Annotated in this window: 90 protein-coding genes and 5 pseudogenes (1 of these 95 only partly in view); 41 read left to right on the plus strand and 54 right to left on the minus strand. The window is 71.8% G+C overall.

Features of this window, described 5'->3' with window-relative positions:
* Positions 1–162: 162 nt before the first annotated feature.
* From ahcY to ACIBCM_RS29565, 8 genes are all read right to left on the minus strand, one after another.
* The gene (gene ahcY, locus ACIBCM_RS29530; protein ID WP_399248471.1) at positions 163–1,620 is read right to left on the minus strand and encodes an adenosylhomocysteinase; all 1,458 of its coding nucleotides are present in this window, start codon (positions 1,618–1,620) and stop codon (positions 163–165) included.
* Positions 1,621–2,394: 774 nt separating this feature from the next.
* Positions 2,395–3,372, minus strand: a complete 978-nt coding sequence (locus ACIBCM_RS29535; RefSeq protein ID WP_399248473.1) for a cation diffusion facilitator family transporter — start codon at positions 3,370–3,372, stop codon at positions 2,395–2,397.
* A 260-nt stretch (positions 3,373–3,632) separates the two neighbouring features.
* Positions 3,633–4,880, minus strand: a complete 1,248-nt coding sequence (gene manA / locus ACIBCM_RS29540) for a mannose-6-phosphate isomerase, class I (RefSeq protein WP_399248475.1) — start codon at positions 4,878–4,880, stop codon at positions 3,633–3,635.
* Between the two features lie 72 nt (positions 4,881–4,952).
* A complete protein-coding gene (locus ACIBCM_RS29545) occupies positions 4,953–6,089 on the minus strand; it encodes an SIS domain-containing protein (RefSeq protein WP_399248477.1) in 1,137 nt (378 codons plus the stop codon).
* Positions 6,090–6,212: 123 nt separating this feature from the next.
* Positions 6,213–6,395: a Trm112 family protein gene (locus ACIBCM_RS29550; protein ID WP_399248479.1), complete on the minus strand. Its 183-nt coding sequence runs from the start codon at positions 6,393–6,395 to the stop codon at positions 6,213–6,215.
* Between the two features lie 771 nt (positions 6,396–7,166).
* Positions 7,167–7,442, minus strand: coding sequence for a hypothetical protein (locus ACIBCM_RS29555; RefSeq protein WP_399248480.1), 276 nt, complete (start codon positions 7,440–7,442; stop codon positions 7,167–7,169).
* Between the two features lie 224 nt (positions 7,443–7,666).
* Complete coding sequence (locus tag ACIBCM_RS29560) at positions 7,667–9,031, minus strand: phosphomannomutase/phosphoglucomutase (RefSeq protein ID WP_399248482.1); 1,365 nt, start codon at positions 9,029–9,031, stop codon at positions 7,667–7,669.
* 64 nt (positions 9,032–9,095) lie between these two features.
* Entirely contained in the window at positions 9,096–9,548 is a 453-nt protein-coding gene (locus ACIBCM_RS29565; protein ID WP_399248635.1) for a metallopeptidase family protein, read from the minus strand.
* Between the two features lie 589 nt (positions 9,549–10,137).
* Here ACIBCM_RS29565 and ACIBCM_RS29570 point away from each other — a divergent pair.
* Positions 10,138–10,563, plus strand: coding sequence for a DUF3499 domain-containing protein (locus ACIBCM_RS29570; RefSeq protein WP_389264807.1), 426 nt, complete (start codon positions 10,138–10,140; stop codon positions 10,561–10,563).
* A gap of 114 nt (positions 10,564–10,677) precedes the next feature.
* Here the strand turns inward: ACIBCM_RS29570 and ACIBCM_RS29575 are convergent, their stop codons facing one another.
* From ACIBCM_RS29575 to ACIBCM_RS29585, 3 genes are all read right to left on the minus strand, one after another.
* On the minus strand, positions 10,678–12,315 hold the full coding sequence (locus ACIBCM_RS29575; RefSeq protein ID WP_399248484.1) for a DUF5719 family protein: 1,638 nt from the start codon (positions 12,313–12,315) through the stop codon (positions 10,678–10,680).
* A complete protein-coding gene (locus ACIBCM_RS29580) occupies positions 12,312–16,310 on the minus strand; it encodes a glycosyltransferase (RefSeq protein ID WP_399248486.1) in 3,999 nt (1,332 codons plus the stop codon). Before ACIBCM_RS29580 ends, ACIBCM_RS29575 begins: the two co-directional genes overlap by 4 nt.
* Positions 16,311–17,183: 873 nt before the next feature.
* Complete coding sequence (locus ACIBCM_RS29585) at positions 17,184–17,447, minus strand: WhiB family transcriptional regulator (RefSeq protein ID WP_006348971.1); 264 nt, start codon at positions 17,445–17,447, stop codon at positions 17,184–17,186.
* 793 nt (positions 17,448–18,240) lie between these two features.
* Between ACIBCM_RS29585 and ACIBCM_RS29590 the strand changes: the two genes are divergently transcribed.
* The 3 genes from ACIBCM_RS29590 to ACIBCM_RS29600 all read left to right on the plus strand — a co-directional run bounded on the left by ACIBCM_RS29590 (position 18,241) and on the right by ACIBCM_RS29600 (position 21,255).
* On the plus strand, positions 18,241–18,741 hold the full coding sequence (locus tag ACIBCM_RS29590; protein WP_399248488.1) for a cysteine dioxygenase: 501 nt from the start codon (positions 18,241–18,243) through the stop codon (positions 18,739–18,741).
* A gap of 13 nt (positions 18,742–18,754) precedes the next feature.
* Positions 18,755–19,711 (plus strand): 2-phospho-L-lactate transferase, encoded by a 957-nt coding sequence (gene cofD, locus ACIBCM_RS29595; protein WP_399248490.1) that lies wholly within the window; start codon positions 18,755–18,757, stop codon positions 19,709–19,711.
* A 110-nt stretch (positions 19,712–19,821) separates the two neighbouring features.
* Positions 19,822–21,255: a coenzyme F420-0:L-glutamate ligase gene (locus tag ACIBCM_RS29600; protein WP_399248637.1), complete on the plus strand. Its 1,434-nt coding sequence runs from the start codon at positions 19,822–19,824 to the stop codon at positions 21,253–21,255.
* Positions 21,256–21,682: 427 nt separating this feature from the next.
* Here the strand turns inward: ACIBCM_RS29600 and ACIBCM_RS29605 are convergent, their stop codons facing one another.
* The 3 genes from ACIBCM_RS29605 to ACIBCM_RS29615 all read right to left on the minus strand — a co-directional run bounded on the left by ACIBCM_RS29605 (position 21,683) and on the right by ACIBCM_RS29615 (position 25,943).
* Positions 21,683–22,690, minus strand: a complete 1,008-nt coding sequence (locus tag ACIBCM_RS29605; protein WP_399248492.1) for a DNA-3-methyladenine glycosylase family protein — start codon at positions 22,688–22,690, stop codon at positions 21,683–21,685.
* A gap of 633 nt (positions 22,691–23,323) precedes the next feature.
* Positions 23,324–24,406: a sugar phosphate nucleotidyltransferase gene (locus tag ACIBCM_RS29610; RefSeq protein ID WP_399248494.1), complete on the minus strand. Its 1,083-nt coding sequence runs from the start codon at positions 24,404–24,406 to the stop codon at positions 23,324–23,326.
* 88 nt (positions 24,407–24,494) lie between these two features.
* Positions 24,495–25,943, minus strand: coding sequence for a peptidoglycan recognition protein (locus ACIBCM_RS29615; protein ID WP_399248496.1), 1,449 nt, complete (start codon positions 25,941–25,943; stop codon positions 24,495–24,497).
* Between the two features lie 136 nt (positions 25,944–26,079).
* On the opposite strand from ACIBCM_RS29615, the gene ACIBCM_RS29620 reads away from it, so the two are divergent.
* From ACIBCM_RS29620 to ACIBCM_RS29635, 4 genes are all read left to right on the plus strand, one after another.
* Complete coding sequence (locus tag ACIBCM_RS29620; RefSeq protein WP_399248498.1) at positions 26,080–26,832, plus strand: TIGR03089 family protein; 753 nt, start codon at positions 26,080–26,082, stop codon at positions 26,830–26,832.
* Positions 26,833–27,021: 189 nt separating this feature from the next.
* Positions 27,022–28,749: an LCP family protein gene (locus ACIBCM_RS29625; RefSeq protein WP_399248501.1), complete on the plus strand. Its 1,728-nt coding sequence runs from the start codon at positions 27,022–27,024 to the stop codon at positions 28,747–28,749.
* A gap of 218 nt (positions 28,750–28,967) precedes the next feature.
* A complete protein-coding gene (locus tag ACIBCM_RS29630; RefSeq protein WP_399248503.1) occupies positions 28,968–30,800 on the plus strand; it encodes an LCP family protein in 1,833 nt (610 codons plus the stop codon).
* A 31-nt stretch (positions 30,801–30,831) separates the two neighbouring features.
* Positions 30,832–32,580 carry an LCP family protein gene (locus ACIBCM_RS29635; protein ID WP_399248505.1) on the plus strand — a complete coding sequence of 583 codons (1,749 nt, stop codon included), beginning with the start codon at positions 30,832–30,834 and terminating at the stop codon, positions 32,578–32,580.
* Positions 32,581–32,946: 366 nt separating this feature from the next.
* Here ACIBCM_RS29635 and ACIBCM_RS29640 read toward each other — a convergent pair whose 3' ends face one another.
* Positions 32,947–33,966: a glycosyltransferase family 2 protein gene (locus ACIBCM_RS29640; protein ID WP_399248507.1), complete on the minus strand. Its 1,020-nt coding sequence runs from the start codon at positions 33,964–33,966 to the stop codon at positions 32,947–32,949.
* A 253-nt stretch (positions 33,967–34,219) separates the two neighbouring features.
* Between ACIBCM_RS29640 and ACIBCM_RS29645 the strand changes: the two genes are divergently transcribed.
* Positions 34,220–35,587 carry an LCP family protein gene (locus tag ACIBCM_RS29645; RefSeq protein WP_399248639.1) on the plus strand — a complete coding sequence of 456 codons (1,368 nt, stop codon included), beginning with the start codon at positions 34,220–34,222 and terminating at the stop codon, positions 35,585–35,587.
* 202 nt (positions 35,588–35,789) lie between these two features.
* Here ACIBCM_RS29645 and ACIBCM_RS29650 read toward each other — a convergent pair whose 3' ends face one another.
* Positions 35,790–36,338 (minus strand): acyl-CoA thioesterase, encoded by a 549-nt coding sequence (locus tag ACIBCM_RS29650; RefSeq protein WP_399248509.1) that lies wholly within the window; start codon positions 36,336–36,338, stop codon positions 35,790–35,792.
* Between the two features lie 140 nt (positions 36,339–36,478).
* Here ACIBCM_RS29650 and ACIBCM_RS29655 point away from each other — a divergent pair, with 140 nt between their 5' ends.
* Positions 36,479–37,750, plus strand: coding sequence for an LCP family protein (locus tag ACIBCM_RS29655; RefSeq protein ID WP_399248511.1), 1,272 nt, complete (start codon positions 36,479–36,481; stop codon positions 37,748–37,750).
* 158 nt (positions 37,751–37,908) lie between these two features.
* Here ACIBCM_RS29655 and ACIBCM_RS29660 read toward each other — a convergent pair whose 3' ends face one another.
* Positions 37,909–38,952: a DUF6301 family protein gene (locus ACIBCM_RS29660; RefSeq protein ID WP_399248513.1), complete on the minus strand. Its 1,044-nt coding sequence runs from the start codon at positions 38,950–38,952 to the stop codon at positions 37,909–37,911.
* 280 nt (positions 38,953–39,232) lie between these two features.
* On the opposite strand from ACIBCM_RS29660, the gene ACIBCM_RS29665 reads away from it, so the two are divergent.
* Positions 39,233–40,195, plus strand: coding sequence for a hypothetical protein (locus ACIBCM_RS29665; protein WP_399248515.1), 963 nt, complete (start codon positions 39,233–39,235; stop codon positions 40,193–40,195).
* Between the two features lie 499 nt (positions 40,196–40,694).
* Positions 40,695–41,789, plus strand: a complete 1,095-nt coding sequence (locus ACIBCM_RS29670; RefSeq protein WP_399248517.1) for an esterase-like activity of phytase family protein — start codon at positions 40,695–40,697, stop codon at positions 41,787–41,789.
* A 188-nt stretch (positions 41,790–41,977) separates the two neighbouring features.
* Here the strand turns inward: ACIBCM_RS29670 and ACIBCM_RS29675 are convergent, their stop codons facing one another.
* On the minus strand, positions 41,978–43,141 hold the full coding sequence (locus ACIBCM_RS29675; protein ID WP_399248519.1) for a glycosyltransferase family 39 protein: 1,164 nt from the start codon (positions 43,139–43,141) through the stop codon (positions 41,978–41,980).
* Between the two features lie 768 nt (positions 43,142–43,909).
* On the opposite strand from ACIBCM_RS29675, the pseudogene ACIBCM_RS29680 reads away from it, so the two are divergent.
* Positions 43,910–44,089: pseudogene (locus ACIBCM_RS29680) on the plus strand (hypothetical protein); the annotation flags it as partial.
* Positions 44,090–44,256: 167 nt separating this feature from the next.
* Here ACIBCM_RS29680 and ACIBCM_RS29685 read toward each other — a convergent pair.
* Complete coding sequence (locus tag ACIBCM_RS29685; RefSeq protein WP_399248521.1) at positions 44,257–45,429, minus strand: acyl-CoA dehydrogenase family protein; 1,173 nt, start codon at positions 45,427–45,429, stop codon at positions 44,257–44,259.
* Between the two features lie 169 nt (positions 45,430–45,598).
* Here ACIBCM_RS29685 and ACIBCM_RS29690 point away from each other — a divergent pair, with 169 nt between their 5' ends.
* Positions 45,599–46,936: a UDP-glucose dehydrogenase family protein gene (locus ACIBCM_RS29690; protein ID WP_399248523.1), complete on the plus strand. Its 1,338-nt coding sequence runs from the start codon at positions 45,599–45,601 to the stop codon at positions 46,934–46,936.
* A 489-nt stretch (positions 46,937–47,425) separates the two neighbouring features.
* Positions 47,426–47,788: a VOC family protein gene (locus ACIBCM_RS29695; protein WP_399248525.1), complete on the plus strand. Its 363-nt coding sequence runs from the start codon at positions 47,426–47,428 to the stop codon at positions 47,786–47,788.
* 170 nt (positions 47,789–47,958) lie between these two features.
* Here ACIBCM_RS29695 and ACIBCM_RS29700 read toward each other — a convergent pair whose 3' ends face one another.
* The 3 genes from ACIBCM_RS29700 to ACIBCM_RS29710 form a co-directional block, all read right to left on the minus strand.
* Complete coding sequence (locus ACIBCM_RS29700) at positions 47,959–49,137, minus strand: dipeptidase (protein ID WP_399248641.1); 1,179 nt, start codon at positions 49,135–49,137, stop codon at positions 47,959–47,961.
* 201 nt (positions 49,138–49,338) lie between these two features.
* Complete coding sequence (gene purE, locus ACIBCM_RS29705; protein WP_399248528.1) at positions 49,339–49,869, minus strand: 5-(carboxyamino)imidazole ribonucleotide mutase; 531 nt, start codon at positions 49,867–49,869, stop codon at positions 49,339–49,341.
* Positions 49,866–51,005 carry a 5-(carboxyamino)imidazole ribonucleotide synthase gene (locus ACIBCM_RS29710; RefSeq protein WP_399248530.1) on the minus strand — a complete coding sequence of 380 codons (1,140 nt, stop codon included), beginning with the start codon at positions 51,003–51,005 and terminating at the stop codon, positions 49,866–49,868. The genes purE and ACIBCM_RS29710 overlap by 4 nt, the downstream gene beginning before the upstream one ends.
* 180 nt (positions 51,006–51,185) lie before the next feature.
* Between ACIBCM_RS29710 and ACIBCM_RS29715 the strand changes: the two genes are divergently transcribed.
* Positions 51,186–51,797, plus strand: a complete 612-nt coding sequence (locus ACIBCM_RS29715) for a GtrA family protein (protein WP_399248532.1) — start codon at positions 51,186–51,188, stop codon at positions 51,795–51,797.
* Between the two features lie 197 nt (positions 51,798–51,994).
* Here the strand turns inward: ACIBCM_RS29715 and ACIBCM_RS29720 are convergent, their stop codons facing one another.
* Together ACIBCM_RS29720 and ACIBCM_RS29725 are read right to left on the minus strand one after the other, a co-directional pair.
* Positions 51,995–53,260: an ATP-binding protein gene (locus tag ACIBCM_RS29720; protein WP_399248534.1), complete on the minus strand. Its 1,266-nt coding sequence runs from the start codon at positions 53,258–53,260 to the stop codon at positions 51,995–51,997.
* 343 nt (positions 53,261–53,603) lie between these two features.
* On the minus strand, positions 53,604–54,281 hold the full coding sequence (locus ACIBCM_RS29725) for a response regulator transcription factor (RefSeq protein ID WP_399248536.1): 678 nt from the start codon (positions 54,279–54,281) through the stop codon (positions 53,604–53,606).
* A 470-nt stretch (positions 54,282–54,751) separates the two neighbouring features.
* Here ACIBCM_RS29725 and ACIBCM_RS29730 point away from each other — a divergent pair, with 470 nt between their 5' ends.
* The gene (locus ACIBCM_RS29730) at positions 54,752–56,248 is read left to right on the plus strand and encodes a peptide MFS transporter (protein WP_399248538.1); all 1,497 of its coding nucleotides are present in this window, start codon (positions 54,752–54,754) and stop codon (positions 56,246–56,248) included.
* 607 nt (positions 56,249–56,855) lie between these two features.
* Here the strand turns inward: ACIBCM_RS29730 and ACIBCM_RS29735 are convergent.
* From ACIBCM_RS29735 to ACIBCM_RS29760, 6 genes and pseudogenes are all read right to left on the minus strand, one after another.
* On the minus strand, positions 56,856–58,235 hold the full coding sequence (locus ACIBCM_RS29735; RefSeq protein ID WP_399248642.1) for a hypothetical protein: 1,380 nt from the start codon (positions 58,233–58,235) through the stop codon (positions 56,856–56,858).
* A gap of 14 nt (positions 58,236–58,249) precedes the next feature.
* On the minus strand, positions 58,250–59,470 hold the full coding sequence (locus ACIBCM_RS29740; protein ID WP_399248540.1) for a neocarzinostatin apoprotein domain-containing protein: 1,221 nt from the start codon (positions 59,468–59,470) through the stop codon (positions 58,250–58,252).
* Positions 59,467–60,735: a hypothetical protein gene (locus ACIBCM_RS29745; protein ID WP_399248542.1), complete on the minus strand. Its 1,269-nt coding sequence runs from the start codon at positions 60,733–60,735 to the stop codon at positions 59,467–59,469. Before ACIBCM_RS29745 ends, ACIBCM_RS29740 begins: the two co-directional genes overlap by 4 nt.
* 2 nt (positions 60,736–60,737) lie before the next feature.
* Complete coding sequence (locus ACIBCM_RS29750) at positions 60,738–61,466, minus strand: peptidase (protein ID WP_399248544.1); 729 nt, start codon at positions 61,464–61,466, stop codon at positions 60,738–60,740.
* Positions 61,467–61,665: 199 nt separating this feature from the next.
* Positions 61,666–62,157 (minus strand): annotated as a pseudogene (locus tag ACIBCM_RS29755) (ATP-binding protein); the annotation flags it as partial.
* Between the two features lie 780 nt (positions 62,158–62,937).
* Positions 62,938–63,306 carry an STAS domain-containing protein gene (locus ACIBCM_RS29760; protein ID WP_399248546.1) on the minus strand — a complete coding sequence of 123 codons (369 nt, stop codon included), beginning with the start codon at positions 63,304–63,306 and terminating at the stop codon, positions 62,938–62,940.
* A gap of 341 nt (positions 63,307–63,647) precedes the next feature.
* Here ACIBCM_RS29760 and ACIBCM_RS29765 point away from each other — a divergent pair, with 341 nt between their 5' ends.
* The 3 genes and pseudogenes from ACIBCM_RS29765 (at position 63,648) to ACIBCM_RS29775 (ending at position 68,670) form a co-directional block, all read left to right on the plus strand.
* The gene (locus ACIBCM_RS29765) at positions 63,648–64,598 is read left to right on the plus strand and encodes an RNA polymerase sigma factor SigF (RefSeq protein WP_399248644.1); all 951 of its coding nucleotides are present in this window, start codon (positions 63,648–63,650) and stop codon (positions 64,596–64,598) included.
* Between the two features lie 174 nt (positions 64,599–64,772).
* Positions 64,773–65,930 (plus strand): annotated as a pseudogene (locus tag ACIBCM_RS29770) (DegT/DnrJ/EryC1/StrS family aminotransferase); the annotation flags it as partial.
* A 496-nt stretch (positions 65,931–66,426) separates the two neighbouring features.
* The gene (locus ACIBCM_RS29775) at positions 66,427–68,670 is read left to right on the plus strand and encodes a lipopolysaccharide biosynthesis protein (RefSeq protein WP_399248548.1); all 2,244 of its coding nucleotides are present in this window, start codon (positions 66,427–66,429) and stop codon (positions 68,668–68,670) included.
* A 391-nt stretch (positions 68,671–69,061) separates the two neighbouring features.
* On the opposite strand, the gene ACIBCM_RS29780 is transcribed toward ACIBCM_RS29775, so the two are convergent.
* The 6 genes from ACIBCM_RS29780 to ACIBCM_RS29805 all read right to left on the minus strand — a co-directional run bounded on the left by ACIBCM_RS29780 (position 69,062) and on the right by ACIBCM_RS29805 (position 76,444).
* Positions 69,062–70,168, minus strand: a complete 1,107-nt coding sequence (locus tag ACIBCM_RS29780) for a glycoside hydrolase family 26 protein (protein WP_399248550.1) — start codon at positions 70,166–70,168, stop codon at positions 69,062–69,064.
* The gene (locus ACIBCM_RS29785) at positions 70,168–70,569 is read right to left on the minus strand and encodes a hypothetical protein (RefSeq protein WP_399248552.1); all 402 of its coding nucleotides are present in this window, start codon (positions 70,567–70,569) and stop codon (positions 70,168–70,170) included. Before ACIBCM_RS29785 ends, ACIBCM_RS29780 begins: the two co-directional genes overlap by 1 nt.
* Positions 70,569–73,037 (minus strand): hypothetical protein, encoded by a 2,469-nt coding sequence (locus ACIBCM_RS29790; protein WP_399248554.1) that lies wholly within the window; start codon positions 73,035–73,037, stop codon positions 70,569–70,571. The genes ACIBCM_RS29785 and ACIBCM_RS29790 overlap by 1 nt, the downstream gene beginning before the upstream one ends.
* Positions 73,038–73,051: 14 nt before the next feature.
* Positions 73,052–73,807 (minus strand): polysaccharide deacetylase family protein, encoded by a 756-nt coding sequence (locus tag ACIBCM_RS29795; RefSeq protein WP_399248556.1) that lies wholly within the window; start codon positions 73,805–73,807, stop codon positions 73,052–73,054.
* Positions 73,808–74,016: 209 nt separating this feature from the next.
* Positions 74,017–75,306 carry a glycosyltransferase gene (locus tag ACIBCM_RS29800; protein ID WP_399248558.1) on the minus strand — a complete coding sequence of 430 codons (1,290 nt, stop codon included), beginning with the start codon at positions 75,304–75,306 and terminating at the stop codon, positions 74,017–74,019.
* 61 nt (positions 75,307–75,367) lie between these two features.
* Positions 75,368–76,444 carry a GNAT family N-acetyltransferase gene (locus ACIBCM_RS29805; RefSeq protein ID WP_399248646.1) on the minus strand — a complete coding sequence of 359 codons (1,077 nt, stop codon included), beginning with the start codon at positions 76,442–76,444 and terminating at the stop codon, positions 75,368–75,370.
* 693 nt (positions 76,445–77,137) lie between these two features.
* Between ACIBCM_RS29805 and ACIBCM_RS29810 the strand changes: the two genes are divergently transcribed.
* Genes ACIBCM_RS29810 through ACIBCM_RS29830 form a run of 5 tightly spaced genes read left to right on the plus strand, consistent with a single transcriptional unit; the run spans position 77,138 to position 82,406 of the window.
* A complete protein-coding gene (locus tag ACIBCM_RS29810) occupies positions 77,138–79,549 on the plus strand; it encodes an ATP-binding protein (protein ID WP_399248561.1) in 2,412 nt (803 codons plus the stop codon).
* On the plus strand, positions 79,546–79,992 hold the full coding sequence (locus tag ACIBCM_RS29815; protein ID WP_399248563.1) for a roadblock/LC7 domain-containing protein: 447 nt from the start codon (positions 79,546–79,548) through the stop codon (positions 79,990–79,992). The genes ACIBCM_RS29810 and ACIBCM_RS29815 overlap by 4 nt, the downstream gene beginning before the upstream one ends.
* A complete protein-coding gene (locus ACIBCM_RS29820; protein ID WP_399248565.1) occupies positions 79,989–80,348 on the plus strand; it encodes a DUF742 domain-containing protein in 360 nt (119 codons plus the stop codon). Before ACIBCM_RS29815 ends, ACIBCM_RS29820 begins: the two co-directional genes overlap by 4 nt.
* On the plus strand, positions 80,326–81,027 hold the full coding sequence (locus ACIBCM_RS29825) for a GTP-binding protein (protein WP_399248567.1): 702 nt from the start codon (positions 80,326–80,328) through the stop codon (positions 81,025–81,027). The genes ACIBCM_RS29820 and ACIBCM_RS29825 overlap by 23 nt, the downstream gene beginning before the upstream one ends.
* The gene (locus ACIBCM_RS29830; protein WP_399248569.1) at positions 81,024–82,406 is read left to right on the plus strand and encodes a cytochrome P450; all 1,383 of its coding nucleotides are present in this window, start codon (positions 81,024–81,026) and stop codon (positions 82,404–82,406) included. The genes ACIBCM_RS29825 and ACIBCM_RS29830 overlap by 4 nt, the downstream gene beginning before the upstream one ends.
* Positions 82,407–82,477: 71 nt before the next feature.
* On the opposite strand, the gene ACIBCM_RS29835 is transcribed toward ACIBCM_RS29830, so the two are convergent.
* Entirely contained in the window at positions 82,478–82,819 is a 342-nt protein-coding gene (locus ACIBCM_RS29835) for a DUF5713 family protein (protein ID WP_399248571.1), read from the minus strand.
* A 280-nt stretch (positions 82,820–83,099) separates the two neighbouring features.
* On the minus strand, positions 83,100–83,567 hold the full coding sequence (locus ACIBCM_RS29840; RefSeq protein ID WP_399248573.1) for an ATP-binding protein: 468 nt from the start codon (positions 83,565–83,567) through the stop codon (positions 83,100–83,102).
* 244 nt (positions 83,568–83,811) lie between these two features.
* Here ACIBCM_RS29840 and ACIBCM_RS29845 point away from each other — a divergent pair, with 244 nt between their 5' ends.
* The 5 genes from ACIBCM_RS29845 to ACIBCM_RS29865 all read left to right on the plus strand — a co-directional run bounded on the left by ACIBCM_RS29845 (position 83,812) and on the right by ACIBCM_RS29865 (position 87,720).
* On the plus strand, positions 83,812–84,759 hold the full coding sequence (locus ACIBCM_RS29845) for a Scr1 family TA system antitoxin-like transcriptional regulator (RefSeq protein ID WP_399248574.1): 948 nt from the start codon (positions 83,812–83,814) through the stop codon (positions 84,757–84,759).
* Positions 84,722–84,847, plus strand: a complete 126-nt coding sequence (locus ACIBCM_RS29850) for a DUF397 domain-containing protein (RefSeq protein ID WP_399248648.1) — start codon at positions 84,722–84,724, stop codon at positions 84,845–84,847. The genes ACIBCM_RS29845 and ACIBCM_RS29850 overlap by 38 nt, the downstream gene beginning before the upstream one ends.
* A gap of 27 nt (positions 84,848–84,874) precedes the next feature.
* Complete coding sequence (locus ACIBCM_RS29855; RefSeq protein ID WP_399248576.1) at positions 84,875–85,222, plus strand: DUF397 domain-containing protein; 348 nt, start codon at positions 84,875–84,877, stop codon at positions 85,220–85,222.
* Positions 85,223–85,418: 196 nt separating this feature from the next.
* On the plus strand, positions 85,419–86,381 hold the full coding sequence (locus ACIBCM_RS29860) for an MBL fold metallo-hydrolase (protein WP_399248578.1): 963 nt from the start codon (positions 85,419–85,421) through the stop codon (positions 86,379–86,381).
* A 130-nt stretch (positions 86,382–86,511) separates the two neighbouring features.
* Entirely contained in the window at positions 86,512–87,720 is a 1,209-nt protein-coding gene (locus ACIBCM_RS29865; RefSeq protein WP_399248650.1) for a cytochrome P450, read from the plus strand.
* Positions 87,721–87,836: 116 nt separating this feature from the next.
* Here the strand turns inward: ACIBCM_RS29865 and hutI are convergent, their stop codons facing one another.
* The 4 genes from hutI to hutU all read right to left on the minus strand — a co-directional run bounded on the left by hutI (position 87,837) and on the right by hutU (position 94,389).
* Positions 87,837–89,018 carry an imidazolonepropionase gene (gene hutI / locus ACIBCM_RS29870; RefSeq protein WP_399248580.1) on the minus strand — a complete coding sequence of 394 codons (1,182 nt, stop codon included), beginning with the start codon at positions 89,016–89,018 and terminating at the stop codon, positions 87,837–87,839.
* Positions 89,019–89,678: 660 nt separating this feature from the next.
* Complete coding sequence (locus tag ACIBCM_RS29875; protein ID WP_399248582.1) at positions 89,679–91,148, minus strand: formimidoylglutamate deiminase; 1,470 nt, start codon at positions 91,146–91,148, stop codon at positions 89,679–89,681.
* Positions 91,139–92,329: an allantoate amidohydrolase gene (locus ACIBCM_RS29880; protein WP_399248584.1), complete on the minus strand. Its 1,191-nt coding sequence runs from the start codon at positions 92,327–92,329 to the stop codon at positions 91,139–91,141. Before ACIBCM_RS29880 ends, ACIBCM_RS29875 begins: the two co-directional genes overlap by 10 nt.
* A 401-nt stretch (positions 92,330–92,730) precedes the next feature.
* Positions 92,731–94,389: a urocanate hydratase gene (hutU, locus tag ACIBCM_RS29885; RefSeq protein ID WP_399248586.1), complete on the minus strand. Its 1,659-nt coding sequence runs from the start codon at positions 94,387–94,389 to the stop codon at positions 92,731–92,733.
* A 102-nt stretch (positions 94,390–94,491) separates the two neighbouring features.
* On the opposite strand from hutU, the gene ACIBCM_RS29890 reads away from it, so the two are divergent.
* From ACIBCM_RS29890 to ACIBCM_RS29915, 6 genes and pseudogenes are all read left to right on the plus strand, one after another.
* Positions 94,492–95,886: a diaminopimelate decarboxylase gene (locus ACIBCM_RS29890; RefSeq protein WP_399248588.1), complete on the plus strand. Its 1,395-nt coding sequence runs from the start codon at positions 94,492–94,494 to the stop codon at positions 95,884–95,886.
* Positions 95,887–96,255: 369 nt separating this feature from the next.
* Positions 96,256–96,486 (plus strand): annotated as a pseudogene (locus ACIBCM_RS29895) (hypothetical protein); the annotation flags it as partial.
* A 270-nt stretch (positions 96,487–96,756) separates the two neighbouring features.
* Positions 96,757–96,951, plus strand: a pseudogene (locus ACIBCM_RS29900) (hypothetical protein); the annotation flags it as partial.
* Entirely contained in the window at positions 96,948–98,408 is a 1,461-nt protein-coding gene (locus ACIBCM_RS29905) for a hypothetical protein (protein ID WP_399248590.1), read from the plus strand. The pseudogene ACIBCM_RS29900 and the gene ACIBCM_RS29905, both read left to right, overlap by 4 nt.
* A 91-nt stretch (positions 98,409–98,499) precedes the next feature.
* The gene (locus tag ACIBCM_RS29910) at positions 98,500–98,886 is read left to right on the plus strand and encodes a roadblock/LC7 domain-containing protein (protein ID WP_399248592.1); all 387 of its coding nucleotides are present in this window, start codon (positions 98,500–98,502) and stop codon (positions 98,884–98,886) included.
* Between the two features lie 78 nt (positions 98,887–98,964).
* The gene (locus ACIBCM_RS29915; protein ID WP_399248594.1) at positions 98,965–99,339 is read left to right on the plus strand and encodes a hypothetical protein; all 375 of its coding nucleotides are present in this window, start codon (positions 98,965–98,967) and stop codon (positions 99,337–99,339) included.
* An 18-nt stretch (positions 99,340–99,357) separates the two neighbouring features.
* On the opposite strand, the gene ACIBCM_RS29920 is transcribed toward ACIBCM_RS29915, so the two are convergent.
* Together ACIBCM_RS29920 and ACIBCM_RS29925 are read right to left on the minus strand one after the other, a co-directional pair.
* Positions 99,358–99,918: a hypothetical protein gene (locus ACIBCM_RS29920; protein WP_399248652.1), complete on the minus strand. Its 561-nt coding sequence runs from the start codon at positions 99,916–99,918 to the stop codon at positions 99,358–99,360.
* 231 nt (positions 99,919–100,149) lie between these two features.
* Positions 100,150–100,986 carry a MurR/RpiR family transcriptional regulator gene (locus ACIBCM_RS29925; protein ID WP_399248596.1) on the minus strand — a complete coding sequence of 279 codons (837 nt, stop codon included), beginning with the start codon at positions 100,984–100,986 and terminating at the stop codon, positions 100,150–100,152.
* A 367-nt stretch (positions 100,987–101,353) separates the two neighbouring features.
* On the opposite strand from ACIBCM_RS29925, the gene ACIBCM_RS29930 reads away from it, so the two are divergent.
* Positions 101,354–101,776 (plus strand): hypothetical protein, encoded by a 423-nt coding sequence (locus tag ACIBCM_RS29930; RefSeq protein ID WP_399248598.1) that lies wholly within the window; start codon positions 101,354–101,356, stop codon positions 101,774–101,776.
* A gap of 601 nt (positions 101,777–102,377) precedes the next feature.
* On the opposite strand, the gene ACIBCM_RS29935 is transcribed toward ACIBCM_RS29930, so the two are convergent.
* Positions 102,378–103,778 carry a cystathionine beta-synthase gene (locus ACIBCM_RS29935; RefSeq protein ID WP_399248600.1) on the minus strand — a complete coding sequence of 467 codons (1,401 nt, stop codon included), beginning with the start codon at positions 103,776–103,778 and terminating at the stop codon, positions 102,378–102,380.
* Between the two features lie 93 nt (positions 103,779–103,871).
* On the opposite strand from ACIBCM_RS29935, the gene ACIBCM_RS29940 reads away from it, so the two are divergent.
* The 3 genes from ACIBCM_RS29940 (at position 103,872) to ACIBCM_RS29950 (ending at position 107,949) form a co-directional block, all read left to right on the plus strand.
* On the plus strand, positions 103,872–104,918 hold the full coding sequence (locus tag ACIBCM_RS29940) for an SGNH/GDSL hydrolase family protein (protein WP_399248602.1): 1,047 nt from the start codon (positions 103,872–103,874) through the stop codon (positions 104,916–104,918).
* 533 nt (positions 104,919–105,451) lie between these two features.
* Positions 105,452–106,672: an acetyl-CoA C-acetyltransferase gene (locus ACIBCM_RS29945; protein ID WP_399248604.1), complete on the plus strand. Its 1,221-nt coding sequence runs from the start codon at positions 105,452–105,454 to the stop codon at positions 106,670–106,672.
* 416 nt (positions 106,673–107,088) lie between these two features.
* On the plus strand, positions 107,089–107,949 hold the full coding sequence (locus tag ACIBCM_RS29950) for a hypothetical protein (RefSeq protein ID WP_399248606.1): 861 nt from the start codon (positions 107,089–107,091) through the stop codon (positions 107,947–107,949).
* A gap of 440 nt (positions 107,950–108,389) precedes the next feature.
* Here ACIBCM_RS29950 and ACIBCM_RS29955 read toward each other — a convergent pair whose 3' ends face one another.
* Together ACIBCM_RS29955 and ACIBCM_RS29960 are read right to left on the minus strand one after the other, a co-directional pair.
* On the minus strand, positions 108,390–108,854 hold the full coding sequence (locus ACIBCM_RS29955) for a hypothetical protein (RefSeq protein ID WP_399248608.1): 465 nt from the start codon (positions 108,852–108,854) through the stop codon (positions 108,390–108,392).
* A 267-nt stretch (positions 108,855–109,121) separates the two neighbouring features.
* Positions 109,122–109,448, minus strand: a complete 327-nt coding sequence (locus ACIBCM_RS29960; RefSeq protein WP_399248610.1) for a hypothetical protein — start codon at positions 109,446–109,448, stop codon at positions 109,122–109,124.
* 99 nt (positions 109,449–109,547) lie between these two features.
* On the opposite strand from ACIBCM_RS29960, the gene ACIBCM_RS29965 reads away from it, so the two are divergent.
* Positions 109,548–109,778 (plus strand): DUF4287 domain-containing protein, encoded by a 231-nt coding sequence (locus tag ACIBCM_RS29965; RefSeq protein WP_389264950.1) that lies wholly within the window; start codon positions 109,548–109,550, stop codon positions 109,776–109,778.
* Positions 109,779–110,140: 362 nt separating this feature from the next.
* Here ACIBCM_RS29965 and ACIBCM_RS29970 read toward each other — a convergent pair whose 3' ends face one another.
* From ACIBCM_RS29970 to ACIBCM_RS30000, 7 genes are all read right to left on the minus strand, one after another.
* Positions 110,141–111,034 carry a Bax inhibitor-1/YccA family protein gene (locus tag ACIBCM_RS29970; RefSeq protein WP_399248613.1) on the minus strand — a complete coding sequence of 298 codons (894 nt, stop codon included), beginning with the start codon at positions 111,032–111,034 and terminating at the stop codon, positions 110,141–110,143.
* Positions 111,035–111,417: 383 nt separating this feature from the next.
* Positions 111,418–112,947: a glycosyl hydrolase family 18 protein gene (locus ACIBCM_RS29975; RefSeq protein ID WP_399248615.1), complete on the minus strand. Its 1,530-nt coding sequence runs from the start codon at positions 112,945–112,947 to the stop codon at positions 111,418–111,420.
* A 382-nt stretch (positions 112,948–113,329) separates the two neighbouring features.
* On the minus strand, positions 113,330–113,566 hold the full coding sequence (locus ACIBCM_RS29980; RefSeq protein WP_399248617.1) for a hypothetical protein: 237 nt from the start codon (positions 113,564–113,566) through the stop codon (positions 113,330–113,332).
* Between the two features lie 195 nt (positions 113,567–113,761).
* Positions 113,762–114,244: a hypothetical protein gene (locus ACIBCM_RS29985; RefSeq protein ID WP_399248619.1), complete on the minus strand. Its 483-nt coding sequence runs from the start codon at positions 114,242–114,244 to the stop codon at positions 113,762–113,764.
* A gap of 110 nt (positions 114,245–114,354) precedes the next feature.
* Positions 114,355–114,534 carry a hypothetical protein gene (locus ACIBCM_RS29990; RefSeq protein ID WP_399248621.1) on the minus strand — a complete coding sequence of 60 codons (180 nt, stop codon included), beginning with the start codon at positions 114,532–114,534 and terminating at the stop codon, positions 114,355–114,357.
* A 127-nt stretch (positions 114,535–114,661) separates the two neighbouring features.
* Positions 114,662–115,147 (minus strand): hypothetical protein, encoded by a 486-nt coding sequence (locus tag ACIBCM_RS29995; protein WP_399248623.1) that lies wholly within the window; start codon positions 115,145–115,147, stop codon positions 114,662–114,664.
* A gap of 71 nt (positions 115,148–115,218) precedes the next feature.
* Positions 115,219–115,343, minus strand: the 3' end of a protein-coding gene (locus tag ACIBCM_RS30000; protein ID WP_399248625.1) for a class I SAM-dependent methyltransferase. It continues 715 nt past the right edge of the window; 125 of the gene's 840 nt are visible here — the last part of the coding sequence; its start codon lies off the right edge, out of view; its stop codon occupies positions 115,219–115,221.

Raw genomic sequence — 115,343 nt, forward strand, 5'->3', positions numbered from 1 at the left:
CTACCGGCTACCGGCTACCGGCTACCGGCTACCGGCTACCGGCTACCGGCTACCGGCTACCGGCTACCGGCTACCGGCTACCGGCTACCGGCTACCGGCTACCGGCCTGAGCGTGCTGGGCGGTAGCCGGTGGGTCAATCGGCCGGGCGGGTGGTGTGGGGGTCAGTAGCGGTAGTGGTCCGCCTTGTAGGGACCCTCGACCTCGACGCCGATGTACGCGGCCTGCTCGGGGCGGAGCGTGGTCAGCTTCACGCCGAGCGAGTCCAGGTGGAGCCGGGCGACCTTCTCATCGAGGTGCTTCGGCAGCACATAGACGTCGGTCGGGTACTCCTGCGGCTTGGTGAACAGCTCGATCTGCGCGAGCGTCTGGTCGGCGAAGCTGTTGGACATCACGAAGGAGGGATGTCCGGTGGCGTTGCCCAGGTTCAGCAGGCGGCCCTCGGACAGCACGATGATGACCTTGCCGTCCGGGAAGGTCCAGGTGTGGACCTGGGGCTTGACCTCGTCCTTCACGATGCCCGGGATCTTGGCCAGGCCGGCCATGTCGATCTCGTTGTCGAAGTGGCCGATGTTGCCCACGATCGCCTGGTGCTTCATCTTGGCCATGTCCGCGGCCATGATGATGTCCTTGTTGCCCGTGGTGGTGATGAACAGGTCGGCCTTGTCGATGACCTCGTCGAGGGTGGTGACCTGGTAGCCGTCCATCGCCGCCTGGAGGGCGCAGATCGGGTCGATCTCGGTGATGATCACGCGGGCACCCTGACCGCGCAGGGATTCCGCGCAGCCCTTGCCCACATCCCCGTAGCCGCAGATCACGGCGACCTTGCCGCCGATCAGAACGTCGGTGGCACGGTTGATGCCGTCCACCAGCGAGTGGCGGCAGCCGTACTTGTTGTCGAACTTCGACTTGGTGACGGCGTCGTTGACGTTGATCGCCGGGAAAAGGAGGGTGCCGTCGCGGTGCATCTCGTACAGGCGGTGGACGCCGGTCGTGGTCTCTTCGGTGACGCCGCGGATCTCGGACGCCAGCCGGGTCCACTTCTGCGGGTTCTCGGTGAGGGTGCGGTTCAGCAGGGTGAGGATGTGGCCGTACTCCTCGCTGTCCGCCGTCGAGGGGTCGGGGGCTTCGCCCGCCTTCTCGAACTCGACGCCCTTGTGGACCAGGAGCGTCGCGTCACCGCCGTCGTCGAGGATCATGTTCGGACCGCCGGTGGGCGTGTCGGGCCAGGTGAGGGCCTGCTCCGTGCACCACCAGTACTCCTCCAGGGTCTCGCCCTTCCAGGCGAAGACGGGGACGCCCCGGGGATCGTCCGGAGTGCCGTTCGGGCCGACGGCGATAGCCGCGGCGGCGTGGTCCTGGGTGGAGAAGATGTTGCAGGACGCCCAGCGGACCTCGGCGCCGAGGGCGACCAGGGTCTCGATCAGGACGGCGGTCTGCACGGTCATGTGGAGTGAACCGGTGACACGGGCGCCCGCGAGGGGCTGCTGCTCCGCGTACTCCTTGCGGATCGACATCAGGCCGGGCATCTCGTGCTCGGCGAGGGTGATCTCCTTGCGGCCGAAGGCGGCGAGGGAGAGGTCGGCGACCTTGAAGTCCTGGCCGGTGGCGACAGTCGTCATTACGGGCTGCTCCTCGTGGTGTCGGTCGAGGGTGGGTAGGGCTCGCTCTGCGGCGGCGGGCGCACGAATGCCCGGGCCACACGCAGTGCAGTCCGTCGGAGGCCCTCTCTCCCTCGGCCGGTCCCCGAGGGACCGCCCGACCGCCATCAGCAGCGACGTCTGACTCTGGTCACGAATCTACACCGATCGCCCCCGCGCGCCCCAGCCCGCAGGGGGCGGGATCCGGACATACGGGGCCGATAAGGGGGTGGACCCGAGCTGTTTCGGGGTCGAAGGGTCCCGGCGGCGGGGTTCCGCGCCGCCCACCCGGCGCCCGCACCGTCCCACCACCGGGCGCCGGGCGCCGGGCGCCGACCGCCCGGCAGTGGGACGGTGCGGGGCGGGCGGTGGAGAAGTCGGCACGGTGCGGGCGGCCTCCGGGCCCGTGCCCGGGAGACGTGCTGAGCCGTACGGCCGGTGGTCCAACCCGCCCCCCGGGCTCCGGCAGCCTTCGGGTGCTTCGCCGGGGAGCCGGGGGCCGCGGGGCCTGGTCCCCGGGCCGGGGCGTACCGGAGCAGCGGAGTGCCGATGGGGCCGGACGAGGAGCCGGAGAGGAGAGGAGGGGATGGGCACGGAGAACTGGTTGTGGTGGTGCCGTGAGCACAGGGGAGGTGGCGGCGAAGTGATGACGCGGTGATCTGGGAAAGGGTGGAGAGAGGGTGCGGGAACCAGGCTCCCGCGCCCGTGAGGCCGCCGGCGGCCGGTCGGGCGAGGGGCCGGTCTCCGTCAGAAGGGTCAGTGGGGGACGTCCGGGGACGGGCCGCCCGGGGACTTCGCCGGGTTTACGCCCGCCGCCGCGGCCTCTTCGCTGTAGATGTCCGGCTCCAGGTAGATCACGCGCGCGATGGGGACGGCCGTACGGATGCGGTCCTCGGCCGCGTTGATCGCGTCGGCGATCTCGGTGGCGGTGTTGTCGTGCCGTACGGCGACCTTGGCGGCGACGAGCAGTTCCTCGGGGCCGAGGTGGAGCGTACGCATGTGGATGAGGCGGGTGACCCGCTCGCCGTCGACGACGGCGGCCTCGATCTTGCGTACCTCTTCCACTCCCGCGGACTCCCCCAGCAGCAGGGACTTCGTCTCGGCGGCCAGGACGATCGCGATCAGGATGAGCAGGACACCGATGCAGAGCGTGCCGATGCCGTCCCAGACGCCGTCGCCCGTGGCCAGGGCCAGGCTGACACCGGCGAGGGCGAGCACGAGACCGACCAGGGCGCCGAGGTCTTCGAGGAGGACGACGGGGAGTTCGGGGGCCTTGGCGTGGCGGACGAACTCCTTCCAGGACTTCCCGCCGCGCACGGCGTTGGACTCCTTGATGGCCGTACGGAAGGAGAAGGTCTCCGCGATGATCGCGAAGACGAGGACGCCGACAGGCCAGTACCAGGCCTCGATGGCGTGCGGGTGCTTGATCTTCTCGTAGCCCTCGTAGATCGCGAACATGCCGCCGACCGAGAAGAGGACGATGGAGACGAGGAACGCGTAGACATAGCGCTCGCGGCCGTATCCGAAGGGGTGCTGAGGCGTCGCCTCGCGGGTGGCGCGTTTGCCGCCGACGAGCAGAAGGCCCTGGTTGCCGGAGTCCGCTAGGGAGTGGACGCTCTCGGCGAGCATCGACGACGACCCGCTGAACAGGAACGCGACGAACTTAGCCACCGCGATGGCGAGGTTGGCGGCGAGTGCCGCCACGATCGCCTTGGTTCCGCCTGACGCGCTCATGGGTTCCGGGTGTCCCTTCGTGGCGATGGTGCCGTTGCCGCCGTGTCCGCGTACGGCGGTGGTGCGTACCGCGTCGGCGCCGTAGGGCGAGGCCGCCTGACGGCCGAGTACCGCGTCCGCGAGCTGCTGCCCCCCTGCCGCGATGTCTCGCGTCCAGCCGACGCCGGCTGTGCTGCTCGGTACCGGCCGGGGCGGAGCGTGGCTCGCCCGGCCGTGCGGTGCGGGGCGCCATTGTTGCAGTACGGGCGGGCAGGTTCACGTCAGTCGGGGACGGTTGCCCTGAAGAGAGTTCCGGCGAGGCCGCCGGTGCCGGAAATCTCCACTTTCTCACCGGCTGGGACGAAGACGGACTCTCCGGGGCCGAGAATCAGTTCGCCCGCGGGCGCGGTGGCCGAACCCGAACCCGAACCCGAACCCGTGCCCGTCTCCGTCTCCGTCTCCGTCTCCGTCTCCGTACCGGACAGGGTGATCCGGCCCTCCGTGCAGAGCAGGATCTGCGGGGCGGGCACGGTCAGATCGTGCGGTGCCGCGTCGCGCGCGACGAGAAGGCGGGAGAGGCGGAACTCGTCGGCCGGGGTGTCGTACACCTCTTCGCCCGCCGGTGACGCCTCGGGACGCAGCACGGCGGGTTCGGCCGGTTCGAAGCGGACGACGCGCAGCAGTTCGGGGACGTCCATGTGCTTGGGGGTGAGTCCGCAGCGCAGGACGTTGTCGGAGTTGGCCATGATCTCGACGCCCATTCCGCCGAGATACGCGTGCGGGACCCCGGCGCCGAGGAACAGGGCCTCGCCGGGCTGGAGCCGGATGTGATGGAGCAGCATCGCGGCGATGACACCGGGGTCGCCGGGGTAGTGGCGGGCGATGTCCGCGTACGGGGCGTAGGGGCCGCCGAGCCGGCTCGCGGCGGCGGCGGCCTCGGCGACGGTCTCCGCCATCTCCTCCCGGCCCGCGGTCAGCACCGCCGTGAGGACCTCGCGGAGCGCGGCGTCCTCCGGGTGGGCGCCCAGCAGATCGACGTACGGCTTGAGGGAGTCGACGTCGAGCCCGGCGAGGAGTTCCGCGGACGCGAGAGGCGGACGGAATCCGCACAGGCCCTCGAAGGGGGTGAGCGCACAGATCAGTTCGGGCTTGTGGTTGCCGTCCCGGTAGTTGCGGTGCGGGGCGTCGACCGGGATGCGGGCGCGTTCCTCGGCGGCGTACCCCTCCCGGGCCTGGGCGAGATCGGGGTGGACCTGGAGGGAGAGCGGGGCTCCGGCGGCGAGGATCTTGAGCAGGAACGGGAGGCGGGGGCCGAACCGTCCGGCGACCCGGCCGCCGAGTTCGCGTACCGGGTCGACGGCGATCACATCGTCGAGCGGGCCCCGGTCGAGACGGGAAGGAGCTCCGGGGTGTGCGCCCATCCACATCTCGGCCTGGGGCTCGCCGGTGGGCTCGGTGCCGAGCAGCCCGGGGATGGCGGTCGTGGATCCCCAGGCGTACGGGCGCACGGTGTTGGAGAGGCGGTCCATGATCTTCTTCCTGCGTGGTGCGTTGTACGTGGTGCGTTGTACGTGGTGCGGCGTGCGGTCGGGCCGACGGCGTCAGGTGGGTGTGTCCGGGGTCGCGAGCGCGAGGTACACGGCGGCGAAGTCGGTGACGGCGAGCAGTTCGGCGATCGACTCCAGGTCGGTGCCGTCCTCCGGTTCGAGTTCGCTGATCGCGGTGTCATGGCTGAGCGCGAGTTCGCGGGCCGCGGGCGCGGCGGTCAGTCCGCCGGTGGGGCGGTCGCGGAGCAGGACCACGCGGGCGCGCAGGGCCTGTGCCTCCGCCACCCGGTCGCGGAAGAAGTCGTCCGGGTCGGCGCCCGCGGCGAGGCCGCCCACGAGCAGGACGCCGTGGGCGGGAAGGGCCTCGGGGAGTTCGGCCGCCAGCGCGGGGCGCCCGGCCAGTTCGGCCAGGACGGCGGCGAAACGGCGGCCCGCCGGGGCCGCGCCCGGGCCCTCGGTCCAGATCAGGGGGAGGGTGTCGGCAAGTTCGGCGGCCAGGGTCTTGGCCGGGTTGCTGTACGTGGCGATGGCCGGGCCGCAGCGTTCGGCGGCGCGGTCGAGGCGGTCGGCGACCCTGGCGAGGGTCTCCGGGGGTGCTTCGAGCAGGCCGACGCGGTCGAGGAGCGCGAGGAGCGGAGTGAACAGGGCCCACAGTGAGCCCGGGCCCGCCGCGAGGGTCTCCTCGTCGAGTTCGTGCGGGGCGGTGGCCATCGGGACGACCAGGCCGTGCGTGCCGTCCACAGCCTCGGCGAGCGGAGAGCGCTGCGGGGCGACGGAGACAACGGTGCAGCCGCGGCGGTACGCCTGCTCGGCGAGGAGCGCGAGGCCGGGCTCGCTGCCGTCGGTGGTCACGACGAGCAGGAGGTCGAGGGAGCCCGCCCAGCCGGGGAGCGCCCAGCGGAGGGCGCCGGCGGCGGGGGCGACGCCGGTGGGATGCAGACGGGTGACGGGGGCGCCGGCCCCCGCCAGCGCGCCGATCAGGTCGGCGACCCCGGTGGCGGCGGTGCCCGAGCCCGCGATGAGGACGGCGCGGGGGCGGCCCTCGGGATTCAGCGCGGCGATTCCGGCCTCGGCGGCGTGGCGCGCGGCGGTCCGTACTCTGGCGCCCGCTTCCGCCGCACCCCGGAGCAGTCCCCTCCGGTCGGCACGGGCGAGGGCTTCCGGGTCGTCGAGGAGTGACTCGTCGAGCATGGGGTGGGGCCTCCGATCGCCGGGGTTGCCGGGGGATCGCCGTTCGGTCGCGGTGGTCGGGGTCGGGTCGCGGTGGTCGCGGCTTGGCGCCCTACCTTAGGGCCGGGGCGCCGGCCGCGGGGTTCAGGCCGGACGCCGGGCTTCGCCGACGAGGAGTACGGGGATGTCGTCCCGTACGGGGTAGGCGAGGCCGCAGTCCGTACCGGTGCAGATCAGCTCGGGGGTGTCCGCGGCGCTGCTGTCGCTCAGGGGGGCGTGGCAGGCGGGGCAGGCGAGGATGTCGAGAAGACCGGCTTCGAGCGGCATGGTGCGGGGTCCCTTCGGGCGGCTGCGGCGATGGTCGTGTGACGGCCGTTGCTGTGACGTGCTGTTGTGACGGTGACGGGCCTGTCCGGCCGCCGTGCGGCGGCGCTGCCGGACATCGGCGGACGCGGCCGCGGGCGGGCGGATCGGGCCACGTCAGGGTACCGCTGGGGGGAGGCGCGTCGCGTGTTCTGCCGGGTGGGGGGCGAATGCGGGGGTCCGCGTACAGGAGCGGGATGCCTGGTACGGGGACGAGGGTTCCGGTACGAGGGCGGGTGCCGGTTGCCCGGGGGTGGGAGGTCGCACGGAGCGCGGGGGCTGTTCCCGGCCACCGTCCTGAGGAGCGTGATGGGGGCTGCCCCAGGTGGGAGCAGCGTGTCGGCGGGGTCGTGGCAGGGGCGCCCGGGGCCGGGCCGGTGCGCAGGCCTGCCTGCACCGCTCCGGAACACGGCCTCGGGACAGCGGGCCGCGTCGGCTCTCGGCGGCGGCGTGCGGGCTGGTCCCCGAGGTGCCGGCCCCGCACGCTCATGGTCCTGGCAGGCCGGAGCGAACGGCAGCGGTCCGCGCCGTGTAAAGGAACGGCAGCGGTACGCACCGGGGTGCCTCCAGGGCACCCCACCCGCAGAAGGCCCGCAGCCGACGGGCCCCTTACCGCTCCGGTCGGACCGGGCCCGGAGCGAGGGGGCTCCCGGCCATACGGTCACCGGCGCGCGGCCGCCCGAGGTTCAGGGCTGTGGGCTCACGGTCATGAACGCCACCGGGCCCGGAACCGCTCTACACGATCATCAGAACCGCCCCCGCGACCAGCAGGGAACCGACCACAAGGGCAAGGTGGCCGAAGGACTTGACCGCGCTCTCTTCGGGAAAACCAGGACTCGGCGACCTCCCCGTACTGGCCACCAGGTCTTCCAGCGACTTCGAGATCCTCCGGCTCTGCCCGGAGAGCGCCACACCGGCAGTGAGAAACAGCGCCCCGACGAAGGCCATGAACAGCTTGGCCTCCAGAGGCGTCTCAGTCGCAGTCGCAGTCGCCGCAACCATCGTCGACATTCCAAGCCCCTGCCCCTGAGTGTCTCTCCTCCCCCGGCCCGCAACGGCGGACCGGCGCCTGAACGGTTCACCCGCCCACCCGGATCCTTGCCCGGAGCCTCGAATCGCCGATCCGGGCAGCCGTACCGCCGGTCCGGACAGCCGTACCAAGGCAACCGTGCCCGCAGCCGGACGGGCCCGGGCCGGCGCACTGCCCCTGGGCCAGGGGCAGTGCGCCGGAGGGATCAGGAGGTGTGGATCAAGGAGAGGACCTCGTCGCGGGTCTTGGCGAGGGTGGCGGGGTCGCGGGCCTCGACGTTGAGGCGGAGGAGGGGCTCCGTGTTGGACGGGCGGAGGTTGAACCACCAGTCGGGGGTGGAGACGGTGAGGCCGTCGAGGGTGTCGATCGCGACGTCGGGTCGGGACTCGAACGCGGAGCGGACGGCGGCGGTGGAAGCGGCCTGGTCGGAGACCGTGGAGTTGATCTCGCCGGAGCCCGCGTAGCGGTCGTACTGGGCGACCAGCTCGGACAGCGGCCCGTCCTGGGTGCCGAGCGCCGCGAGGACGTGGAGGGCGGCGAGCATGCCGGTGTCCGCGTTCCAGAAGTCGCGGAAGTAGTAGTGGGCGGAGTGCTCACCGCCGAAGATCGCGCCGGAGCGGGCCATCTCCTGCTTGATGAAGGAGTGGCCCACGCGCGTACGTACGGGGGTGCCGCCGTTCTCGCGGACGACCTCGGGGACCGACCACGAGGTGATCAGGTTGTGGATCACCGTGCCGCCGGGGTGCTTGGCCAGCTCGCGGGCGGCGACCAGCGCGGTGATCGCGGACGGCGAGACGCCCTCTCCGCGCTCGTCGACGACGAAGCAGCGGTCGGCGTCGCCGTCGAAGGCGATGCCGATGTCGGCGCCCTCGGCGCGGACGCGCGCCTGGAGGTCGACGATGTTCGCCGGGTCCAGGGGGTTGGCCTCGTGGTTGGGGAAGGTGCCGTCGAGCTCGAAGTACATCGGGACGAGGGTGACGGGAAGCGGCTCGAAGACCGTGGGGACCGTATGGCCGCCCATGCCGTTGCCCGCGTCCACGACCACCTTGAGCGGGCGCATGGCCGACAGGTCCACCAGGGAGAGCAGATGGGCCGCGTACTCGGCGAGGGTGTCGTGCTCGGTCACCTTCCCGGGCTCGGCGACCGGCTCGGGCGCCCCCTCCTCGGACCAGGTCTCGGCGAGCGCGCGGATGTCCGCGAGGCCCGTGTCCTGGCCGACGGGAGCAGCGCCCGCGCGGCACATCTTGATGCCGTTGTACTGGGCGGGGTTGTGCGAGGCGGTGAACATCGCGCCGGGCAGCCCCAAATGGCCGGACGCGAAGTAGAGCTGGTCGGTGGAGCAGAGCCCGATCAGGGTGACGTCCGCGCCGCGCGCCGCCGCCCCGCGGGCGAACGCGCCGGACAGCCCCGGAGACGACGGACGCATGTCGTGGCCGACGACGATCGCGTCGGCCGCCGTCACCTGGACGAACGCCGCGCCGAACAACTCGGCGATGGACTCGTCCCACTGATCCGGCACCACCCCGCGAACGTCGTACGCCTTCACGATCTGCGACAGATCAGCAGCCACTGGCCGGCCTTCCTGGAGTCCCTGCGGTCTACTCGTGCGAGTCAGCCCAAACTATCCGAACACTTCAGTCCTGGCCGTACCGCGGGTCAACCGACTCGGGTGCCAGCCCGAGCAACTCGGCCACCTGCTCCACGACCACCTCGTGGACGAGAAGCGCGCGCTCCTCACGGTTCTTCGTACGGATCTCGACGGGCCGCCGGTAGACGACGATCCGGGCGCGGAGGCCCTTCTGCGCGGGAAGCGAGGTGCCGAGCGGCACGGTCTCCTCGGGGGCGGTCGGCACGTCCAGTACGAGAAAGTCCACCTCGGCGAGCTGGGTCCAGCGCCGCTCCAGCCGTTCCACCGAGTCCTGGACGAGATCGCGGAAGGTCTCCGCACGGCTGGCGGAGAGGGGTACCTGGGGCGGGGCGACGGGCCCCCGCATCCCGCGTCCGTGACGATCGCGGCGGCGCGGCCGCGGCTCGGGCGGACGAGGTCTGCCCGGCTCGCTCGGGCGGGGCGGTACGGAACTGTCCATCACTCACGCAGGGTAGCTCTCCGGGGCCCGCCGGACCGGGTCAGCGCACGGCGGGGCCGGCCGGGGAGGCACCCGTCGGCGCGAAGGCCCCGACGGCGGTCCGGCGGGCCGGCCGGCGGGGGCGCGGACGGCGGCTGGGAGGCAAGCCGGACAGAAGGCGGAACGGGAGGGTTCGGACAGCCCGGACGACCAGGATCACAACCGTGCCGGACGGGCACGCCCCGAGACGGACGAGGGCACGGCCCGGAGGCGGACGCCCGGGGCCGCGAGATGGCGGCGCACAGGCCGCCGGGACCCACCGGACGGCCCAGCGGCGCGACACCAATGGCGGTGCCGCGGGCCGTCCGGGGGCTGTAGCGGGGGGCGGCGCCGCGGGCGTGTCGGCAGTTGACCGATCCGGCGGTTCTTACGGTCGGTTGCATGCCCGGCGGTGATCGCCGGGCGTTCGGCGAATGACCTGATTTACGTCACGTCATGACCGCCTCACCAGCTGTCACCACCCTCCCTCCACTCCTTACCCGCAGGTCAGAAGGGGTCTCCGGGAGCCCCGGGTCACGTGGATCACGGCACGACACGGTGGAGTGACCTGGTGGAGAGTCGTCGCAGCCCGTTCAAGAGTGCGGTACCGTCCAACATCGTGAGCCCTGTACGTCGATGTTCGCGCACCGCGTGCGGCCGCCCTGCCGTCGCGACACTGACGTACGTCTATGCCGATTCGACTGCGGTCCTCGGCCCGCTCGCCACCTATGCCGAGCCCCACTGCTACGACCTGTGCGCCGAGCACAGTGAGCGTCTGACCGCCCCGCGCGGCTGGGATGTCGTACGGCTCACCGACGGATCGGCCCCGGCCAGGCCCAGCGGTGACGATCTGGAGGCCCTCGCCAACGCCGTACGGGAAGCCGCCCGTCCCCAGGGACGTCCGGCCGCCGAGGCGCAGAACGGACGGCGGTCCGCCGATCCGATGGAGGTCGCCCGGCGGGGGCATCTGCGCGTACTGCGGTCGCCCGACTCCTGACCCGTACCGCCGCAAGACCGCCGGACCTGCACCGCCGAGGCCCGCACCGCCGTAAAGGCCGGACCGCCGAGGCCCGTACGGCCGTAGGTCCCGGTCAGCAGCTGTCAGCCACTCTCAGTCGTCGAGGACCGACAGGTCCGCCTCCGCCTTCGGGACCGAGACCGTGCCCCGGTCGTCGGGGAGCGTCTGGACCGTGAACATCGCGATACCGTCCTTCGGCAGCGACAGCATGCGGGACGCGTGCACCGGACCACCGGATTCGGTCTCGACGGTCAGGGCGTACGAGCCCCTCAGGCCGTCGGGCGCGGGCGGGGTGAGCGCCAGGGTCGTACCCGCCTTGACGGTGTACTTCTTGACCACCGGGGTGCCGCCCCCGGTGCCCGCGGACGCGGTGACCCTGACCTGGGCGGTGGCGCCGGGCGCGATCAGGGCGAGGGTCGAGCCCCCGGCGCGGTTGTCGGCGACGCTCGCGCGCTCGCCCACCGGCGCGGCGGCCGGAATGAAGGCGACCTCCTGCTTGGCGCCCTTGCCCCGGACGACCCGCAGCGCGGCGACGACCGGGGTCCGCCCGGCGGCCCGGGAGGGGCTGAGGATCAGGGAGCCCGCCTCGCCCTTGGTGAGGTCCTTCAGATCGAGGCTCGCGGTCATCCCCGACTTGACCCGCAGGGTCTCGTACCCGGCCGGAACGATCGTGCCGCCGGGCGTCGCGAGCTGAACCTTGAGATCGGCGTCGTCGTCACCGGGGGCGAAGGCGACCAGGCGTACGGAGACGGCGTCGGCCGGGATGCCCGGCAGCACGGCCGTCGGGGCGGGGGCGGCCGAGGCGGCGAGCCAGTCGCTGCCCGTTCCGTCCTCGGCGGCCCGCAGGACCGCGCCGACCCGGCCCGAACGGGTCGAGACATGGACGGCGAGGTCCCAGACGGCCTCGGAGGTCAGGGTCGACAGCAGTACGGGGACGCTGGCCCCGGCCGGTACCGGGATGCCGTCGGTGAGCGTGGTCTTCACCGGGCCGGTCCTGCCGTACAGCTCGATGTCCACGACGGCGGGGGTGTCGTCGGGGTTGGTGAGATGGACGTAGTCCTGGCGCTCCTTGGCGGTGGAGGCACCGGGGAACCAGAAATCGGTGTCCGGGCCGGTGCAGGTGGTGCCGAGCAGTCCGCGGGCCTCGCCCGCGGTGACCGTGGTGGTCTGCTGGGCGGTCCAGCCGGGTGCGAGCGGGCCGGTGGCGGTGCCGATGAGCGCGGGGGCGTCTCCGCCGCTCGCCTTGGCGGTGGCGGGTGTGCCGGGCTCCTTGAGGGAGACGACCGGCTTCTCCGCCTCGGGCTTCCTGGCCGTGCCCCTCCCGGCGGCGGGCTTCCCCGCACCGGCCCTTTCGGTCTTGTCGGTCTTCTCGGTCTTGTCGGTGGGGGCCTTCCTGGGCTCGGCCGCCGGATCCGAGGCGGACGGCCTGAGCTCCGCCGTACCGGACGCCCCACCGGACGCGTCCGACCCACCCGACGCGTCCGACCCACCGGAGCCGTCGCTTCCCGCCCGGTTCCCCGTCGCGGGAGTGAACGAGGTGTACTCCGTCTCCGCGATCTCCGAGGTACTGGGAGCGGGACAGAGCAGGCTGGAGCGCTCGACCGGAAGCCGGGCGGGCGTCTTCGCCGCTGTCGGGGAGTCCTCGCCGCCGGGCGCGGCGACCGAGGCGACGCCGGTGATCACGGCGAGGGCGGCCGTGGTGGCGAGCAGGGAGATGGTCGTGCGCTTCACTCTGTCTCGCCTCGCGTCGCATGGGGGCCGGCCGGGTAGCCCGGGTAGTCGGGGTCCGTCCCGGGCGGGTCCGGGTAGGAGGGGTCGGGGTACGCGGGATCCGGCCGGCCGTCGTTCCCGTAGGCGGGGTCGGCCGGGTAGGGGTCGGCGGGATACGCCTCGGACCGGTAGGCGCCGGACTGGTAGGACTGCCCGGGGTACGGGCCCCCCATCCGGTCCTGACCCTGCGGCTGATCCCCGTGGCCCGGGCCCTGGTCGTAGGCGCCCTGGTAGGGATCGGTCCGGTAGGGGTCCGCCGGGTACTCCTGCTGGGCGTACTGCCCGGTCCCGTACGCGTACTGCTCCTGGTACGGGGCCTGCGCGGATCCCTCCGTCCGACCGTGCCCCTGGGCCTGGGCCTGGCCGGGAATCCGGCCGTGGACCCGGGTCCGGTCGACGTCGTGGCCCGAGCCCTGGCCCTGGTCGTGGCCGTGGGACGTGACCTGGTCCTGGCCGTAGGACGTGCCGGGCACGGCGTGCATCGGGTCCTGGCCCTGCCCCTGGGCGGGAATCCCCGCACCGGCCGCCGGCCCGCCGGGAGCCCCGGTGCCGGGGTGCGTGCCCCAGCCGCCGTACGGGTCCTGCTCACCGGTCCCCCGGTCGTACGGGTCGGCCCCCGGAACCCCCGGAACCGGTCCCCCGGCCTCCGGCGGGAGCTGCGCGGCGGCCTGGCCGGCCCCCGCCGCCTGTGCTTCGTGAGCCTCCTGAGCCGCCTGGGCGCGCAGCCTGCGGGCCCTGCGGCCCTCGCCGTCCACGGCCTGGACGGGCACGGCGGCGACGGCCTCCTCCGGAAGGTCGTCGTCGACCTGCGTACGCCTGCCGGGCAGCGCGAGCACCACCAGGACGAGCACCAGGAACGCCTGCGCCCAGATCCAGACCCTATGGGTGACGGGCTCGTCGTACCTCAGGTCCAGCCGGCCCCCGTCGGCGGGCAGTTCAAAGCCCTGGGCCCAGCCGTCGACGGTCGTCTTCTTCAGCACGCGGCCGTTCAGGGTCGCCTGCCAGCCGGGGTCGGCGCGGTCGGCGATCCGCAGGACACGGCCCTGATCGCCCGCCGGGATCCGGGCTTGTGCCTCGACGGCCCCGGAGGCCACGGGCAGCGGATCGTCCGTGCCGCTGACGATGGTGGTGCGCGCGACCTGGCGGTCGACGCTCCACAGGGCGCTGCCGTCGAGCTGGCTGAGCCGGGTGAGGCCCGGAGTCGCGTTCAGGACACGGCTGATCTCCCGGGGCGCTCCGTCGCGCACCAGGACGTAGCGGATCGCGAAGCCGCTCAGCTCGCTGGTCTGGTCGGCGCCGGAGCCGGCGACCAGATGGGCGACGACCTTGTCGAGGCGGGCGTCGCCGCCGCCCGCCTCGGCGAGTTCGGCGTCCCCGAGCCGCCCGCCCGATCCGCGTACGAGCGTGTACGGGACCTCGGCGGCGGAGGTGCCGCCGAGCACCAGGGTGCGGGGCTGGTCGCGGGTGCCGCTCTCCTCGGCGACGAACGCGGGGACCTGGACGGGGTCGCGGCGCTCCAGCGGACCGTCGGCGCCGCTGATCATCCAGGCGGCGGCGAGGTAGAGGGGAGCGAGTCCGGCCGCGGCGGCGACGAGGATGGCGAGCGGCTGGCGCCAGCCGAAGCTCTGGGAGGAGACGCGGGTGCGGCCCAGTTCCGCGCCGAGGACGGCCGCGGCGATCAGAGCGATCCCGTAGACGAGGGTGGCGGGCCCGGCCCAGCCGGAGCCGTTGGAGAGAACCGCGAGGACGAGCCCGGCGAGGGCCGCGGCCCAGGCCGTACGGATCGCGAACTGCCGGTCCTCGCGCAGCAGGGCGGAGAGCGCGGCGACGACGATGCCGATGAGCAGCAGGGTGCCGGCAGCCTTGGGGCCGCCGGGTGCGATGGCGAGCAGGTCGGTCGCGGACGCGGTGCCGCTGCCGATGTCGCGTCCGGCCTCGCGGAAGAACGCGGACGGGTCCCCCAGCAGGGTGAGCGACCAGGGCGCGAGGACGAGCATCGGGGTGCCGACGGCGGCGAGGAAGCGGAGCGCGTACGCGGTGATGTCGTCGCGGCGCAGTACGAGGACGCCGATGCCGAGGACGACGGCCAGCGGCCACACGACGGGGGTGAACGCCGTGGCGACCGTCAGGAGCAGGGCGTATGCCCAGGTGGCGCGCCAACTGCCCCGGGCGCCGGTGTGGAAGCCGTGGGCGGAGACGGCGGCGCGGGCGATCAGGGGCAGCAGGACCGCGAGGACGGCGGTGCCGAGCCGGCCGGTGGCGAGCGCTCCGGTGGCGGCGGGCAGGAAGGCGTACGCGACGCTCGCCCAGGCTCGCAGCAGCCGGGAGGTGACCAGCGGCCGGGAGGCGAAGTACGCGGTGAGCCCGGCGAGAGGTACCGAGCAGACGAGCAGCACGGTGAGGGCGAGGCCGGTGGAGCCGAGGAAGAGGGCGGACAGGGCCGCGAGGATGCCGAGGTAGGGCGGGGCGGTCTGGGTGCCGCCGGTGGACAGGGGGTGCCAGGCGTCGGCGTAGCGCGACCACAGCTCGGAGACCTCGCCGGGAGCGGGCAGCAGCGCTCCGCCCGCGAGCGCGCCGCCCGCGAGGAGATCGCGGCAGGCGACGACGGACACAACAAGGAGCAGGGCGAAGAGGACGGGCGCGGGCTTGCGGGCGATCTTCTTCAGCCGTGCGAACTGGTCGATCTCCAGAAAGTCGGCGTCGTCGCCGCCGGGGCCCGATTCGACGGCGCCGTGGCGGGAGCCGCCGGTCTCCGGGTCGCCGCCCGAGCCGAAGTGGCCCGCGATCTGCTCGACGGTCGCCCGGACAGTGGCGCCCGGGGGCGGGAAGAGGGGGCGCAGTTCGCTCGCCTCGACCCGGCGGGCGGAGCTGCGCGCTCGCCGTCCGGCGAGGATCCGCTCGGGGCGCAGCAGGGTGCCGAAGAGGCCCATGACCTCGTCGACGGCCTGGCCGGGGGCCTTGCCGAGGAGATAGGCGAGGGTGCGCAGCAGGGTGCCGAGCACGATCCGCAGCAGGACGTACGGGAGGGCGGCGGTACGGGCGTTGGTGAGGAGGGTGTAGACCGCTCCCGCCTTGTCGACGCGGTGGGGGTTGGCGACCGAGCGGCCCGAGCAGTCGACCGTACGGCGTTCGCGGGCGGCGGCCTCGGCGTGGCGCAGGACCGAGTCGGGGGCGATGAGAACGCGGTGGCCCGCGCTGTGGGCGCGCCAGCAGAGGTCGACGTCGTCGCGCATCAGCGGGAGGCGCCGGTCGAAGCCGCCGAGCTGCTCGAAGACGTCCCGGCGGATGAGCATGCCCGCGGACGAGACGGAGAGAACGGATCTGACCTGGTCGTGCTGGCCCTGGTCCTGCTCGCGCCGGTCCAGGCCGGTCCAGCGGCGTCCGCTGTTGGCGATGGAGACGCCCGCTTCGAGAAGCTGGCGGCGGTCGTACCAGCCGCGGAGCTTGGGGCCGACGATCGTGGCGTGCTCGTTGGAGTCGGCGACGCGCAGCAGCTCGCCGAGGGCGCCGGGTTCGGGGGCGCTGTCGTCGTGGAGGAGCCACAGCCACTGCACCGGTTCGCCGTACGGCAGTTCCGGCATGTCGTACGCCTCGTCCTGCCAGGTCCTGGTGACGGGGTCCCAGCCGCTGGGCCGCTTCAGATAGGGCAGGTCGTCGGGGGTGAGCACCCCGGCGGTACGGGCGGCCTCGTCGACGGCCGCGCCGAATCCGGTGCGGCGCGCCAGATGCAGCACCCGGTCGGCGCCGAACGCCTCGGTGAGCAGCCGCGCGGAGTCGTCGGCGCTGCCGGTGTCGGCGGCGATGACGTTCTGTACGGGGCGTTCCTGGCCGAGAAGTCCGGCGAGGGTGTCGGAAAGCCAGCGTGCGCCGTCGTGCGAGACGAGTACGGCGGTGACGACATGCCGCGGGAATTCCTGCGGGTGCGCGGGGCTGAACGCGGCTGTGGTGGCGGACATCGAGGTACGGGCCCTCCGGCCAGGGGGTCGCCCCTCTGGGGCGCTGAAGCGTCTGGGACGGGGCCCCACCATAACGGTAGGCGCCTTGCGTGTGACCCGGGTTGCCCGTGGCCCCGGTCAACGGCGGGCTGACCGGACGCGGGCGGCGCGGAGGGAGCGGCGGCGGTACGGGTGGGGCGGAACCGGCCACACAGGGCCGGGCGGGAGGCGGGACGGGCGGGGCCCGGGCCGGGCGCGCGGGAATCCGGGCCCGGACCAGAAGCCGGACCGGGCGGGGCGGGCACGGGGTGGCCGTGCAGGGCGCGCGAGGAGCTGGACCGGGCCGGGCAGGAGAGTGAGGCGCCGCCTCGGGCCGGGCAGGTCGGGCGACCGGGTGTATTCAGGCCAGGGCGCGGGGTCGGCAGAACAGGGTCCGGACGGGGCAACGGCCCGGGGACCCGGACGGACACGTCGGGGACGTGGAGCGCGGCGGGCTGAGCTTCCGTCACCGGCCGGGCGGAGTCGGCCGGCCCGGGCCGGATCGCCGTCGCGCGGGAAGGCCCCGGCCCCTGGATTCACCCCGTGGCACAGCCGGGCGGCCCCCGGGCGATGTGGCCCGTACGCACGGCTCACGGCGACCAGGGCGGTTTCCGGTCACCACCGCGACCGCCACCGGGACTCCGACCGGGCCCGCCCTCGCGACCCCCCGCCGCGCCGCCGTAACGCAGAGCACGCTGAGCCGTAACGCAGAACGGCCCGCCGTCGGCGCCGAAGGCGCGCGTGGCGGACCGTGGTGCGGCGCGGTCAGAAGCGTAACGCCCCTGTCGGCGCCCCGTATTCGGAGCGTGCGGGATACGCCGGCCGACTGCTCGGGCCCATCGGTCCGCACCGGATTCAGACCGCCGCCTTCTTCAGCCGTCGGCGCTCCCGCTCCGACAGTCCGCCCCAGATGCCGAATCGCTCGTCGTTGGCGAGGGCGTACTCAAGGCATTCCGAGCGGACTTCACAGGCGAGGCAGACCTTTTTCGCCTCGCGGGTGGACCCGCCTTTTTCGGGGAAGAAGGACTCGGGATCGGTCTGGGCGCACAACGCGCGCTCCTGCCAGCCGATTTCGTCGTCCGCGTCTTCGACCAGCAGTTGTTCGAACAGCTCGGTCATGTGCGCCCCTCGTCTGTCTTGGCGTCCCCGTGATGTTGCCGTGATCGATTCGGCCGAACGACACGAGTGAAATTACAAGTGTGTGGATCCGGGCCAGTCAAGCCGAGATCTGCTATTGGGCCCCGTATTCACTCTGCGGAACCAAGGCTATGCGGAAAGTGTTCAAATCACCAAAAAACTGACACTTGCCTGCTAGGTGCCCCGCGATCCCCCGCGCCCTCCCCTCTTACGAAGGGAGACGTCCCCGCGTTCGATCTTGTTGCGATCGAGCCACTGAAGCGATCCGGATCACAGTCCGGTCACAGGATCGCCCGGAGGTTTACGGCGTGATCGGCGGTGACTGGCGCAGAGTGCGCGGTTGCTGCGCCATGTCTCCGGGCCGCGCACTGCACAAACCTTTCTCCGCTCTCCGTAACCGGATGAGGTGAAACATTAGGGCCAAATCGACCACCGAGTTGACATCATGGCGGCCCAGCCGTCACGGTGGGTCGCATGTCAGCGACCTCCGCGCCTCTCGCGACCCCCGTCCGTGGGTTCCGCAGCGCTGTACAGGCTCGCTGTCGCTGTTGCCGCCGCTCCTGCTGTTGATGCCCTAGCGCTCCAGCCGGACCACCGGGCGCCTGACACACCGGCCCCACCGGCACTCCCCGCGCCTCCGGGCTCACTCCAGCACCACCGGCCTCCCTCGCTGTTCCGCAGCCGTGTCCGACGAGTCACGTCCCACGCCCCACGTCCGCGATCCAGCGCGTACCGCACCGGACCCCCACGTTCTCCGCCGAGGAACCCCGCATCCATGAACAGCGACAGCGACCTCCAGATCGCCGGCGACATCCTCTCCGTCCAGCACCTTCTCCGCCCCGCGCCCGAGCATCCGGCCACCGTCGCCGAATTCGCCGGACTCGCGCGCGCCGTCGCCGCCGACCGCGGCCAGTGGGCCCCGCTCGTGCGCTACGACGCGACCACCCGCTGGTACCACCGTCTGCGCACCGGACCCGGCTACGAGGTGTGGCTGCTGTCCTGGGTGCCCGGACAGGGCAGCGGGCTGCACGACCACGGGCAGTCGTCCGGGCTGCTGACCGTGCTGGAGGGCCGCCTCACCGAGCACACCGCGCACGGCGCGCGGGTACGGGGACCGGGCACCCAGCGGGTGTTCGCGCCGGGCTACACGCACGAGGTGATCAATGATTCACTCGAACCGGCCGTATCCCTGCACATCTACTACCCGGGCCTGACCGAGATGCCCATGCACACCGCTCAGTGCGCCCCGGCGGCCCAGGATGTCGTACCGGCCTGAGAAGCTTGTCCGTATGCGCATTGTGGTTCTGGCCGGCGGCATCGGCGGCGCCCGTTTCCTGCGCGGTCTCCAGCAGGCCGCGCCCGAGGCGGACGTCACGGTGATCGGGAACACCGGTGACGACATCCATCTGTTCGGGCTGAAGGTCTGCCCGGACCTCGACACCGTGATGTACACCCTGGGCGGGGGCATCAACGAGGAGCAGGGCTGGGGGCGTACGGACGAGAGCTTCCGGGTCAAGGAGGAACTGGCGGCGTACGGGGTGGGGCCGGAGTGGTTCGGCCTCGGCGACCGTGATTTCGCGACCCATATCGTCCGTACGCAGATGCTCGCCGCGGGCTATCCGCTCAGTGCCGTCACCGAGGCCCTGTGCGCCCGCTGGAAGCCCGGAGTGCGGCTGCTGCCGATGTCGGACGACCGGGTCGAGACCCATGTCGCCGTCGAGATCGACGGTGAGCGCAAGGCCGTGCACTTCCAGGAGTACTGGGTGAAGCTGCGGGCCTCCGTGCCCGCGGAGGCGGTCGTGCCCGTCGGGGCGGACCAGGCGAAGCCCGCCCCCGGGGTACTGGAGGCGATCGGCTCGGCCGAGGTGATCCTCTTCCCGCCGTCGAACCCGGTCGTCAGCGTCGGCACGATCCTGGCGGTGCCGGGCATCCGGGAAGCCATCGCCGACGCGGGCGTCCCGGTGGTCGGCCTCTCCCCCATCGTCGGGAACGCGCCGGTGCGCGGGATGGCGGACAAGGTCCTCGAGGCGGTGGGCGTGGAGGCGACGGCCGCGGCGGTCGCCGCGCACTACGGCTCCGGGCTGCTGGACGGCTGGCTCGTCGACACCGTGGACGCGGACACGGTCGCGGACGTCGAGGCGGCGGGAATCCGCTGCCGGGCCGTACCGCTGATGATGACGGACGTCGACGCGGCGGCCGAGATGGCCCGGCAGGCGCTGGCACTGGCGTCGGAGGTCACGGCGTGAGCAGGGGTGCGGAGGACGCGGTCGCGGGCTCGGGTACGGGGGCGGCCGCGTCCGCCCTGACGGGTGCGGGGACGAAGACGGGTTCGGCTACGGGTACGGCCGCCGGGACCGTGACGGGTACGGGCACCGGCACGGCTACGGGTGCGGCTACGGGTGCGGCTACGGGTGCGGGCGCCGACGCGAAAGCCGGTGCGGAGGCCGGTGCCGGGGGTGGCGGCGGCGGTGCCGAGGGGGCCGGCCGGAGCGCGTACGAGGTCCGGGCGACGGCCGGGCTGCCGGAGATCAGGCCCGGTGACGATCTCGCCAAGCTGATCGCCGCCGCCGAACCGGGACTGGCGGACGGGGACATCCTCCTCGTCACCTCCAAGATCGTGAGCAAGGCGGAGGGCAGGGTGCTGGCCGCCGGGGACCGTGAGGCCGCCATAGACGGCGAGACCGTCCGGGTGGTGGCCCGGCGCGGCGGCCTCCGTATCGTCGAGAACCGCCAGGGGCTGGTGATGGCGGCGGCCGGGGTCGACGCGTCCAACACCCCCGCCGGGACGGTGCTGCTGCTGCCCGCCGACCCCGACGCGTCCGCGCGCGCCATCCGCGAGGGTCTGCGCGCCGCGCTCGGTATCGACGTCGGCGTCATCCTCACGGACACCTTCGGGCGGCCCTGGCGCAACGGGCTGACCGATGTCGCGATCGGCGCGGCCGGGGTGCGGGTCCTCGACGATCTGCGGGGCGGAACCGACACATACGGCAATCCCCTGAGCGCGACCGTCACCGCGACCGCCGATGAACTCGCCGCGGCCGGTGACCTGGTCAAGGGCAAGGCCGAGGGCCTGCCGGTGGCCGTCGTCCGGGGCCTCGGACATCTCGTGGGCGGGACGGACGGCGAGCGGGACGAGGGAGCGCGGGCGATGATCCGCCCGGCGGCCGACGACATGTTCCGGCTCGGGACGTCCGAGGCGGTACGGGAGGCGGTCACCCAGCGGCGTACGGTCCGGGAGTTCACCGACGAGCCGGTCGATCCCGGCGCGGTCCGCCGGTCCGTCGCCGCGGCCGTCACCGCGCCCGCGCCGCACCACACCACACCGTGGCGGTTCGTCCTCCTCGAATCGGCCTCGTCCCGCACGGAGTTGCTGGACGCGATGCGGGACGCCTGGATCGCGGACCTGCGGCGGGACGGCAAGTCGGAGGAGTCCGTCGCCAAGCGCGTGCGGCGGGGCGAGGTGCTGCGCCGGGCGCCGTATCTGGTCGTCCCCTGTCTGGTGATGGACGGCTCCCACCACTACGGGGACGAGCGGCGCGACGGCGCGGAGCGCGAGATGTTCGTCGTCGCGACGGGCGCGGGCGTCCAGAACTTCCTGGTCGCCCTGGCCGGCGAACGGCTGGGCTCGGCCTGGGTGTCCTCGACGATGTTCTGCCGTGACGTCGTACGGGAGGTGCTGGGGCTGCCGGCGGACTGGGACCCCATGGGAGCGGTCGCCGTGGGGCATGCGGCCGCACCGCCGAAGGAGCGGCCGTCCCGGGACGCGGGGGCGTTCATCGAAGTGCGCTGACGGGGGCGGTGGCCGGTAGTGGGTGGCTGCGGGGGCGGTGACCCGGGGGGCCCGTGCCTGGTGCGTGGTCAGCTGCCCGCGGGGAGAGGCGGGTTGGGGCGGGGGCGTCTGCTTCGGCCCGTCCGGCGGTTGCGGGCATCGGTGGCGATGCCGGTGAACCACGGTTCCGGGTACGGGCACTTGCGGCCCGGGGCACGGGAACGGTGACGGCTCCGGGCACGTACGGTGGCGGGCCGTTTCTGCGTCGGGGGCGGCGCGTGTGTCAGCCCGTCCGGTGGTTGAGGACATCGGTGGCGATGCCGGTGGGCCGGGGTTCGGCACACGGACACTTGCGGCCCCGGGCCGGGGGCGGTGTTACCGGTGGCTGCCGGGCGGAGGGCGTCGGCGTCAGGCGGTGGGGCGGGGCGGGGGGCGGTCGAGACCGCCGTCAGAGCAGGCCGATGTCCACGCGCGGCATCTTGGGGGTACGGCGGGGCGGGGTCCGGCCGCTGAGGAGGATCAGGCGGGCGGCACGGTGGCGCTGGCCCGCGTAGGGCGCCAGCAGTTCGAGCATCGCGGCGTCGTCGGCGTCGCGGTCGCCCGCGAGGGCGTAGCCGACGATGCCCGGCAGATGCAGATCTCCGACGGTGACGGCGTCCGGTGCGCCGTTGCTGCGCTGTACGGTCTCGGCGGAGGTCCAGGGGCCGATACCCGGGATCAACTCCAGGCGGGCCCGCGCCTGTTCGGGCTCCATCGCGGCGGCCTCCTCCATCCGGCGGGCGACCCGCACCGCGCGCAGGATCGTGGACGCGCGCTTGTTGTCCACGCCCGCGCGGTGCCACTCCCAGGACGGGATCAGCGCCCAGGTACGGGGCTCGGGCATCACGAACAGACCGGGACCGGGGAGCTGGGCGGGGCCGGGCGCGGGTTCCCCGTACTTCCTGACGAGCAGACGCCAGGCCCGGTACGCCTCGTCCGTGGTGACCTTCTGCTCCAGGATCGACGGAATCAGGGACTCCATGACCAGGCCGGTACGGGTGAGCCGCAGGCCCGGCCGGCGGTGCCGGGTGAGCGCCACGATCCGGTGCCGGGGGGTGAAGGCGGAGGGGTCGTCGCCTTCGCCGAGCAGCCCCGGCAGCCCGTCCAGCAGCCAGGTCGCGCCCGGGCCCCACGCCTCGGCCACGATGTCACCGGCCGCCGGGGGGTGGATCCGCAGGGTGCCGGGGCCTTCCGGGGTTCTGGTGGCCCGCCAGACCGACCCGTCCCGGGTCATCCGGAACGTCGGGTCGGCGGGGCCGCGCCGCAGGGGCGTGACCACCAGCGCGAGATCGAGCGGAGCGGGCGGGGACCAGCGCCGTGTGTGCGTCCGCTCCTGCCCGCGAGGTCCGGCGGGTGCCTGCGCGGGCAGCCGTACGGGGGCTGCGGCGCGGGGGCGGGGGGAGAAGCGGCCTGACACGGGGGTCCTCGGGGGTGGGGTACGGGTACGAGCCTAGGCGGTGAGGTGGGGGCGGGGGCGGAGGGGGCTGTTTTTTGTCCTCAATCGCCGGACGGGCTGGGAATGGTGGCCGTCCCCCGGGCGGGGGCCGCGTGGCCGTGTCCGGGACCGTGGCCACGGGGTGACCCTGCCCGGGACCGTGACCGCGGAGTGACCCTGCCCGGGACCGTGACCGCGAGGTGACCCTGCCCGGGACCGTGACCGCGGAGTGACCCTGCCCGGGACCGTGACCGCGAGGTGACCCTGCCCGGGACCGTGACCGCGCCCCACCGCGACCAACGTCCTCAAACGCCGGACGGGCTCAAAAACACCTCCCGAGCCCGGACCGGCCGAAACGGCCAACTGCACGAGCCCGGAAAACGTCACCACCCCCGGACCGAGGCCGCCACGTGACCCCGCCCCGAACCATCACCGCGCCCCACCGCGACCAACGTCCTCAAACGCCGGACGGGCTCAGAAAAACGCCCCGGCCCCGGAAGACCCACGGCCGCCCGGCCCCAAGCCCTCCGGGCAACCACCACCGAAACCCCAGCCCACCAACACCCCGCCCGGCGTTTTCGGACGCCGGGCGGGCGGAAAGGCAAGGCTCAGGGGCTACTGGTCGGAGGAGAAGCGGATCGTGGCCGGGGCCAGGACCGCGTCGCACCAGACGCGGGCGCCGTCGCGGAGCTCGTTGTCCGCGCCGACCGTCGCTCCGTCGCCGACGACGGTGCCGGAGAGCGACGCGCGGCGCCCCACCCGTGCGCCCGCCCCGATGAGGGAGGAGGTGATCACCGCGCCCTCCTCGACGACCGCCCCCGCGAGGACGACACTGCCGTCGACGGTGGCGCCGGGAGCGATCGTCGCGCCCTCGCAGACGACCGTGCCGCCGGTGACCTTCGCGTCCGCCGCGACGACCGCCGAGTCGAGGATCAGCCGGTCACCGCACTGACCGGGCACCGCCGGCGACGGTGCCCGCCCGAGGACCAGGTCCGCCGAGCCCCGGACGAACGCCTGGGGTGTGCCCAGGTCGAGCCAGTACGTGGAGTCGACCATGCCCTGGAGGTGCGCTCCGGCGGAGAGCAGGTCCGGAAAGGTCTCCCGCTCCACGGAGACCGGCCGCCCGGCCGGAATCGTGTCGATGACCGAGCGCCGGAAGACATACGCCCCCGCGTTGATCTGGTCGGTGACGATCTCCTCGGGCGTCTGCGGCTTCTCCAGGAACGCCGTCACACGCCCGTCGCGGTCCGTCGGCACCAGGCCGAACGCCCTGGGGTCCTCCACCCGCGTCAGATGCAGTGAGACATCCGCCCCGCACGACGCGTGCGTCGCGACCAGCGCGCCGATGTCGAGCCCGGTCAGGATGTCCCCGTTGAAGACGAGGACCGGATCGTCCGGGCCCGACTCCAGCCGGTCCGCCACATTGCGGATCGCGCCTCCCGTGCCGAGGGGTTCCTTCTCGGTGACGTACTCCAGGTGGAGTCCGAGGGAGGACCCGTCGCCGAAGTACGGCTCGAACACCTCGGCCAGATACGAGGTGGCCAGGACTATCCGTTCCACACCCGCCGCCCGGGCCCGCGCGAGCTGATGGGTGAGGAAGGGAACGCCCGCCGCCGGAACCATCGGCTTCGGCGTGTTGACGGTGAGCGGGCGCAGGCGGGTGCCCTTGCCTCCGACGAGGAGGATGGCTTCAGTCACCTTGTCGTCTCTGCTTTCCTGTTTCGGGCCGGAATGGGGCACTCGTTCGAGACCGGCCGGTGTGCGCGGCTGGGCCGGCACCTCACCGTCAGCCGCGGCCCTGGTGTTTGGCGGAGGCGCTCCGGATGGTGCCGAGCTTGTTGTAGAGGCGGGTGCCGGGGCAGTCGGTCCGGAATCCGTCACGGTGCCCGGCGATGACGTTGAAGCTGACCTTCCTGCCCTTCTTGTACTTGTTGCTCCCCCCGGAGGTCAGCGTCACCTTGCTCTTCGGGTTGGCGTCGAACAACCCGAGCTTCCAGGCGGTCAACCTGGACACCGCCTTCACGACAGCCGTGGGCGGATTGCTGCGACTGTATGTGCCGAGCACGGCGATGCCCATGCTGTTTGAGTTAAATCCCAGGGTGTGGGCCCCGAGAACGGGCCTGGTCACGCCTCCCGCCCGGCCTTCGTAGATGTTTCCGCACTTGTCGACGGCGAAGTTGTAGCCGAAGTCGCGCCAGCCGCTGCTCACGACGTGGTAGCGGTAGATACTGCGGAGGACGGAGGGCGCCTGCTTGCAGGTGTATGCGTTTCCCGTGGAAGTGTGATGTACAAAGGCGGCCTTCACGGTCTTGGTGTACACGAACCCCTTCTCACGCAGGGATTCACTGGCGCCCCACTTCTTACGCGTGACGATGACCGGGCGCGGTCCCACGTACTTCTTCTTCGCCGTGACGCCTTCGGGAGCGGCCGCCGCAGCCGCGTCCGTACCGGCTCCGGCGGGCGCTTCCGTGCGCGGCGCCGATACCGCGCCGGGCGCCTCCGCGGTGAGGGACGCCGGGACCATCGTGCGGGTGGTCGGCACCGGAGGCGGGCCCTGGGCCACAGAACCCGCGGCCGGAGTCACGGATCCCCCGGCGGCCGGCTCGGCGGGCTCGGCTCCCGGGGGCACGGCCGGCTCGGCGGGTCCGGCTCCGGGGGGCGCCGCCGGCTCGGCGGCCGGTGCCTCGCCCGGGTCGACCAGTTCGAGCCGCATCCCCCCTGGCAGCGGCGCCGGTTCGCCCTCCTCGGATCTGACCCGTACCTCCACGCCGTCCGACGCGCCCACCCACAGCGGGGCCGTGGCACCCCGGAGCCTGCCCGACGAACCCTCACGGGTGTCCGGGTCGGCGCCGTGCTCGGCGGTGTGGGTCTCGACGTCCTGCCACTCGGACCAGACTCCGGAACCGGTCGCGCGCGTACGGATCTGGACCGTGCCGTGGAGTTCGGCCGTCGCGTCGCTCCATACGACGCCCACCAGCGAGAACGGCTTGACCCTGCGCTCCAGCAGACCGCGCTCCTGGACCGCCGGGCCGAGAGAGCGGGTGGACGGCGACGACGACAGCGAGGGCAGGGGCAGCGACTGGGTGGAGCCGGGGACGTCCGGGACCGGGACGGCCCGGGGCGGGTTGTCTCGTGGCGGCGCGGCCTCGGGCGCGGCCGCCGCGCCCGAGGTGAGCGAGAGGACAAGCGCGGCGGAGGCCGCGACACCGGTCGAAGAAGCCAGGATTCCACGCATGGATCGATCCTGAATCGAAAGTCACCGACTCCGCTCGCTGGAATCCGCCGGGAAACTGACGGCCCATCGGTCCGACCGGTGGACGGAGCCCCCGGTCCGACAGCCCGGCAGCACCGCCGCGCGTACCCTTTGCCGGGTGAACGCCAGCGACCGTACCCCCGCCGACCTGCTGCGATCCGCGCTCGCCGCGGATCCCGGGCGCCCTTTGACCACCTTCTACGACGACGCCACCGGTGAACGGGTGGAATTGTCCGTCGCCACCTTCGCCAATTGGGTGGCCAAGACAGCCAACTTGCTCCAGGGCGATCTCGCCGCCGGTCCCGGCGACCGGCTCGCGCTGCTGCTGCCCGCGCACTGGCAGAGCGCGGTCTGGCTGATCGCCTGCGCGTCGGTGGGAGTGACCGTGGACATCGGCGGCGACCCGGCCGACGCGGACCTCGTCGTCAGCGGCCCCGACACACTGGAGCAGGCGCGCGCCTGCTCCGGCGAGCGGGTGGCGCTGGCACTGCGCCCCCTCGGCGGGCGCTTTCCGGAACCCCCGCGGGGCTTCGCCGACTACGCCGTCGAGGTACCGGGCCAGGGCGACCGTTTCACCCCGTACGCCCCCGTCGATCCGGCCGCCCCCGCACTGTCCGTCGGCGGTACGGAGCTGAGCGGGGCGGAGCTGGTCGAACGGTCCCGCGCCGACGCGGCGGAACTGGGGCTGACGGCGGGGTCCCGGCTGCTGACGGGCCGGGCGTACGACTCCTGGGAGGGGCTGTCGGCGGGGCTGTACGCGCCGCTCGCGGCCGGGGCGTCGGTGGTGCTGTGCCGCAACCTCGACCGGCTGCCGCCCGAGGACCTCAGGAAGCGGATCGAGAGCGAGCGCGTCACCACCACCATCCAGTAACAAGTGTTCATGGTGTGACAAAAGTCCAAAATCCACCCACATGGCCTATAGCAGAGCCGAGTCCCCGGGCTGGTTCTCCCGCTCCGGTGGATGATCGGCGATACGCGTGTTTCAACGCACAACCAAGCGCGAGGCTCAGCCGTCTAGTTGTGAGATCGGCGGTCCAGCGCGCCGCCGACGCCGTGAAGGATGGACGCAGAAGTGACGGACAGTGCCGGCACGCCGACCGGGCCCGAGGGCGGGGCCGAGGACGAGCGCGCGCCCGGCACGGATGCCGCCGGTGGCGGCGGCGGTGACGGCACCGGCTCCGCGTCCGAGCCCGGCACTCCCGCGCCGGGCGACTCCGGCGGCTCCGACGGCTCGGGCGGCTGGGGCCCCGGCCCCGAGCCCGAAAGCGGCGCCGGGACCGGGGCCGATGACGACCCCGATCTTCACGGACCCGGCACCACCGCGGCCGCCGGACCCGCGCCCGGCGCGGCCACCCCCGACGGCCCGGACCGCCCCGCCGACTCCGACGCCCCCGCCGACACCTCCGGCACTCCCGCCGACACCGACGCCTCCGGCACCCCGGCCGCCCCCGCCCCCGCTCCCGGCAGCACGCACCACAGCGACCCCGGCGCCCCCGGCGTCCCCGGCGACGATCGACCCGGCACCCCCGGCGGCCCGCTCGACGCTCACTCCGGCCACCACCCACCCGACGACAGTGATACACATCACACCACCCCCTTCCCGGTGGAGCCCAAGGACGGCACCCCGCCCCCCGGGGCCAAAAGGCGGCGCCCATGGGTGCGTTGGGCCGCGCTCGGCACCTCCCTCGTACTGCTCGCCGCCTCCGGTACGGCCTGGTGGATCTACCGGAAGTTCGACGGCAACATCACCACCGACGTCGGAACGGCCGCCGAACTGGAGGCGTACGAGAAGGAGCGGCCCCTCCCGATCGTGCTGAACGCGCAGAACATCCTGCTGCTCGGTTCCGACAGCCGGTCGGGCAAGGGCAACCGCAAGTACGGCCGTGACGACGGCGGCAGCCAGCGCGCGGACACCGTGATCCTGCTGCATATCGCCGCCGACCGGCGCAGTTCGACGGCCGTGTCCCTGCCCCGCGATCTGATGGTCACGATCCCCAGCTGCCGCCGCCCCGACGGCACCCGCAGCCGCAGCCGGCTTGCGCAGTTCAACTCGGCGTTCGAGCGGGGCGGCGCGGCCTGCACGATCCGTACGGTCGAGAGGATGACGGGCGTGCGGATCGATCACCACATGGTGGTGGACTTCCGCGGCTTCAAGGAGATGGTCGACGCGGTGGACGGTGTCGAGATCTGTCTCAAGGAGCCGATCGACGACCCCGCCGCCAGGCTGAAGCTCCGCAAGGGCAGACAGACCCTCAACGGCGAGCAGGCGCTCGGCTATGTGCGGGCCCGCAAGTCCCTCGGCGACGGCAGCGACACCGAGCGTATGAGCCGTCAGCAGCAGTTCCTGGGCTCCCTGGTGAAGAAGGTGCAGAGCAATGGCGTCCTGCTCAATCCGAGAAAGCTCTACGGGGTGCTGGACGCGGCGACCAAGTCGCTGACCACGGATCCGGGGCTCGACTCACTCAAGGATCTCTACGATCTGACCCGTGCCGTCCGGAGCATCCCCACCGAGCGTGTGCAGTTCCTCACCGTGCCCCGGCAGCCGTACTCCGGCAATCCGAACCGCGACGAACTCGTGGAGCCGAAGGCGTCGCAGCTCTTCCGGCAGCTGCGTGAGGACACCCCCATCACCGTCGTACCGCCGGGGGGCCGGGACCGTTCCGACAGGAACAAGAGCGCGGAAAAGGGGACGGATTCCCACCGGAGGCCGGATGACACCGGGCCGGCTTCCCCGTCTCCCGCTCCCGCTTTCTCGGGAACGAATGCGGCGGTGGGCCTGTGTGAGTAAAGCGATGCCCAAAGCACAGGACCGCACCATACGGATTGGGCGGAATGCCCCCTTGTAAGGTGCGCGGAACTTGTCACGGGCGTCGCCCCGCGTTGAACTGGGCGGATAGTGTGGCGCGATCCGGTACACCGGCTTGCGTCGTGCACTGCTGGATCGAGAGACCAAGCGCCCACCGGGGGAGGCGCTTCGCGTGGCACCGACGGAGGATTCAGAAAACCGTGGATGCGCAGAGCCGTGGGCGGGCGGACGAGATCGACCCCGCCGACCAGTGGGTGCTCAACCCGCAGACCGGCAATTACGAATTGCGACTGGACCAATCCCCAGCGCAGTCGTCGCCGACGGCCCCTCCGACCTCGTCGAGAACCTCCGGCAGAAGAACGCCCGGGCCCCGCGCCCCCGAGGACGGCGCTCCCACGGGAGACCGGTTCGCGGAGGGCGGGCGTACCGACGCCCGCCGCGGTGACGGCCGGCGCACGGAGGGCCGGCGCACCGACGGCGGCCGCAGGAGCGCCGCTCCGGGCCGCGAGGTGCCCCCGCAGCGCTCACACCGTGCGGGAGACGCCTCGGGTGGCTCGAATCCGCCCACCGCGGGCCGCCGTAAGCGCAAGCAGCCCAAGTCCCGCAAGAAGAAGGTCCTGATGTGGACGGGCGGGGTGCTCGCCCTGGCCGTCACGGCGGGCGCGGTGGGCGTGTACGTCCTGTACGAGCGTCTCGACTCCAACCTCAACACGGTCGATGTCGCGGGCGCGGGCACGGGCGGCTTCAAAAAGGACAAGGCCGTCAACATCCTCGTCATCGGCACCGACAAGCGGACCGGAGAGGGCAATACGGCCTACGGCGACCGCAACAGCCCCGGGCACGCCGACACGACGATCCTCTTCCATGTCTCCAAGGACCGGACGAACGCCACCGCCCTCTCCATCCCCCGGGATCTGATCACCGACATCCCCTCCTGTGAGACGAAGGACGGGGACGGCACCAAGACGATCCCCGGCACGTCGAACACCCGGTTCAACGAGAGCCTCGGCCAGGCGGGCCGCGACCCGGGCTGCACCATGCGCACGGTCACGGAGATGACCGGTATCCCCGTCGATCACTTCATGATGGCCGACTTCAACGCGGTCAAGACGATGTCGACGGCGGTGGGCGGGGTCGAGGTCTGCCTCGCCAAGCCCATCAACGACAAGGACTCGAAGCTGAATCTCCCGGCGGGCAAGCACGTCCTGAAGGGCGAGGACGCCCTGGCGTTCGTCCGGACCAGGCACTCGGTGGGCTTCGGCGGCGACCTCAGCCGGATCGAGATCCAGCAGCAGTTCCTCAGTTCCATGATCCGCAAGATGAAGTCGAGCGACACGCTCACCAGCCCCACGAAGATGTGGGACCTGGCGGAGGCGGCCACCAGCGCGCTCACCGTCGACACCGGCATAGGCAGCATCAAGAAGCTCCAGGAACTCGGTATGGAGCTGGCGGAGGTGGATCCGAAGAACATCACCTTCACCACCGTGCCGGTGGTCGACAACACGGACGGCGCGACGGTCCTGCTCCAGGAGGAGAAGGCCGGGCAGCTGTTCTCGATGATAAAGAACGACACCTCGCTCACCGAAGTGCAGAAGAAGGAGAAGGAGGAAAAGGCCGCGGCGAAGAAGCCGGGACCGCTTCAGGGGCCCAGGGCGAAGGCATCGGACGTCCGGGTGGCGGTCTACAACGGCAGCGAGACCTCCGGGGCGGCCTCCAAGACGCTCCAGTGGCTCCAGGAGGAGAAGCAGGGCGTGCTGAAGTCGAGCAATGAGGCCAACGCTCCGCAGAAGGTCGCCAAGACGATCCTGGAGTACGGCCCGAACCAGGCGGACCAGGCCCGCACCCTCGCGGACCTCATGGGACTGCCTGCCTCGGCGATGAAGCAGGGTACGGAGAACGCCGTGGGCCGCGAGCCCATGAAGCTCACGCTCGGCGACGACTTCGAGGGCGCGGGCATCCCCATCACCGGACCGGCGAAGGCGCCGGAGGGTGTGCAGAAGGTCGGAGCGGACAAGCAGGTGTGTGCCAAGTGACCCGGGAAGAAAACCGGGCCGCGCCGGGCGCATGACAGCAGGGGGCTCAGGGGTGGCAAAGAACAGCGTACGGGGAAAGGGGACCGAGGGCGGCGTCCGGAACCCCCGTGACCTCGGGTGGGACGACAGCCTGTACGAGTCGGGAGGCGACGGCGACGAGAACACGTCCCGGCGTCGTACGAGGAGATCATCCGGAAGGGGTGCCAAGGGCGGCGGCTCCGGGCCGCGGTCGTCGCGTCAGCGCGGTTCCGGCTCCCGACGGGGCGGCCGGGGAGCACGGAAGAACAGCAAGCTCCGCATACTGAAGTGGGGCGCGGCCGTGCTGTCGCTGCTGATACTCGGCACCGCGGCGGCGGGATACCTCTACTACGAGCACCTCAACGGCAAGCTCAAGAAGGACGATCTGACCCTCGGCAAGAAGATGCCGGACCACAAGCCCAACGCCGACGGCCAGACACCGCTGAACATCCTGCTCATCGGCTCGGACGCCCGGGACAGCAAGGCGAACCAGAAGCTCGGCGGAGCGAAGGAGACCTTCGGCTCCAAGCCGCTCGCCGATGTGCAGATGCTGCTGCATCTGTCGGCGGACCGCTCCAACATCTCGCTGATCAGCATGCCGCGCGACACCATGCTGACGATCCCGGAGTGCGAGGACAAGGACGGCGAGAAGTACCCGGAGCTGCGGTTCGCGCAGACGAACACCTCACTGGGACGCGGCGGTCCGGGGTGCACGGTCGCCACCTGGAACCATCTGACCGGTATCACCATCGACCACTTCATGATGATCGACTTCGCGGGTGTGGTGTCCATGGCGGACGCCATCGGCGGTGTCCCCGTCTGCGTCGAGCAGAACATCCGCTCCCGTACCAGGACCGGTGAGGGCTCCGGGCTGACGCTGCGGAAGGGGACGACCCCGGTCAAGGGCGAGCAGGCGCTCCAGTGGCTGCGTACCCGCTACGGCTTCGGCGACGGCAGCGATCTCTTCCGGGCACGCGCCCAGCAGATGTACATGAACTCGATGGTCCGGGAACTGCGGAAGAACGCCAAGCTCACCGACCCCAACAAGCTGCGCAAGCTCGCCGAGGCGGCCATCGAGGCGCTCACCGTGGACAAGGGCATCGACTCCGTCAAAAAGCTTCTGGACATCGGCAATTCACTGAAGAGCGTGCCGACCGGCCGGATCACGGCGACGACGATTCCCACCCGCTACTCGGAGCGGCCGGGCTTCCGCGCCAAGGTCGAGCCGCTGCCGGGCGATGCCGAGGCGCTCTTCGAGATGGTCCGCGAGGACATACCGCTGGACGGCAGGGGGTCCAAGACGCCCAAGAAGAAACCTTCACCCCCCGCCGTCTCCCAGGACCCGGCCGCGGCGCCGGGCGAGATCGCGGTACGGGTGCAGAACGGCACCGACGGCGACGGCATGGGCGCCGAGAGGGGCCGGGCCTCCACGGTCGCCGGTCTCCTCGGCGGCAAGGGCTTCACCCAGGCGGTGGCCGACTCCTCCCGTAACCCGCAGAAGAAGACGGTCGTCCGCTACAACGGCTCCGAGCTTGAGGGGGACGCGCAGGCGGTCGCCAAGGCCCTCGGAATCCCGGTGTCGGCCGTGAAGGAGTCGGACAGAACCGACTCCATCACGCTGATCGTGGGCGCCGACTGGCGCCAGGGCGACACCTTCCCGAAGCCGAAGCCCAAGAGCACCAAGGCGCCGAGCTCGGCGAACCCGCTGGCCGGTGACGACGAGGACGCGTGCATGCCCGTCCAGGAGGGCTTCACCTGGTAGGGCGCGCGTGGTAGCGCCACCGCGTACGGGAGAAACGCGTACGGGAGAAGGGTCCGGGGATGTCACCCGGGCCCTTCTCCCGTGCCGTTCTGCCGTACGCGTACTCCCGCGTACCGGCCGCGGGTGAGGGAGCGGTGCATCCACCCCAAGCCGGGGCGTCAGGGCCGGGTGCCCAGGCACACTGCTCGGGTGCGAGCGGCCGTCGAGCCGGAGTGTGGAACGGCCGTTGAGGGTGCCGGCCCTTGCGGGGCTCCGCCCCGGACCCCGCTCCTCAATCGCCGGAGGGGCTGCACATACGGGGGCCGCCGGACGGGGGGCCTGAGGCGGAGGCGGCGCTCTTCGCCGGGGGCCGCCGGACCGGGGCCCTCAGGCGGACGCGGCGCTCTTCGCCGGCGGCCGGCGGCTCGCGATGACCTTCTTCGCCAGCGAGCGCGGGCTGGTCAGAAAGCCGAAGCCCCACGACATGTGCATGGTCGCCAGCGCCACCGGGATCCGCAGCCGAGCCTTCAGCGGCAGCCCCTTGCCCGCCGGTACCGACCCGGCGGTGATCGCGGCCAGATACCCGCCGGGGATCACCAGCCCCCACGGCGTGAGCACCACGCCCACCACCGTCCCCGCGGCGATCGCGCACAGGGCGACCGGCGGCGCGAGATAGCGCAGATTGATGGAACCCTGGTGATAGCGGGCGACGACATGCCGCCAGCGGCCGTAGTCCTTGTACTGCTTGGCGAGCGCGCGCACCGACGGCCGCGGCCGGTACTGCACCTTCAGCTCCGGCGAGAACCAGATCAGCCCGCCCGCCTCACGGATCCGGAAGTTCAGTTCCCAGTCCTGGGCGCGGATGAACTCCTCGTTGTAGCCGCCCTGCTGCTCCAGCGCCTCACGCCGGAAGACCCCCAGATACACGGTCTCCGCAGAACCGGCCGCACCGCCCGTGTGGAAGGCCGCGTTGCCGACGCCGACCCGGGACGTCATCGCGGCGGCGACCGCGTGCTCCCAGTCGTTCTCGCCCTCGGCGTGCATGATGCCGCCCACGTTCTGCGCCCCGGTCTCCTCCAGGAGCCGCACGGCGGTGGCGATGTAGTTCGCCGAGAGCATCCCGTGCCCGTCGACGCGCACCACGATCGGGTGGCGGGACGCCTTGATGGCAGCGTTCAGCGCGGCCGGGGTCCGCCCGGTGGGATTGGGCACGGTGTGGACCCGGGGATCCTCCCGCACCAGTTCGGCGGCGATCTCGTCGGTACGGTCCGTGGACGGGCCGAGCGCGATCACCACCTCCATCTCGCCGTCGTACTCCTGGTCGAGGATGTGACGGACCGAGTTGCGCAGATGCCGCTCCTCGTTGAGGACCGGCATGATCACGGAGACAGGGGGCGTGGCGTTCATCGCCCGCCACGTTACCGCGAATGGGGGACACGGACGCGCGGCGGCCGGTCGGTGCGACCTTCTGCCGATCGTATGGGCCTACGGTGTGCTGGATTCGCCCTTGTAGCCCCATTCGCCCTCACTCGTCCGAGTCGCCCACGGAGGTGTCCCCCTCGTGACCGTCCCGCCTCGCTCTCCCCGTCCCCGGCCCCGCCCGGGGCCCCGGACGCCACGGGCCACGCCCCGGCGGCCCGTCCGCCGGGCGCGCTGGGCCCTGCGGGCGGCGACCACGCTCTCGGTCGTCGTGCTGGGCGCCGGAGCCATCGGACACGCGCTGGTGACGAGTGTGGACACGAGCGTCAGCCGGGTCGACCCCTTCCGGGACATAAAGAACCGTCCCGAGGACGGCCGTGGCATGAACCTGCTGCTCGTCGGCACCGACGGCCGCGACCGGATCACCAAGAGCGAGAAGGAGAAGTACCGCCTCGGCGGCGCGCCCTGCCGCTGCACCGACACCATCATGCTGGTGCACATCTCCGCCGACCGGGACCGCGCGAGCGTGGTCAGCCTGCCCCGCGACAGCTACGCGCGGATCCCCGCGCACACCGACCAGAACAGCGGCAAGGCCCACAAGCCGCACCCGGTCAAGCTGAACGCGGCGTACGCGGAGGGCGGGCCCGCCCTGACCGTACGGACCGTCGAGCAGATGACCAAGGTGAAGATCGACCACTATCTGGAGATCGACTTCACCAGCTTCATGAAGACCGTGGACGCGCTCGGCGGGGTGGAGATCTGCACCACCGGCCCGGTGAAGGACAAGTACACCGGGCTCGATCTCCCCGCCGGCACCCATCAGCTCAACGGCGGCCAGGCCCTCCAGTACGTCCGCTCCCGCCATGTCGACGGAGCGTCCGACCTGGGCCGTATGCAGCGCCAGCAGCGCTTCCTGGCGTCCATGATCAAGCAGGCGAGCGGCAGCGGGGTCCTGCTGAACCCGGTGAAGTTCCGCAAGGTCGCCTCCACCATGATCGGCTCCGTACGCGCCGACCGGGGCTTCGGTACGGACGAGATGCTCGCCCTCGCCCGGGCGATGCGCGGGTTCTCGGCGTCCTCGTCGGAGTTCACGTCCGTGCCGATCGCCTCGATGGGCCAGGTCAAGGGCGTCGGCTCCGCGGTGAAGTGGGACGGGGCGAAGGCGGACCGCCTGTTCCGGATGATCCGCGAGGACAAGCCCCTGGCGACCGTACGCACGAAGAAGTCCGGGCCGAAGGCCAGGCTGGTGGACGTCTCCCCGCAGCAGATCCGGGTGCAGGTCTACAACGGCACCCGCGAGGGCGGTCTCGGCCGCAAGGCCGACAGCGCCCTGCGCTCGACCGGTTTCAACACGACCCGCGCCCCGCTCAACAGCGACGGCCCCCCGGTCGAGCGCACCTTCGTCTCGTACGACCCCCGCTGGGACCGCTCGGCGAAGTCCCTGTCCACCGCGCTGAACGGCTGCGAGATGCGCCCGGTCAAGGGCCAGGGCCGGACCCTGCGGGTGACGGCGGGCACGGACTTCACGGGCGTGGTCCCGGTGCGGGCGGAGAACGCGTACCAGGGCGAGTTCGGGGCGGTGACGGGCGACCAGGTGGTGTGCCCGTGACATGACAGGCCCGGCGTGGGGAGCTGCCGGCGGTCCCGTGACGTCACGGGCTCCCGGGCGCGGATCTGCCGGCGCCCCCAGTGACCCGGCCGGCTCGGGGCGCGGGCCGCCTGCGGTTCCGTGACCCGACGGCCCTCGGGGCGCGCGGGCTGCCGGCGTCCCCGGCGCGCACCACGGCGGACCGGCGCGGACCGGGGCGTCGTCAGTCGTCCATGCCCTCCGCCGCCCGCTTCTCGCGCAGCTCCTTGATCGCCCGGCGGCGGGCGAGCCGGTGGGTGCGGCGTATCTGGGCCTCCTGGTGGCGCCGCCGGTCCCGCTCGGTCTCCGGCACCACCGGCGGTACGGTCCGGGGCTTGCCTTCCTCGTCCACCGCCGCGAAGACCAGATACGCGGATCCGACCTGCTGCGCGGGCGTCGACTCGTTCCAGCGCTCGGCCATCACCCGTACGCCGACCTCCATCGACGACCGCCCGGTCCAGTTCACCTGGGCCTTCACATGGACCAGGTCACCGACCCGCACCGGCTCCAGGAAGACCATCTCGTCCATGGAGGCGGTGACGGCGGGCCCGCCGGAGTGCCGGCCCGCGACCGCGCCCGCCGCGTCGTCCACCAGTTTCATGATCACGCCACCGTGGACCGTCCCGAGGAGGTTGGTGTCGCTGCCGGTCATGATGTGACTGAGGGTGGTACGCGAGGCGGATGTGGGCTTTCCCGGAGCCGCCGGCTCCGGGCTCTGGGCCTGAGCTGTCATGCTCTCCACCCTAGAGCGTGTCGCACATACGTCCCCGGGCGGCGACCTGGCAGGTGCATTGCATCAGCTTGGCAACAGCCCTGACCCGAATCCCGGGACTCCCTGTCGGCGCCGAAGTGTGACCCGGCACACTTGTCGCCATGAACGATTGGCCCGATGGATACGGACGCGGCAGCCAGGGCTCACAGCCCGAAGGCGCTCGCGTAATGCGCCATGTGCAGCGACGACCGGTCCCGCAGCAGCAGTCACAGGGGTACGACGGTGATTCCGCCGCCCCCTACGACAGCGGCTACAACACGGGCCAGGTATACGGAACCCCCGCCCCCCGTGGTCAGGGCGGCCAGGGCCAGGGCCACGCCCCCGGCTACGGCCCCGGGCAACCGCCGGCCGGCCCTCCGGCGGCCCCGCCCGGCCCCGACCCCTACCGGCAGCCCCCGAACTGGCGCCGCCGCATCAAGATCGGCTCGCTGGTTCTGGTGGTGACCTTCGCCGCGGTCACCATAGGCACCTACTTCTGGGCCGACTCCAAGGTCCGGCGCGAGGTCGATCTCTCCAAGGTCATCGAGCGGCCGAAGGAGGGCGACTGCACCACGTATCTGATCGTCGGCTCCGACAGCCGCGAGGGCATGTCCTCCGCCGACAGGAAGCGGCTGCGCACCGGCTCCGCCGAGGGCAAGCGCACCGACTCGATGATGATCCTCGCCGACTGCTCCAGCGGCGCCACGATGATCTCGCTCCCGCGTGACTCGGACGTCGAGATCCCCTCCTTCAAGGGTTCCGAGTCCGGCAAGCTCTTCCCGAACCAGGGCCGCCGCGTCAAGCTCAACGCCGCGTACGCCGAGGACGGGCCCGAACTGCTCGTCCGTACCGTCGAGCACAACACCGGCCTGCGCATCGACCACTACGCCGAGATCGGCTTCGCCGGCTTCGCGAGCATCGTGGACGCGATCGGCGGGGTCGAGATGGACATCCCGAAGGCCTTCAAGGACAGGAAGTCGGGCGCGGACTTCCAGGCCGGCAAGCAGACGCTCGACGGTGAGCAGGCGCTGGCGTTCGTACGCACCCGGTACGCGTTCGCCGAGTCCGATCTCGCGCGGACGAAGAACCAGCAGAAGTTCCTGGCGGCCCTCGCCAGCCAGACGGCGACCCCGAGCACGGTCCTCAACCCGTTCAAGCTCTACCCGGTGATGGGCGCGGGCCTGGACACGCTGATCGTCGACAAGGACATGTCCCTGTGGGACCTCGGCCAGATGTTCTTCGCGATGAAGGGCATCACGGGCGGCGACGGCACCTCGATGAACATGCCGATCTCGGGCAGCCGGGGCGGAAACCTCGTCTGGGACAAGACGAAGGTGCAACAGCTGGTGAACCAGATCCAGAACGACGAGAAGGTGACGGTCACCGGCAAGTGACCCGTTCCCGGGGGCGGTCCACGCGGGCCGCCCCCGGAGTCCGTCGGGCGGGTGTCCGGTGGTACGGCCCGAGCGGGCGGAGTCCGTCCGGCGCGGCGAGGACAGCGGTGTGCGTCCGGTGGTCCAGCCGGAACGCGGCACCGCGCCGACGGCGGGCGTCAGATACCGAGCGCGGGCAGATTGACACCCAGGCTCTCGCCGTTTCGTCCGACCCAGTAGGACAGCCCCGGCAGCGTCGCTCCCGTCGCCCGCAGCGCCCCGGTCACCAGCCGCGCGGCATCGGCGGGGGCCGCCGGGGAGGTCGTCGGCCACTCCCGGCTGAAACTCGGGTTCCCTTCCGGGTCGCTGGTCCAGTCCCACTCCCCCGCAGCCACGGCCGCCCAGTCGGCACTCGGCTCGGTCCACCCCAACTCCGTGAGCACCGGAACCAGTTCCGGCGTCGGGGAGGCGGGGCATTCGACCGTCAGCACGCCGTCGGTGAATCTGACGTAGCAGGTCGGCTTGTCCGTCGGCTCGCGCGAATCGTCGGACCAGTCCTCGATCAGCAGGGTCAGCGGCTGTTCACCCAGGACCGGCAGGTCCTCCGCGAGGTCCTCGAGGGTTCCGGCCATCCCCCGCTCAACGTCCTCCCAGCTCTGGGCGATGGTGTCCCCGGGGATGAGCACTCCCTCCATCTCGTCCGTGTGGACGATCCGGCACCATGAGTAGGGCGGCTCGCCCAGGTGGTCGACGGCACTCGCCTCGCGGTACTCGTACGGATCGGTCGCGAGGAGTTCGAGTCGGACGGACGCCGTCACCGGTTCCCGGGACGCCCTGGAGAATCTCAGCCGGGGTGTCGCACCGTCCCGGCGCCAGCGCAGCCACGGCCCGAAACCTCCCCGCATCGGCGCCGGTCCGAGAAGCTCCTCGGCGTACCGCCTGGCGGTGTGGAACACCTCCACGGCCTCGGCGTGGCCCACCCCGTCGGCCAGCGTGACCGAGAGCGCCGGACTGTACCCCGTGTCCGTATCGGCGTACCCGGACCCCGTCGGCAGCCCCGTGGAGAAACACAGGACTTTCTCGCGTTCCCGGTCGAGGGACCACCCGTGTTCGGCGAGTACGCGCTCGATGTCCGGGCGCCCCCAGTCTCCGAGGTCGATCACCGCGAACGCACGGACCAGATCACCTATCTGGTCATCGGAAAGACGAGTGGAATCGATCACGCGGTGAACCATAACGGTCCCGCGGCTCACCGTCCCGCCCTTTGGTGAGTGATTGCGTACGGGATATCAGAATTACGCGTTATCGGGCCGCATAGGGCCACAACGCGTGAAAGCCACGGCCGGACCCGGCAGCCGCGGAATCCCGGCAAGGTGGCTGGTACGGGCGGAAAAGCGGGCGTGGGCTGCAACTTTCGCGTGCGGCCACCGCACTGGAAGATGCAGGGGCCACCGGTTCGGGGCTCCCGGTGCCATGAGGCGCCAGGCGTGGGGAGGCGGACACGTGAACGACATCAAGGAGCTTCTCGAACGCGCCGTCGAGGACAGCGGGGAGACCAGCGTCACCGTCGAGGCGATTTTCGCGGCCGCGACGGCCGCGGCGGCGACGGCGGGAAACCCGTGGCGGCGCAGGGTCGCGGTGGGCGCGGCGGTGGTGGCGGTGATCGTGGTGGGCGCGGTCGCCGTGTCGACGCTGGAGGAACCCGGCGGGGACGACGGGAAGGACGGAAAGAGCGCACCCGCCGCCACGCGGGGGACCGGCCCCCAGGGGACCAGCACCGAGGGGACCGGCACCGAGGACATCAAGGGAAAGCGTCAGGCCGAAAAGCTGCTCCGGCTGCTGAAGGAGCACATACCGGGCCTGGTGAGCGTCGAGAAGGTGCGGTCGGGACCGATGCGGGTGCTCCGGATGTCCGGTCCCCTGGAGCCGGCCCCCGCGCCCTACCGTGAGCTGGGGCCGCTGGACGGGGACTTCCTGATCGGCAGGAAGCTGAACGGGACGAAGGTGTACAGCGCGCTGAGCATCTCGTACCGGGACCGGGACTCCGTCGCCCGCGCCACCGGCGGCAAGGGCGTGCCCAAGGATCTGTGCGCGCCCCTCCGGCAGGCAAAGAGTGTGGACTGCGTACGGCAGGAGCTGTCCGGCGGGCGGGTGCTGTCGACCTGGCTGGGCGCGAGGGCGGAGGAACCCTGGGGCACGCCCTGGAGCTTCGAGAACATCGGGCGGCTGACGTTCCCGGACGGCGGGGTGCTGATGCTCTCGGACGGCGCGTACGCCTCGGACAACAGGATCTTCAAGATCGTCCGTCCCCAGGGGAAGGTGGCGGCGAAGAAGGTCGACCCGTCGAGCCGTCAGATGAGCCAGGAGAGCCTGGATTTCGTACCGCTGAGCCGTGCGGAGGTGCGGGGGCTGTTGCTTCGGGGGGAGTTGCTGCCGGAGTCCGGTGGTGCCGGGGCGGCGGGCTGAAGGGGCTGGGCCACTCGTCCCTGCGCACGGGTCGGCCCCGGGCCCAGGTCCGTCCTCAAACGCCGGACGGGCTGGAATGGGCACCCCCACGCGCCGGGCATGCCGAGCCGACGCGGCTCCACCTCAAAGTCCGTCCTCAAACGCCGGACAGGCTGGAATAGGCGCCCCTGCCCGCCGGGCACCGTCCGTCCTCAAACGCCGGACGGGCTGGATGGTTCGGCCCGCCCTCAAACGCCGGACGGGCTGGATGGTTCGGCCCGTCCTCAAACGCTGGGCGGGCTGGAGTGGGCGAAACGCCGGGCGGGCTGAATGCGCGTGCCCCACATGGGGATTCAGGGGTTGTGGTGTGGCCGGATTTGAGGCGGGTGTGTCCATTGTTGGTGGTGTGGCGTACTCCTGTTGTTCGCCGTAAGTTCAGCTTGTTGTCGCGAACATGCCGCACGCTCTGCCGGAGCGCGCGCGTCCCCACCCGTCCCCATGAGACGAAGGATCGGCCACCTTGCCTACACATTGGCACAGAGCAGCCCAGATCGCCGCTGTCGCGTTATCCGTCCTCGCCGTCGGCCTCTCGTCCGGAGCCCCGGCCCCCGCGCACGACCGCTCGACGGAGCGGACCCATGAAGTGAAGATGCTCCCCAACGAGGTCTGGCCCGGCGGGGAGTCGGTCACCGAAGCCGACAGGGCCAATCTGTTCGGCGGGAACCTCAGCGGTCTGTCGTTCGAGACCCCCGATGTGCTGTGGGCGGTCAACAACAGCCCCGCCACGCTCTACCGGCTGGTGCCCGACGGCCCGCTCTGGAGCCCCGACAAGTCCGGCGGCTGGTCCTCGGGCAAGCCTCTGCGGTACGCGAGCGGCAGCGCGGAACCCGACGCGGAAGGCGTCGTCGTCACACCTGACGGGCTGTTCGTGTCCACCGAGGGCGACAACGGCCAAGTCGGCACCGGTACTCCGAAGATCCTCCGTTTCGACGCCTCCTCCACCGCCTCCCCGCTGACGGCGACCGGAGAGTGGAACGTCTCCTCCGATCTGCCCTCCGTGCCCGCCAACAAGGGTCTTGAGGGCATCGTTTGGATCCCGGACACGTTCCTGACCTCGCAGGGCTTCCGTGACGAGCGCACGGGTGCCCTCTACGACCCCGCCTCCTACCCCGGTCACGGCAGCGGTCTGTTCTTCGCCGGACTGGAGACCACCGGCACGGTCTACGCCTACGCGCTCGACCTCGGCGGCGGCGGTTTCACCCGCGTCGCCTCCTTCGGCAGCGGTCTCCTGTCGGTGATGGCCATGGAGTGGGAGCCCGCCACCGGCCGTCTCTGGACAGCCTGTGACAACCACTGCCAGGGCGGCATGGCCACGCTCGCCATCAACGCCCAGGGGCAGTTCGCGGTCACCAACAACTACGACCGGCCCGCCGGCCTGCCCGACTACAACCACGAGGGCTTCGCCATCGCTCCCCAGGCGGCCTGTACCGCCGGCCGGAAGCCCGTCATCTGGGCCGACGACAAGAACAACCTCGGTCATGCCCTGCGCGCCGGCACGCTGGACTGCACGGGCCCGGCGACACCCGGGGCTCCGTCCGGAGCCGGGTCGCGGTAGTCCTTCCGCCCCCGGGCCGGGGCGGAAGGACGGTCGGAGCCGTGGACTCGGGCGGAACCAGGACCCGGGTCCACGGCGACGGACGTCGGGGCCCGCGCGCCCCGACGTCGTTGCACTGACTGGAACGCTCCATCCCATCAGTTCGGGTGCTCCCGGGCGCGACCGGCCGGGGAGCCACCGGCGATGGATTACGGCGGGCCGGAGCCGTGGAGCCAGAACGCGCCGTAGACGGCCGCGACCACCGCCGCGGCGGCGACCACCGACCAGGCCGCCGCCGCTCTCACCCGCGCGAGGGCGGCGGCGAGGGGGACGAGAAGCGGGAAGGCCGGCATCAGGAGACGGGGTTTGGAGCCGAAGTAGCCGGAGGAGCAGAGGGCGAGGAGGACGACGATGCCGCCGTACACGAGCCAGGGCGGCGGCTGGCCCTGCCGTACGCACGCCCAGCAGAGCCGGAGCAGCAGCAGAACGCCCAGGAGGAGCGCGACACCCGCGAGGGGCGTGGGGCCGGTGATCAGTCCGCCGATGAAGCGGGCGAAGGCGAGACCGCCGTCGAAGCCGTTCCCCCAGGCGCCCTGCACATCGAGATAGCCGAAGAGGCTTCCGGTGCGCTGTCCCACCCACAGGATGTATCCGGCCGCACCGAGCGGAGCCAGCGCGGCCCCCAGCAGGATGCGCGTCCGGGCGCCGAAGCGGCCCGGGGCCGGGGTCCCGGCGGTACGCCAGGCCAGGGCCGCCGCGACCCACACGGCCGCGGTGACGGCGAGTCCCACGGGCCGGGTCAGTCCCGCGAGGGACGCGAGGAGCCCGGCGAGCGGCCAGTTCCGCCGTACCGTCGCCGCGTACAGCGCCCAGGCCGACAGCGCGACGAAGAGGGACTCGCTGTACGCCATCGACTGGACGATGCTCACCGGAAGCGCGGCCCACAGCGCTACGGTGAACAGCGCCGTGCGGGACCCGTAGAAGTGCCCGACCAGCAGAAAGATGCCCCAGGCCGCAGCCACCGACGCGACCGCGCTGACCAGCAGTCCGGCGTCGGCGGGCCCGAGCGGTGTGAGGGCGGACACTGTCTGCTCCAGCCACGGCAGCAGCGGGAAGAAGGCCATGTCGGACAGCACCCGCCCGTCGGGGGCCTTCAGCGTGAAGTCGTAGCCGTGCTCGACGACCCGTACGTACCAGAGGGAGTCCCAGCGCATCGAGAGCAGCTCGCGCGCACTCCTGCCGGACGCGTACGCCCACCCGGCCAGCACGGCCAGGCACAGGGCCCGTATCCCGGCGAAGACCGCGAGAACCGACAGCACCGGCCTCACCACATCCGGGGCGCGGCCCGGCCCGATCATCATCCGTACGCTCATCACCACAGGCCCCCGGTCCGACCAGCACCTTATCGCGGCACGGGTCCGGGGCCGTTTCGACGACCGCGGCCGGGGCCGACCCGCGCCCCGGTGGGCCGCTCGGGGCGGGCGAGTGGACCGGGCCCTGACAGACCGGACCATGTGCCCGGCCGTGATCAAGGGCCCGTCCCACCGGGATCGCCCCCGGATGCCGGGCGATCGGGCGGTCACGTCACATGGCGTCCATGGGAATTCCCGGCGGATTTCCCATGGATGCCATCAAAGACAAGAGGCCCGCGTCACCTGTTAGGAGACCCAGGCCGGCGTACCTTTAAGGTCCCAACTGTCCGAACCGCCCGAGCGAAGGGTGTAAACAATCGTCGCGTCACCCGTCAGCGGCGGACGGGCGCTCATCCAGGCGATCTGACATTCACCATCCCCCCTGGGGCTTCCGTTAATCTCGGTGGTGAAATCACAGACCTTGCCCTTCACCGCGACGTCATACCGCTCCAGTCGCAGATGAAGGGTTGTCCATGGTGAGGGCCGCGCCGATCAGTACGCCCTGCAACACCATCAGGAGCACATACACGAGCAGAAGCCCCACCAGTTTGCCCCGCATGCCCGCATCCCCCCGCACGTCAGTCCCCCGTACGTCCAGTCGGCCACTTCCATGGTACGGGGTCCCGGAATAGTTCAACTGCGCTGTATTTGACGGATGTTGGGAGAGCTCGGGCTGAGGTGGGACGGACACGCGGGCAGGGCCGTCGCCCTCTCAGGAACGGAGCGGCGGTGCATCACCACAGGTATCCGTGGACGGGTTCCAAGCAGCGGTTCGACGATGAGGCATTGCGGCGGCCGCCGCATCCCGACCCGCCCTCGGCGGACGGCAGGCCGGAGCCGGTCCAGCGGTACAAGGAGGTGAAGGCGGAGTTCCCGGTGGTGGACCTGCCTCCGCTGGAAGCGGCGTACTGCCGAGGGACACGTCGGCAAGGACGGACCGGGCCGGACGGAGCGCACACCAACGGCCCCCGAGCAGGCCGGGGGCCGTTCGAGTCGGTGCAGGTCGGAAGCGGCCCGTGGAACGGCCGGAGGGCTGGGCGGCGGCCGGTGGCGGCCGACGGACCGGGAGAGCCGCGTTACGGCAGGTTCCGGGCCATCACGATCCGCTGGACCTGGTTGGTGCCTTCGTAGATCTGCGTGATCTTGGCGTCGCGCATCATGCGCTCCAGCGGGTAGTCACGGGTGTATCCGTATCCGCCGAGGAGCTGGACCGCGTCCGTGGTGACCTCCATCGCCACATCGGAGGCGAAGCACTTGGCCGCGGCGCCGAAGAAGGTGAGGGTCTTCTCCTCGCCCCCGGCGGCGACGCGCTCGGACTGGGCCGCGGCGGAGTAGGTGAGCTGGCGGGCCGCCTCCAGCTTCATGGCCATGTCGGCGAGCATGAACTGGACGCCCTGGAAGTCGCCGATGGGCTTGCCGAACTGCTTGCGCTCCTGGACGTACCCCTTGGCGTAGTCGAGCGCGCCCTGGGCGATACCGAGGGCCTGGGCCGCGATGGTGATACGGGTGTGGTCGAGGGTCTTCATCGCGGTGGCGAAGCCCGTACCCTCCGCGCCGATCATGCGGGCGGCGGGGATACGGACGTTGTCGAGGTAGACCTCGCGGGTCGGGGAGCCCTTGATACCGAGCTTCTTCTCCGGGGCACCGAAGGAGACTCCCTCGTCGCCCTTCTCGACGACGAACGCGCTGATGCCCTTCGAGCGCTTCTCGGGGTCGGTGACGGCCATGACCGTGTAGTACTCGGAGACGCCGGCGTTGGTGATCCAGCGCTTCACACCGTTGAGGACGTAGTGGTCGCCGTCCCGGACCGCCCGGGTCTTCATGCCCGCCGCGTCGGAGCCCGCTTCCGGCTCGGAGAGGCAGTACGAGAACATCGCGTCGCCCCTGGCCAGCGGGGCGAGGTAGGTGCTCTTCAGCTCCTCGGACCCGGAGAGGATCACCGGGAGGGAGCCCAGCTTGTTGACGGCGGGGATGAGGGAGGAGGAGGCGCAGACCCGTGCGACCTCCTCGATCACGATGACCGTCGCGAGCGCGTCGGCGCCCGCGCCCCCGTACGCGTCCGGTACGTGGACCGCGTGGAGGTCGTTGGCCACCAGGGCGTCGAGGGCCTCCTGCGGGAAGCGCGCCTCCTCGTCCACCTCCGCCGCGAACGGCGCGATCTTGGCCTCGGCGAGCGAGCGGACGGCGTCCCGGAGCATGGCGTGCTCGTCGGACGGGCGATACAGGTCGAAGTCAGCCGTTCCGGCCACTGTCACTCACTCCCCAGTGCACTCATTACCGTTAAGTAACCAATTTTAGAGGCCGGACCACACCCGGCATACGTGAGCTGCGCGACAGCCGGTTGACGGGCGTGCCCGAGGCCCGTGAGCACGCGGATATGCTCGGGGCGCATCCGCCTTATCCCCCTTGGAGTACCCCATGGCCCTGAAGATCACCGTGATCGGCACCGGCTACCTCGGCGCCACACACGCCGCGGCCATGGCGGAGCTCGGTTTCGAGGTCCTCGGGCTCGACATCGTGCCCGAGAAGATCGAGATGCTGTCGGCCGGCCGGGTCCCCATGTACGAACCCGGGCTGGAGGAACTCCTCTCCCGGCATGTCGCCGGGATCGAGGGGTCGAGCGGGCGGCTGCGGTTCACGACCTCGTGGGAGGAGGTCGGCGAGTTCGGTGATGTGCACTTCGTCTGTGTGAACACCCCGCAGAAGCACGGTGAGTACGGCTGCGACATGAGCTACGTCGACGCGGCCTTCTCCTCGCTCGCACCATGGCTCACGCGGCCCGTCCTCGTCGTCGGCAAGTCCACCGTCCCCGTCGGCAGCGCGGCCCGGCTGGCCCGGCTGCTGCGCGAGCAGGCGCCCGGGGATGTGGAGCTGGTGTGGAACCCCGAGTTCCTGCGGGAGGGCTTCGCCGTGCAGGACACCCTCCACCCCGACCGGATCGTCGTCGGCGTGGAGAGCGAGGGCGCGGAGAAGCTCCTGCGGGAGGTGTACGCGACACCCGTCGCCCAGGGGTCGCCCTTCGTCGTGACCGACTTCCCCACCGCCGAGCTGGTCAAGACCTCCGCGAACTCCTTTCTCGCGACCAAGATCTCGTTCATCAACGCCATGGCCGAGATCTGCGAGGCCGCCGGCGGCGATGTGGCGAAGCTGGCCGAGGCCATCGGCTACGACGAGCGCATCGGCGCCAAGTTCCTGCGGGCCGGGATCGGCTTCGGCGGCGGCTGTCTGCCGAAGGACATCCGCGCGTTCATGGCGCGGGCCGGGGAACTGGGCGTGGACCAGGCGCTGACCTTCCTCCGCGAGGTCGACTCCATCAATATGCGGCGGCGCGGTCATATGGTCGAGCTGGCACGGGAGGCGGTCGGGGGCGGGACGTTCCTCGGGAAGCGGGTCGGGGTGCTGGGCGCGACGTTCAAGCCGGACTCGGACGATGTACGCGACTCGCCCGCGCTGAACGTCGCCGGGCAGATCCATCTCCAGGGCGGCCAGGTCACCGTCTACGACCCCAAGGGCATGGCCAACGCGCTCGGGATCTTCCCCACGCTCGGTTACGCGGACTCGGCGCTGGACGCGGTCCGGGGGGCGGATGTGGTGCTTCACCTCACGGAGTGGGGCGAGTTCCGGGAGCTGGACCCGGAGGCGCTGGGCGCGGTGGTGTCGAGCCGGATCGTACTCGACGGGCGCAATGCGCTGGACGGGGCGGTGTGGCGGGAGGCGGGGTGGGTGTACAGGGCGATGGGGCGGCCCTCGGCGTAGAGGGTGCGTGTGGGGGGCGCGGCTGCCGGAGGCGCGGGTCGCCTGTCGGGGGCGCTGCCCCCGAACCCCTGCGCCTCAATCGCCAGCGGGGCTTGTTCCGGCTGACCGGCCCCCGTCAGGGGTCCGCGCCCGAGCCGCAGGTCCGTCCTCAAACGCCGGACCGGCTCGAATCGTGCCCCAGCGCCTTCCCCATGCCTGCGCGGCTCGTTCCGGCTGACCAGCCCCCGCCACGAGCCCGCGCCCGAGCCACGAGTCCGACCTCAAACACCGGACCGGCTCGAATCGTGCCCCAGCGCCGTCCTCGAACGGCCCACGCACTGGAAATGTGCCCCGCACCGAGCCCATGCGTTGACGAGGCTTGTTCTGGGTAGCCGACCCCCGGCAAGTACCCGCACCCGGTGCGGAAGCATGCCGTAGCGGTTACTGGTTGAAGCCGTATGGCGGCGGCTTCTCCGGCCGCCGCGTCTGCCGTCCCCACGAGGAGGAATCATGGCCATTGCCACTTTGGGCGCTATTGTCCTGGACTGTCCCGATCCGGGCGCGCTCGGCCGCTTCTACGCGCAGGTGCTCGGCGGCGAGCTGGAATTCGACAGCGATTCCTGGGTCGAGCTGAAGGGCGTGCCGGGCACCACGCTGGCCTTCCAGGCCGCGCCCGGGCACGTACCGCCGAAGTGGCCCGCGCCGGACGACTCCCAGCAGGCCCATCTGGATCTGACGGTGGAGGACCTGGACGCGGCGGAGAAGGAGGTACTGGCGCTGGGGGCGACCCCGCTGGACGTGGCCGACCGCGACCGTTCGTTCCGGGTGTACGCGGACCCGGCCGGGCACCCCTTCTGCCTCTGCGCCTGCTGAGGCACCCGAGGGAAGGGGGACGGGGAAGCCCTGCGTAAGCCGGGCGTTCCGTTGGGCCCCGGCCCGGGACCGTTCCGTAGCGGCCCGGGAAACGCGGCGGGGTGTACGGCCCGGTCCGGCCCGTACACCCCGTGGATCCCGGCGCACCAAGGTCCCCGCAACGCCTCCGCTCAGCCGTCCAGTTCGCCGATCGTCGCGTTCGACGGGCCCCGGCGCGCCTGTTCGTGGCGGGCCACCGACTCCGCGTCCCGCAGTGCCCGCACCGCGTTCCGCCAGGTCAGCTTGGCGAGATCGGGCTCGGACCAGCCGCGCCGCAGCAGTTCCGCGATCAGATGGGGATAGCCGGCCACATCGTCGAGACCGGCCGGGGTGAAGGCGGTGCCGTCGTAGTCGCCGCCGATACCGATGTGGTCGATGCCCGCGACCTCGCGCATATGGTCGAGGTGGTCGGCGACCGTCGCGGGCGTGGCGATCGGGCGCGGATTGGCCTCCTCGAACGCCGCGTGCAGCTTCATCGCCTCGGGCGTGGTGTCCAGATGGTCGAAGCCGTTCGTCCGCAGATTCTCGTCGGCGCGCTGCGTCCAGTCGACGGCCGCCTGGAGCACGAACTTCGGTACGAAGGTCGCCATCGCCACACCGCCGTTCGCGGGCAGCCGCTCCAGCACGTCGTCGGGGATGTTGCGCGGGTGGTCGCAGACCGCACGGGCCGAGGAGTGGGAGAAGATCACCGGCGCCGCGGAGGTGTCCAGCGCGTCGCGCATGGTCGTGGCCGCCACATGGGAGAGATCGACGAGCATGCCCGCGCGGTTCATCTCCCGCACCACCTCGCGGCCGAAGGCCGACAGTCCGCCCGCGGCGGGCTTGTCGGTCGCGGAGTCCGCCCAGGCGACGTTGTCGTTGTGGGTGAGCGTCATATACCGCACGCCCAGGATGTACAGGGCCCGGAGCGTGGCGAGGGAGTTGTCGATGGAGTGGCCGCCCTCGGCTCCCATCAGCGAGGCGATACGGCCCTGTTCCCGGGCCCGTTCCATGTCGTCGGCGCTCAGGGCGGGCGCCAGGTCCCCGGGGTAGCGCTCCAGCAGCGCGCGTACGGCGTCGATCTGCTCCAGGGTGGCGCTCACGGCGTGATCGCCGCTCAGACGGCAGGGCACGTACACCGACCAGAACTGCGCTCCGACGCCGCCGGAGCGCAGCCGGGGGATGTCGGTGTGGAGCCGGCCGGTCAGATCGCCGGAGATGTCGAGGCGGTCGAGGTCGTAGCGGACGTTCTCGCGCAGGGCCCAGGGGAGGTCGTTGTGGCCGTCGACGACCGGGTGGGCGGCCAGGATCTCACGCGCCCGGCCCAGCAGCCCGGACTCGGCCGTGTTCGAGTCCGCGGCCTCGGACCCGGATACGGAGGAGGCGGCGGCGGGGGCTTCCGGTACCGACCCTGGCAAGGGGCCGGACGGGCGGGCGGACGGAGGGTCGGAACGGGACGCCGTGCCAGGGCCCGGATCCGGGGGCAGGGAGGGGGAGGTCTCTTCGTACTCAGGAGTAGGTTCCATGCGCCATTACATCCCGAAGCCGAAGGAACCCGCACCCTCGATCTTGCTCCGGAGCCGCTTGCCCTTCTCGGTGGCCTGGTCGTTCAGCTCCTGCTGGAACTCGCGCATCCGGGCCAGCACCTCGGGGTCCTGGGTCCCGATGATGCGCGCGGCCAGCAGCCCCGCGTTGCGCGCCCCGGCCACGGAGACGGTGGCGACGGGCACACCTGCGGGCATCTGGACGATCGACAGCAGGGAGTCCATACCGTCGAGGTACTTCAGCGGCACGGGCACACCGATGACCGGCAGCGGGGTCACGGAGGCGAGCATGCCGGGGAGATGGGCCGCTCCCCCGGCGCCCGCGATGATCACCTTCAGCCCGCGGGCGTCGGCGTTCTCCCCGTACGCGATCATCTCGCGCGGCATCCGGTGCGCGGAGACGACATCGGCCTCGTAGGCGATGCCGAACTCGTCCAGGGCCTGGGTCGCCGCCTCCATGACCGGCCAGTCGGAGTCGGAGCCCATGACGATGCCGACCAGGGGGGATGTGCTGCTCATTCGGTGATCGTTCCTCTGAGGTAGTCGGCCGCGTGGCGGGCGCGCTCGCGGACGTCCGTGAGGTCGTCCCCGTAGGTGTTGACATGGCCGACCTTGCGGCCCGGCTTCACGTCCTTGCCGTACATATGGATCTTGAGCTGCGGATCCCGGGCCATGCAGTGCAGATACGCGCCGTACATGTCGGGGTAGTCGCCGCCCAGCACATTGCACATCACCGTCCACGGGGCCCGCGGGCGGGGGTCGCCGAGCGGGAGGTCCAGCACGGCTCGTACATGGTTCGCGAACTGCGAGGTGACGGCGCCGTCCTGGGTCCAGTGCCCGGAGTTGTGCGGACGCATGGCGAGTTCGTTGACGAGGATGCGGCCGTCGGCGGTCTCGAACAATTCCACCGCGAGATGGCCGACCACGCCCAGTTCGGCGGCGATCCTCAGCGCGAGCTGCTGGGCCCGGCCCGCCAGTTCCTCGTCCAGACCGGGCGCGGGCGCGATCACGGTGTCGCAGACGCCGTCGACCTGCTGCGACTCGACCACGGGGTAGGCGACCGCCTGGCCGTGCGGGGAACGGACGATGTTCGCCGCCAGCTCGCGGGTGAAGTCGACCTTCTCCTCGGCGAGCACGGGCACCCCGGCGCGGAACGGGTCGGCTGCCTCCGCTTCCGTACGGACGACCCAGACACCCTTGCCGTCGTAACCGCCGCGGACCGTCTTGAGAACGACCGGGAAGCCGCCCGTCTCCTCGGCGAACGCGGACACATCGGCCGGGTCGGCGACGAGACGATTGCGCGGGCAGGGCACGTCCAGCTCCCGCAGGCGCGCACGCATCACCCCCTTGTCCTGGGCGTGCACCAGCGCGTCGGGCCCGGGGCGTACGGGAACACCGTCCGCCTCCAGGGCACGCAGATGCTCGGCCGGGACATGCTCGTGATCGAACGTGATCACATCGCAGCCCCGCGCGAACTCACGCAGCGTGTCCAGGTCGCGGTAGTCGCCGACGACGACATCGCTGACCACCTGGGCCGCGGAATCCTGCGGGGTATCACTGAGGAGCTTGAAACGGATGCCGAGGGGGATGCCCGCCTCGTGGGTCATACGGGCGAGCTGTCCGCCACCGACCATGCCGACTACCGGGAACGTCACTCTCCTAGAGTATCCGGCGCCGGCGCGGGTCCCGGGCGGCGTGGCGCCCCACCGCCCCGGAGCCGTACGCTCCGTTACCACTGTCGACCACTGTCGTCGATGTCCCCCAGGCGAGTGTGGTGACCGCTGGATAGCATGACCGGAATAGAGCTGTCGAGCAGATGGGACTGAACCCTCACTATGAGTGAACGAGGCGGGGCTTTGCGCGGGCAGCTCAAGCAACTGACCCGCGAATTCGCCAAGTTCGGGGCGGTCGGGGGCGCTGGGGTCTTCGTCAATCTCGCGGTCTTCAATCTGGTACGAGCCACCACCGAGGTACCCGTGGTCCGGGCGTCCCTGGTGGCCAATGCCGTCGCCATCGTCTTCAATTACCTGGGGTACCGGTACTTCACCTACCGTGACCGCGACAAGAGCGGGCGTACCCGGGAACTCACGCTGTTCCTGCTGTTCAGCATGGTCGGCCTGGTGATCGAGAACGGCATCCTGTACGCGGCGACCTACGGATTCGGCTGGGACAGCACGCTCCAGAGCAACTTCTTCAAGTTCCTCGGGATCGGCGTGGCGACGCTGTTCCGCTTCTGGTCGTACCGCACCTGGGTCTTCCAGGCACTTCCGGCACCGGAGGCGGTACGGACGGCGGAGTCGTTCCGAGAGCGGGACCGCCACGGAGATCAACACGGGGACCTGGACGGGGACCAGCACCGGGGCGGGGACCGGGGCCGGGAACAGCGCCCGGACCGGGACTCGGACCGGGACCGTGCCGAGGTGGACCGGGTGGGGCCGCGCCGCTGACGGGCCGCGCTGTGGCGGCCAGGCCGACGACGCCATGGCCGTCCGGCCGGCCGGACATGACTGTCCGGACGTGTGGAACTCCGCACTGTCACAGACGTCTGAGCTGTCAGAACGCTGAACTGCCTGAGCTGCCTGGACTGACGGAACGCTCGGAAGCTTTGAACGATCCGAACCGCTGAACGATCCGAACCGCTGAACTATCTGACGGGCGGCGGCTGGTCCTTGCGCTTGCGGGCCACCCGGCTCAGAAACAGCGCGAACACGGGCGGGTGCTGCTGAAGCAGTTCCAGCCGTCCGCCGTCCGCCTCCGCCAGATCACGGGCCACCGCCAGCCCGATCCCGGTGGAGTTGCGGCCGCTGATGGTCCGCTCGAAAATCCGCGCACCGAGGTCCGCCGGGACGCCCGGCCCCTCGTCGGTCACCTCGATGACCGCCTGGTTGCCGGTGACACGGGTACGGATGGCGACCGTGCCGCCGCCGTGCATCAGGGAGTTCTCGATCAGCGCGGCGAGCACCTGCGCGACGGCGCCCGGGGTGCCGACCGCCCGCATCCCCTGCCGTCCCGAGCGGACGACCGCGCGGCCCGCGCTGCGGTAGGCCGGGCGCCACTCCTCGATCTGCTGCTTCACGACCTCGTCGAGGTCGAAGACGATCGCGGAGCCGGTGCGGGGGTCCCGGGAATTGGTGAGCAGCCGCTCCACCACATCCGTGAGCCGCTCCACCTGGGTCAGGGCGATGCTGGCCTCCTCCTTGACGGTGTCCGGGTCGTCGGTCGCCGAGATCTCCTCCAGGCGCATGGAGAGGGCTGTCAGGGGCGTACGGAGCTGGTGCGAGGCGTCCGCGGCGAGCCGACGCTCGGCGGTGAGCATCCGCGCGATCCGCTCGGCGCTGGCGTCGAGTACATCGGCGACCCGGTCCAGCTCGGGGACCCCGTACCGCCGGTGCCGGGGGCGGGGGTCGCCGGAGCCGAGGCGTTCCGCGGTCTCGGCGAGGTCGGTGAGGGGGGAGCCGAGGCGGTTGGCCTGGCGGACGGCGAGCACGACGGCGGCGATGACCGCGAGCAGGGCGACCCCACCGATGATCAGGAGGCTTCTGCCGACCTCGTCGGTGATCACGGAGTGGGACTCCTCCACGGTGACCACGGCGCCCTCCTCGCCCCTGGCCTCCCCCTTGATCACTCCTCCGCGCGGCTTCTTGCCGACCTCGACGGACGGCTGCCCGGGGATCACGATCAGGGCGTACTTCTTGGTGCCGGTCTCCTGCGCCAGGATGTCGGGGCTGATCGGTTCGCCGTCGATCATCTTCCTGTCCACGATGCTGGCGAGATGCACGGCCTCGGACTCGACGGACTGCTCGGCGCTGCTGGAGATGGTGCGGGTCTCGACGATCACCAGGGAGACGCCGAAGACGGCGATCACGACGAGGACGACGGCGAGCGTGGAGTTGATGAGTCGTCGACGCAAGGTGCCCTCCGGGCGGGGGGTGGGGACGCGCCGAGCTTATGCGCTCCGGCCCCCCGCCAACGACCACCCGATCCAGCCCGCCGACCGACCGACGAAGCCCGTCCGCCACCAACGGAGCCCGTCCGCCGACCACCAAGCCCGTCGGCCGAGCACCCAGCCCGTCCGGCGTTTGAGGACGGCCCCGCCTCCGGGGCGACGGCCACCCCGATCCAGCCCGTCCGGCGCTTGAGGACGGACCCCGCCCCCGGGCAACAGTCACCGCCGAGGCCACCGGCACCCCCAGGGCCCGACCCCCGGGAAACGATCACCACACGAGGAACCAGACCGCCGCCCGCCCCAGGGCCTAGCTCTTCTCGAAGCGGAACCCAACCCCCCGTACCGTCGCGATAAACCGCGGATTCGCCGCGTCGTCGCCGAGCTTCTTGCGGAGCCAGGAGATGTGCATGTCCAGGGTCTTGGTGGAGGACCACCACGTCGTGTCCCAGACCTCGCGCATCAGCTGGTCACGGGTGACGACCCGCCCCGCGTCCCGTACCAGGACCCGCAGCAGGTCGAACTCCTTGGCGGTGAGCTGGAGCTCCTCCTCGCCCATCCACGCGCGGTGGGACTCGACGTCGATACGGACGCCGTGGGTCGCGGGCGCGGGAGCCGGCTCCGTCGCCCCGCGCCGCAGCAGCGCGCGGACCCGGGCCAGCAGCTCCGCCAGCCGGAAGGGCTTGGTGACATAGTCGTCCGCCCCGGCGTCGAGCCCCACCACGGTGTCGACCTCGTCGGCCCGGGCGGTCAGCACCAGGATCGGCACGGTGTGGCCGTCCGCGCGCAGACGCCGGGCCACCTCCAGACCGTCCATTCCGGGCAGCCCGAGATCCAGGACCACCAGGTCGACGCCGCCCGCGAGCCCGGCGTCCAGTGCTGCGGGACCGTCCTCGCGCACCTCGACCTCGTAGCCCTCCCGGCGCAGTGCGCGGGCCAGCGGCTCCGAGATGGATGCGTCGTCCTCGGCGAGCAGTACACGGGTCATGGGGTGATGGTAGTCCGCAAGAGGTACGCACTGGTGCGTGATCCACAACCCCTGCGGGTTCCAGGCGCGAGCAGCAATCCGACCTTCGAATCAAGGTTCTCGTTCCAGAAATTCCTGTGATTCACATCTCATATGCATTCTTCTCCCGATGTGTTGTGGCGTATGGTGACCAGTACGCCTGTAGCACTACACGGAGACCCTTCGGCCTGCCGGCAGCAGCCGAGGGTCTCTCTTTGTGCGTGGGGCCGGTTCCGGCCCCGACGACAGTGAATGACCTGTGGACCGGGCCCCGAGCGCAGTCTCGCGCGAGGGGCGTGGATCCCGGTGCGGACACGTCCCCCACTCCGGCCCCCACGACCGGAGCGAGCCCTCAGGCGTGGGGCGGGGCGTCCTCCCACCGGTGCCGGTCACCCCCCACCGGGCGCGTACCCCGCTCACAAGGCGGCGCGTCCCGAACGCAAGGAACGACCATGGCGTCAAGCCTGACGAAGGACCCGGCCGGCCTCGCCGCCGGGAAGACCTTCCTCGGCCACCCCCGCGGCCTGGCCAATCTGTTCATGACCGAGATGTGGGAGCGCTACAGCTTCTACGGCATGCGGGCTCTGCTCGTGCTCTACCTGGCCACGAATGTGGCCGACGGCGGGCTCGGCATGAAGGACGCGACCGCGGTCGCGATCTACTCCGTCTACAACGCCATGGTGTACCTGCTCGCCCTGCCCGGCGGCTGGCTCGGCGACCGCGTCTGGGGCGCGCGCAAGGCGACGGCCGTCGCCGGTGTCGTGATCATGGCCGGGCACTTCATGCTCGCGGTGCCCGCGGAGATCTCGTTCTTCATCGGCCTGGCGTTCATCGCGGCCGGTTCCGGTGTGCTGAAGGCCAATATCTCCACGATGGTCGGCCATCTCTACCCGGACAAGAACGACCCCCGCCGGGACGGCGGCTTCACGATCTTCTACATGGGCATCAACCTCGGTGCCTTCGTGGCCCCGCTGACCATCGGCTGGGTCGGCCAGAAGGTCAGCTGGCACCTCGGCTTCGCGATGGCCGGTGTCGGTATGGCGATCGGTCTGCTCTTCTACTTCCTGGGCTTCCGCCACCTCAGCGAGGAGTCCAGCCGGGTCCCCGACCCGCTGCCGACCGCCGAGCGCACGGCGATCGTGAGGAAGGCGCTGATCTGGCTGGCCGTGGCCGCCGCAGCGTACGCGGTCGTGGGTCTCTCCGGGGCGTTCGGCATCGACTGGGTGCTGTGGCCGCTGACGATCCTCGGACTGGTGCTGCCCGCGTGGTACCTGATCCGGATCAAGCGGGACAAGGATCTGTCGCAGGTCGAGCAGTCCCGGATGTCGGGCTACATCTGGTTCTTCGTCGCCGCGGCCGTGTTCTGGGCGATCTACGACCAGACCGGCTCGACGCTGTCGCTCTTCGCCAAGAACGACACACAGTCGACGCTCTTCGGGTTCGGCTTCCCCGAGAGCTGGTTCCAGTCGCTGAACCCGCTGTTCGTGATGGCGCTGGCGCCGCTCTTCGCCTGGCTGTGGGTCGCGCTGTTCCGGCGCGGCAAGGAGCCGAGCACCCTCTCGAAGTTCGCCTCCGCGCTGGTACTGATCGGCGGCTCCTTCGGCGTGATGATGATCGCGCAGGGCATGGCAGCGGGCGACGCCAAGGTCTCCCCGATGTGGCTGGTCGGGGTCTACTTCATCCAGACCGTCGGCGAGCTGTGCCTCTCCCCGGTCGGCCTGTCGCTGACGACGAAGCTCGCGCCGGAGAAGTACGCCTCGCAGATGATGGGCGTCTGGTTCCTCGCCGTCACGGCCGGTGACTCGGTCATCGCGCTGCTCCAGCTGATCGGAGCGCCGACGGACACCCAGGCGTGGTTCGCGAGCCAGGGCATCGTCGCCGCGCTCGCGGGTGTCGCGATCTTCGCCTGGCGGCGGAAGGTGAAGCCCCTGATGGGTGGCGTGCACTGATCTCCTGACGCGTGCGCGGGGGCCGGTCATCGGGCGCGGGCGACGTGGGCGCGGTGGCGCCCCGGGCGGGGGGCCGTCCTCAAACGCCGGACGGGCTGGAAATGGCCACCCCGGCCCCGGGCGGCCCCGCACCCCAGCCCGGGTGACCCGCGCCCAACGTCCGTCCTCAAACGCCGGACAGGCTGAACAAGGCACCCCCACCCCAGGCCACGCACCACAACCCAGCCCAGGTAGCCCGCGGCCAAGGGCCGTCCTCAAACGCCGGACGGGCTGACAATGGCCATCCCCGCCCCGGGCCGCGCACCAGCCCAGGGCGCCCGCACCCGACATACAGCCAGGCAGGCACGAATACATACCCCGCACCCCAGCCCGGGTGACCCGCGCCCAACGTCCGTCCTCAAACGCCGGACAGGCTGAACAAGGCACCCCCACCCCAGGCCACGCACCACAACCCAGCCCAGGTAGCCCGCGGCCAAGGGCCGTCCTCAAACGCCGGACGGGCTGGGAATGGCCACGCCCGGCCCGGGGCACGCCGGACGGGCTGGGAGCGGCCACCCCCGGGGCGGGACCCGGGTCACATCGCGTACTCCTTCTACGGGGCCGCCCCTCAGCGGCTGCCGCGCAGCCTGCCCCACGGTGTGAAGGTGAAGACCGCGCCGCCCAGCAGGATCACCGTTCCGGCGACCAGCCCGAGAGCCCGCAGCGCGCCGCCGTCCTCGGCGCCGGTGGCCGCGAGACCGCCGTCACCGCTCGCACCGCCCGCGCTGCCCCCGGCCTCACCGGAGCCACCCGCGCCGCCGGAGTCCGAGCCGCCGCTCGCCCCGCCCTCCTGCTTCTCGGTGTCCAGCTCCAGCGAGACGCCCGCCGTGCCCTTCACCTCGCAGGGGATGACGATCTTCTGCCCGCCGAGGTTGACGTCGATCGTCAGCTTGCCGGGGCTGAGCGTGGACTTCCCGGTCGCACCCGGCTTGTACGTCCCCTTCAGCTCCCCGATGCCGACGGGTTTGCCCGCCTCGATGGGGTCCTTGTTCGGCTGGCCCGCCACCGTGACGGAGCCCTTGTCCGCGCCGCCGAGCACCAGGTTCATGGACCCCTTCATCGCGCCCGCGGGCAGCGGGGCCGGGCTGTTCATGACGGAGTCGCCGGTCTTGACGGTGAGGTCGTAGGACCCGCCGTTCTTCTTGGCGTCGACGGTGATCGGGGCCTTGATGCTGGACGGGCCGGGCGAGGTGCAGCTGTAGGTGGTCTGCACGGTCTTGCCGGGGAAGTCGGTCCCGCCGCCGTTGCCACCGCCGGAGGCGCCGTTCGTGGCCGTACCGCCGTTCGTGGTCGCGCCGCCCCCGGTGGTCGTACCACCCTTGGTCGTACCGCCGCCGCTCGTGGTCGTCCCGCTCGTCGTTCCGCTCGTCGTGCCGGTGGTGGTACCGCTGGTCGTGCCGCCACCGGTCGTCGACCCGCCGCCCTGGGTCACCTTGATCGTCACCGCGGCCGGTACGGCCTCCTTCGGTGAGCACTTGGTGTCCGTCGAGATCGGCTTGGAGACGTTGATCGTGTACTTGTCCGGCGTCAGCGTGATCTCGCCCGCCTTCTCCAGCTTCAGCTTGCCCTTCATATCGGGAAGGATCATCGGGCTGTTCTTCGGGATGGCCGGGTTCTGGCGGGGGCCCTCGACATTCAGCGCCCCGGTCGCCGCACCGCCGATCCTGACGGTCCCGCTCGGTTTCACGGTGTCCTTGTCCAGATCGAGGACGTCCGGGTTCTTGGACGCGGCCTGGACGGTCTTCCAGACGACCTCGATCTCGTCGCCCACCTTGGCCTCGGCTGGTGCCGTGATCAGCGCCTTGGTGGTGCCCTGCACGGGTGGCAGACCGGATATGGACGGCGGAATGCACTCCGTCGCGTACGAGACCTCGGCGGCCTGGGCGGGGCTCGCGGCCAGCAGGATTCCCGCGCCGCCGAGCATCAGCGCGACTCCGGCCGCGCTCATCCTCCGTTGCGTGCTCACGAATGTCCCTTCGTCGGGGGTCGGTTCTCTGACGGTGCGGAGTCAGGGGTGAACCACGGCAGAGCCGCCGTGGGGGTCGTACCGGCCGGGGGAGCCGCCGTCCTGGCGCGCTCTCCCTCCGGGTCTGCGGGCCGGCCGCCCGGAGACGAGGAACGGCCGAGCAGGGCGGGCAGCTTCACGGTGACCTCGGGGAAGGCGGGCCGGGTGCGATGACGGCCCGCCCTCTTGGCGCCCTGTCCTCCGGCGCTCTGTCCCCTGGGACCCCGCCCCCGGGGGCGCTCTCCCCGTCCGTCCGTCCGCCCTCGTCCGCCCGTACGCCGTCCGGCCGCTCCCCGGTCCGGGCGGACCCGGTCGACGACCGCCATGCCGATACGGAAGAGGGCGGCGGGCACGACGATCGCCAGCAGCACCCAGAAGACGGTGACGCCCCAGGGCCGGCTCACGCCCCACGGCTGCGCCACGATCAGCTTGTCCCCGTACTTCACCGAGATCTCGTAGTCGCCGTGGGCCCCGGCCGCCAGCTCGACGGGCAGCTTCACCAGCGCCTTGCGCCCCGGCTGGATCGTGCCGCGCCACTGCTGTTCCTCCCACTGCGGCGCGTACACGCCGTGCGAGGTGCCGAGCCGGAAGACCGGGTCCTCGACCGGGGTGGTGCCGAGGTTGCCGACGGTGAAGACGATGTGCCGGGAGGGCGGTGCGCCGAAGAAGACGAGGACGCCCGAGTCCCCTTCGAGGCGGGTCGTGGCGAGTACGGCGAGCTTTCCGCCGCCCGCCGGCTCGGGCAGCGGGGCGGTGGGGTGCCCGGCGACGGTGAACGGCTCGTCCACGGCGGCCTGTTCCCCCATCACGGTCGCCACATGCACCACGCAGGGACACGGCTTGGGCGGTTCGGCGACCGGGAGCTTCTTGCTGAAGGAGCCCTGGGCGTCGGTGGTGACGGCCCGTCCGTCGGCGTTGGCGCAGCTGTCGGTACCGCCGATCATGTTCTGCCCGCAGATCAGCAGCATGAGCAGGGTGTCCGGCCGCCAGCCGCTGCCGCTGACGGTGATCTCACCGCCCTTGCCCGCCTGAGGCTGGGAGAGCCTGATCGCGGGCTCGGACTCGGACTCGGCCCCGGACGCCGGGGGCGTGAGGGCCGCCGTGACGACGAGCAGCAGGGACAGCAGTACCAGCAGCAGTACGGATGTCCTGCGCGTACCGGTCTCGTACATCGTCATGCTCCTGACCTCGCCACATGCCGTTCGCTGCCGGACTGTTCAGGGGTGGTGCGGGAAGAGGGCGGGGAGGCGGAGGGGCCGGGCGGGCGCCGCCGCAGCAGGAGCGCGGCCACGGCCGTCGCCGCGAGCCCGGCCGCGAGAGCCGCCCACGGCCAGGGGACGAAGGCCGCCGAGGCACTCCCCCGGGCCCGGGTGCCGTCTCCCGCCGTCGCGGCCACCTCGATCTCGACCGAGTCCAGCAGCGGCGGGTCCGGCCAGGTCTCGGTGAGGGTGACGCGCTGGGCGGGGAGGAGTTCGGGCGGGAGCGCGCGGGGGGTACGGCGCAGGACCTCGCCGAAGAGACCGTCGGCGGTGATCGTGACCCGGGGCCTCAGGGCCGTATTGCCGCGGTTGACGAGGGAGTAGCGGATCACGCCGTCCCGATGGGAGACATCCTCGACGGTGAGCGCGGCGAGCGTGGGGCCGGAGACCCTCAGGTGGATACGGACGGCCGATTCCCGGGGACGCGCGGAGGGGCGGGAGGCGCTGCCACCGGACGCGCCGTCACGGGAGGCACTCTCGCCGGAGGAACCGCCGGGGGCCGCGGCACGGCCGGACGCGCTGCTCGCCGGGCTGCCGCTCGCCGGTGCGCTGTCTCCCTCCCCGCTGTCTCCCTGCCCGCTGTTCCCGTGCCTGCTGTTGTTCCCCGGGCTGTCGCTCGCCGGTCGGCTCTTCGCCGGCCCACTGCCCTTGGCCGTATCGCCTCCGGTCTCGGCCGTGTCACCTCCGGGCCGTTCGGCTCCGGACGGATCGGCTCCGGACGGGTCGGGGCCGGACGGATCGGCTCCGGACGGATCGGGGCCCGGCACCCAGGCCGCCAGCGCCGCCGGGTGGTCGCCGGGGACCGCCCCGGGAGGGATGGTGATGGAGAAGGGGATCTCCGCGCGGGTGCGGGGCGGAACGGTCAGGGAGGTCACCGCCGGGGTGATCCAGGTACCCGCGCCCTCGGATTCGCCGGGGCCGCGCACCGCGAGCGCGCCCGTCCTCGTGTGGTACGCGTCGGCCGGGCGGAGCCGTACGGTCAGCGGCCGGTTCCCCGGGTTGCTCACCGAGAGCCGGTCCTCCAGCACGGTCCCGGGCACTCCCTCCGCGTAGATGTACGGGCGTTCCCCGCCGGGTGCGGGCTCCACCGTCCATGCCGGGCTCTGCGCGCCGAAGGCGGGCGAGGGCATCCCGAACACGCACAGCGGCAGCGCGGCGAGGGTCGCGAGGAGGCGTGCCCGCACGGTCAGCCCGCGGTACGCCGGGCGCCGCGCCTGGTCAGCCAGAGCACTCCGGCCGTCCCGGTCAGCAGTACCGTGCCGCCGAGCGTGCCGAGCGCGACGGCGGAGTCCAGCGGGCCGGTCTTCGGGAGTTCGCCGCCGCCGCTCGACGAGCCGCCGCCGGAACCGCCGGTGTCGCCCGACGAACCGCCGGAAGCACCGTTGGAGCCGGAGCCGCCCGAGCCTCCGGAGCCCGTGACGTCCAGTTCGAGCGACGGCTTCGGGTTGTTGGACGGCGTACACGTCGTCGTCGTGCCGAGCGCCTTGATGGTGAGCACCCCGGCCGTGAAGGTCACCTTTCCGCTCTTCGACGGGGTGTAGGTGCCCGACAGATCATTGATCTTGATGGGCGAGTTGGCCGGGATCTGCTCCGTGTTGGGCGGTCCGGTGACCGAGACCGAACCCGACTCCGCACCACCCAGTTTGATCTTCGCGCTGGGGGTCATCGAGTTCTTGCCCAGCGCCACCGGGCTGGAGGAGACGCCCTTCTGGAAGGACATCGTCAGCTTGTAGCCGCTGCCGCTCCTGACCGCCTTGATGTCGATCGGCGAGACCGCGCTCTTGGGGCCGATCGGGGTCTGACACTGGTAGTTGACGTCCACGACGGTGGCTTGCGCGGCCGGGGCGGCGATCAGCACCACCGGGCCCGCCACCGCTGCCGCGAGCGCGAGACCTTTCCGTTTCCGGTACCTCACCTCGTAGTTCCCCTCATGCCGGAATCCATTGCCCTGAGCCCGAGCGACCCACCGTTCATTTACTGACGGCACATCAGATCGGGGCGCTCAAGGTACGCCTGGGACCTTGGGGAGGGAAGACAAAGAGCACGCCTTATTGACGTGCTCTACAAGAGATACGGATTCGGGCGCGGACGGTCACACGACGGCCCGCGTCTTCTCACGAAGGCGCGGCCAGTTCCGCCCACACGGTCTTGCCGGGCGCGCCCGCGACCCGTACGACACCCCAGTCGAGACAGAGCCGCTGCACGATAAACATGCCGTGCCCGCCGGGGCGGCCCGCCCGGTGCGGGGTGCGCGGCGCGGGCTGCCCGGTGCCGCGGTCGGTGACCTCCAGGCGCAGCACCTTGCCGTCGCAGCCGACCCTCAGCTCCTCGGGGCCCTCGGCGTGCAGACAGGCGTTGGTGACCAGTTCGGAGACGACCAGCAGGACGTCCTCGGCGGCGGCCCTGCGGTCGGCCGTGGCGGCGGGCAGCCAGCCCCAGTCGTACAGCGCCTGCCGGGTGAAGTCACGGGCGAGCGGGACGATACCGCTCGCGCTCGCCAGCCCGAGCCGGCGGACGGGGCCGCGGGAGGCCACGGCCGCCGGGGCGGGGCCGGGCGGGGCGGGGTGGGAGGCGGGACCGCGACCCTCCGCCGGCGCGGGGCCCGGGGCCCCGGCATCGGGGGCGGCGGGCTCCCCGGGGGCCTGGTCCGCCGGTGCGCGGTCGCCCCGGGCCGGGTCGCCCGGAGCCGGACCGCCCGGACCTTCAGCGGTCTCGGTCGAGGCCGGACCACTCGGACCCGCAGCGGTCTCGCTCGAAGCAGGACCGCCCGGAGCCGGACCACTCGAAACAGGGTCGCCCGGAGCCGGACCACTCGGGGCAGTGTCGGTCGGAGCCGGGCCGCTCGAAGCGGGATCAGTCGGACCCGGGCCGCTCGGGGCGGGGTCGGTCGAGGCGGGTCGGTGCGACGCGGGCGCCTGCGCGGCGGCGGAGGAACCGCCGCCCGGGGCGCCGTTCGGCTCAGGACCGAGGTCGCCCGGCTGCTGCCGGGTGGTGCTCATCAGCGCTTCACCTCACCGAATCACCAGTTCGCCAGTTTTCTGTCTGCACGCTCACCGGCTCGCCACCGCTCCGACGCCCCGTTGAGGTCCCCGCTTGAGTTCCCGTTGAGTTCCCGGCTTTCACACGTCTGCACCACTGCTCCGGTTCCCGTACTCAGAGTGCCCGACGACCGGCGTTCCGCGCGGGACCTGTGGGAGTTCTCCTGCCCCACGGATCAGTGACAACACTCACCTTCGCCGACAACGGAAAACCCAGCGGAAACCGCCTTGGACTGCTCCTGCCCCCGGGCCCCGTCCGGGATGTCCCCGGCGCCCCGTCCGGGACCGCTCAGGACGGTGGGGACAGACCGTGCGAAGGTGCGCCTCGGGTGACCTCGGGGCCGGGCATCAGACGGCCAGCGCCGCTTCGACGCTCTCGTGCACGGTGAACACCGCTTCCGCCCCGGTGATCTCCAGCACCCTCGCCACCACGGGCTGCATCCCGGCCAGATGGACCCCGCCTCCGGCCGCCTCGGCGCTCAGCCGCGCGGAGAGCAGCACATTGAGTCCGGTCGAGTCGCAGAATTCCAGCCGGGAGCAGTCGACGACCAGCCGGGAGCGGCCCGCTTCGAGAGCCGCCTCCAGGGGCACCCGCAGCAGATCCGCCGTATGGTGATCGAGTTCACCCGCCGGCTGAAGCACCTCACTGTGGCCTTCGGTCCGAACCTCGACCCGAAGGCGGCCCTGATTCACGCTGCCGGCCGTCGCGCCGTCCATGCCCGCACCCTTCTCGCCGAGTTTTCGCTGGGTTTCACTGGGTTTTTGCTGGGTTTCGCCAGGTTTCCGACCGCGCGACCCGTTCGGCGCACGGCTGTCCAGAGAGCTGTGACGTCCGTCGAACATTACGCCTTCCGCACGGTCCACAGCCACCGGAACAGCTCAACAAAAGGGACATGGCCGACAATTGGAACTTGCTTCCGGCCGGGGGAAACGGGTAGGGCTTGTTAGGACCACGACCACGACGGGACAGCAGACCCACGGCCGGCTTTGGAGGCGCCGCTCACCGCAGCTGAAGTATGGGCATCGGCAGCCATATGCCGAGAACGATGGAGGAGACCATGTCACCCCGGCTCGACGCACCGCGTACCCCCACCACCGCGCCGTCGGCACCGTCAGACCGCACACCCGCCGCCCCCGTCCTGGAGGTACTGCCCCCACTCACGGAGGAGCACCCTCCGTTCCCGGACGAACTGCCGATCCCGGACGAACTGCCGCCGATTCCCCCCTTCGGCGAGGTGGGACCGCTGGACGCGCGCGCCCTGTCGAAGACACTCTTCGCCCGGCTGGAGCGCCTCGAAGAAGGCACCCACGAGCACGCCTACGTCCGCAACACGCTCGTCGAGCTGAATCTCGCGCTCGTCAAGTTCGCCGCCTCCCGCTTCCGCTCCCGCAGCGAGCCGATGGAGGACATCGTCCAGGTCGGCACCATCGGCCTCATCAAGGCGATCGACCGCTTCGAACTCAGCCGGGGTGTCGAGTTCCCCACGTTCGCGATGCCGACCATCATCGGCGAGATCAAGCGCTTCTTCCGGGACACCAGCTGGTCGGTCCGGGTTCCCCGCAGACTCCAGGAACTGCGGCTGGACCTGGCGAAGGCCGGGGACGAGCTGTCCCAGCGCCTGGACCGCTCCCCCACCGTCGGCGAACTGGCCGAGCACCTCGGCATCGAACGCGACGAGGTCGTCGAGGGCATGGCCGCGGCCAACGCGTACACCGCCAGTTCCCTGGACGCCCAGCACGACGAGGGCGACGACGGCTCCTCCGGAGCGCTCGCCGACCGCATCGGGTACGAGGACCACGGCCTGGAGGGCATCGAGTACGTCGAGTCCCTCAAGCCACTGATCGCGGGTCTCCCCCCACGGGACCGTAAAATTCTCTCCCTTCGTTTCGTCGCCAATATGACGCAGTCGGAGATCGGCGAGGAGCTGGGAATCTCACAGATGCATGTCTCCCGTCTCCTCGCCCGTACGCTGGTCACGTTGCGGAAAGGGCTGACGCTGGACGAGTGATCCGGGGCACCGCCGGAACGGCTCGGGGGGTCTGTTCCGTTACGGAACAGGCCCCTTCCCGTCATTGACGGGGCAGTCCGGTTTGGTCCACATTTGAGCACGGGGTGAGTGGGGGGAACGACTATGGCTCTCGGGGAGGGCCGGCCGTCCGCGTACACAGCGCTGGAACAGCTGATGCGTGAACGGCTGGGCAGAGAATGTCTTTATGTGCCGTCGGGCCGGATCGCCCTCTGGCTGGCCATGCGCCACTGGTGCAGACCGGGCGGACGGGTGCTGATGTCACCCGTCAACGACGACGTGATCTTCTTCGTGGCCCTCGCCGCGGGACTGCGTCCTGTGATGGCCCCCCTGCGTCCCGAGGACGGCTCGATCGACGTCGACGCCGTGCCCGAGTCCGTCTGGCACGGCCTCTCCGCCGTTCTGACCACCAATCTGTACGGGAACCCCGACCCGGTCCTCGAACTGCGCTCACGCTGCCATCTGCTGGGCATACCGCTGCTGGAGGACTGCGCCCACGCCATCGGCACCGAGATCGGCGGACGGCCCGTCGGCACCTTCGGGGACGCGGCCGGCTTCAGCCTCGGCAAGCACGCCGGCGCCAAGAGCGGGGGCATACTCGCCCTCGCCGACCCCGCGCTGCGCCGCCCGCTGGAACACGCCCGTGACGAACTCCTCGAACCCGGCGGTCTGCTGTCGGAGCTCGTCTACGGGGTACGCCCGTACGCCGAGGCGACCGTGCGGGGGCTGCGGCTCGCCCCGGCGGCCCGCGCCGTCATGAGGCGCCTCGGTATGGAGGAGCGCGAGGACATCCGGATGGCACTGCGCCCGGAGGAGCTTCGCCGCGCCCTGCCGACCGCGCCCTCGCTGAGCGGCTTCAACTCCTGGGTCCGCGTCGACATGCACGACTACCGCCAGCGGCCGGGCCCGCTGCGGCTGCGACGGACCGAACGGAAGCTGGCCGAGCTGGACGCCCGGCTGGGCGCCTACCGGGAGGGCACCCGCAAGCTGCTGGCCTCCCGCTGGGCGATACCTCGGCCGGGGCCCGTACAGCCGCTGTTCCAGGTGCCGCTGCTGGTCGAGGACCGGGACGCGGCCAGGGCCCTGCTCGCCCGGCACCGGATCGTCACCGGTTATCTGTACGACCCGCCGCTCGACGACTACGCCGGTGAGTACTTCACCGACCCCTCGCCCCTGCCCCAGGCCGCCGCCTGGTTCGGGCGCCATACGCTGCCCTGCGACCCGTTGAAGGCCGACCGGATACTGGCCGTCCTCGACGGGTCCGACGTCCTGCCCGCGCCGCCCTTCCGGCCCGGCACAGCCGCCGGAGTCCCGGGAATGCCGGGCGTGCTGGGAACGCCGATGGTGCCGGAGATGCCGGGGGTGCCCCTCCAGCAGACCCGCTCCTCCCGGACGATCCACGTCCAGGGAGCCGCGTACGGCGAACACCGTGCCGATCACCGCGCCGAACGGCTGCGCGCACAGCAGAGCCGGCTCCCGCAGGGCCCCGGGCACCCCGTACAGCGGAACCGGACGGAGCAGAGCCAGGCACAGCAGGATCAGGTTCGGCAGGACCGGGCACAGCAGGATCAGGTTCCGCAGGGCGGGGCGCCGCACGACCAGGCCCGGCAGGGCCGCGCGGAACTGGACCGGCTCATGGGTCTGGTGGACCCCGCACACCGCGTGGACCCGATCGTGCGGCAGCGACGCGACGGGAGCACGCCTCCCGCGCAGCCGGGAACCGGCCGGCACGCCCCACGGCATCAGGGGCCCGGCGACGAGCACCACACCATGGAACTGAGGGCGGTCCCGACCGCCCAGGACGGGAACAGTGTCTGATATCGAGACGACCCGGCTGCGCAAGCTGCCCGAGTCGGCGGACACCACTCGCCTGCGCAAGCTCCCCGAGTCGGCCGCGTCCCCCGGGGCGCCCGGGGCCCCCGCGACGGACGAGCCGGGGGGAGACGGAACGGAGGGGAACAGTCCGGACGGCGACGGCGCCGATCACGGCCAGGACTCCCTGTTCCGCAACGCCTATGCGCTGATGCTCTCCACCGGGGTCTCCGCCGCCCTCGGCCTCGGCTTCTGGCTCGTCGCCGCCCGCTACTACACCAAGGACGCCGTCGGCGAGGGCTCCGCGGCCATCGCCGCGATGCGGCTGCTCGCGTCCATCACCGCGACCACGATGATCGGCGCGGTGGTGCGCTACGTACCGCGCGCCGGCCGCACCACCGGGCCGCTCGTGTGGCGCACCTATCTCTTCAGTTCCGCCGTCGTCCTCGTGGCCTCGGTCGTCTTCCTGCTGACGCTCGACCTGTGGGGACCCTCGTACGAGCCGCTCCGCGGGCTGTGGCCGGGACTGTGCTTCGCCGCCGCCTGTGTCGCCTGGGCGCTGCTCACCCTCCAGGACGGGGTGCTCACCGGACTGCGCAAGGCGTTCTGGGTGCCGATCGGCAACGCCGTGTTCTCCGTCGGCAAGCTCGTCCTGCTCGCCGTGTTCGCGAGCGCGCTTCCGGTGCTCGGCATCTTCGTCTCCTGGGCGCTCGCCATGGCGCTGTCGATCGTGCCGCTCGCCTGGCTGATCTTCCGCCGGCTGATCCCGCAGCAGGCCGCGGCCGACCGTGACCGCGAGCCGCCGCGGATGAAGGAGGTCGGACGGTTCCTGGTCGGGGACTCGTTCGGCGCGCTGTTCTCCATGGCAATGATCAATCTGCTGCCGGTGATGGTCGCCGTGCAGTTCGACGCCACGCAGAACGGCTACTTCTACATCGCGTACACCGTCGGCGGCACGATGGAGTTCATGGCCATGAACATGGCCTCGTCGCTGACCGCGCACGCCTCCCACAGCCCCGAGACACTGGCGGCGGGCGTACGGGGTGCCCTGCGTCGGATGACGCTGCTGCTGGTCCCCGTGGTGCTGGTGCTGGTGGTGTTCGCGCCGCTGATCCTCGCGCCGTTCGGGTCCGCGTACGCCGACAACAGCTCCACCGTGCTGCGGCTGCTGGCCGCCGCCGCGCTGCCGAGGGTCGCCGTCGAGCTGTACATCGGCGTACTGCGCGTCCAGGGGCGTACGGGGATGCTCGCCCTCGTGCAGGGTGCGATGTGCACCCTCGTCCTGGGCAGCGCCGCTGTGCTGTTCGGACCCACCGGGATCTCCGGCGCGGGCTGGGCGATGCTGCTGTCGATGATTCTGATGGCCCTGGTGTGCGTGCCCGGACTGCGGGCCGCGCTCTCGGGGCGGGAGCCGGAGCCGTCGAAGCTGTGGGCCCGGCTGGTGGCCCGGGGTCCCGAGAAGGAGATCGAGTACGGCACCAACTGGGCCCGGAAGGCGGCGGAGCGGCGAGAGCGGCTCGCCAGGGACGAGCAGGAGTACGGCACCGCCGCGTATGTCTGGAGCGGGCACGACACGGCGACCCCGGCGTTCGGCATCCCCGTCTTCGTACCGCCGGATCGGGCGCCCGAACGCCCGGCGGCTGAGCCGGCCGCCGACGAGGACCGGCTGACCGTCTGGCTCTGGCTGGTGCTGGGGCTGGCGGCCGGGCTGTTCTGGGTGCCGCTCTCGCGCGCGGAGGATCTGGGCCGGGCGAGTCTGCTCGGCGGGGAACTGATCGGCGCGCTGCCGCCGGTGAGCCTGACCGCGGGCATCCTCCTCGTCATCGCGTACTGCGCCGCCGTCGCGCTCCAGCGGCCCAGGCCCGTACTGGTCGGCTCGATCCTCGTGGTGACGGTGGCCGCGCTGTACACCGGGCCGCTGCTGCTCGGGCTCCATCTCGACCAGGCCGGGGACGCGGGGACGAGGGCGCTCGGGGACTTCCTCGCCGCGGCGGCGGGGCTGGAGAGCCCGTCGAGCATTCTGCGGGCCCTGCCCGTGGTCCTTCAGGTCCTCTGCCTCGGCCTCGCTGCGGTGACCCTGCGGAAGCTGGGCGCGGACGAGCAGATCACGGCCATCGTGGTCTGGGTCCTCGCGGTGGCGGGCTGGGCGGCCCAGGACGCGATGGCGGCGGGGGCGCTGCCGGTGTTCGCGGGGTTCGCGGTGCTGTACGGGGTGACGGTGTGGTGGTCCCGCCGGAAGTAACTCTCCGGGCGACGGCCCCGGGCACCCCGCGCCTCAAACGCCGGCGGGGCTCGGTACTTGGTGTGCCGCCACCTCGCCAGCCGGACGCGGATCCGCGCCTCAAACGCCGGCGAGGCTGAGTTATGCCACCCGAGCCCGGAGAAACCCAGCCCGTCCGGCGATTGAGGACGAACCCGGGCCCCGGGCGGGGGCGCAGACACGCGCAACGGGGCACCCCCACCCCACAAGCAACGCGCAGCGCCCCCGCCTCAAACGCCGGCGAGGCTGAAAATGCCACCCAAACCCGCAGAAACCCAGCCCGTCCCGCGATTGAGGACGAACCCGGGCCCCGGGCGGGGGCGCAGACACGGGCAACGGGGCACCCCCACCCGTTGGCAGAGCCCCGCCGGGGTCAGCGGGTAGGAACGCGTTGGTGGAAGTAGCGGGACTCGCCCGCCTCGCGATACCCCTTCAGCGCCGGGCCCTCATTCACCGTGAGGTCGCATCGCTTCTCCTCCGACGTCGCCCGGTTCCAGTGCACCATCGCCTTCACCCTGGGCATGGAGCCGATGACCGAGGGAATCTCCTTGTACCAGTGGTACTGGCGGTCGGGGTCCTCCAGATCCGGCGCCGTCGCGAATTCCGCCATCATCAGGGGCTTCTTGTCGGAGATGTTCTCCAGCAGCCAGTCGTACGTGGGGCGCTGGCTCGCCTCGAAGTCCTTCCAGTTGTCGGTGTTGTGGCAGCCGTAGTAGTTGTACTGGTCCATGCCGATCCAGTCGACGTACTCGTCACCCGGATACAGCTGCTTCATCTCGTCCGCGCTGCCGAGATAGCCGGAGACCGTCCACACCCACACCACATTGTCGGCGCCGAGCTTCTGGAAACGTTCGTACAGATGCCGGTACGCGGCGACATACTCGGCGGGCGTGCCCGCGCCCTCCTTGATCCGGGCGTCGACCTCCTGGTCGAAGGAGAAGAAGACCCGCTTGCCGTACGCCTTGATCCGGCGGATCTGCGGGTCGATGATCTCCTCGTCGTACTGGCCGGAGGCGATGTTCTTCCAGCCGAGCTGTGTCTCCGTGTAGTTCTCGTGGTGCGGTTCGGTCCACACCGTGGACTCCCACGCCAGCATCAGCATGCGGTCGCGGCCCAGCTCCTGCTCGTCGTCGGTGAGCAGCTTCCCGTCGAGATCGTTGCCCGACATGTCGTGGTACGTGTAGACGAGGTCGAGCTTCCGGCCGATCTTCTTCTCGAAGGCGTACACCGGCGCGGTGAGGGAGCCCTTCTCGTCGTACGGGATGTACGCCCCCCACCACGCCCCGCACTCCGGCGCCAGCTTGTCGTCCGGTGCGCAGGGCCCCGTCGGCAGGGAGCCGGAGGCCGCGTTCTTGGGAAGGTCCTCGTCGCCCTTGCCCCCGAAACCGCCCGCCCAGACGCCGATTCCGGCGATGAACAGGGCCATCGCGACCAGGACGGCGGCGTACAGCCGCCTGGGCCCGGCGCGGTGCCTCGTCATCAACCGACGTCCGCGTGTTTGCGTTTGACCCGCTCGGCGGCGCCGGGCAGGGCAGCGGGAAGCGGGAAGCCGGGCAGAAACGCCGCCACGGTCGTGATCAGGGCGAGCGGCACCAGGAACGCCGTCGCCGAAAACACCTCCAGCAGGAAGAGCACGGTCGCGGTCAGTACCCCGAGGGAGAGGCTGAGCGGTGCGGCCAGCGCCCACACCTCCAGCCGGGCACCCTCCCGCAGCCCTTCCGGCCGGGGCAGGAGTACGGCCAGGCCGGGCCCGAAGAAGAGGAACAGCAGTGCCGGAATCCAGCGCAGCGGCCAGCCCCCGGGCAGCACGGTCGCCGTGAGCGCCACCCATCCGGACGCCGCCATGATGATTCTGAGCCGGGTCTCGTCGACCTTCTTCATCAGGAGGTTCCCCCACTTCGGGATCCGGCGGCACCGGCCGGCCGGTATTCCAGTACGACTCCGTACGGATGGTCCTCGATCACCTCGAACAGCGGCGACGCCTCCAGTTTCTCGCGCAGCTCGTCGAAGCCGCCGGGTGGCAGCAGCCCCTCGCCCGCGCTGTAGACGTCCTGGGTGCGGGTGAGGATGACGATCGCCGCGGGGACCCCGCTCGGGATCCCGTCGGCCAGGTATTTCGCCGGGTCCCTGAGCATCTTCTCGTTCTCCGGCAGTTCCTGCTCGGCGAAGAACCAGTGCTCGACCTTCTCGTAGCGGTGCAGGGCCTGCGGGAAGGAGCCGGTCGTGGCGAGGATGAGCGCGTCCTTGGGGGCCCGGTCGATGGCACGGGTGACCATGGCCGTCTCCGCCGGAGGCGTGTAGTACATCTTCTCCTTGCCGTAGTACGACGGCATGAAGCCCGCCACCAGCGCCACCAGGACGACCGGCAGCGCGATCGCGGTGACCCTGGTCCGGGTGTCCGCCCGGCCGGTACGTCTGCGGTTGCCGGGGGTCCCGGCCGCGGCCCCCGCCATACCGGCCGCGGCCGGTACGAGCGCGGCGGCGGCGAAGAACGCGGCGCCGGGCAGCCCGAAGAGATAGACGCGGAACAGCATCTCGCCGCCGTAGTCGTTGACGGCGAACAGCGGCACCGGCGCCGCCGACACCAGCAGCAGCGGCAGCGCGCTCCGGATCAGCTTGCGGCGCGCGAGCAGCGCGATCCCGGCGAGGAGCGCCACCGACAGCACCATGATGATGTTGGCGCGCCCGGCCAGCTCGGGCCCGGGGCCGGTGAGTTCTCCGGCGTATCCCGCGCGGGAGTTCTCCATCAGCCGGCCGATCGAGTCCTTCAGGGTGCCCAGTGTCTCCATGAACAGCGGGCGGCCCATGGTCAGGTCCCAGAACAGCATGATGACGACGGCGGTCGCCAGCAGACCCCAGTTGCGGTAGCGGCGGGTGAGCATCAGCGCGACCAGCGAGACACAGAGCATGACCGGGGTCAGCTGGTGGGATGCGTTGATCGCGAAGATCAGCGGTACGAGGATCGCGATACAGACGGCCCGCTGGCGCACGGTCGTCGGCGGCGGTACGGGCGCCGCCACCGGGTCGAGCAGGGTGCGGTCGCGCAGCGGTCCCGCCGAGCCGGGCAGCACGAAGTGGCGCAGCACCACGGCCAGCACGGTCAGATGCAGCAGGAAGGTGAAACCCTGGGGGGCGAGATAGTCCTGGCCGACCCAGTTGGCGGCCTGGAAGATCCAGACGCCGACCCAGACCAGCCGCCAGTCGTCGGTGAAGGTGCGGTAGATCACGACCAGCACCGGCATCATCAGCAGACCGAGGACGATCGGCGCCCAGTTGACGTACGCGGCGGCGCTCTCGACCCCGAAGACCCGCACCATGGCGGCGTTGAGGGAGAAGAAGCCGGGCCACTGCTCGTACGCGCCCATGTTGCCGGACTGCTCGCGGTACGGGTTCAGCTCACCGTTCAGCAGCAGCTGGTTGATGACCGCGTCGTGTTTGGAGGCCCACGGGTAGCGCACGGCGTCGTACAGGACCGCCGGTACGGCCTTCAGGGCGAACAGCAGGCCGACGCAGTAGGCGGCGGGCCACCAGTAGGCCGTGCCCGCCCGGCGCAGACTCAGCAGGAAGCCGCAGGTCAGAACGGCGAGCGCGAGGTAGAAGGTGATGGGCATCCGGTCCAGGAGGCCGTAGTCGCCCATGGTCCGGTGGCCGACGAACGGCAGCGACACCAGCCACAGGACGACGGCCACCGCCAGCGGCAGCCAGGACAGCAGCAGATCGCCCTGGAACAGACCGGGGGGGATGAGCCCCTTCCGCTGAGGGCCGCGACGTCTGCCGGTCCCTGCTGTCGCGTCGGTGCTCGCGGTCCCGTCGGTGGCGGTGGTGGCGGTCTCCGGGGGAGCGGCTGGGCCCTCGGCGAGGGTCGTGAGCTGCGGGGGCACGCGCAGCTTCATGGTCTCGCTGCCGTTGGTCCCGCCACCGCGACCGCCACCGACACCGCCACCACCGGACCCGGACCCGGTGCCGGAGGTGCCCGTACCGCTGCCGGTCGCGGTGGTGTCTCCCGTACCGGAGCCGCCCTTCTTCGCGAGGCGCCCCCGGGTGCTGCCCGAGTCCGCACCGCGTCCGGCGGCGCCGTCCGCGCCCGCCGTGCCGGCCGCCTTCCCGCGACGGCCGTCACCGGAGGTCCTGCCCGTGCCGGACGCACCCGCCGTGCCCGTACCGGCGGTGCCGCCACCGCCCGTACCGCCGGTATCCGTGCGACCGCCGCCCTTGCCCGTGCCCGTACGGGCACGGGTGCCGCCGCCCAGGACGGGAAGCCGCATGGTCTCGCCGCCCGGCGTGGGCCGCCGGTCCTCCGGCGGAGTGTCGGAACCGTCACTTCCGTCCCGACGGGGACTCTCTTGCACCTTGGTCTCCTGACCTATCCCGCGAAGCGCGGGCCCTTGACCGTCGCGCGAGCACGCCGGTACCACCGCCATCCGACCGTCGGAAGCGCGTCGCGGAACGGCGCGACCCTCGCCCCCCGGCCCTCCATCCACCCCTCGACGTCCGCCACCGTATGGGTACGGCGGACGATGAGCCGGGCGATGCGGTACATCTCGTCCGTCTGTGAACTCAGCGCGTGCCGCACCGCGACCGCCGAGGCGTACCCCTCGCGGAACGCGGCCCTGCGCACGCCCCGGCTGTTGTAGCCGTGCGGGTACGCCAGATGCGCGACCTCATGGCCGAGCACATCCTCCAGTACGTCCTTGGGCTCGCGCAGCTCCCGGCGCAGCTCGGCCGCCTTCAGGGTGTCCAGCTGGGCGTGGGTGATCGTGTGCGTGCCGATCTCCATGCCGTACTGCTCCAGCAGCGGCACCTGCGAGAGCGTCATCATCGGCGCGGGCGGCAGCAGACTGGTCCGGCCCGGTGTGATGGCCCCGGTGGTGAGATACGCGGTCGACACGATCGAGCGCTCGGCGAGCAGTTCGGCGGTCGGTCCCGGCAGATCGGCGAACCCGTCGTCGAAGGTGATCACCACGGGCCGGACGGGCAGCGGGGCGCTGCCCGTCAGATGGTCGACGAGCGCGCTGACCGTGACCGGGGTGCGCCCGCTGCCCACGATCGCGTCGAGCTGCTGACGGAAGGCCCGGGGGGTGACCGAGAACTCGGCGATCCAGGCAGGCGGGTCGTCCACGACGCAGTGGTAGAGCAGTACGGGAATGGTGGGGCTGGAGAGGCCGGAGGGCGCGGTCGCCCCACCTGCTCCGGTCCCTGCCCCGGTCCCGGACGTCCCACCGGCTCCCGTGGCCCCGGTCCCGCCCGTACCGGTACCGCCGCTTTCCCCGGCCCCGGTCCCTCCGGTCCCGCTCACGCTCCCGCCCGCACCGCTCATATCCGCCCCGCTCACGTCGACTCCGTGTTCCACGGCAGACGTACGCCACGGACCTTGCGGCGTGCCTTCACATAGCCGATGGGCCCGGCCAGCATCCCCCGCCGCTCCAGCCGGGAGAGATGGCGCGGCCAGGGGTAGTCCTGCGCGCCATGGGCCCCGGGCACGGCCGCCCCGCCGGAGTCCCTGCTGGCGGTGATGGCCCGGGCACGCGCCAGACCGCCGGGCAGCCGCCGCAGCAGCGCGGGCAGCAGCGCCGGGCGCCGGACCAGCGTCGCCGTCAGATACGCGGTGAGACCGGCGCCGTATCCGTACGCCTGGTTGGTGAGGTCCTTCCAGGTCTCGCGGTGGTGGTGCCAGACCAGGGCGTCCGGGCTGTAGCGCAGCCGGTGGCCCGCCGCCAGCACGCTGACGAACGCGTACAGATCGTCGCCGCCCCTGGCGGGGGTGCCCGTGCCGGTCGCCGGGTCGAAGCCGCCGACGGCCCGGATCACCGAGGCGCGGAACGCCATGTTCGCGCCGGAGCCGAAGCTGCCCGCCGTGAACGGGAACAGCGGCTCGTCGGCGGGCGGGTCCGCCGGGTCGTACGTCCTGGGCGTGAAGCCCTTCGCGAAGCCGCCGTGGCTCTCCAGCAGGATCTGCGCGGGCGTCCCGAGCTGCGCGGGCAGGATCAGTCCGGTGGTGCAGCCGAGCCCCGGGTCGGCGGCGAAGGGTGCGGTGAGGGCGGTGAGCCAGTTGGGGTCGGCGACCACGTCGTCGTCCGTGAACGCCACGATCTCGCCGGCCGCGACCGCGACCCCCCGGTTGTGCGCGATCGCGAGCCCCGGCACGGCCTCGCGCACATAGCGCACGCCCCGCGCCGCGTACTTGTTCCCGACCAGGTCCTCCGTGGCGCTCGTCACGGGCGCGTTGTCGACGACGACGATCTCGAAGTCCGGGTGGTCCTGGGCGAGCAGCGAGTCCAGCGCACGGGCGAGCTGGTCGGCACGCTCACGGGTCGCGACCACGACGCTGGTGCGCGGCGGGACGGCCCGGACGCCGCCCGGGTCGGGTGTCCCCGTACGGGCCAGCCGGGCGCGGGCGTCGGCGGCGACCGCGTCGGCGGGTGACTTGCCGGGCGGGACACGGCTGACGACCGTGGCGACCGGGCGGCCCCCGATCCGCACCAGGGTGTAGACGTCACCGCCGGTGATGGCCGGGCCGGCCCCCAGCGCGGGGCCGAAGGACAGCACCTCGCCGTCGGGGCCGTCCAGATCGAGCTGGGCGACGTGGATCGGGCCCGGCTTCGGTGGTTGGGTGTTCATCGGGTTCCTTGTATCGAATGGGCGCCTGACCGGTCGTCGCACGGCCGGGCGGCCCCGGGCGTCAGTGGCCGCGCAGCTTGCCCAGCCCGTTCAGCGTCTGCCTCGCGCAGTGGGCGAGACGCGGCCGGTCGCGCACGAATCCATGGGCGCGTCTCGCGGGCTCACGGGCCACCCACTGGATCGCGGCCCCCGGTCCGGGACGGGAGGAGAAGCCCTCGTAGACCTCCAGCCCGCCGGTCTTGAAGGCGTCCTTGTAGACGGCGTCGCCCCGGCCGAAGTCGAACATACGGATCCCGTCGGCCGCGGCGGCCTCCAGCATGCGCAGATGCAGGATGAGCCCGGGCGAGTAGCGGGCGAACTCGATGTCGTACGCCGGGAACCAGCAGCACAGCACGGTCCGGGAGCGCAGTCCGAAGTGCGCGGCGACGGGCCGGTCCCCCGCGTACAGCACGGAGAGCGACCCGGAGCAGCCGGGGGAACGCTCCTCGTGGAGCCGTTTCACCAGGCCGGAGATCCACTCCTTGGCGAAGCGGTCGCGGCGGCCGGTCCTGCGGTACTGCGCGGACTTCCACCCGGTGAGCGTGCGCAGCCGCTCGGGATCACGCTCGTCGAGGACGAAGCGCACCTCGCCCTCCCGGCGCCCGAGCCGGCGCTCCTTGGCGAGAGTGGACTTGAGGAACTTGGGCGATTCGGCCCGCAGCCACTTCTCGTACGCCGCGAAGCCGTCGCCGATGTCCGTGACCGGGGCCTCGAAGCGTTCGGCCGCCGAGGGGATGAACAGGTCCTGGCCCGCTTCGAGGTTGTCGTACTCCCAGGTGGACAGTCCGCACACCTGGAGCAGTTCCCGGGCGGTGATGTCCAGGCCGGGCGCCATGATCGCGCCCTGGCAGTCGGAGACGCCGAAACCTATCGCCCGGCCGTGGCCGAGCGGTCCGCGCTCGTACGGGAAGAATCCGGCCGGCTCCCCGTCCCGGGACAGGACGGCCACCCGGGCGGCCGGGCTGACCCGGCCCACCGCACGGGTGAATTCGGGTTCCATGAACGGGTTGGCGGGCGCGCCCGAACGGGCCCGCAGTTCCCGCCAGGAGTTGATCTCCGATTCATCCAGCTCGGCAGGTTTCACCACACGGATACGCAGCTGACGAATGGTGGCGGCGCGCTCATGCGCAACCCCGTTGCGTACGCTCAATTTCGACCCCCCTGTGTACTCCCCAGTGTGCGTATCCCCGGAAGAGGACGCTACCGGGGATGCCTCACCAGGGCGGCCGGCCCGGCCATCCTGTGACGGACCTGTGAAGACTTGGGAAACACGATACGTGTGATACCTAAGTTCTGGATGAGACGTAAGGTCCGATCTTGACCCGAGTTGGCCAACTGATATTCGAACAGGCCCTGTTGATCGTAGGATTCTGATTGCCCCCGTCCCCCTGCGGGAGCCGACGTGTCCTGGAAGGACTCAGTCTGCAGTGATCCTGGTCCGTACAGCCGTGTTTCGCCGTGACCTGATTCTCAAAAGTGACAAACCGAACAGGCCGGGACCGTCTGACGCCTGTGCGATGTCCCCGCCGTTCGTCTCCTCTGTCTCTTCCGTCTCCTCTGTCTCTTCCTCTTCCGAGCCTGTTCCGGTGGCCGTGGCCATGCATGTACCGGTGTCCGTACCCGCGCTCTTCCCGGGGGCCGTATCGGCGCCTGTGCCCCGGGCTGCCTCCGTGCCTGTTCCCGTGGCCGGGAGTGCGCCGGTCGCGGTGGCCGTGTGCGCGCCGCCCGGTCCGTCCGGACCGCCCGGAGCGTTCGGACCGGCGGGGCGGAACCGAGCAGCGGGAGCCGTGTCGTGAGCCGCGCGAGCGGCCGTGCCCCGGTCTGGTGGCCCCTGCTGACCCTGCTGGCCGTCGGCGCGGCGGGCGGGGCAACGGCGCTGTACGCCCCGGGTGAGTGGCGGCAGATCCTCGCCGGCGCGTGCGCGGCCGTCGCGGTGCTGGCCCTCTCCTGGACGCTCTTGTTGTTGAGGCTGCTGCGCAGCCGGCGCGCCCGCTATCGGGCCGGCCTGGTGACCGCCGACGCCCGGGGCGCCGAAGTGGCCCATCTCGCGTCCGTGCGGCTGCCCGCGATCTCCGAGCGGCTGCGCGCGGGACAGCGGCTGGACGGCGTCCCGGGCCCTCTCTCTCCGGCCGCCGACATCGGTGAGGAGTTCGCCGGAGCGCTGGACGCCGTGATCGAGGCGCTCGGCGCGGACGAGGCCGTACGCCGGGAGCGCGCCCTGCGCGACTCCGTACAGGCCGCCTTCGAGACCGTCGCCCGCAATATGCACGCCATGGCGACGGTCCAGCAGCAGGTGCTCGACTCGGTGGAGCAGATCATCGAGGATCCGCGCCTGATGGCCGAGGTGATGAAGGCCGACCACGCGGCGGCCCAGATGACCCGCAAGGCCCAGACCCTGCTGGTCATGTGCGGGGTCTGGCCCGCCCGCCGGGAGTCCCGGCCGGTGTCGCTGTACGACTGCGTGCGCGGGGCCCAGTCCCGGATCGTGGAGTTCACCCGGGTCGAGATCCACGGCGGCCAGACGCTGTTCGTGGTGCCGCCCGCGGTGGAGGGCCTGATGCACACCCTCGCGGAGCTGCTGGAGAACGCGACGGTGTTCTCCCCCTCCAGCACCCAGGTCGTGGTCACCGTCCGCGAGGTGGGCGCGGGGGCGGTCGTGGAGATCGACGACGCGGGCCTCGGCATGCCGCCCGATGTGATGCAGCAGGCGACGGCCCGGCTCCGTGACGACCTGGACCTGGCGAATCTGGGCGCGGTGCCCCGGCTCGGCCTCGCCTGTGTCGGGCGCTGGACCCGTGAGCTGGGCTTCGGTGTCGAGCTGACCGGCGCGTCGGCGTACGGCGGGACCCGGGCGGTGACCTTCGTGCCGTACCGGCTGCTGACCGAGCCGCTGTCCCACTTCCCCGAGCCGCGCGAGACACACGAGACGCAGGGGAGGCGCGGTACGCACGAGTCGCACCCCGGACACCCCGGGCACCCCGGGCACCCCGGGCATGGCACGGACGAGAACACCGTGCCCCCGCAGCGGGAACGGCTGCGAGCGCGGTTGCGGGACCACGACTGGACGACGGGCGCGTATCGGAGCGCCCATGGCACGGCCGCGCGGGTGCCGGGTCCGTACCCGGCCGACCCGTACGCCACCGGTACGGCTGCGGGTACGGGCCCCGGGCCACGTGGCACCGGGTCCTATGGCAGCCCGTCTTCCGGCGTCGAGGGGGGCACGGGATCGGGTACGGGTACGGGATCGTCCGGCTCGGGATCCGGGTCCGTTCCCGGTCCGGGGCCCGCCCACGGTCGCGGACCCGAGCCGTACGACTCGGGCGCCCACACCGCCCGTGCCCGGGGAGCCGGGACCAGCGGCCCGTACGACACAGGGGCGGGCGCGACCCGGACGACCGGCCCGTACGACACGGGCACACACGGAACCGGAACCCCCGAGACGTACCGCACCGGGACCCCCGAGGCGTACGGCACCAGGACGACGGGACCGTACGACACAGGCACAGGCGGAACCGCGAACCCGGAGACGTACCGGACCCGGGTGCCCGGGACCGGGACCACCGGGCCGTACGACACAAGGCCGGGGACGACCGGACCCACCGGCCCGTACGACACGGGCACACACGGAACCGGAACCCCGGAGACGCACCGCACCGGGACCCCCGAGGCATACGGAACCGGGGCGCGGCGGGCCGGGGCCGAGGGCTCCCAGGGCTCCGGGGCGCGCACCCCCGCCATCTATGAGAGCGGGGCACCGGACGACGACGGTGGCCGCCACGGACCCCGGGAATCCCACGGATCCCGCGGCTCCGGAGAGCACAGCCCCGTACCGTACGGGCCCGCCTACCAGTCGGCCGGCGGGTACCGCTCGGACACCGCACAGCCCTCACCCGCGCCCGCCGCCCCGCACCCGTCCGCCCACCAGGCCACGGCGGCGCAGGGGCGGTCCGACACCCGTGACGCGCTGCCCCGCAGGCGCAGCCGGCGTGGTGCCGCCGTCGAGGCGGCGGCCCAGCAGGCGCTCCAGCCGCAGCCGCCCGCGCCCCCGCTGCCCGACCGGCCCGCCTGGACGCCGGAGGCCGCGGGGGCCTCGGTCGCCAGTGTGGTCTCCGGCACGCGCCGGGGCCGCGCGGCCGCGGCGGACGACAGCACGCCCCAGCCCCAGACCACCGCACCCGAGACGTATCAGGGAGGCCGGCCGTGACCGGGACCATTACGAGACTTCCCGACCTGGGCTGGATGCTCCGCCCCCTGACCGAGATCCCGGGGGTACGCCATGCCGTCGTCGTGTCCGAGGACGGGCTGCGTCTCGGGCACGCCTCCGCGGAACGGCTCACCGGCCCGGTCGCCGCGCTCAGCGTCGGCGAGGCCGAGTCCCTCGCCGCCGCCTGTGCCGCGATGAACATGACGGCCCGGTCCACCGCCTCGCTGGTGTACGGCTCGGGCGCCGGGGTCCGCCAGCTGATGCTGGAGTCGGAGCACGGCTTCGTGCTCTTCACCCACGCCGGGGTGGGCGCCCATCTCGGGGTCGCCACGGGCCCCGACGCCGATGTCGGCCTGGTCGCCCAGCAGATGCAGCTGCTGGTGGCCAGGATAGGAGCCCACCTGGGCAGCCGGCCGAGGGATCCGGTGACCGGTCCGTCATGACGGACCGTCCGGAGAACCGGACCACCTCCGCGGTCAGGCCGTACGTGATCACCGGGGGCCGCTCCGACACCGGCGCCGAGCCGTTGTCGTGGGAGACCCTCGTGATGGCCACGGACGCCGCCTTCCCCGCGTCCCTCCAGCCGGAGCATCACATGATCCTGCGTCATTGCCAGGGTCTGCTGTCGGTCGCCGAGGTGGCCGCCCATCTCGGCCAGCCGCCCTCGGTGGTGCAGGTGTTGCTGTCGGACCTCGTCCAGTGGGGTCTGATCGTGATACGTCCCCCCATCTCACCGGCCGATCGAGCCGATGTGACCATGCTGAGAAAGGTTCTCCATGGCCTCGAAAGCCGTCTCTGACGCCCATGCCCGGGCGTCGGGACACCCGGGCACCCTCCCCCCACAGGGTCCCGGCGCCTCCGCGTCTCGCGGCGCGGGCCCCCAGCACGGCAAGTACGTCGCCGGCACGGTCGCGGGCGCGGCCAAGATCCTGATCGTCGGCCCGCTCGGGGTCGGCAAGACCACGCTGATCGGCACCGTCTCGGAGATCAAGCCGCTGTCCACCGAGGCGGTCATGACCCAGGCGGGCGCCCAGGTGGACACCCGGGTCCACGCCGGCAAGACGACCACCACCGTCGCCCTCGACTTCGGCCGGCTGACCATCGACGGCGCCCTGGTGCTCTATCTGTTCGGTACCCCGGGCCAGCAGCGGTTCCTGCCCGCGTGGCGGGACCTGGCGCGGGGCTCCCTGGGCGCGCTGGCGCTCGTCGACACCCGTGACCTGGGCGCCTCCTTCGACGCCATCGGCAATCTGGAGGACCTGGGGCTGCCGTTCGCCGTCGCCGTCAACGCGTTCCCGGGCAGCCCCCGGCACTCGGAGGCCGAACTGCGCGGCGCCCTCGATCTGCTGCCCGGCACCCCGATCGTCTCCTGCGACGCCCGGGACCTGCGCTCCTCGGTGCGGGCGCTGATCGCCCTGCTGCGCCATCTCATCGACGACGCCCACGAGGGCCTCCACCCAGCGACGGAGCGTTCATGAACTCCCGGCAGCACTCCGTACCCACACAGCACTCCCCCGCGCACTCCCCGGCCCATTCCGGTCCCCCCTCAGGTCTCGCCTCCGGTCTCCAGCCCGGACTTCAGCCGGGGCCCCGGCCCAGCACGGCGGGTGCCGGGCGCGGTCCCACCGCCCCCGCGCTCTACGGTCCGGACCTCGACGGCGACTCCCTGCCCGCGTTCTACGAGGAACTGCGCCGCGAGTACGGCCCGGTGGCCCCGGTGACCATCGCGCCGGGCATCGGGGCCTGGCTGGTGCTCGGTCACAGCGAGCTGCTGCGGCTCACCCGTGAGGAGCAGGACTTCTCGCACGACCCGCGCCGCTGGACCCTGCTGCGCGAGGGCCGGGTGCCGCCGGAGTCGCCCATCATGCCGATGGTGGGCTGGCGGCCCGCGCTGCTGTTCACGGACGGCCAGCAGCACCGCCGGATGCGTACCGCCGTGTCCGACGCGATCGCCCGGATCAACGGCCATGAACTGCGCCGCAGCGTACGGGCGATGGCCGAGGCCCTGATCGCCTCCTTCGCCGACCGGCGCGAGGCCGATCTCGTACCGCACTACGCGCGCAAGCTGCCGCTCCAGGTGATCATCGGGCTTCTCGGTCTCGACGACCGGACCGGGCAGCAGCTGGTGCAGGGGATCGCGGGCGTGGTCGCCGCCAACGCGGACTCCGTGAACGCGGGCAAACGGATGGACGCCCTCCTGACGGCCCTCATCAAGGAGAAGCGCCGCCGGCCCGGCGAGGACATCACCTCCTCCCTGCTGAACCACCCGGCGGGACTCACCGACGAGGAAGTGCTGCACAACCTGGTGGTGATGTTCGTCGCGGGCCAGCAGACCACCGTGAACTGGATCGCCACCACCCTGCGCGTCCTGCTGTGCGACCCGGCCTTCCGCTCGTCCCTCACCCGGGGGCACCTCACCGTGGACGACGCGCTCGACCTGGTGCTGTGGCGCGACCCGCCGACCCAGAACTTCCCCGCGCGGTACGCCACCCGGGATCTGGTGTTCGGCGGCCAGCGCGTCCGCGCCGGGGACATGCTGCTGCTCGGCCTGGCGGCGGCCAACCAGGACCCCGAGATCCTGCCCGCCGACGGGGCGCCGGTGATCGGCAACCGTTCCCATCTGGCCTTCGGCGCCGGCCCGCACACCTGCCCCGCGCAGGACCCGGCCCGGCTGATCACCCGTACCGCCGTGGACACCATCCGCCACCGGCTGCCCGATATGGAACTGGCGGTACCGGAGTCGGACCTGGCATGGATCACGTCCCCGTGGACCAAGGGCCTGGCGGCACTTCCCGTCCGCTTCGGGGAACCGCTGCTGCCCCACGGCTCGGAGGAACGGGCCCCGGGCAACCGCTGAGCCCCGCGCGGGGGGGCGCCGTCCGGGGTCGTGCGCGGAGTGTCCCGGGCGCCCCGCGCGGGGTCCCCGGTTCACCAGTCCCGGGCGGCGATCAGCTTCTCCACGTCCGCGTCCGGGAATCCGTAGGCCGTCGCCACGAACCAGAAGTCCTCGGCGATCTCCTCGCGCGCGACGGTCTCGATCTCACTGCCCGCCGCCTCGAACTCGGCCTCCAGCCGGTTGAACTCCTCGGTCGCCCCCTCGGTGAGCACATACAGCGCCGCCAGATCCGGCGGCCGCTCCGCCTCGATGCGCTCGCACAGCCTGAGCAGGATCGCCCGGCCCTTGTCGAGGACGTGATCCGGAAAGTACGGGTCCTCGTACAGCGGCTGAAGAAACGCCCGCCCCGCCACCTGCTGGTTGCTGATCGCCATGGTGAATCCCCGTTTCTATGGAAGGGCCCGGTTACCGCTGATCCCGGGGCCACCGGTCCCGAGTACCGCCGAGCCCTTCACCGATCCTGCACCACGCCACTGACAGCCGGGTGTTCGTCCGGGGTGGGGCCGTGGGTGAGCGTGGGGGCGCAGGTGGGGCAGGCGTAGTGGAGTGAGCGTTCTATCCAGCGGAGGGGGATGGGGGCGGTGGTGGGGCGACCGCAGTGGGCACAGTCGGCGGTGAGCGGTTCCGGCGGTCCGCCGGTGAGCGCGGCGGCGTTCATGTCGGCACGTCCGCCCGGCTGCTGACCTCCGCCGCGCCCTTTCCTCGTAAGCCGGTGTCCGGTACGACCGACAGCTCGGCCCAGACGACCTTGCCGGGCCCTTCCCGTTCGGTCACGCCCCACCGGTCCGCCAGCGCGTCCACGAGCCACAGCCCCCGCCCGCCGGTCGCGTCCGCCTCGGGCGCGCCCGGCACGGGCCGCCCCTCTCCCGCGTCCACGACCTCGATCCGCAGCCCGCCGGACGAGCGCGTACAGCGCGTCTCGATCTCGCGCTCCGGCGCGGTGTACGTGTGGCACACGGCATTGGTCAGCAGCTCCGACAGCACCAGCAGCGCCGAGTCCTCCACGGCCGTAAGGCCCCAGCCCGCCAGCGCCTTGCGCAACTGCGCACGGGCCCGCCCGACACAGCCCGGATGCCCGCTCCAGCGCGACACCACCACATCGCCACCACACTCGCCGTTCATCCGCCCACCGCCGTCGGACCGGCGACCGGCCCCTCGTATGTGCGGGTCGTGCGGTTCGACATGTCCGCGCTCCTCTTCAGACTGCCGGAAGGTGAACAGAGCACCTCAAATTAACCGGAATCATCTGATCCTTAATCAGATCAGGTGAAATGCAACGGTCTTGGGAGTTCAAGCTTGGTGGCTCGCCGTTACTTTCAACAGATCAGAGAGCGTGCCAACGACGGACTGTCACAAGGAGAAGGCCATGGGACGACGCACCGACCATCCCGGCGAGAAGACCGGCGCCACCACATCCGCCGCCCTGTTCGGCGAGCTTTTACGGGAACACCGCGACCGGGCCCACCTCTCCCAGGACAAGCTCGCAAGCCAGATCCCCTGCGACCGCTCCCTGGTCGCGAAGATCGAGGCGGGCGCGCGTGTCCCTCAGCAACCGTTCGTGGCCCGCTGCGATGAGCTGCTGGAGACCGGAGGAATGCTGGCCCGATTGTGGGCCCGCGTGGACTGGTACTCGCCGGCCGAGCACCCGGACTGGTTCCGGAGGAGGGCGGCTATGGATGCGGAGGCGACCGCTCTGCGTGAGTTCCAAACCCAGGTCGTGCCTGGGCTGTTGCAAACAGAGCGTTACGCCCAGGCTCTCTTCTCACGAGTGTTGAGCAGCCACCACGCTGAGGAAAGAGTTTCAGCTCGACTCAACCGACAACAACGCTTCTTGGACCCGGATGGTCCCCTGCTGATAGTGGTGCTGGACGAGAGCGCGCTCCGGAACGTCATCGTCGACGTGACCGTGATGCAAGACCAGTACGCCCACCTATTGGCCATGGGAAGACGCCCGAACATCCGTATCCAGGTTGCCCCCGCCAGCCAGTCCCTGATTCGCCCCAACACCTCCATGTCGCTGATCACGCTGCCTGACGGGCACCAGTGGGTCTACTCGGAGTCGCTGGACCGAGGGCACTTCAGCGACGATCCGACCATCTACGCCCGACACTCCCAGACCTATGATGTGCTCAGAGCGGACGCCTTGTCCGCCCGTGAATCTGCCGCTCTGATCGGCGACTTCATGGAAGGGTTTTCGGGCTATGGAACACGAGCTCAGCGCGGCGACGTGGAGCAAGAGCAGCTACAGCGGAGACAACGGCGGCAACTGCATAGAAATCGCCCCCGGATACGCCGACGTCGTCCCCGTACGTGACAGCAAGAACCCGACCGGTCCCACTCTGCACCTAGCGCCCAGCGCCTTCGCGGGACTCGTCACCTACGCCAAGAACACCACCGTCTAGCCCACCGCCTGGAAAGGCGACCCGAGCATGGACAACAGCCTCAGCACGGCAACCTGGATCAAAAGCAGCCACAGCGGCGACAACGGGGGCGACTGCGTAGAAGTAGCCGCCGGTTACGCCGTCGAACCCTGGATCAAAAGCAGCTATAGCGGGCCCAACGGGGGCGACTGCGTAGAGGTAGCCCCTGGACATGCCGTAGGGCCCTGGGTCAAGAGCCGTCACAGCGGGTCTAACGGCGGCGACTGCGTAGAGGTTGCCGCCGCCATCGACGTCATCGCCGTCCGGGACAGTAAGGACACGTCGGGCCCCATCCTGAGCCTGACGCCCAGCGCCTTCGCCGGACTTCTCACGTACGCCAAGAACACCGCTGTCTGACGGCCGCCCATCAACGCCCCCGTCACCGCACCAGCGGGCGGCGGGGGCACGGCTGGGGGCAGTCCGCCGGCCGGTGGTCGGTGGTCGGTGCGGCCCTGCCCCGTCATGGCCGCAGAGTACCGGGGCGGCTCAACCGGGGGCAGCCGCGAGGAAATTCGCGGCGTGATGGGAATCGGCCGCACTACGCTCGGCCGCCATGACCCAGGAGCCCCAGCGATATCCGGCCCACCCCGAACGGCTCGACCGGGGGCACCCGTTCCGTCAGTGGAAGACCTGGCGGATACCGGGGACCGAATTCACCCTCACCGGCTATTCACGGGCCAACGACAAGACGTTCTTCCACATCCCCGAGCTGCGGTGCGGCCTCGACGCGGGGCTGTGCGAGGGGCGGCAGGTGGACACCGTACTGCTCACGCACACCCATCACGACCATGTGAGGGACCTGGACTTCCTGGCCGCGCGGGCGGGGACCGAGATCTATCTGCCGGCGGCGGCGGTGCCGTACGCGGAGTCCTTCCTCCGCGCCTCCGGGGAGCTGAACCACGGCGCGGGATACGACCCCGGGCTCGCGGGGGGCCACCGGCTGCACGGGGTCGGGCAGGGGGACGAGTTCCGGTTCGGGCGGCGGGGGCACCGGGTGCGGGTGGTGGAGTGCGAGCACAAGGTGCCGTGTGTCGGATACGCGGTGTCCGAGACGGGGAAGGCGCTGCGGCCGGAGTACGAGGAGCTGCGCCGGTCGCTGGTGTCCGAGGGGCGGGGCGGGGAGTTCGGGCGGATCGTGGCGGGGCGGCGCAAGGAGGGGGCGGAGGTCGAACAGGAGGTGCACAAGCCGCTGTTCGCCTTCCTCGGTGACACCCATGTGCGGGTCTTCGAGCGGAATCCCTGGCTGCTGACGTACCCGGTGGTCATCACGGAGTGCACGTTCCTCTACGACAGCGAGCTGGACCGGGCCGAACGGGTCGGGCACACGGTCTGGAGCCTGCTGCGGCCGTTCGTCGAGGCACATCCGGAGACGCTGTTCGTGCTGACCCACTTCAGTCTGCGCCACTCGGACCGGGAGGTCGTCGACTTCTTCGCGCGGGAAGGGCTGCCCAATGTGATGGTCTGGGCGCACCCGGAAAGCCGGCTGCCGGAGCAGCACCAGCACGGCGGGGCGTGAGCGCGCTCTGGCTCAACCAGCCGGTGGGCACGGAGAATTGACGGTGTCACAGGACACGGCACCGGTCCCCGTCCGTCGGCCCGTCAGGAGAGCCCGCGTGAGCGCTGCACACGTCACCCCGCCGCACCGGATGGACGCCCACGGTGGCTGTCCCCACGCGGCCAACGCCCGGCTGCTCGCCGAGGGCTCCGCCGCCGAGGTCGTCCTGCCCGACGAGGTGCCCGGGATGGCCGTGCTGGGGCATGAGGCGCTGAAGGAGTTCCTCGCGCACCCCGAGGTCTCCAAGAGCCCGGGGCACTTCGCGGCGCTCCGGGAGGGCCGGATACCCGAGGGGTGGTCGCTGATGAACTTCGCCGTCCTGCCCGGGATGCTGACCAGTGACGGTGACGAGCACCGGAGGCTGCGCTCCCTGGTGAGCAAGGCGTTCACGGCCCGGCGGGTGGAGGGGCTGCGGCCCGGGATCGAGGCGCTGACGGCCCGGCTGCTGGACCGGCTGGACGCGGCGGCGGAGGCGGGCGGCGGGATCGCCGATCTCCGGGCGCACTTCGCGCTGCCGCTGCCGCTGAGTGTGATCTGTGAGCTGTTCGGGGTGGACGAGGCGGCTCATGACCGGCTGCACGAGCTGTCGGACCTGGCGGTCAGCACCACGGTCACGCCCGAGCAGGCGATCGCGACGACCCGTGACATGGCCGCCACGCTCGCCGGAATCGTGGCGGTCCGCCGGGAGAGCCCGGGGGACGATCTGGCCAGTGCGCTGATCGCCGCGCGGGAGGACGGTGAGGGGCTGAGCGAGGCGGAGCTGATCGGCACGCTGATGCTGTTCGTGGTGGCGGGCCACGAGACCACGCTGAATCTGATCACCAACGCCGTACGGGCGCTCTGCGCGCACCGCGAGCAGCTCGAACTGATCCGCTCCGGCGGGGCGTCATGGGCGGACGCGGTGGAGGAGACTCTGCGCTGGGACAGCCCGGTGAGCTACTTCCCGTTCCGCTACCCCATCCGGGATCTCACGATCGACGGGACGGTGATCCCCCGGGGGACGCCGGTTCTCGCGGGCTACTCGGCCGCCGGGCGCGACCCGGCCGCCCACGGCCCGGACGCGGACCGCTTCGATGTGCGCCGGGCGTCGCCGGGCCGTCATCTCTCGCTCGGGCACGGCGCGCACTACTGTCTGGGCGCGCCCCTGGCCCGTATGGAGGCGACGATCGCCCTGGAGCGGCTGTTCACCCGCTTCCCGGACCTGGATCTGGCGGTCCCGGAGGCGGAGCTGCCCCGGCATGCGAGCTTCGTGGGGAACAGCGTGCAGGTACTGCCGGTGAGGCCGGGACCGGGGGCCTGAGCGGACCCTGAGGCCCACCGGGGGCACCGGGCCCACCAGGCCCGACGGGTCCACCGGGCGCACCGGGCCCGACGGGCCGACGGCCTCCGCATCCCGCCCGGCAGCGGCGCCTCCAGTCACCGGGCCCGGAGCCTGCTTCCCCGGCGCCAGACGTCCCGCACCAGCGGGACTCCGGGCCGGTACGCGAGATGGACATGGCTGGGTGCGTCCAGTACGGCGAGATCGGCGCGGGCGCCGGGGGCGACGCGGCCGATGTCGGTGCGTCGCAGCGCCGCCGCGCCGCCCGCCGTGGCCGACCAGAGGGCTTCGTCGGGGGTCATGCCCATGTCCCGTACGGCGAGGGCGATACAGAACGGCATCGAGGAGGTGAACGACGACCCCGGGTTGCAGTCCGTGGACAGCGCGACGGTCACCCCCGCGTCCAGCAGCCGCCGGGCGTCCGGCCAGGGGGCGCGGGTGGAGAACTCCGCGCCCGGGAGCAGCGTGGCGACGGTGTTCCCGCTCGCGAGGGCGTCGATGTCCCCGGGGTCGAGGTGCGTGCAGTGGTCGGCGCTGGCCGCGTCGAGTTCGACGGCGAGCCGGACGCCGGGGCCGGGGCCGAGCTGGTTGGCGTGGACGCGGGGGACGAGGCCCCGGGCCTTCCCGGCGGTGAGGATCGCGCGGGCCTGGTCGCCGTCGAAGGCGCCCCGCTCGCAGAAGACGTCCACCCACCGGGCGTGGGGGGCGCAGGCGTCGAGCATCCCGCCGGTCACCAGCTCCACGTAGGCGGCCGGGTCGTCCGCGTACTCCGGGGGCACGATGTGCGCGCCGAGATAGGTCACCTCCTCGGTGTGCCGGGCGGCGATCCGGAGCGCGCGTGCCTCGTCGTGGGTGGTGAGCCCGTAGCCCGACTTGGTCTCGAAGGTCGTGGTGCCCTGGCGGAGCGCCTCCGCGAGATAGCGCGTGAGGTTCGCCTCCAGCTGCTCGTCACTCGCGGCGCGGGTGGCCCGGACCGTCGTACGGATGCCGCCGGCCTGGTAGGGGCGGCCGGACATCCGGGCGTTGAACTCCTGCGTACGGTCGCCCGCGAACACGAGGTGGGAGTGGGAGTCGACGAACCCGGGGACGACGGCGCTCCCCCCGACGTCGTACCTCTCGTCCGCGTCCGGAGCCCCCTCCGCCCGGCCGGTCCAGGCGATCCGCTCGCCCTCGACGACGACGGCGGCCTCGGCGAGGAGGCCGAGGGGCGAGGAGTCGCCGAGGCCGGGCACGTTGGTGACGAGCGTGCCGATGTTGGTGATGAGGATGCTGGTGCTCATGGCTTCCTGTCAGTGGTTGTTTTCCCCCACCCCGCCCCTTCCCGCGACCGGGGCCCTGTCCCGGCCCGGCGCCTCAATCGCCGGCGAGGCTGAGTTTCCCGGGCCGGGGCTTCCCTCACCGGCGAGGCTGAGAGGTGAGGACGCTCCTCCCCCGGTCCACCCGGGCCTCGAAGCCCCAGGGCCTCTCCTTTTGCGGCCTCGTCCGCCCTCCAGGCCTGTCCTCAATCGCCGGACGGGCTGATTTTCCCTCCCCACCGTGCATCGACGGGGCCTGCCCCACCGGCCTTCGAGCCCCTGCCCCGCCAACAACTGAGGCACCGGGCCGGAGCAACCCAGCCCCGCCGACGAACGAGGCGCCGGACCGGAGCAACCCAACCCCGCCAACAACTGAGGCACCGGACCGGAGCAACCCAGCCTCCCCGGCGTTCAAGACGCCGGGCCAAAGCACTCCAGCCCCGCCGACGATCGGGCGCCGGGCCGAAGCAACCCAGCCCCGCCGGCGTTTGAGGCGCCGGGTCCGGGGCGGAGCCCCGGGAAAGCGGTCGGCACCCCGGCACGGACCCTGAGCGCACAAAACAGGACGCCGGGCCCCAGCAACCCAGCCCCGCCGGCGATTGAGGCGCCGGGTCCGGGGCGGAGCCCCGGAAGGGCCCGGGCCCCTCACGACATCACCCCCGCAATCGTCGACGCCAGCTCCCCCGCCACATCCGGCACCAGCTCATGAACGCCCGAGCGGACGATCCGCCGCCCCCCGACCACCACCTCCCGCACATCCGCGCCCGTGGCCGCGAAGACCACCGCCTCGGGGGCGAGCCTCGGGACCGGCCCGGCGGTGCGTACGGAGTCGAGGGCGACCGTGGTGAAGTCGGCGAGCGCACCGGGCTCCAGGCGTCCCGCGTCGGGGCGTCCGAGGGAGGCGTGCCCGGCGGCGGTGGCGGCACGCAGCAGGGCGGCGGCCGTCCAGTGGCCACGGGTGCGGATGCGCAGGCGTTCGTCGAGTTCGAGGGCCCGGGCCTCCTCCAGGAGGTCGATCACGGCGTGGCTGTCGCTGCCGAGGGAGAGCGGGGAGCCCGCACGCTGGAGGTCCGCGGCGGGGCCGATGCCGTCGGCGAGGTCGCGTTCGGTCGTGGGGCACATACAGACACCGGCGCCGGACGCGCCGAGGACCCGGATGTCCTCGCCGGTCAGGTGGGTGGCGTGGACGGCCGTGGTCGTCGGCTTCCAGAAGCCGGACCGGGCGAGGAGCGCCGTCGGCGTACAGCCGTGGACGGCAAGGCACGCCTCGTTCTCGGCGGGCTGCTCGGAGACGTGGACATGGACGGGCACCCCGTCCGTACGGGCCGCGAACTCCTCGTACCCGTCCGCCGGCGCGAAGGCGCGTACGGAGTGGACCGCCGCGCCGATCCCGGCGTCCCACCGCGCGTCCCCCCTCGGCTTCAGCCGGGACCAGCGTTCGTACCAGGCGTCCGCCGAGCCGTCGCCGAAGCGGAGCTGAGGGCCCGCCAGGGGCTGGTGGCCGTCGCGGGTAAGGCCGCCGTGGAGGTAGACGGTGTCGAGGAGGGTGATCCGGATCCCGGCGTCGGCGGCGGCCGCGAGGAGCGCCTCGCCTATGGCGTTGGGGTCGGCGTACGGGGTGCCGCCGGGGCCGTGGTGGAGATAGTGGAACTCCCCCACCGCGGTGATGCCCGCGAGCGCCATCTCGGCGTATACGGCGCGGGCGAGCGCGTGGTACGACTCCGGGGTCAGCCGGGACGCGACCCGGTACATCACCTCCCGCCAGGTCCAGAAGGTGCCGGTGCCGACCTGCGCGGTGCCCCGCAGCGCCCGGTGGAAGGCGTGCGAGTGGGTGTTGGCGAGGCCGGGGATCGTGAGGCCGCGCAGGATCTCGGCGCCCGGGGGCGGGGTGGCGGTCTCCGAGCGGACGGCCCCGATCCGGCCGTCGGCCCGTACCTCCAGGGTGACGCCCGGCTCGGCACGGGTCTCCAGCCAGGCGTGTTCCGCCCAGTAGGTCACCGCCGGTGCCGTGGATGCCGACTGTGCCGTCGTGGGTGCGGACTGGGGTGCCGTGGATGTCGCCGGTGCCGTGGGTGCGGACTGGGGTGTCGAGGATGCGGCCGGTGTCACCGGCATGCCAGGCCCTCCAGTACGTCGGCGAGTGCGAGCACCCCGGCGGCGCAGTCGTCCTCGGCCGCGAACTCGGCCGGGGAGTGGGAGACGCCGGTGGGGTTGCGTACGAACAGCATGGCGGTCGGGACGGCGGCGGACAGGATCCCGGCGTCGTGTCCCGCGCCGGTGGCGAGGACGGGGACGCGGCCCCCGAGGAGCCGGTTCAGCTCGTCGCGCAGGGCGTGCCCGAACTCGACGACCGGGGTGAAGGACTCCCGTACGACGCTGAGGTCGACGCCGTCGCTCCGGGCGCGGTCCCGGGCGGCCCGCTCGATCTCGGCGACGACCGTGTCCAGTGTGGCCCGGTCGGCGGCGCGGGAGTCGAGCCAGGCGCGGACGAGGGAGGGGATGGCGTTCACGCCGTTCGGTTCGACGGCGATCTTGCCGAAGGTGGCCACCGCGCCCGCGAGTTCCGCCGCTCGGCGGGCGGCGAGGACGGTCTCCGCGTAGGCGGGCATGGGGTCGCGGCGGTCGGCGAGGCGGGTGGTGCCGGCGTGGTTGGCCTCACCGCGGAAGTCGAACCGCCAGCGTCCGTGCGGCCAGATCGCGGAGGCGATCCCGACCCGGTCGCCGGACAGGTCGAGCGCGCGTCCCTGTTCGACGTGCAGCTCGACGAACGCGCCGATACGGGCGAGGCGCCCGGGATCCGGGCCGATGGCGCCGGGGTCGTGACCGGCGGCCTCCATGGCTCCCGGGAGGGTGATGCCGTCGGCGTCGGTGAGTGCGTACGCCTTCTCCCTGGTCAGCTGTCCGGAGGTCAGACGGGAGCCGACGCAGGCGAGCCCGAAGCGGGCGCCCTCCTCGTCGCCGAAGTTGACGATCCCGAGGGGCCGGGTGAACTCGGCGCCTCTGCTGCGGAGTTCGTCGAGCGCGGCGAAGGCGGAGACGACGCCGAGGGGGCCGTCGAAGGCACCGCCGTCGGGGACGGAGTCGAGGTGGGACCCGGTGACGACGGCGTCCCCGGCGGCCGGGTCCCCGAGCCAGGCCCACTGGTTGCCGTTGCGGTCGGTCTCGTGGGAGAGGCCGCGGGCGCCTGCCTGGTCGCGGAACCAGGAACGGCAGTCGGTGTCGGCGGCGGTCCAGGCGTAACGGCGGTAGCCGCCGGTGCTCGTCTCTCGCCCGATGGCGGCCAGCTCCCGCCACATGGTCTGGAACGACGGACCGCGGGTGCCGGGGGCCGGGGCCGGTCCGCCGCCCCGGCGGACCCCGGCGGGTCCCCCGGCCCCGGAGACCGGGGCCGGTCCCTCGGCGCGGGGCCCACCGGTGGGTCCACCCGCGCCGGGGACACCGGTGGGTCCACCCGCGCCCGCCCCAGGGGCCCCGGTCCGTCCCCCGGCCCCGGGGGCATCGGCCGGTCCGCCCGCGACCGCCTCGGGAACTCCCGCAGGTCCGCCCGCGACCGGGGCGCCGTGAGGCGTCCCGGGCAGCCCGTCGCCCGGGGTCCCCGTACGCCCGTCGCCCGGGCCGACCGCCTTCCCGCCACGGCCCTCGGCGCCCCGCCCGGGCTCCCCGGGTGGGCCCACGGGCCCGCCGCCGGGCGCGGAGGTCATGATCCCTCCCGCATCGGCACGCGAACACCCTTGTCCACGGCCATGGACTCCGCGCGGTCGTACCCCGCGTCCACATGGCGGATGACCCCCATCCCGGGGTCGTTGGTCAGCACCCGGCGGATCTTCTCCCCCGCCAGAGCCGTACCGTCGGCGACCGTCACCTGGCCCGCGTGGATCGAGCGGCCCATGCCGACGCCGCCGCCGTGGTGAATGGAGACCCAGGACGCGCCGGAGGCGACATTGACCATGGCGTTGAGGAGGGGCCAGTCGGCGATGGCGTCGGAGCCGTCGAGCATCGCCTCGGTCTCGCGGTACGGGGAGGCGACCGAGCCGCAGTCGAGGTGGTCGCGGCCGATGGCGAGGGGCGCGGCCAGTTCCCCGCTCGCGACCATGTCGTTGAAGCGCTCGCCCGCGCGGTCGCGCTCGCCGTAGCCGAGCCAGCAGATACGGGCGGGCAGGCCCTGGAAGCGGACGCGCTCGCCCGCCAGGGTGATCCAGCGGCGCAGGGACTCGTTCTCGGGGAACAGTTCCAGGATCGCGCGGTCGGTCTTCGCGATGTCGGACGCCTCGCCGGAGAGCGCGGACCAGCGGAAGGGGCCCCGGCCCTCGCAGAAGAGGGGCCGGATGTAGGCGGGGACGAAACCGGGGAAGGCGAACGCCCGCTCGTATCCCGCGAGCCGCGCCTCGCCCCGGATGGAGTTGCCGTAGTCGAAGACCTCGGCGCCCGCGTCCTGGAAGCCCACCATGGCCTCCACATGGCGGGCCATGGACTCCCTCGCCCGCCGGGTGAAGTCGGCGGGCTTCTCGGCGGCGTACGACGCCATGTCGGCGAAGTCGACTCCGGCGGGGAGGTACGCGAGGGGGTCGTGCGCCGAGGTCTGGTCGGTGACGATGTCGATGGGGGCACCGGCTGCCAGCAGCTCCGGCAGCAGCTCGGCCGCGTTGCCGAGGACGCCGATGGACAGCGGGCGGCGGGCGTCCCGGGCCTCGGTGGCGAGCTGGAGCGCGTGCCGGGGCGAGTCGGCCCGTACGTCCAGATAGCGGTGCTCGATCCGGCGGTCGATGGCGCGCGGATCGCAGTCGACACAGATCGCGACACCGTCGTTCATGGTGACGGCGAGCGGCTGGGCACCGCCCATGCCGCCGAGTCCGGCGGTCAGGGTGATCGTCCCGGCGAGGGTGCCGCCGAACCGCTTGGCGGCGACGGCGGCGAAGGTCTCGTAGGTGCCCTGGAGGATGCCCTGGGTGCCGATGTAGATCCAGGAACCGGCCGTCATCTGCCCGTACATGGTCAGGCCGAGGGCTTCGAGGCGGCGGAACTCCTCCCAGTTCGCCCAGTCGCCGACGAGATTGGAGTTGGCGATGAGGACGCGCGGGGCCCACTCGTGGGTCCGCATCACCCCGACCGGGCGGCCGGACTGGACGAGCATCGTCTCGTCCCGCTCCAGGGTCCGCAGGGTGCGCACCATCGCGTCGAAGGAGCGCCAGTCGCGGGCCGCCTTGCCGGTGCCGCCGTAGACGACGAGCTGGTCGGGGTGCTCGGCGACCTCGGGGTCCAGATTGTTCTGGAGCATCCTCAGGGCGGCCTCCTGCTGCCAGCCCAAGGTGTTCAGTGCACTACCGCGCGGCGCCCGGACGGGGCGGGGTCCTGACATGGCGATGCCTCCCGGTGACTGGATTCATTCATAGCCTGATGAAATGAATAGCCCCAGTCAACAGGTCGCGCCCGGCCGGGCCGGGATGATTGGCTGGCACACATGACTGTGGAACGCCGCAATGAGGCCGTACGCGCAGCTGTTGAGCAGGGACTTCTCACGGAGGAGCAACCGGTCGCCGCCCTTCTGGACGTGGCCGGGATCCGGGCGTCGGCGGCCTCGCTGCGGGCCGCGTTCGCCGCCGTGACGGACGCGCCCGTGCTGCACGCCTTCGCGGTGAAGGCGGCGCCCCTGGTGCCCGTACTGGCGCTGCTGAACGCCGAGGGCATCGGCGCCGAGGTCGCGAGCCCCGGCGAGCTGGCCCTCGCGCGGGCCGCCGGGATCGCGCCCGGGCGTACGGTCCTGGACTCCCCGGCGAAGACCCCCGGCGAGCTGCGGGAGGCCCTGGCGCTCGGGATCGCCGTCAACGCGGACAACCCGCAGGAGCTGGCACGGCTGGACGCGCTCGTGTCCGCGTCGCACACCGGGGCCGCCGGGGCCACAGACTCCACCGGGGCTACCGGGGCTACAGACTCCAACGGCTCCAACGGAGCACCGCGCACCGGCTCGCCCCTCGGGCTGCGGGTCAATCCGCAGATCGGCGGGGGTTCCATCGGCGCGCTGTCCACGGCCACGGCGACCTCCAAGTTCGGGGTGGCGCTGCGCGACGAGGGCGCGCGGGAGGCGGTGGTGCGGATGTATCTGGACCGGCCCTGGCTGACCCGGCTGCACACCCACTCGGGCTCGCAGGGCATCGCGCTGACGCGGATGATGGAGGGCGTACGGGAGGTGTACGCGCTCGCCGAGGAGATCAACGCGGCGGCCGGGCGGCAGCAGATCGACACCGTCGACATCGGGGGCGGGCTGCCGGTCAACTTCTCGTCCGACGAGGAGATCCCGACGTTCGCCGCGTACGCCGCACTGCTGAAGGAGCGGGTCCCGGGACTGCTGGACGGGCGCTACGGGCTGGTCACGGAGTTCGGGCGGGCGCTGCTCGCCAAGAACGGGCTGATCCTGGCGAGGGTCGAGTACACCAAGGTCTCGGGGTCGCGGCCGATCGCGGTCACCCACGCGGGTGTGCAGGTGGCGACCCGTACCGTCTACGACCCGGTCTCCTGGCCGCTGCGGATCGCCGCCTACGACTCCGCCGGGGTGCCGAGGAAGGGCGCGCCGGTGGCGCAGGACATCGCGGGTCCGGCGTGCTTCGCGGGCGACCTGCTGGCGGAGGCCCGGGAGCTGCCGCCGCTGGAGCCGGGCGATGTGGTGGCGGTGCTGGACACGGGGGCGTACTACTTCTCGAACCACTACGGGTACAACAGCCTGCCCCGGCCGGGGGTGTACGGGTACACCGGCGGGGACGGCGGCGAGGGGGTGCGGTTCGCGCCGGTACGGGCTCCGCAGAGCGTGACGGAGATCGTCACCGAGTCGGGCGGCGAGAACCGGGACGCACTGGTGTAGGGGGCGGCCCTCCCCCGGACTCCCCGGACTCCCCGGACTCCCCGACGACGGTCCGCCGGACGGCAGGAGGAGGGCCGGAGGAGCCCGGCCGGAACACGTTCCGAATGGTCTATACATCCGGTTTCCCGGGGTCCGGCCGGTGACATCACGGCTGGTCAGATACGCTGCGTCCGCACGCCATTGGAGCCGATCGCAGGGGCCGCGGCCCGGCCGGATCGGATCCTTGGCGCGCGAACCCTACCTGGCCTGTGGCAAGTTCCTGTGGAAAATGCCACAAGTTCCCACAACGGCGGCAACGTTGCGTAACCTTTCCGTCACAGCGTCCGCGCGACCGCGCGCGGAACGTCCAGGGCGGAGAAGGGAGTCGGCGTGCCCGGAATCGACGAGTGTCTGCTGGAAGCCATGCTGGTGCCGGGCGCGCGCGGGGCGTCCATCGTGGACTGGGTCAGCGGCCTCGCGCTCGGCACCATCGGCGAGACACCGGGCGGGGACCACGAGACCACGGCGGCGGAGACCGCCGAACTGGCCCGGGTCGCCACCGAGTACGCGGCGTTCGCGCTGCTGACCCCGAGGGCTCCGGGCGGCCCCGAGTCACCCCCGGGATCCGGTGCGGGGATTCCGTTTCAGCCGGACGGCAGTGCGGTCGACGCCGGTCGGCCCGGGCCCGGTCCGATCGGTGCCGGTCAGGTCGGCACGGCTCGGACCGGGTCGGGCCGGGGTGCGGATGCCGTTGGGACCGGCGCGGGCCTGCCCCCGAACGGTATGGCCGGGGTCGCCACGGCTGATTCCGCTTCGATGGACCCGGGTCGTTTCGCCACCGGTGCCGCCGGCTCCGCCCCGAACGGTGGCGGACCGGCGGCCGGCGGTCCGGCCCCCGGGCACGAAGGCCCCCTGGTCGAGGACTTCATCGTGACCACCCGTACCTGCTACCACCTGATCCGCTTTGTGGAGACGGCCTTCGACAGCAGTGTGTTCCTGCATCTGTGGCTGGACCGGGACCTCGGCAATCTGGCGCTCGCGCGGCTGCGGATGCAGAGCCTCGCCGAGAGGCTGGTGCTGGCATGAGCACCGTCATATCGCCGATGCTCGTACGGCTCGCGGACGAGCGGGCCACAGGAGTGCTGATACGGGACCACGGCGCGCTGTATCTGGCGGACGGCCAGGTCGTGCACGCCGAGGCCCCCGCCGCCCCCGGGCTCGATGTCCTGCTCATGGCGAGCGGCAGGCTGCGGCCGGACCGCTGGGAGGACGCGATCGCGCACGCGGGCGCGCGCAACGAGGTCGCCCGCTATCTCGTCGACAGCGGCCAGGTCGCGGGCGGCGAGCTGGAGATCTGCCATCTCGCCGCGCTGTACGACGCGGCCTACTTCGCGCTGGCTCCGGCCACGGGGCCGACCCGGTTCCGCTACGGGGTCCACCACTGGCTGGGCCGGGTCCGTCCGGTGCCGACCAGATCGGTCGAGCGCGAGGCGCTGCGGCGGGGGCGGCTGCTGCACTCGGTCTGGCCGCACCCGTCGGTCGACTCGGCGCCCGTGGCCGTACGCCCGCACCGTGCGGGTCAGGCGCTCAGCCCCGTCCGCCGGTCGCTGCTGGCGCTGGCCGACGGCGTACGGACTCCGGCGGCGATCGCGCGGGAGCTGGGGCGGCCCGCGTTCAACACCCTGATCGAGGTCCGGCGGCTGGCCGCGGAGGGCCTGATCGGGACCCCGTCGGCGCCCTGTCCCCAGGGTCCCCCGCGCTTCAGGACGGCGCCCGCGCCGCTCCCCTCCGCCGGCCCCGGCACGGCCGCCCCCGGCAACCCTGTCGGCACGTCCGGCGCCCCCGGAGGCTCCGGGGCACCGCGCCACGCCCTGCCCGGACCGGCCGTGGCCCCGCCGTCCGGAGGCCAGGGCGCGGGCGAGCGGCGCTCAGGCGGCCGGCACGGAGGGCCGGGAGCCCACCGCGCACCCGGCCGGGCACCCGGCTCCCCGGGAACGGGCGGTCCCGGACCCGGCACCGTCACCCCGGGCGCGGGCCCGGGCCCGGGAACCCACCGCGCCCCAGTAGCACCCGCGGCACCTGTGGTCCTGGGAACACCCGGAGCGCCTGTAGCCCCCGGAACACCCGGCCACCTCGACGGCAGCACGATCCCTGACGGCCCGACCACGGGCACCCCGGCACCGGGCGCCCCCGCGGCCATCGCCCCGCCCCCGGGCAGCACCGCACCCAGCGGCGCCCCGACCCACGGCAGCACGCACCCGGGCACACCGGCGGCCTTCGCCCCCGCACCCGTCGAGCAAGGCCCACCAGGCCCGTACGCCACCCGGCGGGCCGAGGGATCACCGGGGGACCGCGCCGACACCGTCCCCGGCCCGGGACCCGGCGGAGGCCCCGGACCCGGCGGAGGCGGCCGGACCGGTGGCACGGAGTTCCCGGGGCTCGGGGACTTCCCGGGGCTCGGGCCCCTGGGGCTCGGGCCGACCGCCGCCCCGGACACCGCGCTGCTCCGCCGGATCCGCGACGCACTGGAGGCACCCCTGTGACGGCCCGCCCCGCCCACCACCACACCGTTCGCAGCACGGTCCGCACCTCATGAGGCGCGCACTGAGGCTGCGCGCCGAGAGGAGACAGCTCATGACGGCAGAGGAGGACGTACTCGCCGAGCTGAAGCGGCTCCGGCTGCGGATGCCGCAGCTGACCGGCGCCCTCGCCGCGAGTACGGACGGTCTGGTGCTCGCGGCCGACAGCGGTGACGCGGAGGGCGTCGCCGCGCTCACCGCCGCCGCGCTCGGCGTCTCCGCACGTCTCACGGAGGCCACCGGACAGGGCAGGTTCCGCGAACTGCTGGTCCGGGGCGACCACGGCTATGTCGCGACCTACGCGGCGGGCTCCGCCGCCGTCCTCACCCTCCTCGCCGGACCACGGGTCAACGTGGGCCGGCTCCATCTGGAGGCCCGCCGCTCGGGCGCCCGTATCGGCGAACTCGTCGACGGCGTCCTGGAGCGCCCGGAGCTCTCCTGACCCATGAACGCCACCCCCACACGCACCACCAGACCCTCACGCAACAGAACACGCAGCAGGAAGGGAAGTACGCCTCTCATGGCCAACACCGAAACCGCCCTCAAGGAAGCGACGACCTCGATCGAGGGCGCCCTGGGAGCGGCACTCGTCGACTACACCAGCGGTATGGCCCTCGGCACCATCGGCGGTGGCAAGGACCTCGATCTGACGGTGGCCGCCGCGGGCAACACCGACGTGGTACGCGCCAAGGTGCGCACCATGGAGCAGCTGGGGCTCAAGGACGGCATCGAGGACATCCTGATCACCCTCGGGTCTCAGTACCACCTGATCCGGCTGCTCCGGGGCCGCGGGACCGACGGTCTCTTCCTCTACCTGGCGCTGGACAAGAACCGTGCCAACCTGGCGATGGCCCGCCACCAGCTGAAGAAGATCGAGGCCGAGCTGGAGGTCTGAGACCGACGCCCGGCCGGGTCACCGGCGCCGCGCCCCACCGGGCGCGGCGTCCCCGGCCGCGATTCCGGTGCTCCGGAATCCCTTGACCTCCTTGCCGACCGGCCCGCGCGACACCCAGTCGGTACGCAGCCACAGCAGCGCCTCGTCGTCGCGCTCCCGGCGGCCGAGCCAGACCGCCTTGGCCCACAGCCCCGCGCCGACGCCCGCGAGAAGCCCGCCGCCCGCGCCCGGCAGCGCGAACGAGCTGCCCACGGCGGCGAGGAAAGCGAGCAGCAGCCACCACCGGCGGGCCCGCCGCCAGTTCCGCAGGGTCACCTTCCGGTCCTGGAGGAAGTCGGTGCGCCCCGCACGGGTCGCGGCGCCCGCGAAGTGCGTGTACCGGCCGCGCCGTACGACTGCGGTGACGGCGGCGGCGACGATGAACAGCGCCGCCGCGCTGAGCAGACCGATACGGCGCCCGGTGAGCCCCGGCAGCAGCGCGCCGATACCGGCGGCGACCAGCCCCAGCCACCACAGGGGGGCCGCCCCGGCCCGTACGACCACCGCCACCCTCGCCAGCGACTGCGCCCCGCGCCCCACGTCCGTGCTCCTCTCTTCGGTGGCCCACTCCGTGGTCCACGCCTCCTCGGTGTCCCACACATGTTCCTGCGCGCGGAGGCTAGCGGCGATTTCTTAACCGCGCCTGAGAAATGACATGTTCAGATCCCTGAGACGGCTGACGGCAGACGGCAGACGGCAGGCGCCAGACGACAGGACGGCAAGCGCCGGGCTGCCGCCGCCGGGCGGCGTTCATCGGCGTTCATCGGGGATTCAGTCGACAAAGAGACCTCGTGCCGCCGCTCGGGCGTCGAACTGCTCCAGCCGGGCCTGTGCTCCGGGAAGCTCGTCGCACATCGCCTCCAGCAGAACCCGCCCCAGCAGCATCGGCGCGCAGGCGGTGTCGAAGGAGAGCCCGGTGCCGACCGCGGCCGGGATCAGCAGATCGCTGTGGCCCGCGACCGGCGCGAACGCGGAGTCCGCGACGGTCACCACGGTCAGCCCCGCCGTACGCGCGTGGGTCAGCGCCTCCACGACCTCCCGGGGGTGGCGGGGCAGGGCGAAGCAGAGGAGCGCGCTGGCGCCCGCGTGCCGGGCGTCCTCGATACGGTCGGCGAGCAGGCTGCCGCCCTCGTCCAGGAGGCGTACATCCGGATGAACCTTGGCGGCGAAGTACGCGAAGCCGCGGGCCTGCGCGGCGGCGGCCCGCAGCCCGAGGACGGGCAGCGGGCGGGAGGCGGCGAGCAGCCCTCCCGCGCGGACGACGGGGGCCGGGTCGGCGAGCAGCTCGGCGAGATGGCGCAGATTCTCGATCTCGGCCAGAACGGCCTGCTGGTACTCGTTGGGGAGGTCCCCGGCGGGCTCGCTCCCCGGGGGCACGACGTCCCGCAGATGCCTGCGGAGCGCCGGGTAGCCGTCGAAGCCGAGCGCGACGGCGAATCGGGTCACGGACGGCTGGCTCACCCCGGCGGCCTCCGCCAGCTCCACGCTGGACAGGAAGGGGACGTCGGCGGCGCGGCGGACCATGCTGTGGGCGATGCGGCGCTGGGTGGGGGTGAGGCGGTGCCCCTCGAAGAGCTGCTGGAGCCGTGCGGCAGGGCTCTCGGTCATCCGGTCCCCTCTCGTCCGTTCTCGTCCGGGTCTCGTCGTCCCGGTGTCGTCCATGCGGTCCACATGCCGTCCCTGCGGTCCCTGCCGCCGGCAGCCGTCCCCGCAGTCGACGGCCCGTCCATGCCATCGGCTGCCGTTCTCTCCCGTCCGGACCGTTCGTGAGCGGCCGGGCCGGGCCGTTCGCGCTCGTCGATCGTCCGGGTCCAGTGTCGCCGCCGCAGTCACATCATCGTTCAGCGCGGCGCCCGGCGGGCGGGGTCACCCCGGCCGGCTCGGGGCGACCGGCGGGAAGGATCCGGGTAGCCCGTGCGAAAGAGTGGTGCTACCCCCACTGACGGGGGGTGCGGCCGCCCGTAGCGTGTTCACCATGGAAGCCAGCGACTCTGAGCTGAAGAAGGAACTCGACGCCACCCTCCACGCCCGCCGTGAACTGGGCGAGGAGTACGAGTCGGCGCTCGTCGAATCCTTTCTGGAGAAGGTCGAGCAGCGCCTCGACGGCACGGTGGACCGCCGGGTCCGCCGCCAGCTCGCCGAACAGCAGATGGTGGTCGCCCGTGGTGCCCGCCCGCCGCAGCAGGCCACGGAACCGAATTTCGGCGAGCGCTTCGGCTTCGCGATCATCTCGATGATCCTCGCGATCCCGCTCTCGGCGATCGGCGTGGTCCAGGCGGGCATCGAGGGGCTGGTCGCCACCTGGTTCGGCATCGTCGGGGTGAACGCGGTCCACGCGGCCCGCTGGTGGCCCTGGACGCGCCACAAGCCCTCGGCTTCCTCCGACTGGGAGGACTGACCCCGAGGGAGCCGCCACGGGCCCGGCACGGGCCGGTTCAGGCGCCGAGCACCGCGGGAGGCCGGCGCGGAGACCGCCGCACCCCCGGGGGTGGGCCGGAGGCCGGGACGGCAGCGGTCTCCACGGGGACGCGGACCCGGCCCGGGGCCGGTCACCGCGTCCTGGGGCGTTCTCGGTCCGGGAGCCGCTCCGGACGTCCGAGACGCCGCCCTGGCGCCGGCCGGGAACCCGTGCCCGGGTCCCCGCCGGCATCCACCACTGTGGGGGAGGCGTGTTAAGGGGATGCTGCGCCCGCGTGACACACGCGTTCCGATTCCGCGGAGGTGGCGGACCGCGCCTGATCCCCCCGGGCGGATCAGGCCCGTCCGAGGACGGCCCCGGCCCGGCACCGACGACGCCCGGCATCCGACGCGAGCGCACACCACGTCAACCGGCCCCGGCCGACCGGCCGGAGCCCGCCCCGCCTGATCGCCCAAGGGCCCGGCCACCGTCCGGGGGCCCGCTCGGCCCTGGCCCCCGGACGGCCCGTCCGGGAACGGCCCCGGCACCCGGCACCGGCCCGTACCTTCCGTGCGCCGGCACCGACCGGCGGCCCGAGCCGTTACTTTCCGCCGCCCGCCAGGAACGACAGCAGGTCCTGGCGGCTGACGACGCCCGTGGGCTTGCCCTCGACCAGGACGATCGCCGCGTCCGCGGCCGTGGCGGGGTCGCTGAGGACGTTCATCAGATCGGCCACCGGCTCGCCCGAGCCGACCTGCGGCAGCGGGGCGCTCATGTGCTTCTCCAGCGGGTCGGTGAGCGAGGCCTGCCGGGTGAACAGCGCCCCCAGCAGCTCCCGCTCCACGACCGACCCGATGACCTCCGCCGCCATCACGTCCGGGTGGCCCGCGCCCGGCTTCACGATGGGCATCTGGGAGACCCCGTACTCCCGCAGGACCTCGATCGCCTCGCCGACCGTCTCCTCCGGATGCATATGCACCAGGCTGGGGATCTTGCCGCCCTCCTTGTGACGCAGGACGTCCCCGACGGAGGCGGAGGGCCCGGAGTCCTCCAGGAAGCCGTAGTCGGCCATCCACTCGTCGTTGAAGATCTTGGAGAGATAGCCGCGCCCGCTGTCCGGGAGCAGGACGACGACCACGTCGTCCGGCCCGAGCCCCTCGGCCACCCGCAGGGCCGCGACGACCGCCATCCCGCAGGACCCGCCGACGAGCAGGCCCTCCTCCTTGGCGAGACGGCGGGTCATCTGGAAGGAGTCCTTGTCGGAGACGGCGACGATGCCGTCCGTGACCGTACGGTCGAACGCGGTCGGCCAGAAGTCCTCACCGACGCCCTCGGTCAGATACGGACGGCCGGAGCCGCCGCTGTAGACGGAGCCCTCCGGGTCCGCGCCGATGACCTTCACCGCGCCGTCGCTGACGTCCTTCAGATAGCGCCCGGTGCCGGAGATCGTGCCCCCGGTGCCCACGCCCGCGACGAAGTGGGTGATCTTCCCGTCCGTCTGCTCCCACAGCTCGGGGCCGGTGGTCTCGTAGTGCGAACGGGGGTTGTTCGGGTTGGAGTACTGGTCCGGCTTCCACGCCCCGGGGGTCTCCCGGACGAGCCGGTCGGAGACGTTGTAGTACGAGTCGGGGTGCTCGGGATCGACGGCGGTGGGGCAGACGACGACCTCGGCGCCGTACGCCCGCAGCACATTGATCTTGTCCGTGGAGACCTTGTCCGGGCAGACGAAGATGCACTTGTAGCCCTTCTGCTGGGCCACGATCGCCAGCCCCACCCCGGTGTTTCCGCTGGTCGGCTCGACGATCGTGCCGCCGGGCAGCAGTGCTCCGCTCTCCTCGGCCGCCTCGATCATGCGCAGCGCGATGCGGTCCTTCACGGACCCGCCGGGATTGAAGTACTCGACCTTGGCCAGGACGGTCGCCTGGATGCCCGAGGTCACACTGTTCAGCTTCACCAACGGTGTATTGCCGACAAGACTGATCATAGAGGTGTGGAAGCGCACAATTGTTCTCCGGGATCTCCGTAGTGAATGCGGCAAGAGTATGCGGACATGGACGGGATTGGGCGACGGCCGTTACCGGGCAGTTAGCTCTTGATGAGAGGAGGTGGCTCGGTGTCGAGGGCGAGAGTGGCACGGCGTATCGCGGCGGGCGCGGCCTATGGCGGCGGGGGCATCGGTCTGGTCGGAGTGGCGGCCGTGGGCCTGCTGCTCGCGGAGGTCCAGCTGGCGAAGCGTTCGGTCGGCGGGGGCATCGCACCGCTGCCGCCGAGGGGGGACGGGCTGTACGGGCTGGCCTTCGGCCGCGAGGACCCGCTGTCCCTGGGGGTGCTGGGCGACTCCACGGCGGCGGGTCAGGGGGTGCGGCGGGCCGGGCAGACCCCGGCGGCACTGCTGGCGTCCGGGCTGGCGGCGGTGGCCGAGCGGCCGGTGGACGTCTGCAATGTGGCGCTGGCCGGAGCCCGGTCGGACGATCTGGAGCGGCAGGTGACCCAGCTCCTCTCGGACACCTCCCGGATGCCGGACATCTGCGTGATCATGATCGGCGCGAACGATGTGACGCACCGCATGCCGCCGACGGAGTCCGTACGTCATCTGGCGGGCGCGGTGCGCAGGCTGCGTACGGCGGGCGCGGAGGTGGTGGTGGGCACGTGCCCTGATCTGGGGACCATCGAGCCGGTGTACCAGCCGCTGAGATGGCTGGCGCGCCGGGCGTCGCGGCAGCTGGCGGCGGCGCAGACGATCGTCGCCGTGGAGCAGGGCGCCCGTACGGTGTCGCTGGGCGATCTGCTGGGGCCGGAGTTCGCGGAGAACCCGCGCGAGATGTTCAGCATGGACAACTACCACCCCTCGGCCGAGGGGTATGCCACCGCCGCCATGGCGATGCTGCCGACGCTCTGCGCCGCGCTGGGCCTGTGGCCGGAGACCGACCGGCTGGACGCGGACCGGGACGAGGACATGCTCCCGGTGGCGAAGGCGGCGGCGACGGCGGCCAAGGAGGCGGGCACCGAGGTCACGGGCGCCCGGGCCCCCTGGGCCCTGCTCAAGCACCGCCGCCGCAGGCGCATCCCGGCGGAGTCCCCGGCCTCGGCCGCCCACGGCGCGGCCGAGGAGCCGTCCTCCTCCCGGGCGACCCGCCGCTGACACGTCCGGGGCGGGTCGCCCCGGACCGGCAGCCCCGGGAGCCGGCGGCCGGGTCCTCGGAGTGCCCGCCCCCGGAGCCTGCGTCCGGGTCCCGCTCATACCGGGGGCGCTCCGCCCGGGGAGTCCTACCGCGTGCCCGGAGCTGGCCGCGCATCCAAGGCAGGCCGCATACCCGGGGCAGGGCGCGTGCCCGGGGCGGGCCGCGCACCCAGGGGGCCGTGCGCATATCCGGAGCGCGCCCGCTCATGGCGCCGTACGGGGCCCATGGCCCGTATTCCGCGCGCCGCTCACATACCCCGGGCCGGGGTCTCCGGCCCGCCGGCAGCCCGGATCACACCCAGCCCACCGGCCCCGCACGGCACACCGCCCGGACCCGCCCGGACCCGGCAGCCCGGTCCCGCCCCGTGCGGCGGATACGAAAAAGTGAGCGCTCGCTTAGAATTGAGGTCCGCGTCACACCCCGGTACCGGTGACCTCGCCGCTACCAAGGGGTAGCTTCCGAACCGTCCACCCTCTCTCCTCCTGGAGCCGTGATGCCCGAAGCCGTCATCGTTTCCGCCGCCCGCAGCCCCATCGGCCGGGCCTTCAAGGGCTCCCTCAAGGATCTGCGGGCCGACGACCTGACCGCGACGGTCATTCAGGCCGCCCTCGCCAAGGTCCCCGGGCTGGACCCGAAGGACATCGACGATCTGATGCTCGGGTGCGGGCTGCCCGGCGGAGAGCAGGGGCACAACCTCGGCCGGATCGTCGCCGTACAGATGGGGATGGACCATCTCCCCGGCTGCACGATCACCCGTTACTGCTCCTCCTCGCTCCAGACCTCGCGGATGGCGCTGCACGCCATCAAGGCGGGTGAGGGCGATGTCTTCATCTCGGCGGGTGTCGAGATGGTGTCCCGGTTCGCCAACGGCTCCTCCGACGGCCAGCCGGGCACCCAGAACCCGCTCTTCGCGGACGCCCAGGCCCGTACGGCGAAGCTCTCCGAGGGCGGGGTGGACGGCTGGCACGACCCGCGCGAGGACGGCCTCCTGCCGGACGCGTACATCGCGATGGGCCAGACCGCGGAGAACCTGGCGCGGCTCAAGGGCGTGACGCGCCGCGAGATGGACGAGTTCGGGGTCCGCTCGCAGAACCTCGCCGAGGAGGCCATCAGGAAGGGCTTCTGGGAGCGCGAGATCACCCCGGTCACCACCCCGGACGGCACGGTCGTCTCCAAGGACGACGGCCCCCGCGCGGGCGTCACCCTGGAGGGCGTGGAGGGTCTGAAGCCCGTCTTCCGCCCCGACGGGCTGATCACGGCGGGCAACTGCTGCCCGCTGAACGACGGCGCCGCGGCCCTGGTCATCATGAGCGACGTCCGGGCGGCCGAGCTGGGCCTGACACCGCTGGCCCGGATCGTGTCCACGGGTGTCTCGGGGCTCTCCCCGGAGATCATGGGGTACGGCCCGGTCGAGGCGTCCCGGCAGGCGCTGTCCCGCGCGGGGCTGACGATCGGCGACATCGATCTGGTCGAGATCAACGAGGCGTTCGCCGCGCAGGTCATCCCCTCGTACCGGGACCTGGGCATCGACCTCGACAAGCTGAACGTCAACGGCGGTGCGATCGCGGTCGGCCACCCGTACGGCATGACCGGCGCACGCATCACGGGCACGCTGATCAACAGCCTTCAGTTCCACGACAAGCAGTTCGGTCTGGAGACGATGTGCGTGGGCGGCGGCCAGGGCATGGCGATGGTGATCGAGCGGCTCAGCTGAGAGGCAGCGGCGGGTAGGGGGCGCCCGAGGAACGAGGGCGGCACCTGCCCGCAGCGGAGGCGCGACCCCCGGGCCGGGCGGCTCAGCCGCCCGGCCGACCACCCCCGCCCGCGGCCCGGCCGGAGGGCGCCTCGCCCGTGGCGACGGCAGGCCCCTTCGGGCGCGACTACCCCCGCCCCCCCACGTACAGAAGGGCCGGGGATCTCAAGTCGTGACCGAAAAGCCCCCAGGATGTGATCTGCACCCCAAGGGAAAATCGTTTCCGCAGGTCAGCGCCACTCCCCCGATAAACGCCGGGCCAAAAGTCCTGTCCATTTCGTGACGTAATGCACTGACAGGAGCCCCACGGCCATCGCAAGCTGATGTAGGAAGTCGGGGGTGTGTCGAATAAAACCGGGAGTACGTCAGTGAGCGCCATGTCTCTTGCCCTGCTGCTGACGACGGCCGCTGCCACGGTCGTCGGCGCCGCCGCCCTGCACGCCGCCCACGGGCTCCGCAAGCAGGTCGCGGCCCTGCGCACCGAGCTGTTCGCCGCCACCGCCGGGACGACCCCGGGGATCGCCCAGGGCACGGCCACCGTGCCGCAGGCGCGGTCCACCCCCGCCGCCGAGATACGCGCCGCCGTCGCGGAGGCACTCGCCGAGGAGCGGGAGCGCGAACTCGCCGAGGCACGCGCCTTCTGGGCCGCGCAGGAGTCCCGGGACGCCGCGGACGCCACCGCCCGGCTCGGCGGCGACGCCCCCGCGCCCTTGGTGGGCGGGCTGTCGGCACCGGGTGACGAACTCCCGTACTACGTGCCGCGCCAGGCCGACTTCGTGGGCCTGGAGGCCGTCGACTACGAGATGGCAGAGGCGCTGGAGGACGTGGCGGAGCTGCCGGAGTCGCCGGAGTTCGCGGAGGACTCCCCCGAACTGGCCGCCGCCCGCCGCCGGCACCCCTCGCACCCGGACTTCGTACCGGTCCAGACGCCCGTGGTCACCGACCACGAGCGCACCGTGTCCCGGCTGGAGGACCTGGCGGAGGCGCGCACGGAACTCGCCGACGTACGGCCCGGTCCGCTCGGCACGCTCGATGTGTATGTGTTCGCGGACGGTACGACGCTGTGCATGACGCCCGGGCACCGGGAGACCGCGGAACGCCTGGCGCAGGCCCTGCGCGAGGGGAACACCCCGGTACTGCTGGGCGGCTCCAGCGTCTCGGGGGCGTACGCCCTGACGTTCGTCTGCGGCGAGGAGACCGTCTACATACTGGCGGACCGTGTCATAGCGTCCCTCTAGAGCGGCTACGGAACCACGGCGGACACAGCAGACGCAGCAGACCCACCAGGACACAGCGGACACAGGCGAAGCCCACCCACCGGATCGTCCGCCCGCCCCTCGGCCTTCCACCGGGTGCCGCGCCCTGCTCCCGGGACCCCGCCCCGCGCACCCCCGCACCCGGTCCGGGCGCCCCGCTCCCGTACGCCCCCCTCAGTGCCCTCATGCGCCTCTCTGCGCCCCGCCGGGCCGTCCCCGCGACGAGGAGCCCACCCCGGTCCGCCGGGCCCGCCAGACCCGACCCAGGGGCCGCGCTCCCCCGGGCCCCAGCCGGCCGAGTCTCGCCGCGTGACCGCGCGGAACGGCGGTTACGGGTTACGGGTTACGGGTTACGGGTTACGGGTTACGGGTTACGGGTTACGGGTTACGGGTTACGGGTTACGGGTTACGGGTTACGGACGCTAACGGCAGATGCTTCCCCTGACACACAGCTGGCTCGCGGTGGCCACGCCCGGGTCGGGGCTGGTCGCGGTGGGCTTCGTCTCGACGTCGACGCGGACCACGGTGGCTCCGCCCGGCACGCTGGGCGTACTCAGCCCCGCCGCGAACGGCTTCCCCCCTTTCACGCAGTGCCATGACGTCGTCGTGACGAGAACGGCGTCCGGGTGGCGGTCCACAATCGGCTCAAGACGGTCGTTCAGCGCGGTGAACCGGACCCGGCTGCAGAAGCCGCGGACATCGTTCTCGTTGGTACCGCCGTTGAATCTGATGACCCTGCCCTCCGAACGGACCTCGGCGTTCACATACCCCTTGCTGTAGACCAATCGGAGCGGAGTGAAGAATTCCAGGGCCTGCGCCGACGGTGCGGACGTGAGGACCATGGCGGCCGCGGCGGCCGGGACCAGTGCGGCAGGACGCTTTCTCACGGAGATGACTCCCTTTGAGCGGGTGCGATGTGAGCGGGTACGAACACTTCCCGGCCGCGCCGCGGGCGTCGGCCCCGGATCCGGCAACCCGGTCCGGCGACTCCCGTCGAGGCGGACGGCTCGCCCACTCAAGCCCGCTCCGGAATTGATCGGCAGTACCCGCTCAGCGATCTATCAATCAGCTCGTCCGCCCAGGTGGGACCACTGATCGCGGACGAGCGCCCCCGCGATGGTGCCGGTAAGGCCCGGCCGCTCCCGCACGGCTCGCTACGGGAAGGCCCGCCGCTCGGCCTCACGGATCAGCCGCACGGCTTCGTCCACCTCACGCGCCGCCGAGTCCGGGGTGCCCCGCAGTGCCTCCGCCAGATCCGTACCGGCCACCGCCAGCTGATCCGCGACGGCGAACATCCCGGCGTCCGGCATGATCAGCGGTTCGCGCCCGGGGGTCTCGATGCGCTGGGCACGCAGTGCCAACTCCCTGGCCAGCCCCAGCCCCTCCGCGGCCGCACCCCGCTGGAGGCGGCTCTGCGGGGCGGCCCGCAGCTGATCGGCGAAGTGGTCCAGCGCGGTGAGCAGCTCAGTCGTATCGGGCACATCGCAGCCTATGCACAGCCCACGGAGTGTTGCCAATACGCGAACGCTCAGGCACGGTGGCCTGAAGGAGCACACGCGCGAATGCGTCCGGAGGCGCCGATGTCCCAAGTCTTCTCCGAAGAGACCCATCGAAATCTGCTCTCCCGAATCCCCCACTGCACCGGTCGTGAGATCTCCGACTGGCTGCACACCGTCGAGGAAGGACCCTCCCTCTTCCGTTTCGAGGAGAAGGTCAGCTGGCTCCGGAGCGAGCACAACCTCTCGTACGGACATGCCAAGGCGATCATCCACGAGTACGACCTGAGGCGCGCCGCCCGCAGGCTGCTCTAGTGCTGTGACCGGAAACGTTCACCGGCCCGCGACGCCCTGCACGGCACTTCGCTGCGTTGTCGGACCGCGCGAGTACGGCGAGTACGAGCTGCGGACCTCCGCCTTGCGCTGCACCGCACCGGACGCCGCGGGCCCACGGCAAACCCTTCCGGCCACAGCACTAGGCAGGGCCGTCCCCAGGACGGGCCCGGTCGGTTGCCGGCCCCCTGAGTCCCGAGACGCCGATGGGCCCGCAGGCACTGCCTGCGGGCCCATCGTCATACAGTCGATCGTCACACGCTCCGGACACGGACGCCGCCGTCCGGAATCAGACGGCACCGTCCGGATCGATCACCGTCCGGATCGGACGTCCGCGCCCCGGGTCAGTCGTTCCCTTGCAGGATCGACAGCAGGCGCAGCATCTCCAGGTAGATCCACACCAGGGTCAGGGTGAGGCCGAAGGCCGCCATCCAGGACTCCTGGCGCGGGGCGCCGTAGGTCACGCCGTCCTCGACCTGCTTGAAGTCGAGGGCGAGGAAGCAGGCGCCGAGGATGATGCCGATGACACCGAAGAGGATGCCGAGACCACCGCTGCGGAAGCCCAGCCCGTCGCCACCGCTGAAGACGGTGAACAGCAGGTTGACGACCATCAGCAGCAGGAAGCCGACGGTGGCGGCCATCACGAAGCCGTAGAAGCGGCGGGTGACGCGGATCCAGCGCATCTTGTACGCGATCAGCACACCGGCGAACACCGACATCGTGCCCAGGACCGCCTGGACGACGACACCGGGGCTGATGTAGGTGCTGACGGTGTTGGAGATGACGCCGAGGAACACACCCTCGAAGGCCGCGTACGCGAGGATCAGCGCGGGAACAGGCTTGCTCTTGAACGCCTGGACGAGGCCCAGCACCATCGCGATCAGCGCGGCGCCGATAGCGATTCCGTACGACTTGCCCAGATTGTCCTGGTCCACGGGCAGCAGGAACCAGGAGAGCGCGGCGGTGAGGACGACCGTGCCGAGCGTCATCGCGGTGCGCGAGACGACATCGTCGATGGTCATCACCCCGGACCGCGCGGGTGCCTGCGGTCCGCCGGCTCCGGTGTCGGCCGGCGCGTAGGGGTTCGTGGCGTACGGGTTGGCGGCGCCCTGGGCATAGGGGTTCGCGGGTGTGGTTCCTACGGCGGGGCCCCCGGCCTGCGGCTGCGCGTTGAAGCCCGCAATGCCGTTGTCACGGCTGAACCCCCGTCGCGAGAAGACCGGGTTACTGCTCCTCATCTCACTCCTCCATGGCCACCGGGCGCGGCCTTGCGTCAAGAGTAATGGGACAGCAAAGCATCGGCCCTAGTGCTAACGGAGGATCTTTCCGGATCGTGACCCATCCCTCATCCGCCGGGTCACCTGCCGAAACCCCTCCGGGCCGCTGTCCACGGGCGTCCGGGCCACGCGATCCGGAACCCGGCCGCATCCGAGCGCGTCCCCTCTCCGATCGCGCCGGTACGGCCGTCCGGAGCACGTCCCGGACCCGCCCGCGGACGCTCCCACGGGCACGCTCCCGGGGCGGGCACTCTCCCGGGCGCGGGCACAGGCACAGGCACGGACACCTCCCGGCCTCTCCGGACCACAGGCGGGTCGCCGACGCCCCTGGCGGCGGACGCGGTTCAGCGGACCGGTCCGAGCGAGCGTTCCACGGCCGCGCTCAGATCGCCGTTCGCGGTGTCGCCGCGCAGGTTGGACAGGTACGCGCCGCCCAGACCGTACTGGCGGGCGTAGTCCATCTTCTTCTTGACGGTGGCCGGTGTGTCGTAGCCCCAGAACTGGCTGCCGCAGTGGGAGTACGCCGTCTGCCCCAGCTCTCCGGTGTCGGCGCACCTGCTCCTGATGGACCGGTAGTCGTCCAGCCCCAGTTCGTACGGCCCCGACGCCGGTCCCGTCGCGTAGTAGTGGCCCACCCAGGGCTTGGCCCTCACGCCTTCCCAGCCCCAGGCGTGGGTGGGAACACCGAGGACGAGTTTGTTGGGGTGGACCCCCTGGGCGGTCAGACCCCGGATGTCGTGGTGGACGGCCCGGCCCCAGTCATCGGTGTTCCACGAGTACAGGGGGGCGTGGGGAGTCGGGCGGTTCCGCTGGAGGGGATGGGTGGACTGGTAGTAGTCGTAGGTCCGCACGTTGAACCAGTCGGTGTGCGCGGCCGCGCCGGTGAGATCGGTCCTGCCGTACAGATCGGCGCCGCCGCCCCGGTGACCGATGGTCACGGTGACGAGCCGGTCGGGGCCGAGCGCCGCCCGCAGCGCCCGGGTGAGCGGCTTCACGGCCGCGGCTCCGCCGAGGTCGCAGGGGGCGAGCCGGCACTCGGGGATCTCCATGTCCAGGTCGATGCCGTCGAAGAGCCCCGCCCAGCGCGGGTCGTCGATCAGCCGGGCGCAGGAGGCGGCGAAGGCCGCCGGGTCCTGCTGGGCCCCGGTCCAGTCGCGGGCCTGTTCGAAGCCGCCGAAGGACCACAGGATCCTCAGGCCCGGACGGGCCTGCTTCAGCTCGCGCAGCTGATGGAGGTAGCCGCGGAGGGGCTGGTCCCAGGTGTCGGCCTTCCCGTCGACGCTCGTCTCGGCCGGATAGGCCCGTTCGAGGGCCGCGTAGGTGTCGGCGATGCCGCACCGGCCGCCCGTGACCCTGCCGTATCCATAGGTGAGATGGGTGAGCCGGGCCGCCGTACCGCTGGTCATCAGATTCTTCACGTAGAACTCGCGCTCATGGCTGCCCTTCTCGGTGAAGATCCCCATCCGGACGGGGTGCGCGGGCATCGGCGGGACCGTTCCCGTCGTCCGTACCGGGATGTGCACACTCGACCAGCCCTCCCGCCCGTCCGGGCTGATCGCGATCACGGCGAAGGTGTACGCGGTGTCCACGTTGAGGTGTGTCACGGTGAACGTGGTACCGGTCGTGGTGCCGACCTCGAACCCGCCGTCGACCACCACCTGGTAGTGGCCGACCTCGGCCGGACGCGCGGCCGGATCCCAGCGCAGGGACACGGTGGTGTCGCCGACCGCCACGGCCCGCAGCCCGGTCGGATAGTTGTTCTGCTGCGCCCGCGCGGGAGTGGCGACCGCGGCGGTCAGACCCAGCAGGAGTGCGAGGACACACACGGCGGCGAACGCCGTGGTGCGGGTGAAGGGGGCCGTGCGAGTCTTCATGACGCTCCTCGGCGAACACCGACAGAAGCACCACCCCCGCACAGGCGGCCTTCGCTACCGGTTGGACGGTAGGAGTACCCGTCCGGGAGATCAACGAGTATGAGAAGGCCGTTACCGGGTGAGAGCGCTTCTCATTCCCCCAGGGGGAACGCGGACGGGCCGGGCGGTGCCCGGCTGAACCCCGCGCGAGCGGGGTGGTCCGCGGGGCTCCCGCAGCGTGGGCGCGGGTGTCACGTGCTCCCCGCGCGAGCGGGGGTGGTCCGGTGTTCATCAGCCACCGTCGGCCGATCCCAGGGTCTCGCTGGTGGTGTGTGGCCCGAGGTCCACGCCCTTGGCCCCTCTCGCGAGTTCCGCGGATCCGCCGACCGGCGGGCATCGTGGGTTACATCAGCTCCATGGTGACGAACCGGTATCCGAAGAACAGAACCACCGCGACGATGATGACGAGCAGCGCGCAGCCCCCGTACCCCGTGACGATGTCCCAGGCACTGCTGGGCCCGTACATCTTCTGGGCGTCCCTCTCCGCCTGGCGCTTCCGTCGCTCCTCGGCGGCAAGTACTTCCTGGATGGCGTTGGGCAGCTCGTCCCGCACCCTGCGCCGGATCTCCCACTCGTCCACAGGCCCCCCTGTTGATTCGGTGAAGGGGTTCTTCCCATGTTCCGGTAGTCAGTACCCCCCTACTGGGCGGCTGGTGTACCGGAGCGGCTGGTAGATCCACCGGTAGCAGTAACAGGTCCCGGGGCACGCGAGTCGTCTGGTGCTTCGCGCGGGACGGGGGCGGATTCGTCGTGCACGGGTCAAGGTGTCTGGTCGTCAGCGCCTCCGGTGGACGTACGCGGTCACGGCTTCCCTCAGGTCGGTGTGAGCGTCACGGGAAATCTCACGGCCGGCGTCCAGCTGAGCCTCGACCTCTGGCGCGAACCGGCCGTCGACCGGCGAGCCGAGGTGGATCTCGGACAGGTCTATCGCCGACCAGGCCGCGTCCTGGGAGGCATCGACCAGGGCGGCTTCGTCGGTGACAAGGGCCAGGCGGTCACGTGCCCGGGTCACCGCACTGCGGGCAGCGTAGACCGCAGCACGGTCGGTCGGGTCGGGCTCGCCCGCCCTGATCGAGTCGGTCCTCAGCCAGTACAGCTCCCGATACGAGAGAACAGCGGCAAGCAGCGCGTCCGCAGCGTCAACAACGTCCTGATGGTGCTGTCGGTCGCGGTCTCGGCGGGCGGTGAGGAGCTGCGTGGCGCTTGCGAGGGCAACGCCCGCGAGGGTGCCGAGGACGGCGATGAGTGTGGACCACATGGGTGGACGGTACGGGCATGCTGCCCCGGGGCACGGGCAGTTCGGGGGTCTGGCAAGGATCTGTCTCCTCATGCCTGCCTACCGCGCGGACCCTGGGGCCGGATGCGGTGTTACGCGGCCTCGGCCGTGACCTCGCCCTCGGCCTGGACGGCCTCGGCCCACTGCACGACCAGGGCCTCGTACTCCGGCCGCCGGTCCGCCGGCAGAACCCCGTCCACCCACAGCCCTCGCAGCAGCTTGTTCAGCTCGGCGGCAGAACGCACGGGGCCACGGTCAGGGGTGGAGGACATGAGACCAGCCTACGACCCGGCACTGACACGACCGGGCTGCACGTGGTGCAGCATCAGCGGCGCGGCGGCCGGCTGCTCCGTGTCCGGGTGCCCGGCGCTTCAGTGGGCTCAGGCCGCGCCGGGCAGGTCAGCCACGGCGGGCTGCACCGGCCGGCCAGACCACGTCGACCGGTGTTCCGGCCGCGCGAGCTTCTTCGACGGTGTCCGCGGTCCCGCCGCCTTTCCCTGATGGCGGGATACCGTCCCACACGGCGACAAGCCGGTCCGCACGGGCCGGCAGTTCGGCGTTCGCCGCCTCGTACGCTCCACGGTTCGCCGTCTCGTGCGGCAGGGTCAGCACCTCGGCGGCGGCCTCAACAAGGTGGTCGAAGACCGGCGCGTGGCCGGGCTTCACCTTCCTGGCCCGGTAGTCCCGGGACGGGATCACGACCACCAGGCGTCCGCCGGCCTCGATGACGGCCTGCGCGAACAGCGAGTCGGCTCCCGCGGCGATACAGGACACCCCGGTCAGGTCATCGCCGTACCGGGCCAGCAGGTCCCGCAACGCGGCTCGTACGAGCGGGACGCTCTCCTCGGTCAGGTCCATATGCCCGGTCACAGCGAGCGTCGTCATCCGTCCAACCCTTCTGGTCAGTTCGACCTTCTGAGGTCGGGCGGGGGTGCTTCGTCGTGTTGTCGCCGTCGTCAGGTGGTGCTGGTGCGGGTGATGGCGAGCATGTGTGATGCGGTGGCGAGGAGCTCGGGGTGGGGTTCTGCGAGTCGTGCCGCTTCGAGGGCGGAGGCGAACAGGGGGGTGTCGGGTGTGAGTG

Source organism: Streptomyces sp. NPDC051018 (assembly GCF_044456085.1).
Taxonomy (GTDB): domain Bacteria; phylum Actinomycetota; class Actinomycetes; order Streptomycetales; family Streptomycetaceae; genus Streptomyces.

Bases quoted from the DNA above. Each gene is read 5' to 3' on its own strand.
- ahcY (WP_399248471.1), bottom strand. From the start codon at position 1,620: ATGACGACTGTCGCCACCGGCCAGGACTTCAAGGTCGCCGACCTCTCC.
- ACIBCM_RS29535 (WP_399248473.1), bottom strand. From the start codon at position 3,372: ATGAGCGCGTCAGGCGGAACCAAGGCGATCGTGGCGGCACTCGCCGCC.
- manA (WP_399248475.1), bottom strand. From the start codon at position 4,880: ATGGACCGCCTCTCCAACACCGTGCGCCCGTACGCCTGGGGATCCACG.
- ACIBCM_RS29545 (WP_399248477.1), bottom strand. From the start codon at position 6,089: ATGCTCGACGAGTCACTCCTCGACGACCCGGAAGCCCTCGCCCGTGCC.
- ACIBCM_RS29550 (WP_399248479.1), bottom strand. From the start codon at position 6,395: ATGCCGCTCGAAGCCGGTCTTCTCGACATCCTCGCCTGCCCCGCCTGC.
- ACIBCM_RS29555 (WP_399248480.1), bottom strand. From the start codon at position 7,442: ATGTCGACGATGGTTGCGGCGACTGCGACTGCGACTGAGACGCCTCTG.
- ACIBCM_RS29565 (WP_399248635.1), bottom strand. From the start codon at position 9,548: ATGGACAGTTCCGTACCGCCCCGCCCGAGCGAGCCGGGCAGACCTCGT.
- ACIBCM_RS29580 (WP_399248486.1), bottom strand. From the start codon at position 16,310: ATGTCCGCCACCACAGCCGCGTTCAGCCCCGCGCACCCGCAGGAATTC.
- ACIBCM_RS29585 (WP_006348971.1), bottom strand. From the start codon at position 17,447: ATGACCGAGCTGTTCGAACAACTGCTGGTCGAAGACGCGGACGACGAA.
- ACIBCM_RS29590 (WP_399248488.1), top strand. From the start codon at position 18,241: ATGAACAGCGACAGCGACCTCCAGATCGCCGGCGACATCCTCTCCGTC.
- cofD (WP_399248490.1), top strand. From the start codon at position 18,755: ATGCGCATTGTGGTTCTGGCCGGCGGCATCGGCGGCGCCCGTTTCCTG.
- ACIBCM_RS29615 (WP_399248496.1), bottom strand. From the start codon at position 25,943: ATGCGTGGAATCCTGGCTTCTTCGACCGGTGTCGCGGCCTCCGCCGCG.
- ACIBCM_RS29625 (WP_399248501.1), top strand. From the start codon at position 27,022: ATGGACGCAGAAGTGACGGACAGTGCCGGCACGCCGACCGGGCCCGAG.
- ACIBCM_RS29635 (WP_399248505.1), top strand. From the start codon at position 30,832: ATGACAGCAGGGGGCTCAGGGGTGGCAAAGAACAGCGTACGGGGAAAG.
- ACIBCM_RS29640 (WP_399248507.1), bottom strand. From the start codon at position 33,966: ATGAACGCCACGCCCCCTGTCTCCGTGATCATGCCGGTCCTCAACGAG.
- ACIBCM_RS29650 (WP_399248509.1), bottom strand. From the start codon at position 36,338: ATGACAGCTCAGGCCCAGAGCCCGGAGCCGGCGGCTCCGGGAAAGCCC.
- ACIBCM_RS29655 (WP_399248511.1), top strand. From the start codon at position 36,479: ATGAACGATTGGCCCGATGGATACGGACGCGGCAGCCAGGGCTCACAG.
- ACIBCM_RS29675 (WP_399248519.1), bottom strand. From the start codon at position 43,141: ATGAGCGTACGGATGATGATCGGGCCGGGCCGCGCCCCGGATGTGGTG.
- ACIBCM_RS29690 (WP_399248523.1), top strand. From the start codon at position 45,599: ATGGCCCTGAAGATCACCGTGATCGGCACCGGCTACCTCGGCGCCACA.
- ACIBCM_RS29695 (WP_399248525.1), top strand. From the start codon at position 47,426: ATGGCCATTGCCACTTTGGGCGCTATTGTCCTGGACTGTCCCGATCCG.
- purE (WP_399248528.1), bottom strand. From the start codon at position 49,869: ATGAGCAGCACATCCCCCCTGGTCGGCATCGTCATGGGCTCCGACTCC.
- ACIBCM_RS29715 (WP_399248532.1), top strand. From the start codon at position 51,186: ATGAGTGAACGAGGCGGGGCTTTGCGCGGGCAGCTCAAGCAACTGACC.
- ACIBCM_RS29725 (WP_399248536.1), bottom strand. From the start codon at position 54,281: ATGACCCGTGTACTGCTCGCCGAGGACGACGCATCCATCTCGGAGCCG.
- ACIBCM_RS29730 (WP_399248538.1), top strand. From the start codon at position 54,752: ATGGCGTCAAGCCTGACGAAGGACCCGGCCGGCCTCGCCGCCGGGAAG.
- ACIBCM_RS29735 (WP_399248642.1), bottom strand. From the start codon at position 58,235: ATGAGCGCGGCCGGAGTCGCGCTGATGCTCGGCGGCGCGGGAATCCTG.
- ACIBCM_RS29740 (WP_399248540.1), bottom strand. From the start codon at position 59,470: ATGACGATGTACGAGACCGGTACGCGCAGGACATCCGTACTGCTGCTG.
- ACIBCM_RS29760 (WP_399248546.1), bottom strand. From the start codon at position 63,306: ATGGACGGCGCGACGGCCGGCAGCGTGAATCAGGGCCGCCTTCGGGTC.
- ACIBCM_RS29765 (WP_399248644.1), top strand. From the start codon at position 63,648: ATGTCACCCCGGCTCGACGCACCGCGTACCCCCACCACCGCGCCGTCG.
- ACIBCM_RS29780 (WP_399248550.1), bottom strand. From the start codon at position 70,168: ATGACGAGGCACCGCGCCGGGCCCAGGCGGCTGTACGCCGCCGTCCTG.
- ACIBCM_RS29785 (WP_399248552.1), bottom strand. From the start codon at position 70,569: ATGAAGAAGGTCGACGAGACCCGGCTCAGAATCATCATGGCGGCGTCC.
- ACIBCM_RS29800 (WP_399248558.1), bottom strand. From the start codon at position 75,306: ATGAACACCCAACCACCGAAGCCGGGCCCGATCCACGTCGCCCAGCTC.
- ACIBCM_RS29820 (WP_399248565.1), top strand. From the start codon at position 79,989: ATGACGGACCGTCCGGAGAACCGGACCACCTCCGCGGTCAGGCCGTAC.
- ACIBCM_RS29825 (WP_399248567.1), top strand. From the start codon at position 80,326: ATGGCCTCGAAAGCCGTCTCTGACGCCCATGCCCGGGCGTCGGGACAC.
- ACIBCM_RS29830 (WP_399248569.1), top strand. From the start codon at position 81,024: ATGAACTCCCGGCAGCACTCCGTACCCACACAGCACTCCCCCGCGCAC.
- ACIBCM_RS29835 (WP_399248571.1), bottom strand. From the start codon at position 82,819: ATGGCGATCAGCAACCAGCAGGTGGCGGGGCGGGCGTTTCTTCAGCCG.
- ACIBCM_RS29840 (WP_399248573.1), bottom strand. From the start codon at position 83,567: ATGAACGGCGAGTGTGGTGGCGATGTGGTGGTGTCGCGCTGGAGCGGG.
- ACIBCM_RS29845 (WP_399248574.1), top strand. From the start codon at position 83,812: ATGGGACGACGCACCGACCATCCCGGCGAGAAGACCGGCGCCACCACA.
- ACIBCM_RS29855 (WP_399248576.1), top strand. From the start codon at position 84,875: ATGGACAACAGCCTCAGCACGGCAACCTGGATCAAAAGCAGCCACAGC.
- ACIBCM_RS29860 (WP_399248578.1), top strand. From the start codon at position 85,419: ATGACCCAGGAGCCCCAGCGATATCCGGCCCACCCCGAACGGCTCGAC.
- ACIBCM_RS29865 (WP_399248650.1), top strand. From the start codon at position 86,512: ATGGACGCCCACGGTGGCTGTCCCCACGCGGCCAACGCCCGGCTGCTC.
- hutI (WP_399248580.1), bottom strand. From the start codon at position 89,018: ATGAGCACCAGCATCCTCATCACCAACATCGGCACGCTCGTCACCAAC.
- ACIBCM_RS29875 (WP_399248582.1), bottom strand. From the start codon at position 91,148: ATGCCGGTGACACCGGCCGCATCCTCGACACCCCAGTCCGCACCCACG.
- ACIBCM_RS29880 (WP_399248584.1), bottom strand. From the start codon at position 92,329: ATGTGGCGGGAGCTGGCCGCCATCGGGCGAGAGACGAGCACCGGCGGC.
- hutU (WP_399248586.1), bottom strand. From the start codon at position 94,389: ATGTCAGGACCCCGCCCCGTCCGGGCGCCGCGCGGTAGTGCACTGAAC.
- ACIBCM_RS29890 (WP_399248588.1), top strand. From the start codon at position 94,492: ATGACTGTGGAACGCCGCAATGAGGCCGTACGCGCAGCTGTTGAGCAG.
- ACIBCM_RS29905 (WP_399248590.1), top strand. From the start codon at position 96,948: ATGAGCACCGTCATATCGCCGATGCTCGTACGGCTCGCGGACGAGCGG.
- ACIBCM_RS29910 (WP_399248592.1), top strand. From the start codon at position 98,500: ATGACGGCAGAGGAGGACGTACTCGCCGAGCTGAAGCGGCTCCGGCTG.
- ACIBCM_RS29915 (WP_399248594.1), top strand. From the start codon at position 98,965: ATGGCCAACACCGAAACCGCCCTCAAGGAAGCGACGACCTCGATCGAG.
- ACIBCM_RS29925 (WP_399248596.1), bottom strand. From the start codon at position 100,986: ATGACCGAGAGCCCTGCCGCACGGCTCCAGCAGCTCTTCGAGGGGCAC.
- ACIBCM_RS29930 (WP_399248598.1), top strand. From the start codon at position 101,354: ATGGAAGCCAGCGACTCTGAGCTGAAGAAGGAACTCGACGCCACCCTC.
- ACIBCM_RS29940 (WP_399248602.1), top strand. From the start codon at position 103,872: ATGAGAGGAGGTGGCTCGGTGTCGAGGGCGAGAGTGGCACGGCGTATC.
- ACIBCM_RS29945 (WP_399248604.1), top strand. From the start codon at position 105,452: ATGCCCGAAGCCGTCATCGTTTCCGCCGCCCGCAGCCCCATCGGCCGG.
- ACIBCM_RS29950 (WP_399248606.1), top strand. From the start codon at position 107,089: ATGTCTCTTGCCCTGCTGCTGACGACGGCCGCTGCCACGGTCGTCGGC.
- ACIBCM_RS29965 (WP_389264950.1), top strand. From the start codon at position 109,548: ATGTCCCAAGTCTTCTCCGAAGAGACCCATCGAAATCTGCTCTCCCGA.
- ACIBCM_RS29970 (WP_399248613.1), bottom strand. From the start codon at position 111,034: ATGAGGAGCAGTAACCCGGTCTTCTCGCGACGGGGGTTCAGCCGTGAC.
- ACIBCM_RS29975 (WP_399248615.1), bottom strand. From the start codon at position 112,947: ATGAAGACTCGCACGGCCCCCTTCACCCGCACCACGGCGTTCGCCGCC.
- ACIBCM_RS29985 (WP_399248619.1), bottom strand. From the start codon at position 114,244: ATGTGGTCCACACTCATCGCCGTCCTCGGCACCCTCGCGGGCGTTGCC.
- ACIBCM_RS29990 (WP_399248621.1), bottom strand. From the start codon at position 114,534: ATGTCCTCCACCCCTGACCGTGGCCCCGTGCGTTCTGCCGCCGAGCTG.
- ACIBCM_RS29995 (WP_399248623.1), bottom strand. From the start codon at position 115,147: ATGACGACGCTCGCTGTGACCGGGCATATGGACCTGACCGAGGAGAGC.